Origin of the sequence: Bradyrhizobium sp. 197 (assembly GCF_023073375.1) — a bacterium.
Classification (GTDB): domain Bacteria; phylum Pseudomonadota; class Alphaproteobacteria; order Rhizobiales; family Xanthobacteraceae; genus Bradyrhizobium.
The window spans coordinates 113,467-225,060 of the sequence record NZ_JADPJJ010000100.1 but is presented as its reverse complement, the minus strand read 5'-3'; the positions used below and the strand labels follow the sequence as shown (position 1 = coordinate 225,060).

Genomic DNA, 111,594 nt, shown 5'->3' with positions numbered 1-111,594 from the left:
TGACGACAAAGGCGGACATGGCATCGCCGCTCGCCGCGTCGAATGATCCGCCGCCATACGCTGACAAGCCCCACCGGCCTATTCCGGTCGGGACGAAGTTCGTCTTGGCTTTTGGAGCGACCGTCGTGCTCCAGTCGCCATCGCTCCGGGCCCGGATGGTCTGCAGGCTCAGCTCGATCGGCCTGAAGGGATCGACGACACAGGAGGGATTGGCGACCGCCGAAAAATCCGTGTTGGAAGCAGTCGACATCCAGCTTTCCACTTTGCAGGAGCCGACCTCGGAAATGTCGGCGGCATCGACTGCATAGGCGCCATTCGCGGCGCGCGCATCCTGCGCCGCGAATGCGCCAAAAGCCGCGATTGCGGCGGCTATTCCGGTTCTCACAGCCCAGCCCATGGTGCGATGTTAGCAGAGTCTTCGTCTCGACAACGCCCGGATTCTGGGACTATCTTTGCCCCATGAGCGAACATCATCATCACCACGATCACGACCATTCCGAGCTGTCGGAGACCGAGCTTCGCGTACGCGCGCTCGAAACCATCCTGACCGAAAAAGGCTATGTCGAGCCGGCAGCGCTCGACGCCATCATCCAGGCCTATGAGACCAGGATCGGCCCGCATAACGGCGCGCGCGTCGTCGCCAAGGCCTGGACTGATCCCGCGTTCAAGCAGGCGCTGCTGGAAGACGGCTCCAAGGCGATCGGCACGCTAGGCCATGTCAGCCGCGTCGGCGACCATCTCGTCGTGGTCGAGAACACGCCGCAGCGTCACAACATGGTCGTGTGCACGCTGTGCTCCTGCTACCCCTGGGAAATGCTGGGGCTGCCGCCGGTCTGGTACAAGGCCGCGCCCTACCGCTCTCGCGCAGTCAAGGACCCGCGCGGCGTGCTCGCCGATTTCGACGTCACGCTGCCGAAGGACATGGAAATTCGAGTTTGGGACTCCACCGCGGAGACACGCTTCCTGGTGCTGCCGATGCGCCCCGACGGCACGGACGGCTGGAGCGAGGAACAGCTCGCCGAACTCGTCACGCGTGATTCCATGATCGGCACCGGCTTTCCCAAAACGCCGGGAGCGCCGTCATGAACGGCGTGCACGACATGGGCGGCATGGACGGATTCGGCAAGGTCGAGCCGGAGCCGAACGAGCCGGTGTTCCATGCGGAATGGGAGTCGCGGGTGCTGGCGATGGTGCGCGCGATGGGCGCGGCCGGTGCCTTCAATATCGACACCTCGCGCTTCTATCGCGAGACGCTGCCGCCGCACGTGTACCTGTCGAGCTCCTATTACAAGAAATGGTTCCTCGGGCTCGAGGCGATGCTGATCGAGAAGGGCTACCTCACAAGGGAGGAGGTCGCCGCCGGCCATGCGATGCAACCCGCAAAGGCGCTCAAGCACGGCAGGCTGGAGCGCGACAATGTCGAGCGCACCATGGTGCGCGGCAAGTTCGCCCGCCCTGCTCCGGCGCCGGAGAAATTCAGGATCGGCGACCGCGTGCGCGCGAAAAACATTCATCCGGCCACGCACACGCGGCTGCCGCGCTATGTCCGCGGCCATGTCGGTGTCGTCGAGCTGAACCACGGCTGTCGGGTGTTTCCGGATTCGGCGGCGATGGAGCTCGGCGAAAATCCGCAATGGCTCTACACGGTGGTGTTCGAGGGCCGCGATCTCTGGGGCGCGGACGGTGATCCGGCCTTGAAGGTGTCGATCGACGCCTTCGAGCCCTATCTGGACCCGGCGTGATGAGCAGCACGGCCGCGGCCGCAGCAACTGCGGCCATACCGAGCATTCCCCGCGACGACAACGGCCCGGTGTTCCGCGCCCCCTGGGAGGCGCATGCCTTCGCGATGGCGTTGACGCTGCATGACCGCGGCGTGTTCACCTGGCCCGAATGGGCAGCAGCCCTGGCCTCCGAAATCAAGCGCGCCCAGGTCGCCGGCGATCCTGACACCGGCGAGACCTACTATCTGCACTGGCTCGCCACGCTGGAAGGCCTCGTCGCGCGCAAGGGCGTTGCGTCTGCGGAAACGCTGCACCGCTACCGCGACGCATGGGACTATGCGGCTGATCGCACGCCTCACGGCAAGCCGATCGAGCTAAAGCAGGAAGATTTTGGCTAGCTCGCGCCACGCCGTCATTGCGAGGACTTCGTGTCCCGGACAAGCTGCAACGCCTAAGCGTTGCGGCGCAGAGCCGGGACCCAGATGGCAACACGATAAGCTATGATGGATGGGCCCCGGCTCTGCAGCGCACCGCTGAAGGAGCGCTGCGCTGCGTCCGGGGCGCGAGAGAGGCGAGACGCGCTACCGTCCCGCCACATACTCCCGCCACCCCTTCGCCCGCAGGCTGCACGCCGGGCACTCGCCGCAGCCATAGCCCCAATCGTGCTGCGCGCCGCGTTCGCCGAGATAGCAGGTGTGCGACTGCTCGCGGATGAGGTCAACCAGCCCCTCGCCGCCGAGATCGTGCGCGAGCTGCCACGTCGCCGCCTTGTCGATCCACATCAGCGGCGTATGCAGCTCGAACTTGCGGGCCATGCCCAGCGACAACGCGGCCTGCATGGCGCGGATGGTGTCGTCGCGGCAATCGGGATAGCCGGAATAGTCGGTCTCGCACATGCCGCCGACGATGTGGGTGATGCCGCGCCTGTAGGCCAGCGCCGCGGCGAACGTCAGAAACACCAGATTGCGGCCGGGCACGAAGGTGTTGGGCAGGCCGTCGGCACCCATCGCGATCGCGACATCGCGCGTCAGTGCCGTCTCGGACACGTCCGCCAGCGTCGGGATCGACAGCGTGTGGCTCTCGCCGAGTTTTGCGGCCCAATCCGCGCGCAAGCCCCTGATGCCGTCGAACAGCTGGTCGCGGCAGGCCAGCTCGATGGCGTGGCGCTGGCGGTAATCGAACCCCAGCGTTTCCACGCGCGCAAAGCGGTTCAGCGCCCAGGCGAGGCAGGTGGTGGAATCCTGGCCGCCGGAAAACAGCACCAGCGCGGTTTCTGGTGAAAATGCGTCGCTCATGGTCCGCGCTTTAGCATTGCGCACCTCGGCCGCCAATCGGTGGAAATCGGCCTGTTCCGTCGCGCTACGCTGGGAACGGCGGCCCGCTTTTGGCATAAGGCTTGAGAGCCTGGAGACTGCCCCGCAATGACCCCCTCCCGCGACATTTCACGCCTGATCGAGATCATGGCGGCGCTGCGCACGCCGGTGACCGGCTGCCCCTGGGACCTCGAGCAGAATTTTGCGACCATCGCGCCCTACACGATCGAGGAAGCCTATGAGGTGGTCGAGGCCATCGGCCGCGGCGATCTCGACGATCTCTGCGAAGAGCTCGGCGACCTCCTGTTGCAGGTGGTGTTCCACGCCCGGATGGCCGAGGAGCAGAATGCGTTCGCTTTTGGAGATGTCGTCGAGGCCATCACCCGCAAGATGATCCGGCGCCATCCTCACGTTTTCGTAGACAAGGACGGTAACCTCGCCTCCTCCCACGTCAAGGAAGTCTGGGACCGCATCAAGGCCGAGGAGAAGGCCGAGCGCGCCGCACGCCGGCCACCGGAAGAGATTTCGCACAAATCGCTGATGTCAGGCGTGAAGGCCGGCCAACCGGCGCTGACGCGCGCCATGGAGCTTCAGCGCAAGGCCTCGACCGTCGGCTTCGACTGGAACGACCCGCGCGCGGTGCTGGCAAAAATCCGCGAGGAAGCCGACGAAATCGAGGCCGCCCTCGACCGCAACGACAAGCATGAGATCGCGGAGGAAACCGGCGACCTGATGTTTGCGCTGGTCAACCTCGCCCGCCATGTCGATGCCGACCCGGAGGCCGCGCTGCGCGCGACCAACGCGAAGTTCGAGCGGCGCTTTGCCTATATCGAACGGGCGCTGGAAGCGCAGGGGCGAGCGCTGGAGCAGGCGTCGCTGGAAGAGATGGACGCGCTGTGGAATGCGGCGAAGGCCGAGGAGACGCCGGCGTCAGAGGGACGCAAGGAAGCCAGCCGCTAAGTCCAATGTCGTGTTTGGGATCGCACCTGGTTCGAGATACGACGCGACTAATGCCGCGCACCAAATTGCTTCCTGTGGATAAGGGCCGCGGATCTGCGCGCGCTTGGGGCGCCCTTGTCCGGGACGACGTGGGAGAGATCACGCCACGCGCGGCACGGCGTCGAACCGGTTCACCACGATGTCCCGCTTGGTCTCGTCCACCCGCACCGTCATGTCGAAGCGGCCGTCGTGCAGTTCCTTCACCAACACCTCGGCATTGCGGTGCAGCCAGCTGATGCCGGCGCCATCGGCCGCGTCGATCGAAAGGTCGAGCGTGGTGCGTTTTGAGGCGAGCCGTTCCTCGATAGCGGCAAGAAGTGCGTCGACGCCCTCGCCTGACACCGCCGAGACCAGCATCGCCGGGTGGTCTTCCGGCCTGCGCGCAGCGATGTTCAAAAGCTCTTCGCGCTGCTCGGCGTCGTAACGGTCGATCTTGTTCCAGACTTCAATGATGCGGCCTGAGTCATCAGGATTGATGCCAAGCTGGCGCAGCACGGCGTCGACGTCGCTCTGCTGCGCCTCGGCGTCGTCGTGCGAGATGTCACGCACATGCAGGATGACGTCGGCCTCCAGCACCTCTTCCAGCGTGGCGCGGAAGGCGGCGACGAGTTGCGTCGGCAGGTTGGAGATGAAGCCGACGGTATCGGACAGCATCGCCTTGCCGCCGTGCGGCAGGGTGAGCGCGCGCAGGGTCGGGTCGAGCGTGGCGAACAGCATGTCGGCCGCCTGCACATCGGCGCGGGTCAGGCGGTTGAACAGCGTCGACTTGCCGGCATTGGTGTAGCCGACCAGCGCGACCACGCGATACGGCACACGCTGGCGTCCTGCACGATGCAGACGCCGCGTCGCCTGCACCTTCTTCAGTTCGCCCTCGAGCTTGGAAATGCGCTCCTGGATCAGGCGGCGGTCGGCTTCGATCTGCGTCTCGCCGGGACCGCCCATGAATCCAAAGCCGCCGCGCTGGCGCTCGAGATGGGTCCAGGAGCGGACGAGGCGCGAGCGCTGGTAGTTGAGATGCGCGAGCTCGACCTGGAGCGAACCTTCCTTGGTCTTGGCGCGGCGACCGAAGATCTCCAGAATGAGGCCCGTGCGGTCGAGCACCTTGGCCTGCAATTCCTTCTCGAGATTGCGCTGCTGGATCGGTGCCAGCGCGCAATCCATCACCACGAGCTCGACATCAAGGCTCTTGATCAGCCCGGCCATCTCCTCGACCTTGCCCTTGCCGATGTAAGTCGCGGGCCTGATCTGGTTGATCGGCGTGATGATGGCGTCGGCAACGACGAGATCGATCGCGCGCGCGAGGCCGGCGGCTTCATCGAGCCGGGCCTGGGCGTCACGCAGGATATGGCTTTCCGATTGCGCGTCGGCACCACCCGCGCGCACCCGCAAGTAGGGGCCGATGACAAGCACCCGCCCCGTTTGCTTGGCCCCTGCCGACCGCGGACGGTCGGCATCCCCGTCGAAATTCCGGGGTTCCAATCAGATCACTCTCAAGCCGGCTCCTCGCCGCCTTCGAACAACTGGATCGGAGCGCCCGGCATGATGGTCGAGATCGCGTGCTTGTAGACGAGCTGCGAGTGACCGTCGCGCCGAAGCAGCAAACAGAAATTGTCGAACCAGGTCACGATGCCCTGGAGCTTCACTCCGTTGACCAGAAAGATCGTCAGTGGCGTTTTAGTTTTGCGAACGTGATTAAGGAAGGTGTCCTGCAGGTTTTGTGCGCGGTCTGCCGCCATTGTTTTTTTCTCGCTTTGAGTTTCTTTTTATTGCGCCGGTTGCGGCCCTCTTTCTGAAATTCGGCGCCTCTCCCGGTTGCCGTCCCTCATGAGATCCCCCTCGGAAGGAACAGCGGTGCGATTAGAGGACAGGTGGGCTTATTAGGCAAGCCGCTTCACGCGCCAGCCCACGCCGTATGGCTCCGAAAAACTACGGAAATCGATGATTTTCCTCGCCTATCTCCGCCACGTCGCGGCGTCAGCCGACACCGAGCGCCTTCAATTTCCGGTGCAACGCCGAGCGTTCCATGCCAACAAACTCGGCCGTGCGAGAAATATTTCCTGAAAAACGGCTGATCTGTGCAATCAAATAGTCGCGCTCGAACACTTCGCGCGCTTCGCGCAGCGGCAGGCCCATGATGTGCTCGCCATTGTTGCTGGTCGGCATCGCCGGAACCATGGAGCCGACGTCCTGCGGCAGCATGTCGGCGGTGATGATGATCTCCGGGCCGCCCGCCGCCAGAATCATGACTCTCTCAACGTTGTTGCGGAGCTGACGCACATTGCCGGGCCAGACATGCGACTGCAGCACCGCCATCGCGTCTTGCCCGATCTGGCGCTTGGGGAGGCCGCTGCCCGCCGAAATCTGCTCCATGAAGTAATCGATCAATTCCGGAATGTCCTCACGACGCTCCGACAGCGCGGGCACGCGGATCGGCACCACCGAGAGCCGATGATAGAGGTCCTCGCGGAAATGGCCGCCCGCGATCTCCTCTTCCAGATTGCGCGCGGTGGAGGAGATGATGCGGACGTCGACCTGCACCTTGCCGTTGCCGCCGACGCGCTGAAACGACTGCTCGACCAGCACGCGCAAGATCTTGTTCTGGGTTTCTCGCGGCATGTCCGCGATCTCGTCGATAAACAGCGTGCCGCCATGGGCCTCTTCGAGCGCGCCGGACTTGCGCGCGTGCTCGCCGTTGGACTGCTCGATGCCGAACAGCTCGTGCTCCATCCGTTCGGGCGTGATCGCCGCGGCGTTGATGACGACGAAGGGGCCTTCGGCACGGCCCGAGGCCGTGTGCAGCGTGCGTGCGGTCAGCTCCTTGCCGGCACCGGCGGGGCCGACGATCAGGATGCGGCTGTTGGCCTTGGCCGCACGCTCGATAGTCTGGCGCAGCTGGTTCATGCTGGGCGAGCGGCCGACGAGCGAGCTTGCACTCGGCGCGAGCTGCTTCAGCTCCTTGACCTCGCGCTTGAGCCGCGAGTTCTCCAGCGCTCTGGTGGCGACCAGGATCAGCCGGTCGGTCTTGAACGGCTTCTCGATGAAATCGTAGGCGCCGCGCTTGATCGCGGCGACCGCGGTTTCGATGTTGCCGTGGCCGGAGATCATCACGACCGGCAGATCGGGGTTGTCCTTCTTGACCTGCTCCAGCAGCTGCAAGCCGTCGAGCTTGGAGCCCTGCAGCCAGATGTCGAGAAACACCAGATGCGGCCTGCGGTTGGCGATCTCGGCGAGCGCCGTATCGCTGTCGCGCGCGGTCCGGGTCACGAACCCCTCGTCTTCGAGGATGCCCGCAACGAGATCCCGAATATCGGCCTCATCATCGACAATCAGAATTTCACTTGCCATGGGTCGCGCCTGTTTTCTCAGCTGCCTGTTGAGGCTTCGGTTTTCGTTGAATCATTGGTCTTTTCAGCCGGCTCTTTGGTTTCAGTGGCCGGCTCTTTTGTTTCCATATCCTTGACGGATTCCGTGACCGTTTCCCTGATGTCCGGCTTGGTCGTTGCCGCGGTCACCGGTTCGGCCCCCTCGCTTTTCGCGGGAGTGCCGGAGACCGCAAAACGCATCCGCATCCAGGCGCCGCGCTGGCCCTCGCGGAAGTCGGAGGCGTCCTTCAGTTCGATGCGCCCGCCATGGTCTTCCAGCACGCGGCCGACGATCGCGAGCCCAAGGCCGGTGCCCTTGGCGCGTGTTGTCACATAGGGCTCGAGGAGGCGCGAGCGCGCCACCTTGGGCAGGCCGATGCCGTTGTCGACGACGTCGATCAGCACGTCCTCGCCCTCGCGCGACGCCACGACGTCGATCCGGCCTTTGCCGAGCTCCTCCAGGGGGACCTGCTCGATCGCCTCGGTGGCGTTCTTGACGATGTTGGTGACCGCCTGCGAGATCAGCCGCCGGTCGAACTGGGCGCGCAGCGGGTCTTCCTTGAACTCGGCCTCGATATCGATCTCCGGATGGGCGACCTTCATCAGGAACACCGCCTGCCGCACGGTGTCCACGACGTCCTCGCCCTCCATCACCGGCTTCGGCATCCGCGCAAAGCGCGAGAACTCGTCGACCATGCGGCGGATATCGTCGACCTGGCGCACGATGGTGTCGGTGCACTGTTCGAAGATCTGCTTGTCCTTGCCCTCGGTGATGTCCTTGCCGAATTTGCGGCGGATGCGCTCGGCGGAGAGCTGGATCGGCGTCAGCGGGTTCTTGATCTCGTGGGCGATGCGGCGCGCGACGTCGCCCCAGGCCGAGGTGCGCTGCGCCGAGACTAGATCGGTGATGTCGTCGAGCGTGATGATGTAGCTGTCGTGCGGCTGGCTGGTCTTCTCGGCGCTGACGCGGACCGACAGATTGCGTTCCTGCCCGTCACGCGTAATCGTGATCTGGCCCTGCACCAGGCGCTGGGTCCCTTCCCGCGCCGTCTTCATCATCTCTTCGAGCTCGGGCAGCACGTCGGAGAGCGGATGGCCGAGCGTCTCGGCTTCGGAGTGCCCGATCAGCTTTTCCGCGGACCGGTTGAGGATGCCAACGCTGCCTGAGGTATCGACGCCGATAATGCCGGCGCTTGCGGAGGACAGCACGGCTTCGATGAAGCGGCGGCGGCTGTCGATGAGGTCGCTGGCGTTGACGAGCTCGTCGCGCTGGCTGCGCAATTCCTGCGTCATCTTGTTGAAAGTCTCACCCAACTGGGCGAGATCGCCTTCCGATTGGTGCACCGGCACTTTCACATGGAGATCGCCGGTCGAGACCGTCTGGGCCGCGTTCATCAACCGCCGGATCGGCGAGACCAGCGAGTTGGCGAAGTTGAGGCCGATGATCACCGAGGCCATGAGGATTGTCAGCGCGATCACCGCGAACATCAGTGCGAAGGCGACCTGGATGCCGAGCCGGCGCGACTCGATCTGGGCGTATTCGGCGACGCTGAGCTCGGTCTGCTTGAGCTGGTTGACGACGTTCGGATCGAGCGGCCGCGCGACATAGAGGAAGGTGTCGCTGAAGGCACGCAAGCGAACCACCGCGGCGACGAAGCTCGCATCGGGCAGCACCGCGATCTCGGGCTCGGATTCGTTGACGTTGCTGAGGAAGTCCGGCGCCGGCGGCGAATAGGCCAGCCGCATGCCGGTGTCGGCGGATTCGAGAATGTTGGTGTTCTTGTCGATGATCATCGCGCCCGGCAGGTTGCGCGAGGCGGCGCTGGACGTCAGCAGCTCGCGAAACGAGCGGCGATCCTGATCGTAGAGCGGCCGGGCGTGGGCGATGTCGTTGGCCATGCCGAGGATGTCGCCGCGGATCAGCTGCGCATGGTCCTGCATGTAGGCCCGCGCGATCGTCAGCGAGTTCTGGATCACCTCCTTGGTCGGTCCGGAGAACAGGCGGTCGAGGCCGCGCTCGATGGTGACGTTGGCGACGACGGCGACCAGCACCGCCGGCAGCACCGCCACGATCGAGAACAGGCTGACGATCTGGACATGGAGTCGCGCCGCCGCCCTGCCCCGCCGCCGCGCCAGGATCAGCTGCCAGAGCTCGCGGATGATGATGCCGACCAGCAGCAGGATCGTGCCCGCATTGATCAGATAGAACGAGCGGACAACCGCCGGCGTTGGCTCGATTGAAGTGAGGCCGGTCAGGACCATGAAGGTCAGGAACGCCGACAGCAGCGCCAGCGCCACGGCGAACGGCGCCAGCCAGCGTCGCGCCGACCAACGCCGGGGCTCTTCCGCTGGGGCCGTGTCAAAGGATGCGGCCGAGGTCTCTGCGCTGGTCATTCCGGCAATGGGTGCTGAAAACGGGATCCGCGGCGGGCGGATACTGATGTATTCGTACCACATTGTTGCCGAATTGCGACAATTCCGCGGCGTCCAGGCAGCGACCGACCGGCGCATCCACAGGCCGCTGTCGCAAGACCTCGCTTGCGGGAACGGTTTTCCGGCCCAGCGGCTTAACCGGGCATGGACAAGTTCTATCTCGCAATGATGGTGTCGGCCGTGCTGCTGCTGATTGTGGCCGCTGACCTCCTGGTCAACGGCCCCGGCTTGCAGGTGCCGCCGGCGAATGTCGCCAGCATGATGCCGATGACAGGCCGGCTTGTCAGATAGTGTGTGAGGCCGCATCCCGCGGCTGAATGACCATTTTCAATGTTCCAGCGGAACATTTCGGTCCAATCAGGACTTCTGCCCACCGCGTCAGCCATAACGGCCAGCGCGATCCGGACAGGCTCAGCTCTCTTTGGTAGGGGGAGCTGAGCCACCGTCCGTTCCGGGAAAGCTAGCCCCCGCTTCGATAAACCTGGATATCGAGATCCCGGATCTTCTTCCGCAGCGTGTTGCGGTTGAGGCCGAGCAGATCGGCGGCGCGTATCTGGTTGCCGCGGGTGGCGGCGAGCGCGGCCGTGAGCAGCGGCACCTCGATCTCCTTGAGGATGCGGTGATAGAGGCCCGGCGGCGGCACGCCGTTCGGGAAGCCCTGGAAGTGCGAGGAGAGATACGCCTCCACCGCGCCGCCGAGATTGTCGACGCCATGCTGGACTGCGGCACCCGGGCTGACCGTGGGTGGCGCCAACTCGCCGTCGATGACGGAGCCGGTGATCACGTCCTGCGGATAGAGCGCCGCGAGGCGCCGCGCCAGGTTTTCGAGCTCGCGCACGTTGCCCGGCCAGCGGTGCTGCTTCATCCGCTCCAGCGCCAGCGTGTCGAGCTTTTTCGGCGGCAGGCCGTCCTTCTCGGCGAGCGCGAAGAAATGGCGGATGAGATCCGGCAGGTCCTCGATGCGCTCGCGCAAGGGCGGCAGCCGCAGCGGCACGACGTTGAGGCGGAAGAACAGATCTTCGCGGAACAGGCCCTGCTGGATCAGGACGCGCAAATCCTTGTTGGAGGCAGCGACAATGCGCACGTCGGTCTTGATCGGGGTGCGGCCGCCGACGGTGGTGTATTCGCCCTGCTGGAGCACGCGCAGCAGGCGGGTCTGCGCCTCCATCGGCATGTCGCCGATCTCGTCGAGGAACAGCGTGCCGCCTTCGGCCTGCTCGAACCGGCCGGAGGCGCGGGTGTTGGCGCCGGTGAAGGCGCCGCGCTCATGGCCGAACAGTTCGGACTCGATGAGGTCGCGCGGGATCGCCGCCATGTTGACCGCGACGAACGGGCCGTTGCGGCGCTTGCCGTAATCATGCAGCGCGCGCGCCACCAGCTCCTTGCCGGTGCCGGACTCGCCCGTGATCATCACGGTGAGGTCGGTCTGCATCAGGCGCGCCAGCACGCGATAGATTTCCTGCATCGCCGGCGAGCGGCCGACCAGCGGGATCGCCTCCATCTCGGCGTCCTCGTTCGGCGTCGAGACCCGTTCCTTCGGCTCGGCCAACGCACGGCCGACGATGGCGATCAGCTCCTTCAGGTCGAAGGGCTTTGGCAGATATTCATAGGCGCCGCGCTCGGAGGCGCGGATCGCCGTCATGAAGGTGTTCTGTGCGCTCATGACGATAACAGGCAAATTCGGCCGCATCTTCTTGATCCGCGGCAACAGGTCGAATGCGTTCTCGTCGGGCATCACTACGTCGGTGATGACGAGATCACCCTCTCCCTGGCTGACCCAGCGCCACAGCGTCGCGGCATTGCCGGTGAGCCTGACTTCGTATCCGGCCCGCGACAGGGCCTGATTAAGAACCGTGCGGATGGCGGTGTCGTCATCAGCTACGAGAATGCTACCTGCGGGCATCGTTGATCCTCATTTTGCCCCCTGAGATGCAGACGACGACTTCCCGGCAGAGCCGTCGCGACTGCTGTGATCGGCATGTTTCACCGATGTGGAATATATCGGCATCAGCACGCGGAACGTGGTCTTGCGCGGCTGAGATTCGCATTCGATGATGCCCCCGTGATCGCCGATGATCTTTGCGACCAGCGCGAGGCCGAGGCCCGAGCCGGTCTGCTTGGTGGTCACGAAGGGATCGAACAGGTTGGTCAGGAGATCGTCCGGCACGCCTGGCCCGTTGTCCTTCACGCAAAATTCCAGCGGCAGGGATACACGGGATTTTTGACCGGGGACTGACAGGCGCACGCCGGGGCGGAACGCGGTGGTGAGCTGGATCTCGCCGTCGGGAACGTCGATCAGCGCTTCGGCGGCGTTCTTGACGAGGTTGAGGAACACCTGGATGAGCTGGTCCTGGTTCGCCAGCACCGGCGGCAGCGACGGATCGTAATCCTCGACGAAGCGGATGTTGCGGGCAAAGCCGGATTGCGCCAGCCGTTTGACGTGATCGAGCACCGAATGGATGTTGACGGGACCGCGCACCACGGGACGTTCATCGCCGAACACCTCCATGCGATCGACCAGCGTCACGATGCGGTCGGCCTCGTCGCAGATCAGCCGCGTCAGCATGCGGTCTTCGGAAGAGGCCTGCTGCTCAAGAAGCTGCGCGGCGCCGCGGATGCCCGAGAGCGGGTTCTTGATCTCGTGCGCCAGCATCGCGGCGAGCGCGATCACCGAGCGCGCGGCGCTGCGATGGGTGAGCTGGCGGTCCATCTTGTCGGCGATGGAGCGCTCTTGCAGCATCACCACGATATGGCCGGGCCGTTCCGTGAGCGGAGCAACGTGCAGATCGACCTGGCGGTCTCCGCCCATGCGCGGCGTGCCCAGATCGACCTTGTATTCGTTGACCGCCGCGTTCGACGAGCGCACCTGATCGATCAGCGCCAGCAAGGGACTGCCAAACGGCACCAGCTCTTTCAGCGACTGCCGCTTCAGAAACTGCGTCGAGATATCGAAGAAGGCTTCCGTTGCGATGTTGGCGGCAACGATCTTGCCGTCCGGCCCGATCATGAGCACGGGATTGGGCAAGGCATCCAAAATCGCGTCGTTGTCGGACGGAACAGGCCGACGATGTTCAGCAGCTGAGCTCATGCAGCAGCGCTCCATGCGAAGTCGTCGAAGGCATCTTGCAGTGACTGATGGACGAGCCGGGGATCCTCCGAGGTGAGGATCTTCTGGCGCCAGGATTTCAGCTTCTCGGCCGGCGCACGGCTCACATCGGCCGCGACGTCGAGCGCCCAGCCGAGATGTTTTCGCGCGTGCCGCAGACCAACGCGCAGCCCATAGAGCGCGCAGACGCCTTCATAGAGCGTGCGGACATAATGCAGCTGCGTCTCGAGCGACGGCGTGGCTTCCGCCGCCCCGCCTTTCAGGCGTCGGCCGATCTCACCGGGCAGCCAGGGCTGGCCCTGCGCGCCGCGGCCGATCATCACGGCGTCGGCGCCGGAGGCTTCGAGCGCCGCGAGCGCCTTCTCGAAAGTGGTGATGTCGCCATTGACGACGAGCGGAATGGAGATGGCATCGCGCACGGCGCGGATCGCGTCCCAATCGGCCTCGCCCTTGTAGAACTGGCAGCGGGTGCGGCCGTGCACGGTGACCAGCTTGATGCCTGATGCCTGCGCCCGCCGCGCCAGTTCCGGCGCGTTGCGGGTGCGGTCGTCCCAGCCGAGCCGCATCTTCAGCGTCACCGGCACCTTCACCGCCGCGATCGTCGCCTCGATCAGGCTGACGGCATGGTCGAGGTCGCGCATCAGGGCCGAGCCGGACTGGCCGCCGGTGACGTGGCGGGCCGGACAGCCCATGTTGATGTCGATGATGTCGGCGCCTTCGGCTTCGGCAATCCGGGCGCCCTCCGCCATCCAATGCGTCTCGCAACCGGCGAGCTGGACCACGTGCGGACCGATCCCGGTGGCTTCGCAGCGCAACCGGGACATCCGATGGCCGTTGGCGAGCTCATCGCTGGCGGTCATTTCGGACACGACCAAACCGGCTCCCAGCTCGGCGGCGAGCCGGCGGACGGGCGAGTCAGTCACCCCCGACATCGGTGCCAGGAAGACCGGGGTGGCGACTTCAATATCGCCTATTTTCAACAGCTTAGAGTCTGATACTGCTGAGCCGGTCACAGGAGTTCCGTTCCGTTGGCAGGGGCCTCATCGCGCCTGCCATGACCCATCTTGCGCACAATTCTTGTGCAGTCAAGCGTCATGCCTACAGTTTAGACAGTTCTGCAGAACTTTCAAGTGCAGTGCAGCAAAATGCTGAATCCCACAATCCGGGGAAACCCCTTTTTTTGCGGGCCTGCCGTGCTAGAGGCATGCGGCATCTCCCCTCTCCCCGACTCTCGTGATCACCAACTGAGTATTTGAGTCCTATGGCGAAATCACAGCGCACCGCAGTCGTTCTCGTCGCGGCCGGACGCGGCCTGCGCGCGGGCGCCGGTGGTCCCAAGCAATATCGCGAGATCGGCGGTGTGCCCGTGATCTATCGCGCCATGGAAGCCTTCAGCCGCCACGCGGACGTGTTTGCGGTGCAGCCGGTGGTGAACCTCGACGACAGCGCCATCTTCATCGCGGCGGTCGCAGGGTTAAAGCACGAGGCGCCGACGAATGGCGGGGCCACGCGGCAGGCCTCGGTGCTCGCCGGTCTCGAAGCGCTCGCCAAGCACAAGCCGGACATCGTCCTGATCCACGACGCCGCGCGGCCCTTCGTCTCGGAAGGCGTGATCTCGCGCGCGATCGATGCGGCCAGCCGCACTGGCGCTGCGATCCCCGTTGTTCCCGTCACGGATACCATCAAGGTCACCGGCGAGAACGGCAATGTCGAGGACACGCCGGACCGCGCGCGGTTGCGAATTGCGCAGACGCCGCAGTCCTTTCGTTTTGACGGCATCCTCGAGGCGCATCGTCGCGCGGCCAAGGACGGGCGCAGCGATTTCACCGACGATGCCGCGATTGCCGAATGGGCGGGATTGACGGTCGCAACCTTTGAAGGCGATGTTGCCAATATGAAGCTCACTACCCCCGAGGATTTCGTGCGCGAGGAAGCGCGGCTGGCCAGCCTGCTCGGCGACATCAGGACCGGCACGGGCTACGACGTGCACGCTTTCGGTGACGGCGACCATCTCATGATTTGCGGCGTGCGCGTGCCGCACACCAGAGGCTTCCTCGCCCATTCCGACGGTGATGTCGGCCTGCATGCGCTGGTCGACGCCATCCTCGGCGCGCTCGCCGACGGCGACATCGGCTCGCACTTTCCGCCCAGCGACGCAAAGTGGAAGGGCGCCTCCTCCGACCAGTTTCTGAAATACGCTATCGAGCGCCTTACCCAGCGCGGCGGCCGCATCGCCAATCTCGAGGTCACGATGATCTGCGAGCGGCCGAAGATCGGCCCGTTGCGCGACACCATGCGCGCGCGTATCTCCGAAATTTCCGGCGTCGACATCTCGCGCGTCGCGGTGAAGGCGACCACCAGCGAGCGGCTCGGCTTTACCGGCCGCGAAGAAGGCATCGCGGCCACCGCGAGCGCCACCATCCGCCTGCCCTGGAGCGTGTAAGGTCATGGGCAGCAGCGACGCACGCGCCCTCTCCCGCTCGCTGCTCGATCTATGCCGGATGCGCAAGCTGACGATCGCGACGGCCGAGTCCTGCACCGGCGGCTTGGTCGCCGGCGCACTGACCGATATCCCCGGCTCGTCCGACGTCATCGATCGCGGCTTCGTCACCTATTCCAACGACGCCAAGCGCGCGATGCTGGGGGTCGAGGCGAGTACGCTCACCAATTTCGGCGCCGTCAGCAAGGAGACCGCGACCGCAATGGCAGTCGGTGCGCTGGAACGCGCCGACGTCGATCTCGCGGTGGCCATCACCGGCATTGCCGGCCCCGGCGGCGCCACGCCCGGCAAGCCGGTCGGCCTCGTCCATTTCGCCGTCGCCGCGCGCGACGGCCGTATTGTCCACCGCGAGCATCGCTTCGGTGCGATAGGCCGCACCGCAGTGCGCCAGCGCTCGGTGGTCGAGGCGCTGCGCATGCTGATGGACCTCGCCCGCGGCCCAGTTCAAGCCAAGCCGCGCCGCGAAGCCGCGGTAACCCGCCTGCGACCCCGCGTGACACGCTCGCCGCGCCGGCACGCCGCGAAGCGCAGGACTCCGCGGTCGCCGCGGGGGTGAGACCCCTCACGCAGCCGCGAGCAGCGCACTCGCATGGTCGAGCACGCACTGCTTGACCGCATCGGCCTCGGACGGCTTCGCTCTTGCGCTGACCGTCAATTCCAGGATCGGCGCTGCCGGATTGGCGACGTCGACGACCTTGGAGACGCGGACGGCAGGCTCTGCCTGATCGTCGATGCGGGAGTCGTTGCGCAACTCCTTCAGGATCCGGTCCGCTAGCGCATTGGCGGCGCCTGCCGGGACCGGAAACGCCACCTTGACCTCGCCGGTGCCGGGATAGGCGCTGTGGTTGACGATGGCTGCGCCCCACACCTGCCCGTTCGGCAACAGGATCTGCGTGTTGTCAGGCGCAACCAGTTCCGTCATGAACAGCGACAGCGACTTCACCTTTCCAGCCTTGCCGGCGACCTCGACGTCATCACCGATGTGGAAGGGCCGGAACAACAGCAGCATCACGCCGGCGGCGAGATTGGAGAGCGTGCCCTGTAACGCGAGACCAATGGCGAGTGATGTCGCGCCCAATACGGCAACGAGGCTCGCGGTCTGGATGCCGAACAGCTGAAGCACGGCGATGCCGACCACAGCCAGCACGCCGTAGCGCGTGACGCTCGAGACGAACAAGGTCACGAGCGGATCGACCCGATGCGCAACGTTGAGGGCGCGCGTGACGAAGCGCTGCATCGCGCCGGACAGATACCAGCCCACAGCGAGCAGCAGGATCGCGTAGATCGCATTCAGCCCGTACAGAACCAGCGATGCTTTCAGCGTGTCGAAATTGATGGTCATGAGCTCTCACCCGGGGCAATCCGAAGAGAACTCGTGGCGGCGCGAAATGATCCCCTTGCCGCAGAGGGAACACAAATCCCTTAGCGCGGACGGAGCGAAGCGCAATCCCCGGGCCACGATCCCGTTGTGTTGCCCGACGGGCAAAACACACAAACAGCGGGTCAATCGGCTCACCTCAAAATATTCGTCTTTACAGAAATTCTGATTTGTCGCATCGTCCCGCCACCTCATCCCTGTCAGAGGGGCGTATCGCGATCGTCACGAACGCGGGATGAGTTGTGGTGGACGCAGGCAGCATCGGCGCGTAGGGCCTCCTGGGCGGGAAACCGTGAGCGAGGGCGTCGCGCACACGACCGGTGCGGTCTGCGTACGGCAAAACCGTGTCGTCCTGACGCCCGGGGTCTGCGCGTCAAGTCTTGTGGTGATGTGGGTTGCCCGACCGGGCACGCGCATCAGCCATCCGCAAGGCGACGGGGGCAATAGTGCATCGCTCCCCGGGGAGAGCTCGGCATAAGCCGTAAAACCACTGCGCAGGGAAGGCCGGTTGTTTGGCTTCACCTGTATGCCGCTGTGCAGATTCGTGTAGCCACGTTCGCACAGTGGACCGTGGGTGCCAGCCGGCACCCGGTCTTCCCTGTGCCCTCCGATACCTGAGGGCCACGGCAAAAAGCAAACCTCGGGCGAGAAACGTCGCGAGACTGCAAACCTGTGTTTGCTTGTCAAAATGCACGCAGATTTTGTCGAAACCGATCGGGATCGCAAATCTGCATCCGCCACCAAACGTCATCGCTCCCTGCCATCTTGGCGGCGGAGCTACGACGATGCCAGCTTCCGCCGTCCGTAGATCGCGTCCGCACGCTTCTCGAACGCGAGGGAGAACCGCGCGAACGCGGCGTCGAACATCGAGCCCATCAGCAGCGCCAGCATGCGGCTCCTGAATTCGTAGGCGAGGAAGAAACCGACATCGCAGACGCCCTCACCTTTGGGCTCGAACGTCCAGCGGTTTTCCAGATTGCTGAAAGGACCTTGCAGATATTCGACCAGGATCTTCAAATTGGCGCGGTCGAGCGTCACGCGGCTGGTGAAGGTCTCCTTGACCAGCTTGAACGACACCGTCATGTCGGCGACCAGCACCTCGGTGCCGTCGGGTTTCGCCATGCGCTGACGGACCTTCAGCGCGCTGCACAGCGGCACGAATTCCGGGTAGCGCTCGACGTCGGCGACCAGATCAAACATCTCGGACGCGCTGTGATCGACACGGCGCTTGCTCGAAAATTTGGGCATGGCGGTTCAGCGGGCGCTTGCTGCCCGCGCGGCCTTCAGTTTTGTAAAATCCTCGCCGGCATGATGCGACGAACGGGTGAGCGGGCTCGCCGAAACCATCAGGAAGCCCTTGGTGTAGGCGACCTTCTCGTAGGACGAAAACTCGTCCGGCGGCACGTAGCGCATCACGGCGTGATGCTTGCGGGTCGGCTGGAGATATTGCCCGATGGTCAGGAAATCGACGTCGGCGGAACGCAGATCGTCCATCACCTGCTGCACCTCGTGGCGCTCTTCCCCGAGGCCGACCATGATGCCGGACTTGGTGAAGATGGTGGGATCGAGCTCCTTGACCCGCTGCAGCAGCCGGATCGAATGGAAATAGCGCGCGCCGGGCCGTACCGTGAGATAGCACGACGGCACGGTCTCGAGATTGTGGTTGAACACATCGGGCTTCGCCGCGACGACGACCTCCAGCGCCCCCTCCTTGCGCAGGAAATCGGGCGTCAGGATCTCGATCGTGGTCGAGGGGCACGCGGCGCGGATCGCGCGGATGGTCTGGGCAAAATGCTCGGCGCCGCCATCAGTGAGATCGTCGCGGTCGACGGAGGTGATGACGACATGGGCAAGGCCGAGCTTGGCCACGGCCTCGCCGACGTTCTGCGGCTCGGTCGCGTCGAGCGCGTTCGGCATGCCGGTCTTGACGTTGCAGAAGGCGCACGCGCGGGTGCAGGTGTCACCCATGATCATGAAGGTCGCGTGCTTCTTGTCCCAGCACTCGCCGATATTCGGGCAGCCCGCTTCCTCGCACACCGTATGCAGGCCGTTGGCGCGTACGATGTTGCGGGTGTCGGCATAGCCACGGGTATTGGGCGCGCGCACGCGGATCCAGTCCGGCTTCGGCGGCGAAGCGGAATCGGGCCGGTTCACCTTTTCGGGGTGACGCGGGCGCAGCGGGTTCGAGATGGTATCGACAATAACGACCATGGGGTGTCCGGTCTGTTCAGGTCCTACCTAGTCGGTCTCGCCGGGCATCGCAACCCGGCTCGCCCTGCTTCAGGGAACATGGCAGATATGGGCATTATCCTGCTCTGTTCTCAGGCGATTCTCACCTCGAATGGCTCCAACCTCAAAAGCCTCTACACCTCGGCTCGGCAAGCCGCTGAAGCGCGCCTTCTTCGGCCGCAACGTCCGCGAGGTCGCGCACGACCTGATCGGTGCGACCATGCTGGTCGACGGCGTCGGCGGGATCATCATCGAGGTCGAGGCCTATCATCATACCGAGCCGGCGGCGCATTCCTACAGCGGACCGACGCCGCGGAACCAGGTGATGTTCGGCCCGCCCGGTTTTGCCTATGTCTACCGCTCCTACGGCATCCATTGGTGCGTGAACTTCGTCTGCGAGGACGAAGGCTCGGCCGCTGCCGTGCTGATCCGCGCGCTGGAGCCCACGCACGGCTTGGCGACGATGCGCCGCCGCCGCCATGCGGTCGATGTGCACGCGCTGTGCTCGGGCCCGGGCAAGCTGACCGAAGCGCTCGGCATCACCATCGCGCACAACGCCCTGCCGCTGGACCGTCCCCCGATCGCGTTGCATGCGCGGACGGAGGATTTGGAGGTGGTGGCCGGAATCCGGATCGGCATCACCAAGGCCGTCGAGCTGCCCTGGCGCTATGGCGTCAGGGGATCGAAGTTTCTGAGCAAGCCGTTCCCGAAATAGGGCTACGAGGCCAGCTTCAGCCGCTCCAGCGCCTCCAGCAGCTTGGCCCTGCGAGCGAGCGCGGCCTCACGCTTCTCGCGCTCTTCCTCGACGACTTCCTCGGCCGCGTTGGCGACGAACTTCTCGTTGGCCAGCTTGGACTCGGCGCGCTTGATGTCGGCGTCGGCTTTCGCGATCTCCTTGTCGAGGCGCGTACGCTCGGCGGCGACGTCGATCACGCCCTTGAGCGGCAGCGCGGCCACCTCGCCGCGCACCAGCAGCTGAACCGCGCCGTCGGGCGCGTGGTCGGCGAAGGAGATGTCGGACAGCCGCGCCATGCGCTTGATGACGTCGCTCCAGCGAGGCGCGCGATCCTTCGTCTCGGTCGAGGCGCCTGCGAGCACCAGTGCCGTCAGAGTCGCCGGCGCGATGTTCATCTCGGCGCGCACCGAACGGATCTGGGTGACGAGGTCGATCACCCAGCCGATCTCGGCCTCGGCCGCGGGATCGGTGAAGTCGGCATGGTCGAAGATCGGCAGCACCCAGGCCGGAGAGACGAGCGCATCGGTCGGCCCCGTCGTTGCCGCAAGCATCGCAAGCTGCTCCGGCGTCGGCGCGGACGGCTTCAGCGGCCATGGTGCCAGCGCGAGCAGACCGTCGCGCTTGGCCGTCACCTCCCACAACTCCTCGGTGATGAAGGGCATGAAGGGGTGCAGCAGTTTCAGGATCTCGTCGCGCGCCCATGCCACCATGGCGCGGGTCTCGGCCTTGGCAGGGCTGTCGGGACCGAGCAGCACGGGTTTTGCGAGCTCGACATACCAGTCGCAATAGACGTTCCAGACGAAGCGGTAGATGCTGCCTGCGGCATCGTTGAAGCGATAGGCCTCGATCGCCTCGGTCACCTCGCGCGTGGTGTGCGCGCTCTCATGCGCGATCCAGCGGTTCAGCGTCTCCTTGACCTTCGCCGGTTCGAAACCCTCGGGCACGGCGCAGTGGTTCATCTCCGCGAAGCGGGACGCATTCCAGAGCTTTGTCGCGAAATTGCGGTAGCCCTCGACACGGCTGGTGGCGAGCTTGATGTCGCGTCCCTGCGCGGCCATCGCGGCCAGCGTGAAGCGAAGCGCGTCCGCGCCATATTCGTCGATCAAATTGAGCGGATCGATGACGTTGCCCTTCGACTTCGACATCTTGGCGCCCTTCTCATCGCGGACGAGGGCGTGGATGTAGATCGTCGAGAACGGCACCTCCTTCATGAAGTGCAGGCCCATCATCATCATGCGGGCGACCCAGAAGAAGATGATGTCGAAGCCGGTCACCAGCACGTTGGTGGGATAGTAGCGCTGTACTTCCGGCGCGTCTTCGGGCCAGCCGAGCGTCGAGAACGGCCACAGCGCCGAGGAGAACCAGGTGTCGAGCACGTCCTCGTCGCGCGTGATGAAGCCGTCCCGCTTGTTGCGGTCGAGCGCCATCTCGCGGCCCTGCTCGACCGTGATGACTTCCTGCTCGACGTAATAGCCCAGCGCGTGGCTGACGGCCTCTTCCTCGGTCTCGGCGACAAACACCTTGCCGTCAGGGCCGTACCAGGCCGGGATCTGATGGCCCCACCACAACTGGCGCGAGATGCACCAGGGCTGGATGTTCTCCATCCATTCGAAATAGGTCTTTTCCCAGTTCTTCGGCACGAAGGTGGTTTCGCCCGAACGCACCGCCGCCATCGCGGGTTTTGCGAGTGTCTTGGCGTCGACGTACCATTGGTCGGTCAAGTACGGCTCGATCACGGTGCCGGAGCGATCGCCATGCGGCACCATGTTGGTGTGCGGCTCGATCCGCTCGACGAAGCCGAACGAGTCCAGCCGCTCGACGATGCGCTTGCGCGCAGCGAAGCGATCGACCTTGTGAAACTCTTCGGCGAAATGCGCGGCGCCTTCCGGCAGGTCGCGCAGATAATCCTCGTTGTCGAGGAGATCGAGGCAGCCTTCCTTGTCGAGCACGCTGATGCGGCGCAGACCGTGTCGATTGCCGACTTCAAAATCGTTGAAGTCATGCGCCGGCGTCACCTTGACCGCGCCCGAGCCCTTCTCCGGATCGGAATAGTCATCGGCTACAATCTGCACCTTGCGGCCGACCAGCGGCAGGACGATGTGCTTGCCGACGAGCTTCTGATAGCGCTCGTCGTCGGGATGCACGGCCACGCCGGTGTCGCCCAGCATGGTCTCCGGGCGCGTGGTGGCAACGACGATGAAGCTCGAGGGATCTTCGGGGCTGAAAATCTTGCCCTCGATCGGATAGCGCAGGTACCAGAGGCTGCCCTTGACCTCGGTCTGCTGCACTTCGAGATCGGAGATCGCGGTGAGCAGCTTGGTGTCCCAGTTCACCAGCCGCTTGTCCTTGTAGATCAGGCCATCGCGGTGCAGCTCGACGAACACCTTGACCACGGCCTTGGACAGGCCCTCGTCCATGGTGAAGCGTTCGCGCGACCAGTCGCAGGAGGCGCCGAGCCGCTTGAGCTGGTTGATGATGGTGTCGCCGCTCTCGGCCTTCCACTGCCAGACCCGCTCCAGAAACTTCTCGCGGCCGATCTCGCGGCGGCTGGGCTGCTGGCGCTCTATCAGCTGCCGTTCGACCACCATCTGGGTGGCGATGCCGGCATGATCGGTGCCGGGCTGCCACAGCACGTCACGGCCGCGCATGCGCTCGAAGCGGCACAGGATGTCCTGGAGCGTGTTGTTGAGGGCGTGGCCCATGTGCAGCGAGCCCGTCACGTTCGGCGGCGGGATCACGATGGTAAAGGGCACGGCGTCGCGGCGGTCGGGGCGGCCGGCCTTGAAGGCAAGGCTGTCCTCCCACACGACGGACATGCGGGCTTCGATATCGGCGGGTTGGTAATTTTTTTCGATCATGGGGCTGCTAGAAAGCCGCGCGCGGGGTCCAAGTCAACGGAAAGCTCAAAGGAAAGCCAGGCGGCAACAGGGCTTTCCGGTGCGGTCGGGAGACCGAATATGACGCACAAGCAGGGCTTTACGAGGGTCCTGCGGCCCGATCTACCTGCCGCCGCGCGATACCCGCTCGATTTCGGCCTTCACGATGCGTTCTACGAGACCGGGCAAATTGTCGTCGAGCCAGGACTTCAGCATCGGACGCAGCATCTCCTTGACCAGGTCCTCCAGCGTTCGCGCATTGCTGCTGAGCACTGTGTGGGCCAGGGAATTGAAGGCGGACTCGACTGCCGAGACCGTCGATTGGGCCAGGATCGGCTGTTGGGGCGGCACTGGCGGCGCATCGTAGTCCACGGGCGCATAGGAGGCCGGCGTTGGACGCGGCGGCGGCGATTCGGCGAATTCGAGGTCGTCGCGCGGCTCGACCTTGCGGAAGCTCGGCGGCGGCGGAGGCGGCGTCGGCTCCATCGCCATCGCCATCGCCATATCGTCGGTCAATTCCAGCACGTCGGGCTCAGGTTCGGGCTCCGGCTCGGGAGCGCGGATTTCTGGCGCAGCCGTGGCCGTGTCGAGGCCCGCCAGCAGCGCGTCGATATCGTCCTGATTGTTGGATGCATCCGCCGCGGCGGCGGCGGGGGGGGGGGCCGGTGCCGGCTTTGCGGCCGGAGGCGGTACGGGCTTCTCGGCCGCCGGTTTGGCCGGCGCGACCTTGGACGGCGGAATGTCGCTGATCGCCTGCGGCTTCGGCGGCGCGGCGGGGGCGGCAGCTTTCTCGGGCTTGGCGGCGTCAGCCGGCGGCGGCTTGGCCTCATCGTCGGCAATGATGCGCCGGATCGAGGCCAGAATCTCCTCCATCGAGGGTTCTGTGACCTTTGCAGGCTGCGTCATCTCCGACTCCACATCATCAACGCCCTCGCATGCGTTGTTTTACACCAAGCACGACAGGATTGGCCGGTTCCGGATGGGTGACCCGCCGTTTTCGACGCGGCAGCCCGACTTGTCCCCAGTTCACGGCTCAACGTGCAGCGGTGCGCCCCTGCCCTTGGCACTCAAGCTTTACGCACGCGACATCAGGTGCGGAGCGAATCGACCCGCATCGTCTTGGCAAGGCTATGTCAGGGGTTTTGATGATTGCAAGCAAAGCACCGGTCGGCCTCGACTGTTTGCGAGGCCGACCGGATGACTACGGGACTTTAGCGTCCGTCAGGCGTACGCACGCCGGCCCAGCTATCGCGAACCTGCTGGTAGTGCACGCTGGGATCGTAGACCGTGGTCGCAAGGCCAAGCACCTGAGGCGCGAGACGACCGACCGCGTTGAGCACCGAATAGGACGCCACCACGCGGTCATGCTGGGCAGTGACGAGCGCAACGCGCGCGTTCACAAGCGCCTGCTGTGCGTTGAGCACGTCGAGCGTGGTGCGCTGGCCGGCCTTGGCTTCCTCGCGCACACCGTTCAGCGCGATCTCGGAGGCCGTGACCTGCGCCTGCGCGGATTGCACCTGCGCCTTGCCCGCTTCCAACTGACCCCAGGCCTGCACAACGTTGGCGCGGGTTTGATCGCGGGTGGTTTCGAGATTCAGGCGCTGCTGCGCCAGGTTCTCTTTCGATTGTCGGATCAGCGAATATTCCGCGCCGCCCTGATAGATCGGGATGGAAGCGGTCGCAATGGCGGACGCGGTATTCGTTCGAAAAACCGACAGTGTCTGCTGGTACGCCGTACTGACACCAGCCTGGACCGTGACCGTCGGCAGCAGCGCACCCTCGTTGATCTTGACCTGGAGATAGTTGACGTCGATGCCGTACATCGCAGCCGTGACGCTGGGGTTCTCCACCAGGCTGAGATTGACCGCGGAGGCGATGCTCGCGGGCAGGAAGCGATCGACCGGCGAGCCCGGGGCAAGGTTCGTCGGATCGTTTCCGATGATCCGGCGGAAATTCGCGCGCGTCGTCGTGAGATTCGATTCGGCAGTCAGGGCTTGGGTCCTGCCGGCGGCCAGCTGCGCTTCGGATTGCGCCACGTCGGTGCGCGTCACCTCGCCGACATTGAAGCGATCGCGCGTCTGCTTGAGCGTCTGTTCGAGCACGCGAACGTTGCTGCGCTGAACCTCGAGAGTTGCCGAGTCACGCAGGAAGTCCATGTAGCTCGTGGCGGCCTGCAGCAGGACCGTCTGCTCGAGCACACGCAACGCCTCGCGGGACCCCGAGACCTGGCTCTCCGCCGCGCGCGTCCTGTTGGCAGTCTGATTGCCGTTGTAGAGCGTCTGGTTGACGGTCAGGCTGGCGCTGTTGGGCTGAAGGACGCCATTGATCGGCGGCACCCTCTGCAACTGTTGGATTTCCTGATATTGATATCCGGTGCCGAGGGTCACATTGACCTTGGGACGGTAACCTGACAGCGCCTGCGGCACGTTCTCGTCGGTCGAGCGCGCCTGGGCGCGCTGTGCGTTCAGCTGCGGATTGTTCTGATAGGCGCGCACCAGCGCAGCCTCGATCGTATCCGCCAAGGCGGGCGCCGGCCCGGCAAGCGCGAGCAACAGGACCGAAATCGCAGCTCCGGTGAAGAGCTTCACCCCATGCATCCAAAAATTCCGTTCATTCTAACGCCAAGCTCGTGCCCGCGAGCGTGGTTACCGTCTACGAGTGGAGTCGTTGCCCCGTCGCAACATAGGACGCGGTCAAGCGCGACGGAACTACCTGAGGGTGGTTCCCGGTGGAAACTCTTCACGTGCAGCATCCCGGCCACACTTCTGATTCAGAACGGGATTTTAACAGGCCAAAGCCTCCAAACGGCCGTCAGAAGACGAAGGCGGCGGCCCGTTCCAGCCCCGGAAGGACCGGGGCAGCGGCATCGAACAGCGCCCGATGGCCAAATTCCCCGTGGGTATGGGTCACGATCATGGCGCGCGGCGGCCTGGATTCGGCAGAGACCCCCAGCAGTCGCCCCCCCTCCTTGAGCTGCCCGAGCAGCCCTGCCGGCGCCACCTCGGTGGCGCCGTTGAGGACGATAACATCATAGGGAGCAGCAGCGGCATCGCCCTCGCTGCAGGCCGCAGCCTTGCAGGCGACGTTGGTAAGCCCGAGGGCGGCGAATGTGTCCTTGGCTTTCGCGGCCAAGGCCGAATCGCATTCCGTCGCGGTGACCTGGCGGGCGAGCTTGGCGGCCAGCGCGGCGAGGTAGCCCGTGGCGCAACCGACGACCAGAACGTTGTCACCCTCGCCGATCTCGGCGGCCTGGAGCAGCTTGCCGGTTAGCTGCGGCTTGATCAGGAAGCGCTTGGCGCCGCCCTCGCTGACGTCGAGATCGAGGTCGAGATAGGACAATGCCTGCCGGGCCACCGGCACGAAGGCCTCGCGCGGAATCATGAGCATGGCGTCGAGAACACGACGGTCGGTGACATCACTGGTGCGCACCTGGCCATCGACCATTTTTAGGCGCGCGGTGGAGAAACCGGACATTTGCGGACCCTGCAAGGCGGACGATGCCGCGGACGAAAGTTGCGGCATCTTTGGAACATGCCCGGCAAAAACGCAACATGGCCGTTGGCCCCGCAGACCGGGGCCTTCCGCAACTCGCAACGTCGAACGCGAGGCTTATTCGATCGTGACCGCGAGCCGGCCGATCAATGCGGCGACTTCGTCCAGCCGCGCCGAATCGTGTGTCTCGACCGCACGCGCCAGGCAGGCGAGGCATTCATCGTCGCTGAGTTCAGGGATGTCCGCCGGCAGAATCGAGGGAGCCATTTGGTAACGGTCGACCTGGATGTCTGGCATGGGAATCAGCTCCGTAAAAATCCGGCACTGGCGAAGCTCGGTTCCAATTGAGTCGATTTGGCGCCGCCCTGATGGCGCGTCCGTGCCATTGCACACATCTGATTGAACGTGATTCCGCGCGGAGATCGAGGAAATGGTGTTCAGAGATCGTCGCAACGCGATCACGAATCGCGCGAAGGCGCGGACATAACCCACTGAATTTGCGATGGAATGGCTCCCCGGGCAGGATTCGAACCTGCGACCATCCGATTAACAGTCGGATGCTCTACCGCTGAGCTACCGAGGAAAAGGGCGAACTCGTCGTTCGCGCGCGGCTGCGTATAACAAAGCCGCTTGCGCTTGCAAAGGACGAATTCGCTATCTTGCGCATTGCGGCGAGGAAGGGCACGCGGCCCCTCCTCGGGCCATGTCAGGTCAAGTTACTCGGCAACGAACGAGGTGGTCTTGGTGCCGGAATCGTAGCGCAGCCGAAGCGCGGTGAACTTGCAGAGGTTGACGTTCTTCCAGAGCACGGTCTCGTCATAGTTCTGCCAGTCGACGCGGACGTTCCAGACACAACCATCGTCGTCATCGTCGAACTCGACGTAGGTGCTCGCCTGGTTCTGCAAAACCTTGTCGAGCTCGTTGTCCCATTCGTCCATGCCATCGTCCGGGGCGTTGAAGCCCAGGAATTTAATGGCATAGCCGGTCTCGTTGACGACGGTGACGTTACGGGCGTCAGCCGCGAATGACGGCGCGGCGGCAATCGATAGACCGATCGCGATCAGTGCAGACAGAAAATACTTCATATAAAATTCCCCCGATCGAAACAGGGCTCCGGCGCCTGACGTCGATCGGCGCAGGCGCCGCGGCAACCAATGGCGTTGCCTTGAGGGATTGGTCCGAGGCGCAATCGAAAGGTTCAGACGCGATCTATCGATCCGCGCTCCGGCTCGTTACGCGACGCGAGACACGCAACGAGCCAGTTCTTATCGATTCGAATTCTCCGCAGCAATGAACCGGCATTCATAGATCGGCGGAGTTTGTTTTCTCCGGCGTGGGCGCCGGCACTGCGGCGCCGTTGCTCGTGACGATCGCGATATGCCCCTCTGGGCTACGCATCCCGCACGGGATGGCGAGACATGCAATTCCGAATTCGGGAGAACCAAATAATCTTGACGGCGGCAGCGATCTGCACGATCGGCGAATTATCCGGTGAGATCGTTTGACAAAGATATGACGAGCTGCAGACGCATCTACGCGCGGCATCTGCGGCACGCCGTTGCTCCACAGCCTATCCGCAGCATATCCACAGGCCGACTATGCTGGATTCGTGAGCGCGCGCGAGCCACTTGCTGCGCACAAACCCACAGGCCGCTCAGCCGCCGGCCTGGCCGAACACGGTGCGGCATGCTTCGCTCAGGCTGGCGCGGTTGCGGCGCAGGCAGGCTGTGATGGCGCGGACGTTGGGGATCTCGCCGGCGCAGAGCCGGTAGACGTCGGGCGTGCAGGCCCCGCCGTTGCTCCTGTGTTCCCTGGGCGTGCGCCGCAGAGGCAAACAGAGTCAGGAACAGGCCGAGCGTCGAGGCGCGATGCGCTCGGCTTTTCACGCCCGCAAACCGCAAGAACCTCGCCTTCATGACCAATCTCCCGTTCTGCCCTGCCCGCCCCGGCCTGAATTGGCCGGTTGCGCAGGGGTAGGAGAATTAAACCGCCGCGGATGTGATCTCCTTCACACTGACGGCGCTCGGCAGGAACCTAAGGTTCGCGCGGGGATTTTCATGAATCGCTAACCAATCGGGACCTGATCGCCGGATCGTTAAAATGCGAACGATCGGCTCAATCGGGAAACAAACCGTCTTTGCGACAGTGCGCCATCCGCGGTCCGGAGGGTGTGATGAGCGAAGCCGAATTCAACTTGCTGCTGGATTCCGTCCAGGACGCCATGGTCCATGAAGATCCGGCGTTCGCGTCGGAGGAGAATTTCGTGCCCCGCTCGTGGACATACGCCGCAACGCCCAAGGCCGCCAACGATAACGAGGGCGCCTGGCCTCTCCTGCCCTTTCCCGAGGGCTGGTACGCGGCCTGCTGAGGCCATCTTCACCGTGAACGGATGCGCCCGCGCTTAGCGGGCGTTTTGCTATGGTCCCTACGCCGACAACCCGGTGCGGCCGCGATTAGGTCTTGACGTGGTCCCCGTTGTCCTGCGGCGTCCGGTCGGCTGCGGCCGACGGAAAGATGCTGTCGTAGATCGCGCGGGCCTCGCGAATGAGGCGAGCCCGGGAAATGCATCACCTCGCTGATGCGAAGACTATGCCAGCGGGGCTGAATGGCGGATTTCCGCCAGGCCCCGGGCAAACCCGGTGTCCGCGGCCAGCGGCAGCGCCTGCGCGCGACCAATGGCGCCCGCGACGCAATCGAATATTTGCTGAAATATCAAGAGGTTGTGATGGAGGCCACGTCGGGACTCGAACCCGAGTAAACGGTTTTGCAGACCGGCGCGTAACCACTCCGCCACGTGGCCCCAACGAGGGCGGATCGTTACCTGAGATCAACGGGTTAGGCAACTGCCGTCGGGCCGCCTTGGAGCACAGTTCTGAAATGCCAATTCCGCAGCAGTTCTGAAATGCATGTGCGCGCTTCGTTCTTGCGCAGCCTGCGGCGGCGTGATTTGGCAGGGCGATGACCGACGATCTCTCCATGCGCCGGAACGTCATTGGCGGCGAAACCGCACCGGACGACTACGACGTAATCTGGGACGAGCTCACGATCGGCCGCATCTTCAAGCAGATCGGTGCCGGCACCGCCTTGATCAGACGGCCCGACGCCACGAAAATGTTTGAGCCTTCCTGAAGCGTCGTCGCAATCAGGGTCCAGACGATCAGGCCGACGGCGAAGGGCGGCAGAAAGCTCGTGACGTCCTGCTTGAACAGTGCCGCATAGACCGTACCGACGCTGGCAATGGTCGCCGCGAGCGTCAGCGTGATCCAGAGCGGGCCGATCACGGTGCGTCGATAGCGCAGCGAAATGTCCATCAGGGCGAGCGTGCCCCAACGATCGAACCGCGCCGCGTGGCCAAGAATCTCCTTCGCTGCAAGCTGAATTCGACGGCCCCTTCCGCTTCCGGCGTTCCGATGGTGCGACAGGATAGCAGGTCTCCTGCTGGCCGATCGTCTCTATCCGTCCGTCCCTCGCGGGGCAATCGACCGTACGAATGATCCAGGCCGAAGTCAGGCTCGCTTGCCTCGCCGGACACCGCGCCGCCGGTCCTTGGCCACCGGCTTTGGCGCCAATTCGGGCATCTCGGTCTGGACCTCGCGGTAGCGTGTTAACATCCGTTCAAAACTGGCATTGAGCGTCTCGGCGATGTCGGGGCGCTTCTCCAGACCGGAGAAGATCGTCGCGGCGGCCTCGATGGTCGACAGTCCGTCCTTCCGCGGCTCCTTGCGCAGGCGCCCGTAGCGCGAGGGGGCGGCCGGATTAAGGATGACACGCTGGCATTTCAGCATCCAGGGGTTGCGCCACCACAGTGCCTTGGCTTGGCTCCAGGTGCCGTCCAGCAGCACCACGCCTTCGAGCTTGCCGAGGAGCGCTCGCTGGTTGTCCGCGACCTCGCCCTTGCGGTTGAGCGCCAGGATTTCGCCCTCGGCCCCGAGATCGGCGGCGTGCGCCGACCCGAGATAGAGCACGGCCCAGTGCGAGGCGTTCTCGATCGGTTGCCCCAGCGCCTTGGACAGGCTCGGCCAGGACAGGCCGACGCGCAAGGTGGCATCGGCGAAATGCTTCGCAAGCAGCCGGGCGGTTCCGAGTGCCCTGTCCTGCTCCTGCGGATGCTGCAGGATCAGGAGCCCAAGGCGGTTCTTAAGCGGCGTGACGCTGTCGCAGATGCACAGCGGCATCGGCTTCTGGCAGTGCGGGCATTCAGGGATCGGATCGGCCGGCGTGGCGGCGGTGAGGTTCGACATGGCCGCCGCTATACGCTTTGCACGGCGGTTCAACAACCTGCCTATTCAGCCGGCGCGGCCAGCGGGCGCGGCTCGGAGCGCCGGCGCAGGCGGTCGATCAGCAGGTAGATCACGGGCGTGGTGTAGAGTGTCAGGATTTGGGAGACGAACAGCCCGCCGATGATGGTGATGCCAAGCGGACGGCGCAGCTCCGTGCCGGGGCCGGTCGCGACCACCAGCGGAATGCCGGCAAACAATGCCGCCATGGTCGTCATCAGGATCGGGCGGAAGCGCGCCTGGCAGGCCTCGAAGATCGCCTCCGCCGAGGACAGGCCGCGCTGGCGCTCGGCGTCGAGCGCGAAATCCACCATCATGATGCCGTTCTTCTTGACGATGCCGATCAACAGGATGATGCCGACGAAAGCGATCACCGTCAGCGGCGTATTCGTGATCTGAAGTGCAAGAAGAGCGCCGAGGCCCGCCGAGGGCAGCGTCGAGATGATCGTGAGCGGATGGGCGAGGCTCTCGTAGAGCACGCCGAGCACGATATACATCGCCACCAGCGCGCCGAGGATCAGGAGCGGCTGGCGGCCGCTGGTCTTGGCGAAATCGCCGGCATTGCCGTCAAAACTGCCGCGGATGCCCTCCGGCATGTGCAATTCCTCGACCGCGCGCTGGATGTTTTGCGTTGCGGCCTGGATCTGCACGTCCGGCAGCAGGTTGAACGACACCGTGGTCGATGGGAACGACTGCGAATGATAGACCGCGAGCGCGGCGAGCCCGCGCGTCGCATGCACCACGGCCGACAGCGGCACCTGCGCATCGCCCGCGCCGGCGACATAGATGCGTTCGAGGTTGGACGGGTCGACCTGGAATTTCGGATCGATCTCCAGCACGGTCATGTACTGGTTGCGCTGGGTGTAGATAATCCCGATCTGCCGCTGCGAGAAGGCGTTGTTGAGCGCGTTGTCGATGTCCTGGACACGGACGCCGAGCGCCGAGGCCTTCTGGCGGTCGATGGACAGGGTCAGTTGAAGTCCACCGGGATCGCGGTCGCTGGAGATATCGGTGATGCCCTCCACGCTCTCCATGCGCTTGGCCACAATGGGAGCCCACTTCTGCAACAGGCCGAGATCGGTGCTGGTCAGCGTGTACTGATAGTCGGAATCGCTCTGTCGGCCGCCGGCGCGCACGTCCTGGGCGGCGAACATGAAGAGGCGGATGCCGGGCACCGGGTACAGGGCGCGTCTGAGACGGTCGATCACCACCTGGGTCGAGACGTGGTCGCGCTCCTCCGGCGGCTTCAGGCTGATGTACATGATGCCGCGATTGGACGTCGCGCCGCCCGGCCCGCCGCCGCTGCCGACGGTCGAGCCGATGCCGGCCACGGCCGGGTCCTGCATCACGATGTCGGCGAGCCGCTGCTGCAGGCTCAGCATCGACTGGAACGAGATGTCTGCCGAGGCGCGCGTCGCGCCGATGACGAAGCCGGAATCATCGGTCGGGAAATAGCCCTTGGGGATCTTGATGTAGAGCGTGATTGTGAGGCCGATGGTGGCGAAGAACACCAGCAGCGTCAGCAGCGGATATTCGAGAACAGTGCGCAGGGTGCGGGTATAGAACGCGACGATGCGCGACAGCGAACCTTCGATGATGCGGTCGAACAGGGTCGCCGTCCCGGACATGGCCTCTCGAATGTAATGCGCGCAGATCATCGGCGTCACCGTGAGCGACACCAGGGTCGAGACCAGGATCGCGAAGGTCAGCGTCAGCGAGAACTCGCGCAGCAGCCGGCCCACGATGCCGTCCATGAAGATCAGCGGCGTGAAGGCTGCGATCAGCGACAGGCTGATCGACACAACGGTGAAGCCGATCTGCCGGGCCCCGTCCAATGCCGCCTGGAGCGGCCGCATGCCGTGCTCGAGATTGCGGTACATGTTCTCGATCATGACGATTGCGTCATCGACCACGAAGCCGACGGAGATCGCCAGCGCCATCAGCGACAGATTGTCGATCGAGAAGCCCGCGACCCACATGCCGGCGCAGGTCCCGGCCAGCGCCAGCGGCACGGAGATTCCAGCCGCGATCGTCGGCGTCAGCCGCCGCAGGAACACGAACACGACGACCATCACCAGGATGGCGGTCGCGAGCAAGGTCCACTGCATGTCGAGCACGCTGGCGCGGATCGTGCTGGTGCGATCGACCAAAGTGGAAATATCGACGCCGGCCGGGATCCATTGCTTCAATTCGGGGATCAGCGCCTTCACCCGGTCGACGGTGTCGATGACGTTGGCATCGCCCTGCTTGGTGATCTGGATCAGCACCGCCGGCTGCTTGTTGAACCAGGCGATCGAGCGGGCGTTGCGGACGCCGTCCTCGATGTCGGCGACGTCGGCCAGCCGGACGAAATTGCCGTTCGAGCTCTTGATGACGATGTCGCGGAACTCTTTCGCCGTCCGCATCTGCTTGTTGAGCGACAGCGTTTCGCTCTGGCGCTCGCCGTTGAAGATGCCGACGGGACCGAGCGGGTTGGCATTGATGATCGCGGTCCGCACGTCGTCGGTGGCGATGCCGGCGTTGGACAGCGCGACGGGGTTGAGCTGCACCCGCACTGCCGGCTGATCGGCGCCGGAAACCGTGACGTCGCCGACGCCCGGCACCTGCGAGATGCGCTGCGCCAGCACCGTATCGGCGACGTCGTAGATCGCGCTCGCCGACAGCGTCTTCGAGGTCAGCGCCAGCACGAACACGGGGGCGCCGGCGGTGTTGGCCTTGCGGAAGCGCGGCAACGTCGGCAAATCGCTCGGCAGATCGACCAGCGATGCGTTGATCGCCGCCTGCACGTCGCGCGCGGCCTTGTCGATGTTGCGGCCGATATCGAACTGGAGCTGGATGTTGGTGGTGCCGAGCGACGACGTCGAAGTGATCTGGTTGATGCCCGCGATCTCGCCTAGCCGGCGCTCAAGCGGCGACGCAACTGTCGCGGCCATCACGGAGGGGTCGGCGCCCGGACGGCTGGCCGAGACGAAGACGGCGGGGAAATCGACATTCGGGACCGAGGCGACGGGAAGGAACTCGTAGGCGACCCCACCCAGCAGGAACAACCCAATCGATAGCAGCGTGGTCGCGACCGGGCGGCGGATGAAGGGCTCCGAGATCGATGCCATCACTGCATCCCCTCGGTCGCGCCCGCGACGGGCGGGCCGCCGGATTCCGCCGGCGGCAGCGCCTGCTCGAGGCGGCGGTTGATGCGGTCGAGCGCGAGGTAGATCACCGGCGTGGTGTAGAGCGTGAGCAACTGGCTCAGCAGCAAACCGCCGATGATGGAGATACCGAGCGGAAAGCGCAGCTCGGCGCCGGTGCCGCTCTCGATCGCCAGCGGCAGCGCGCCGAACAGCGCGGCCAGCGTCGTCATCATGATCGGGCGGAAGCGCAGCAAGCAAGCCTGCACGATCGCCTCATGCGGCGGCATGCCTTGGTTGCGCTCCGCTTCCAGAGCGAAGTCGATCATCATGATCGCGTTCTTCTTGACGATGCCCATCAACAGGATGATGCCGATCAGGCCTATCACCGAGAGGTCCTGCCCGCACAGCATCAGCGCCAGGATCGCGCCGACGCCGGCTGACGGCAGCGTGGACAGGATCGTGATCGGGTGGATGTAGCTCTCATAGAGCACGCCGAGCACGATGTAGATCGTGATCACCGCGGCGAGCAGCAGCCAGGGCTGGCCGGCAAGCGCCTTGGAGAATTCCGCGGCGTCGCCGGCATAGACGCCGACGATGCTGTTGGGCATCTCGATCCGGGTCTCGATGGTCTTCACGGCCTCGACGGCATCGCCGAGCGCCGCGCCCGGCGCGAGGTTGAAGCTGAGCGAGATCGACGGGAATTGCGCCTGGTGCGAGATCGCCAGCGGTGCGGTGGTCCGGGTCAGCGTCGCGACGGCGGACAGCGGCACCTGCGCGTTGGGCGCGCCGGCGGTCGCGCTCGCCCCGCCCGGCAGATAAAGCTTCGATAGGATCGAGGGATCGCGCTGATACATCGGCAGCGCTTCCAATACCACGCGGTACTGGTTGGCCTGGCCGTAGATGGTCGAGATCTGGCGCTGCGCGAAGGCGTCGTTGAGCGTGTCGGTGATGCCCTGCAGGCTGACGCCAAGCTGGCCGGCCCGGGTGCGGTCGACAGTGAGCTGCGCCCGCAATCCGCCTTCCTGCGCCTCCGAGGAGACGTCGCGGAACAGCGGATCGCGCCGCATCTCGGCGACCAGCTTGCGCGCCCATTCCGACACCAGCGCCGCGTCGGTGCCGGTCAGCGTGTACTGGTATTGCGAGCGGCTCGACTGGGTCGAGATCTGCACGTCCTGCACCGGCTGGAAATAGACGGTCATGCCGGGGATGCCTGATACCGTCTCCTTCAGCCGGGCGATAACCGCGCTGACATCGTCGCGCCGCTCGCCACGAGGTTTCAGCGTCATGACAAGTCGCCCGACATTGGTGGTCGGGTTGACCGAGCCGGCGCCAATGACCGAGACCACGCCGGTCACATCAGGGTCGGCCTTGATGGCGTCGGCGGCCTCGCCCTGCCGCTTCTGCATCTCCGCGAACGACACGTCGGCACCGGCTTCCGTCACCGCCGTGATCGAGGCGGTGTCCTGCAGCGGCAAAAAGCCCTTCGGCGCGACGACGTAGAGAACCAGGGTTGCCACCAGCGTAGCAAAAGTCACGACCAGCGTAGCGCGCTGACGTTCCAGCACCCACAGCAGCGTCCGGTGATAACCCTCGACGGCCCGGTCGATGAAGCGGCTGATCGCAGCCAGTCCCGGTACCGCCAGTTCCTCATGAGCGTGCTTGAGCAGCCGCGAGCACATCATCGGCGTCAGCGTCAGCGAGACCACGGCCGAGGTCACGACCGCGATCGTCAGCGTCAGCGCGAATTCGCGGAACATGCGACCCACAAGGCCTGACATGAACAACAGCGGGATGAACACCGCGATCAACGACACCGTCAGCGAGATCACGGTGAAGCCGATTTCGCTGGCGCCCTTGAGCGAAGCCTCCATCGCGCCGTCGCCGTTCTCCATGTGACGGACGATGTTCTCGATCATCACGATGGCATCGTCGACGACGAAGCCGGTGCCGATCGTGAGCGCCATCAGCGACAGATTGTCGAGGCTGAAGCCGGCGAAATACATGATGCCGAAGCTGGTGATCAGCGACAGCGGCAGCGCTACGCCGGCGATCAGCGTGGCGCGTAGCGAGCGCAGGAACAGCAGCACCACCAGCGTCACCAGCACGACGCTCAGGATCAACGTGAACTGCACGTCGCGGACCGAGGCACGGATGGTGACGGTGCGGTCGGAGACGATGGTGAGGTTCACCCCGGCCGGAATAGCGCGCTGGACCTTTGGGATTTCCGCGCGGATCTGGCTGACGACGTCGATCACATTGGCGCCGGGCTGACGCTGGATGTCGATGATGACGGCAGGCGAACCCTGGTACCAGCCGCCGGTGCGGTCGTTTTCCAGCCCGTCGACGATCTGCGCGACGTCGGCGATGGTGACAGGCGAGCCGTTGCGGTACGCGATGATCACAGGCTTGTAGGCGTCGGCGGCGGCGATCTGGTCGTTGGCGGCGATGATGTAGGATTGCTGTGCGCCGTCGAGCGAGCCTTTCGGCCCCGAGACGTTGGCATTGGCGATCGCGGTGCGCAGATCCTCCATGGCGATGCCATAGGCAGCCAACCGCGCCAGATCCGCCTGGATGCGAACCGCCGGCTTCAGCCCGCCGAGCACCGAGACCCGTCCGACGCCGGAGATCTGGCTCAAACGTTGCGCCAAAAGCGTGTCGGCGATGTCGCTCATCGCCCGCATCGAGATCGTGTCGGAGCGAAGCGCCAAAGTCATCACCGGCGCATCGGCCGGATTCACCTTGGCGTAGGTCGGCGGATAAGGCAGCGTTTTTGGCAAGACGCCGGCCGCGGCATTGATCGCGGCCTGGACATCCTGGGTCGCGCCGTCGATGTCGCGGTTGAGATCGAACTGGAGCGATATCTGGCTGACGCCGAACGAACTCGTCGAGTTCATCGCCGACAGCGACGGGATCTGGCCGAGCTGCCGCTCCAGCGGCGCGGTGATCAGCGAGGCAATCACGTCGGGGCTCGCGCCGGGCAATTGCGTCGTCACCTGCACGGTTGGGAAATCGACCTGCGGCAACGCAGAGACCGGCAGCGCGAAATAGCCCAGCAGCCCGCCGATCAGAAGCGCGATGCCGAGCAGCGAGGTCGCGATCGGCCGTCGGATGAAGGGTTCGGAGACGCCCATGGGATACGCCTACCGCTCAGGCGGCTGTTGTCGGGATCATGGCTGCTTGGCTCCACTTCCCGATGCTCCCGGCCCTGGTGCCGGTCCGGTCTGGCCCTTCTGGTCGCCTTCGCTGCTCTTCCGCTTGGCGCGAAACTCGCCGTCCTTGCCTTGTCCGTCCTTCTGGCCGTCTTTTGCACCATCCTTCTTCTGACCATCCGGCCCGCGCGAGCGCTTGCGCGGTGCGAGATCGGCCGACGGGGTCTGGTCGTCGCGGCCGATGACCACCTTGGAGCCGTCGGACAGATTGGCAAAGCCTGTGGTGACGACCTTGTCGGTCGCCGACAGGCCGCTCGCAATGACGGCGTCATGTTCGTTCTGCTGTGTCACCGTCACGGGCTTGGCCGAGACGACATTGTCCTCGCTGATGACATAGCTGAAGGTGCCGATCGGTCCGCGCTGCACGGCCGAGGTCGGCACCACCAGCGCCTGCATCAAGGTCTCGACCTTGAGGCGGACATTGACGAACTGGCCCGGCCAGACCTGGTAATTGGCGTTGGGGAATTCGGCCTTGAGCTTGAGCGTGCCGGTGGTCTGATCGACCTGGTTGTCGATGCCTGTGAGCTTGCCGCTGTCGATTACGGTGATGCCGTCATTGCCGAATACGTCGACCGCAAGCGTGCCCATCGACGCGGCCGCGTTGACCCGCATGATCTGCTGTTGCGGCAGGCTGAACCACACCGCGATCGGCTGCAATTGCGTGATGACGACGAGGCCCGTGATGTCGGAGGCGTGGATGATGTTGCCCTGGTCGACCTGGCGCAGGCCGGCTCGACCCGAGAGCGGCGCCACGATCTTGGTGTAGCTCAGCGTCGCCGCTGCGTTGTCGATCGCGGCCTGGTCGGCCTTCACCAGCGCCTCGGTCTGTGCGACCAGTGCGCGCTGGGTGTCGGCTTGCTGCTTGGAGCCGGCGTTGGACGCAGCCAACTGCTCGTAGCGTGTGAGGTCGATACGCTGGTTGGCGAGCTGGGCCTGGTCCTGCGCCTTCTTGGCAACGACCTGGTCATACGTCGCCTGATAGAGCGCCGGGTCGATCTCGCCAAGCACGTCGCCCTTCTTGACCTCCTGGCCTTCCGTGAAGTTGACCGCGATCAGCTTGCCGTCGACCTGCGAGCGCACGGTCACGGTGTTGAGTGCGCGGATCGCGCCGACGCCGTCGAGATAGACAGGAACGTCCTGGACCCGCGGGCTCGCCGCCAGCACCGGCACCGGCAGATCGGGCCGCTGGTTGCGGTTGTTCGCCTGCGGCTGCTGATGCGTAGCGGTCCAGCCGAGATAGCCAAGCCCGCCGAGGATCGCGAGCGTGATCAGGGTCATGACGAAGCCGCGGCCGCGCGACCTTTTCGCCGTCCCTTCTTTCGCGCCTTGCTTCGTGTCCGGCTTAAAGAGCATTGACCGGTTTCTCCATCCTCGGCTCCCAGCCGCCGCCGAGCGCCTGATACAGGCTGACGATAGCAAGAAGCCGGGCAAGTTGCGCCTGCGACAGCGCGTCTTCCGCCTGAAACAGGGTCAGTTGGGTATTGAGCACGGTCACGATGTCGGCAGTGCCGGCGCGCAATTGCTGCTCGGAGAGATCGAACGCGCGGCGTGAGGCGGTCAGGACATCACGCTGCAATTGCAGCTTGATCGTAGTCTGCTTGATCGAGAACAGCGCATTGTCGACATCGGCAAACGACTGGATGATGGTCTTGCGGTAGGTCTGGAGCAATTCATCCTGCCGCGCCTTGGCAAATTCGAAATTGCCGAGGATCTTGCCGCCGTCGAAGATCGGCTGCGCCGCGCTGCCGACGAGCTGGAAGAACGCTGCATGCGGCTGGAACAGCGACACCAGCGCTGAACTCTGATAGCCGCCATTGCCGGTGAGCTGGATGGTCGGAAAGAACTGCGCACGGGCATTGCCGATGTTCGCGGTGGCCGAGGCAAGCTGCGCCTCCTGACGTCGAATATCCGGCCGCTGCGTCAGCAGCTCCGACGGCAGGCCGGGCGTGACGCGCGGGATCGCGATGTCGTTCAGGGAGCCGCCGAGCACACGCACGCTCTCCGGCGGCCGCGACACCAGCACCGCGAGCGCGTTGACGTTCTGGTCCAGCGTCTGCCGCAGCGGCGGCACCAGCGCCTTCTGGTTGGCGAGCACGCTCTCCTGCTGTGCGACGTCGAGATCGGTGCCGGTGCCGGCCTTGCGGCGCTCACGGATGGCATCGAGGATGCGCTGGGCGCTCGCAATGTTGCGCTGGGCGGTGCGAAGGCGGTCCTGCGAGGCCAGCACCTGGAAATAGGCATTGGCGACACCTGCCAGCGTCGTCAGCGCGACGACGTCGCGGTCGAAGCGGTTGGCGTTGGCGGTCTCTTCGGCCGTTTGCAGCGCATCGCGGTTCTGGCCCCAGAAGTCGAGCTGGTAGCTCGCGCTGAGCGAGGCCGAGTAGTTGACGACCTCGCGGCCGCCATTGGTGAGACCGGAGGACGACGAGCCCGAGGTGCGCGAATAGGTCTCCGACCCGCTCCCTGACAGGCTCGGCAGCAGTGCAGCGCCCGCCTGCCGCGCCTGGGCGTCGGCCTGGACGATGCGCGCGACGGCGGCGGCGATGTCGAGGTTGACGGTGTGCGCCTCCTCCATCAGTTGCGTCAGCTCCGCCGAGCGGAAGCCGCGCCACCAATCCAGCGTGGGCGGCGCATCGGCCTTGCCGGCGTATTTGTACTGCGTGGGAACGTCGAGCGCCGGATCCGGTAGATCCTGCGTCAGCACGCAAGCGCCCGAACCGGCGGCGAGGCAAAGCACTGCAAGCCAGCGCGTCGCGCGCCGCGTCCGGGACGCGGAACCTGGAGACCGCCACACGGCGGTCGCAGGAACATCCTGTGTCACATCCACCCCCCGCCGGGCAGATCGAGCCGCCGCCGCGACGGATTAGCCGATTCGCGGCGGGACAGTCGGGGGTCTCTGGATAACTCGTTCACAGCGGTGATGCTTTCTGCGGAACCGGACACCCATCCTAGCCGGGCGCGGAACAGCGGGACAGTCCCGCAGTTGCGAGATGGCCGCCAAAATGCGACGATTCCAAAACTATGAAAATATAAAAGCCACTGTCCTGCAGGTATTTCTTGAATTCCAAAGCCATTCCGGAGCGCGTTCAAGCTTACCAAGATTTCATGTGATATTGCCGCCACACCGATGCCAATCCCCTCAATCCGCCCGCACCGCTCGCGATGCGGCTTCAGCGCAGTCCAGAAGCCAGGCCGGACCAGTCGACGAAGTCGATTGTCGAAAACGAATAGGCATCCGTCGCGCAGATATGTCTGCCGCCTTCCGCACGTTATCCACGCTCGCAGACATCGGCGCGTCCTGGCCAAAGGCGAGGATGGGTCGTGAGAGTGCTGACGACGACCGTTATTTTCCATGTCCAGGCAGAGACCGGCCATATCCTCCTACCGAAGCCCGCCACGTAGCCCAGCATTCATCCTCGGCGATTGCTTTACGGAAAAATGTTACTGCTTCGGCGGGCACTTCCGCTTGTTTCGCCGCAGCGCAAAAGCCTTCCCCTTTTGCCTCCCAAGCACTAGGTTCTGGCCAACCTGATCAACCCCTTTGCCAGTGATTTCCCCTGACATGACCATCAAAAACGACGTTGTCGAAGCCATCGGCAACACCCCGCTGATCAAGCTCAAGCGTGCTTCCGAACTGACCGGATGCACCATCCTGGGCAAGGCCGAGTTCATGAATCCCGGCCAGTCGGTCAAGGACCGCGCCGGCAAATGGATGATCCTGGAGGCGGAGAAACGCGGCGAGCTCAAGCCGGGCGGCCTCGTGGTGGAAGCGACGGCCGGCAACACGGGCATCGGGCTCGCGGTCGTCGCGAGCGCCCGCGGCTACCGTACGCTGATCGTGATCCCGGAGACGCAGAGCCAGGAGAAGAAGGACTTTTTGAAGCTGTGCGGCGCCGAGCTCCTGGAATCGCCGGCCCTGCCCTATTCCAATCCGAACAACTACCAGCACGTCGGCCGCCGTCTCGCCGACGAACTGCGAAAGACCGAGCCTAATGGCGTGCTGTTCGCCGACCAATGGAACAACCTCGACAATGCGAAGGCGCATTACGAGTCCACCGGCCCCGAGATCTGGGACCAGACCGGCGGCAAGGTCGACGGTTTCGTCTGCTCGGTCGGCAGCGGCGGCACGCTGGCCGGCATCAGCCGCTATCTGAAAGAGAAGAGCAAGGACGTCAGGATCGCCTGCGCTGATCCGCATGGCGCCGGCATGTATGAATATTTCAGAACGGGCGATGCCAAGGCGACGCCGGGCGGCTCGATCACCGAAGGCATCGGCCTCAACCGGGCGACCGCAATCGTCGAAAGCGCGAAGGTCGATGACGCCTATCTCATTCCCGATGCCGAAGCGGTGACGGTGATCTACGAACTACTCCAGCACGAAGGCCTGTGTCTCGGCGGCTCCACCGGCATCAATATTGCCGGCGCGATGCGTCTTGCAAAGCAGCTCGGACCGGGCAAGACGATCGTCACCGTGCTCTGCGATTCCGGCAGCCGTTACCAGTCGAAGCTGTTCAACGCGGACTTCATGCGCGCCAAGAACCTTCCGGTGCCGGAATGGCTGGAGAAGCGCAGCAACATCAAGCTACCTTTCGTCTAGCCCCAGGTCGACCGCGACGATCCCTGCGACACCCGCGCGAGACGCTCGTTCGATAGCGAGGGCCTGACCTCGCGCGTGCGCGGCGGGAGGGGAGCGCCGTAGGAGCCCTCGCTGTCGCCGGTCGGCCAGAACATGAGCGCGAGCATCAGTACGAGGTTGACGAGCGCGCCGACCGCCGTTGCCTGGTGCTCCCGCCCGATCGCCCAGGCCGGAAACCGGCCCGCGACGACATGATCGACGATCATGAGCGCGAACCAGGCCGGCACCACGCAGACCGGATCCCAGCCGATGTCGCGGATGCGCATCGATTGCAGCGTGAAGGTCGCCACTCCGAAGAAGACGATCGCAGCGATGATCGCCCAGCTCCTGGTGAGGTCTTCCGGCCGGATCGCACTGGGCGAGGTGCTGCGCAGCACGGCCATTGCGATCGCAAAACAGATCGCCGTCATCACGATCGCAAGCGCGACCGAGGCGAGGAAGAAATGCAGCCGCCCGAGCCGGGCGTTCAAGCCGAAGACGAAACCGAGCATTGGCGCACCTTTTTGGCGCCATAGGCACAGAAACAGCTTTCGGAGCCATGAACCGGCGCGCCCGTACCCCAGCTCATGGTTTCCGGACGACTAAGCTGGCCTGCGCAATTTAATGCTTCGCCGCGGACGGCAGGGTCAGGCGCCCTCGCCGGCCTTCGAGGCCGAGGCACAATAGTCGTGCCAGAACTTGCGATAACCCGCCTCGACCCTTTGCGTGTAGATTTCGACATTGCCGGCGGGCGAACTCGCGATCCGAGCCGGCAACTCCGCGCGCAACTTCGCCAGATGCGCCGGCTGTGTCGCATATCGGCAGGCGATTGCGGCATAGCCGTCGTCGTCCTCTGCGACCCAGTCGTCGAGACCGACGGCAGCCACGATCGAGCCGCCGGCGCGCGACGAGGCGCCGTTGCCGAGCTTGGCCACGACCGGCACGCCCGCGTAGAGCGACTCCCAGGTGCTGACGCCACCGTTTTGCGGGAACGTGTCGAGCGATATGTCGACATTCGCAAACGCCAGCAGATGCTCATGACGCGGGGTCGAGCCCAGGCAGATGACATTTTCTTCGGCAATGCCCCGTGCCACGAACCGCGCGACCAGGCTGTCGCGCAGCAAGGGATCGTCGAGCAGAGTATGCTTGATGATGATCCTCGATCCGGTCACCGCTCGCATCACTTTCGACCACACGCGGATGGCCTCGTCCGAGATCTTGTAGATGCGGTTGAACACGCCGAAAGTCACATAGCCGTTGCGGAGCATGGGAAGCTCCGAAGGCGGCACGTCCAGGATCGGATCGGTCGTGATCAGACACGGCAGATCATGAACCTTTTCGGCCAGCAGATGGCGCGCCGACGGCGGAATGAAAATCGGATCCGCAAGCAAATAGTCCATGGTCTGAAGCCCGGTCCCGGTCGCATGTCCGAAACCGGTGACCTGGACGGGAGCCGGCTTCCGCGCGAAAACAGGGAGCCTGTTCCCGGTCGAATGCCCCGAGACATCGATCAGGATATCGACCTTGTCGGCTTGAATGCGATCGGCCAGCTCGTCGTCCGAAAGCTGCCAGGCGTCGACCCAGACGTCCGCCGTCGACTTGAATTGGGCGGTCATCTCGTCTCGTAACGGCGAGCACGAGTAGCAGACGATCTCGAACCTGGCGTGATCATGATGGCGCAGCACCGGCAGCAGGCCGAACGCCGCCGAGTGGTACCAGAACTCGGCAGCGACATATCCGATTACGATCCTTCTGTCCGGATCGAGGTGCCGGGGTGAGAGCTTCCTTTGCGGCAATCTGGCGCCGATCGCGTCCCACCAATGTTTTCGCGCGGCCTGCTGGACCGCGAAATCGGCATCGGAGAGAAAGTCCAGAAAGTAGATCTTCCGCGCGATCAGGTCCGCATGATCAGGCGCCATTGCCAGCGCGGCGTCGAGATGTTCGATCGCGGATGCGATCTCACCCTGTTGTGCAAAACAGGCGCTCAGCAGCGTCATTGCGATCGCGGAGCGCGGATTTTCCTCGAGCAAGGTCGTGCAGGCCAGGATCGCCTGCGCCGTATTCCCTGCGTTGAGCGAGACTTTCGCCTTCCCTTCCAAGGCCACCTCGAGCTTGGGCGAAAGCGCAAGTGCTGCATCAAAATCCGTGGCCGCCCGTTCCGACCGCGACAGCTCGAGATTGAGCCGTCCGCGGTGTGCCAGGGCCTTGGCCGAATTGGGCCTGATCGTGAGCGCCGCTGCGAGCGCGGCTTCCGCCTCATCGTAGTGCTTGAGGTCAATGCTGACCGTGCCTTTGCCGACGAGCGCTTCCGCGTGACGGGGCTGAAACAACAAGGCGCGATCGAAACTTTGCTTGGCGCGGTCGAACCGGTGCAGCGCCAGCTCGGCAATGCCACGGTTGCAAAGCGCGTCGGCAAAGTCCGGCTTCAGCGCAATGGCGCGATCGTACAGTTCGATGGCCTGTTCGGGCAGGCTCAAGTGGAGCAAGGTATTGCCAAGGCTGGTGAGGGCCAGCACGAAATTCGGCTTCAGCGCGATCGCCTTCTCCTGACATGCGCGGGCTGCATCAAATTGCCTGAGGTCCAGGTGCACGGTCGCGAGATTGTTATAGGCCTCGTGCGAACGCGGATCGATCGCGATCGCACGCTCGAGCAGCTGTCGCGCCTCCTCGATGCGCCCGCCATGACGCACGCACAGGCCGAGCAGGTGAGTGGCGTCGAAATGATCGGGCATAGCTTGCAGGATCTGACGGCAGAGCGCGTCCGTCTCCGCATATCGGCCCTGGCCATAGGCGTTCGCCGCACCGGCGATGATGGTGTCCGCCTGCTTCTTCAATTTCTTCTGCAATCGCGCGTTCTGGAATGCGCGCGCGCCGGCGCCGCTGCTCTGCAAGGTATCTCTCCGGAGGATGGCCCGGGAAGAGTCTAGCTGATTCGCAAGCGTCACCGGCCGGTCAGCCGGCCCGGCAACATCCGGGATTTCCGGCTATCACGCAGGAACTGGCTCAGGAACAGCTTCGTGCGGGCTGCCTACGCAACGTCGCCGCCTTCGGGAGCGGCGGCACAATAGTCGCGCCAGAACTGGCGATAGCCCGCTTCGACCTCCCGCGTGTAGATTTCGACATTGCCGGCGGGCGAAGCTGCGATCTGGGCCGGCAACTCGGCACGCAGCTTCGCCAGATGAGAGGGCTGCGCCGCGTATCTGCAGGCGATCTCGGCGTAGCCCTCGTCATCCTCGGCGACCCAGTCCCCGAGACCGACGGCAGCCACGATGGAGGCGCCGGCGCGCGAGGAGGCCCCGTTGCCGAGCTTGGCTACGACTGGAACGCCCTTGTAGAGCGATTCCCAGGTGCTGATGCCGCCATTCTGCGGGAACGTATCGAGGGAAATATCGACCTTGGCAAAGGCCAGCAGATGGTCGTTGCGCGAGGTCGAGCCCATGCAGGTAATATTCTCGTCGGCAATGCCCAGCGCCACGAAACGCGCGATCAGGCTATCGCGCAGCAAGGGATCGTCGAGCAGACCGTGCTTGAGGATGATCTTGGATCCCGGCACCTCTCGCACCACGCGCGACCAGACACGGATCGCAGCATCCGATATCTTGTAGATGCGGTTAAACACACCGAAGGTAACGTAGCCGTTGCGAAGCATCGGAAGCTCGGAGGGCTGCAGATCCGAGACCGGCTCCATCGTGATCAGGCACGGCAGATCGTGGATTTTCTCGGCAAACAAATGCCGAACCGAGGGCGGAATGAAAATGGGATCCGCGAGCACATAATCCATGGTCTGAAGGCCCGTGCCTGTCGCGTGTCCGAAGCCCGTGACCTGGATGGGGGCAGGCTTCCGCGCGAAAACAGGGAGCCTGTTACCGGTCGTGTGCCCCGAAACGTCGATCAGGATATCGACATTGTCCGCCTGAATACGATCGGCCAGTTCGTCGTCCGACAGCTGCCAGGCGTTGACCCAGACGTCCGCCAGTGACTTGAACTTGGCGGTGTACTCATCCTGTGTCGGCCAGCAGTAATAGCAGATGATTTCAAATCGGGCGTGATCATGATGATTCAACACCGGCAGCAAGGTGAGCGCCGCCGAGTGTTGCTGGAATTCAGAGGCAACATAGCCGACCACAATCCGCTTTTCGGGATCGAGCGGCCGCTTCGGCAGTTCCCGTCGCGGCAGCTTGGCGCCGATCAAGTCCCACCAATCTCTTCGCACCGCCTGCTGGACCACGAAATCGGCCTCTGCGCGGTAGTCCTGCAAGAAGATCTTGCCCCTGATCGCTTCCGAATAGTCCGGTCTGATCGCCAGCGCAGCATCGAGATATTCGATCGCGGTGTCGATCTCGCCCTGGTGTGAATAAGCGAATCCCATCAGGGCCACTCCGATCTCGGAGCGCGGATTTTGCTCGATCAAGCTCGTGGCGGCCGCAATGGCCTGCGCGGTCTTTCCCTGCAGGAGGCAGGTCTGTGCCTTGCCCCGGAGGGCCAGTTCGAGCTTGGGCGAAATCGCAAGCGCCGCATCGAAATCCGCGAGCGCCTGGTCCAGGCGCGACAGTTCGAAATGGAGCCGCCCGCGCTGGGCCAGGATTCTCGGCGAACCGGGCTTGATCGCGAGCGCCAGGGCAAACTTGGCCGCCGCCTCGTCGTGGTGCCGAAGCTCCATGCTGACCATGCCCTTGCCGACGATTGCCTCCGCGTGATGCGGCTGAAACAGCAGGGCGCGATCGAAACTGTCCTTGGCGCGCGCGAACTGTCCAATCATCATCTCGACCATGCCGCGATTGCAGAACGCGTCGGCACAGTCCGGCTTGGCTTTGATTGCGCGCTCGTGCAGATCGATCGCTTGTCCGAACAGCCCCAAATGCATCAGCGTGTTGCCGAGATTGGTCAGCGCGACCGCGAAATTCGGTTTCAGCGCGATGGCCCTCTCCTGGCACCGCCGCGCCTCTTCGTAGTTGCCGAGGTCGAAATGCACGGTCGCGAGGTTATTATGGGCATCGTGCAAACGGGGATCGATGGCAATCACGCGCTCAAGCAGCTCTTGCGACTCCTCCAGGCGCCGGCCGTCATGCGCGCACATGCCGAGCAGGTGCGTAGCATCGACATGATCCGGAAGCGCTTTGAGGATCTCACTGCAGAGCGTCTCGGTCTCGGCATATCGGCCCTGGCCATAGGCGGCCGCAGCGGCGGAGAGGACGGCGTCCGCCTGCTTCATCAATTTCTTCTGCAATCGCGCGTTCTGGAATGCGCGCGCGCCGCCGCCGCTGCTCTGCAAGGTGTCTCTCCGGAGGATGGCCCGGGAAGAGTCTAACTGATTCGCAAGCCCGGCCGGCCGGTCGGCTGGCGCGGTGATACCCCCGGGATTTCCCCGGGGGCTCAGCGCAGTATCTGGTTCAGGAACTACAATAGTCGCGCCAGAACTGGCGGTAAGCCGCTTCGACCTCGCGCGTGTAGAGTTCGACATTGCCGGCGGGCGAAGCCGCGATCAGAGCCGGCAACTCGGCGCGCAACTTCGTCAGATGAGCGGGCTGCGCCGCATATTTGCATGCGATCGCCGCATAGCCGTCGTCGTCCTCGGCGACCCAGCCGTCGAGACCGACGGCAGCCACGATCGACCCGCTGGCACGCGACGAGGCCCCGTTGCCGAGCTTGGCGACGACCGGAACGCCCCCATAGAGCGATTCCCAGGTGCTGACGCCGCCGTTTTGCGGGAACGTGTCGAGCGAAATGTCGACCTTCGCATAGGCCAGCAGATGCTCATGGCGCGAGGTCGAGCCCAGGCAGACGATGTTCTCCACGGCAACGCCCCGCGCCACGAAACGCGCGACCAGTCTGCCGCGCAGCAAGGGATCGTCAAGCAGGGTATGCTTGATGATGATCTTCGAACCCGTCACCTCGCCCATCACTGTCGACCACACGCTGATGGCCTCGTCCGAGATCTTGTAGATGCGGTTGAACACGCCGAAGGTTACATAGCCGTTGCGGAGCATCGGAGGCTCCGAAGGCGGCACATCCAGGATGGGATCGATCGTGATCAGGCACGGCAGATCATGAACTTTTTCGGCCAGCAGATGACGCGCCGATTGCGGAATGAAGATGGGATCCGCGAACACATGGTCCATGGTCTGAAGGCCGGTACCGGTGGCGTGTCCGAATCCCGTGACCTGGATGGGGGCCGGCTTGCGGGCGAAGACATGGAGCCTGTTGCCGGTCGAATGCCCGGACACGTCGATCAGAATGTCGATCCCGTCGGCCTGGATGCGATCGGCCAGCTCGTCGTCCGAAAGCTGCCAGGCGTCGACCCATACGTCCGCCATCGATCTGAATTTGTCGGTCATCTCGTCTCGTAACGGCGAGCACGAATAGCAGACGATCTCGAACCTGGCGTGATCATGATGGCGCAGCACCGGTAACAGAGCGAACGCTGCCGAGTGGTTCCTGAATTCGGACGCGACATATCCGATCGAGATCCGCTTGTCCGGATCGAGCTTACGAGGCGACAACGCCCGCTGCGGCAGTTTGGCGCCGATCACGTCCCACCAATGTTTTCGCGCGGCCTGCTGGACCGCAAAATCGGCGTCTGGGAGATAGTCCAGAAGGAAGATCTTGCGCCCGATCAAGTCCGCATAGTCCGGCGCGATTGCCAGCCCAGCGTCGAGATGCTCGAGCGCCGTCGCGATCTCTCCTTGACTCGCATAGCAGGAAGCCAGAAGCGCAATTCCGATGTCGGACCGCGGATTTCCCTCGAGCAATGTCTGGACGGCCGCCATCGCCTCCGCCGTGTTGCCCTTGAGAATGTTGACTTGCGCCTTTCCCTGCAAGGCCACTTCGAGCCTTGGCGAAAGCGCCAGCGCCGCGTCGAAGTCAGCGAGCGCCTGCTCCAGCCGCGACAGATCGAGATTGAGCCGACCGCGCTGCGCGAGAATCTTCGGTGAATCCGGCTTGATCGCGAGCCCTGCTGCGATTGCGGCGGCCGCCTCTTCGTAGTGCCGGAGCTCGATGCACACCATGCCCTTGCCCGCGATCGCCTCCGCATGACGCGGCTGAAACACCAGAGCGCGATCGAAACTCTCCTTGGCGCGCTCGAACTGGCCCTTGATCAGCTCCGCCATGCCGCGATTGCAGAATGCATCGGCATAGTCCGGCTTCAGCCTGATAGCGCGTTCGTGCAGTTCGATCGCCTGCTCGCCGAGGCCGATGTGCAGCAGCGTATTGCCGAGATTGGTCAGAGCGATCGGAGAATTCGGCTTCAGCGCAATGGCCTTCTCCTGGCATGCGCGGGCGTCCTGAAATTTTTGGAGATTGAAATACACGGCCCCGAGATTGCCATGGGCATCGGGCGAACGCGGATCGAGCGCAATCGCGCGCTCGAGCAGCTGTTGCGCCTCGTCGAGCCGCCCGCCATCATACGCGCGCAGGCCGAGCAGGTGTGCGGCGTCGAAATGATCCGGAACCTCCGTCAGAATCTGACGGCAGAGCGTCTCAACCTCCGCATATCTGCCCTGTCCGAGCGCCTGAACCGCGACGGACATGACCGCGTCCGCCTGCTTCTTCAACTTCTTCTGCAATCGCGCGTTCTGGAATGCGCGCGCGCCGGCGCTGCTCTGCAAAGTCTCTCTCCGGAGGATGGCCCGAAAAGAGGCTAGCCGATTCGCATGGTGCCAGGCTGGCGGGGCAGTTAGACCGGCGAGGCCACCGGATCGCAGGTGCTCAGCGCAGGATCTGGCTCAGGAACAGTTTTGTGCGGGCGTGCTGCGGGGCCGCGAAGAACTCGTTGGGCGTGTTGGCTTCGATGATCTGGCCGGCGTCCATGAACACCACGCGGTTGGCGACTTCGCGGGCAAAGCCCATCTCGTGCGTGACGACCAGCATGGTCATGCCCTCCTCGGCGAGGTCGACCATGGTATCGAGCACCTCCTTGACCATTTCGGGGTCCAGCGCCGAGGTCGGCTCGTCGAACAGCATCACCTTTGGGTTCATCGTCAGCGCGCGGGCGATCGCGACGCGTTGCTGCTGACCGCCGGACATCTGCCCCGGAAACTTGTTGGCCTGGTGCGGGATCTTGACCCGCTCCAGAAACTTCATCGCCGCCTCCTCGGCGTCCTTCTTGGGGATGTTGCGCACCCAGATCGGCGCCAGCGTGCAATTGTCCAGCACGGTCAGGTGCGGGAACAGGTTGAAGCTTTGGAACACCATGCCGACTTCGCGCCGCACGGCGTCGACGTGCTTGAGGTTCGGCCCGAGCTCGATACCGTCAACGACGATCTCGCCCTCCTGGAATTCCTCCAGCGCGTTGATACAGCGGATCAGCGTCGACTTACCCGAGCCTGACGGGCCGCAGATCACGATGCGCTCGCCCTTGCGGACCTCGAGGTCGATGTCGCGCAGCACGTGAAACTCGCCGTACCATTTGTTCAGGCCGGAAATCTTGACGATGGAGTCGGACATGGTGAGCTCGATCAGTTGCGGCGGTGAGCGTTGAGGCGGTGTTCGACGAAGAGCGAGTAGCGCGACATTCCGAAGCAGAAGATGAAGTAGATGATCCCGGCGAAGGCAAAGCCGGTGAACGCGGTCGACGGCGACGACCATTTCGGGTCCGAGAACGACGCCCGCAGCGAGCCCAGGAGATCGAACAGCGCCACGATCGAGACCAGCGAAGTGTCCTTGAACAGCGAAATGAAGCTGTTGACGAGGTTCGGAATGACGTGGCGCAGCGCCTGCGGCAGCACGATCAGCGAGCTCGTCTTCCACCAGGACAGCCCCAGCGCCGCAGCCGCCTCGCCCTGCCCGCGCGGGATCGCGGCCAGCCCGCCGCGGACGTTCTCGGCCTGATAGGCGCCTGTGAACAGCGCGATGCCGATCAGCGCGCGGACGAGACCGTCGACCGTGAAATTACCGGGCAGGAACAGCGGCAGCATGTAGGTGGCGAAGAACAGCACGGTGATCAGCGGCACGCCGCGCCAGAACTCGATGAAGGCGATCGAGAATATCCGGATCAGCGGAATGGTCGAGCGTCGCCCAAGCGCCAGCGCAATGCCGATCGGCAGCGAGGTGACGATGCCGGTGACGGAGACCACCAGCGTCACCAGAAGCCCGCCCCACAAATTCGTCGTGACGATCGGCAGTCCGCCGTGATCGAGCCCCATCAGCTCGATGACGATCGCGATGGCGACGAAGATCGCGATGCTGGATGTCAGGGCCCGCACGCCGGTGCGAACGCCGCCGCCGAGAACGAAGGCGATCAGCGAGACGATCGCGGCCGTGATGGCGAAATCGACCCAGACCGACTGGCCTGTCCCCTGGAGCTGGTCGCGCAGCCAGGTCAGCGGAAAGATCAGCCAGTAGATCGCAGTACCAACAAGCACGATGAAATTGCCGACGACCCACAACAGCGGCGCGGCAGCGGATGTCTTGCCGAGACCGAGCAGAGCCTGCCCGGCGCCGATGATGCTGTCGTCGAACAATTGCAGCAGGTCGGCTGTCGAACTCAGGCCAAATCCCTTGATGCCGCCGCCGTGCAGCAGAAAGAATGCAACCACTGGAAACGCGAAGAAGAACAGGCCGGCGTTCAGGCCTTTCGACGGCAGCCGCGGAATGAGCAACGGCAACAACAGGACCACCGCCAGGACGAGCGTGAGGTTGACCCGCCAGCGTTCGGCCTCGGGGTAGAAGCCGTAGATCAGTTGCGGCAGCTTGGCCTGGATATAGGGCCAGCAGGCGCCGACCGCAAAGCCGGCGTTCTCTGCGAGGCAGGCCGTGCGATCCTTGCCGGTCCAGACTGCATCGACCACCAGGAACCTGACGGAAGGAATGATGGTGAACCAGAGCAGCAAGGCGCCGACGATCGTAAGCAGGACGTTGGTCGGCGAGTTGAACAGGCGCGTCCGCACGAGGCCGATGAAGCCCGTGGTCTTCACCGGCGCGGGGCGCTCATCGAGAAGGTCCTGGCGGACGAAGCTGGGCGAGGCGATATCGCTCATGCGCCGAGACTCCGGCTGACGCGCCAACCGTAGACGCTCATGATGGCGCTGGTGATCAGCGAGATCAGGAGATAGACGCCCATCGTCATGGCGATGATCTCGATGGCCTGCCCGGTCTGGCTCAGCGACGTGCCGGCGAACACGGAGACGAGGTCAGGATAGCCGATCGCGACGGCCAGCGACGAATTCTTGGTGAGATTGAGGTACTGGTTGGTCAGCGGCGGAACGATGACGCGCATCGCCTGCGGCACGACGACCAGGCGAAGCGTGGTGCCGCGGCTCAGGCCCAGCGACGATCCCGCTTCCATCTGTCCGCTGTGGACGGAGAGGATGCCCGCGCGCACGATCTCGGCGATGAAGGCGGCGGTATAGGTCGACAAGGCCAATGTCAGCGCCACGAACTCGGGGATGATCCGCGAGCCGCCCGCGAAATTGAAGCCCTTGAGCTGCGGCAACTCGAAGGTGAAGGGCAGACCTGATATCAGCATGGTGACGAGCGGCAGCCCGAACAGCAGGCCCAGCACATAAGGCCAGATCCGGATCATCTGTCCCCGCTGAAACAGCGCCCGGCGCGCATAGACGCGCAACGCCAGCGAAGCCACGATGCCGAATACCAGCACCGCCAGGAACGCCTCGAAGCCGCTCTCGCCGATCGGGCGGGGAATGACGAGGCCGCGATTGCTGACGAAGGCGATGCCGAACAGCGAAATGCTCTGCCGCGGATTGGGCAAGGCCGCGAGCACCGCCAGGTACCAGAACAGGATCTGGAATAGCAGCGGCAGGTTGCGGATCACCTCGACATAGAGCTCGCCGACGCGCGCCACGAGCCAGTTGGGCGACAGCCGGCACAGCGCGACGATGAAGCCGATCAGGGTAGCAAAGACGATGCCCACCACCGAGACCACGAGCGTGTTGAGAAGCCCGACCACGAACACGCGCAGGAACGTGTCCGAGCCGGTATACGAGATCAGTGTCTGATTGACATCGAAACCGGCATTGTTCCCGAGGAAGCCGAAGCCAGCGGCAATGTGCTGGTTCTCGAGGTTGGCGCGGGCGTTGGAGACGATTTCATAGGCAATCCAGCCCAGGACCGCGGCGAAGGCAAACTGGACGGCGATGCCGTTCCAGCCTGTCTTGCCGCCCAGCACGCGCCTGATCTTCAGCGCGATCTGGGGCGGCGGTTTGCGAGCCTCGGTGCTCATCGCCGCTGCCAGTGGGTCAAGCGGGATCAGCGGATCGGCGGCGCGTACTGGAGACCGCCCTTGTTCCAGAGATTGTTGAGACCCCGATTGATGGCGAGCGGCGAGCCCGCGCCGACGTTGCGGTCGAACACTTCGCCGTAATTGCCGACGGCTTTCACGATGCGCACCACCCAGTCCTTGGTCAGGCCGAGCTGCTCACCGAAATTGCCGTCGGTGCCGAGGACGCGCTTCATCTCCGGATTTTCCAGCTTCGCCTTCTCGTCGACGTTCTTCGCGGTCACGCCGAGCTCTTCGGCGGTGATCATGGCAAACAGCGTCCATTTCACGATGTCGAACCATTGGTCGTCGCCGTGGCGCACCATCGGTCCGAGCGGCTCCTTCGAGATGATTTCCGGAAGCACCATGTGATCGCCGGGATTGGCAAGCTTCAGGCGGTTGGCGTACAGGCCCGACTGGTCGGTGGTGAAGACGTCGCAGCGTCCGGCCTCATAGGCCTTGACCGTTTCGTCGTTGGTGCCGAATGCGATCACCTCGTACTTCATGTTGTTGGCCTTGAAGTAGTCGGCGAGATTCTGCTCGGTGGTGGTGCCGGTCTGGACGCAGACCGAGGCGCTGTTGAGCTCGAGCGCAGAATTCACCTTGAGCGACTTCTTCACCATGAAGCCCTGCCCGTCATAATAGGTCACGCCGGTGAAGTTGGCGCCGAGCGAGGTGTCGCGCGAGATGGTCCAGGTGGTGTTGCGCGACAGCACGTCGACTTCGCCGGATTGCAGCGCCGTGAAGCGGTCCTTGGCGGAGAGCGGCACGTACTTGACCTTGGTCGGATCGTTGAAGATCGCCCCGGCGATCGCGCGGCAGACGTCGACGTCAAGCCCGGTCCAGTTGCCCTTGTCGTCGGGCGAGGAGAAGCCGGGCAGACCCTGGCTGACGCCGCAGGACAGCATGCCCCGGTCCTTGATGGTCTTGAGCGTTTGCGCATCGGCGGCTTGGGCAGTCAGGCCGGCGGCGAGAGCAAGAGTGAGAGCCAAGGTTACGCGTTTCATGGGCTTTAGGCCTTTCAAAGTCGTCTCAAGGTCTGGAACGTTGTCTTTGGGATCGTCTCTGCCAGGGCTAGCCGTATCAAGACCAGCCTTGCAAGAGTCATGCTGGAAAACCAAGAATCATGCTGGAAAACCTTGCCGATCACTCGCCGATCCCGGGAGGCCCATACCTTAATCCCCGCCGAAAGGCGCCCGCCGTTATGGCTGTGGCGCAAGGCCCGGTCAGGCGATGGATCGAAGCTCGCGGCAGGCCCCTCAACATGCAGCGACTGAATAGCACGTACGCATCTCAGAACGACTGGCGAGCCGGGTCAAGGGGTTGACGGGACTCTTCTGTGTTCTGTTATTAACGAGGGCGGCCCCCGGCCGTCCCGTCAGGCGCCGAGCGCCGAGCGGAAACGCGGTTTTGAAAGCAGACGCATGGATTCCTCGCACCCCTCCGAACAACACGCCGAGACCCGGCTGGTCACCTCCGGCCGCGACACCAAGGCGCAGAAGGGGTTCGTCAACCCGCCGGTCTTCCACGGCTCGACCGTGCTCTATCCGACCGCCGAGGACCTGCATGCTCATCGCGGCGAGTTCCAGTACGGCCGGCACGGCACGCCGACCACCCGAGCGTTCCAGGAGACCCTGATGGCGCTGGAGGGGCCGCAATGCGCCGGGGTCGGCATCGTGCCGTCCGGGCTGTCGGCGATCTCCACCACCCTGCTCTCGGTGCTGAAGGCCGGCGACCACATTCTGGTCTGCGACAACGTCTATCGGCCCTCGCGCAATTTCTGCAACGGCATGCTCACCCGCTTCGGCATCGAGACCACCTACTTCGATCCGATGATCGGCGCCGGCATCGACAAGCTGTTCAAGCCCAACACAAGCGCGGTGCTGGTCGAGGCGCCCGGCTCGCAATCGTTCGAGATGCCGGACATCCGTGCCATCGCAGAGGTCGCACATGCCCGCGGCGCGCTCGTCATCGACGATAACACCTGGGCGACGCCGCTCTATCACCGCTCGCTCGAGCAGGGCGTCGACATCAGCATGCAGGCCGCCACCAAATATATCGGCGGCCATTCCGACATCATGTTCGGCACCATCTCGGCCAATGCCAAGGCCTGGCCGCAGATCGCCGAAGGCATCCGCCTGCTCGGCGTCTGCGCCGGTCCCGATGACGTCTTCCTGGCGCTGCGCGGCCTGCGCACGCTGTCGGTGCGCCTGGCGCAGCATCATCGCTCCGGGCTCGACATGGCGCGCTGGCTTGCGAGCCGTCCCGAGGTCGCCCGCGTGCTGCATCCGGCGTTAGAGACCGATCCTGGCCATGCGATCTGGAAGCGCGATTTCACCGGCGCGTCTGGCCTGTTCAGCATCGTCTTGAAGCCGGCGCCGCAGAAGGCGGTCGACACCTTGCTCGACACGCTCAAGCTCTTCGGCATGGGCTTCTCCTGGGGCGGCTTCGAGAGCCTGGTGATTCCCTTCGATTGCGACACCTATCGCACTGCCACGAAATGGTCGCCGGGCGGCCCGACGCTGCGTCTGCACATCGGGCTCGAAAGCGTCGACGACCTCAAGGCCGATCTCGATCGCGGCTTCGCTGCCCTCAAGGCAGCAATGTGAGCCTGCTCACAAGGCATCGCGCCTCGGGACGCGGCAATCGCGCGCCGGCGGACGCGTCAACCCGCGCCGGGGGAACGTGCAACCGACGCAAACGTTAACGCTGATGCGCCAACAAGGGGTTTGATCCGCTGGCGTTTGGCGTTAGCCTCACCGATCGACTCTAATCCGGACTCGGAGCATGGGAACGTTGGTTCTGCTCGATCTGATGGGCGGCGTTGCGCTGCTGCTGTGGGGCCTCCACATGGTCCACAGCGGGATTTTGCGCGCCTTCGGCCCCGACCTGCGGCGACTGCTGGGCAAGGCGCTCAGCAACCGCTTCAGCGCGTTTGCCGCCGGTCTCGGCCTCACCGCCCTGCTCCAGAGCAGTACGGCAACCGCGCTGATCACCAGCTCGTTTGCGGCCGAAGGCCTCGTCAGCGTCGCCGCCGCGCTCGCCATCATGTTGGGGGCCAATGTCGGCACGACGCTGATCGTGCAGGTGCTGTCGTTCAATATCGCGGCCGTCGCACCCGTCCTGTTCGTGTTCGGGCTCGTCGCCTTCCGCGCCGGCCCGCGGTCGCGGATCAAGGATATCGGCCGTGTCCTCATCGGCCTCGGACTGATGCTGCTGTCGCTGCACATCCTGCTCGACACGCTGGCGCCCGCGGAGAACGCGCCGGGTGTTCGTGCCATGATGTCGGCGATCACGGGCGATCCCGTGCTTTGCATCGTCATCGCCGCGCTCGTGACCTGGGCGGTACATTCGAGCGTCGCCAGCGTGCTGCTGATCATGTCGCTGGCGTATTCGCAGTTCATCACGCCCTATGCTGCGCTGGCCCTGGTGTTAGGGGCCAATCTTGGCAGCGCCATCAACCCCGTGTTCGAAGGCGCCAGGCGCGACGATGCCGCGAGCTACCGCCTGCCGGTCGGCAATCTCGTCAACCGCGTGATCGGGATTGCACTGGTACTGCCGTTCCTCGGCACGATCGCCGAGCACATGCATGCCTGGCAGCCGGATCTCGCCAAGATGACGGCGGCCTTCCACATCGCCTTCAACGTCGGCACAGCCGTCATCTTCATCGGCCTGCTCGACACCATGTCGCGTCTCCTGACCCGGCTGCTGCCCGATCGCGTCAAGGAAGACGATCCGGCCCGGCCGCGCTATCTCGACGAATCGGCACTGGAGACGCCGTCACTGGCGCTCGCCGACGCGGCGCGTGAGGCCTTGCGCATGGGCGATTTCGTCGAGGTGATGCTGCGCAAGGTGATGGCGGCGATGATGACCGGCGACCGCGCGCTGGTCGACCAGGTCTCTAAGTCGGACAATGTCGTCGACGGCCTCGACGAAGCCATCAAGCTCTACGTGACGAAATTGATGCGGGGCAGCCTCGACGAGAGCGAGGGCCGGCGGGCGATGGAGATCATCTCCTTCGCCATCAATCTGGAACATATCGGCGACATCATCGACAAGAGTCTGAGCGAACTCGCCACCAAGAAGATCAAGCGCCGCTTTCAGTTCTCGCCCGAGGGTGCCGAGGAGCTCGCCGCCTTCCACAAGCGCACGATGGACTCGCTGCGCATCGCCTTCGGCATCTTCATGTCGGGCGACGCCAACGAGGCGCGCAAGCTGCTGGTCGAGAAGACGGCGCTGCGCAACACCGAGCTTGCCGCAGTCGAGCGCCACCTCGACCGCCTGCGCGAGGGCCGCCCCGAGACCCTCGAGACCACGTCGCTGCATCTCGACGTGCTGCGCGATTTGCGCCGCATCCATTCGCACATCTGCTCGGTCGCCTATCCCGTGCTCGACGCGGCGGGCGAGCCTTATCGCAGGCACGAGGCAGATACCGCCGCCCTGCCCGCGTCGGGCGCGGCGTCGGCGTCGGCGTTGCCGCGCTAGCTAATGTTATGTAGCCGCTCGCTATGCCGGGGGCGCGATCACAGACCCGAGGTCAGCTACGCGGAAGAACTCGCGCTAGTAAAATTGTTTATCCGACCTAACTCGTACTCTCGATCCCGAAGTCGTTTCAATGCGACTCCAGCCCGCACTCCGATGAAGTCGCAGCGAGTCCGGATGCGGGTGCTTGTATGTGTTTCCACGCCCGACCGATACAACGCATGTAGAATCGGCTGTTGCAGGGCGAGGTACAGTGTTCAGCGCTCCGGCAAATCTTGCGCCATGATGGGTAACCACTAGACCATCGAACTGTCCGGAAAATGCATTCGGCAAGAATTGATAGTCGGCATCTCCGACCAGCAAGATACAGGCCTTCGATGAGAGCTGGATTTTTAGCGCCAGACCTGAATTGTTCGCGTCGTTCGGCGCAGCTGAACAGTATCCAATCTGTCCACCGCTAAACGAGACGTTAGCGCCCACCCAAGAATGCAACCGCTTCTTAGCGTGCAGCATATGTGCAATGCGTGCCGCCCCAGGGCCCAATTTCTGTACCGGTGCGATCCAATCGCAATCCAAGAGGTGCCTTCCAGCTTTCTTCAAACCAAAACACAGATGATCCCAGTCCCAGTGAGAAATCACGACAGGTGCTCGTCCTAGATCAGGGAAAAATTGCTTTGGCTCTGTTCTGCGATTGAATGGAAGAGGCCACCCCACGTCATAGTAAAGGGCAACGGTCCCTCCCGCAGAACGCAAGCAGGAGTGACTCGCCTGACCAACATCTCGAATACTAACCCGACGGAATTCTAGCGTTGTGGAGAGGATATTCGTGATTGCAGAGCGGCTCTTTATAGCTGACGCGGGGAAAAGCGAGGCAGCCTTTATCCCGTGCGCCCAATTCAGGTTCGATGGTGTAGCGGCGCCAAGTGGCCGAGGTGGCCTATGAGACCCGCGATCATCCGAGAACTTTTCTCCCTGCACTATCCAGATTCGCGCAAGATTGACGAAACCATCTTCTCCGAGCGGAGTCCGCCAGACCGGCAAGCCTTGTTTCGGCTTCTTGTTTACAAACGAAAAGGTAAACCAGTCTCCGACTTCGGGCTCAGTCCCGCATACTGATGCAAATCTGCTGGGTGTCGTTAGTACTCGAAGAGCTTCGATGCCAAGGCCTAGCTTCCCGGAATCAAGATATCGAGCATGATCTCTTATGGAGATATGGCTCCCTAACGCGTCAAATTCGTAAGACGTTCGAGAACGCCCCTCGCCCGAGCCGTCGATTCGACCGAGCCGAGCTACGACCATCTCTGGCAGGCCCAAATCAAGGCCATATGGAATTCGCGCCATTAAAATCTGTCCAAGCGTTGCTAGGGCGCTTATAATCTGCCAGTAATCTTCATTTCAACCTGAAATAGATCAACGCCGCCAACGCTCTCGGGCTCTCCTCAACGCAATCGCCTGTCCGCGGTTGCAACAAACAGCTACCGCTCCAGCGTCCTCGAGCCGCGGCTGCGGTTCTTCACGATCAGCATGATGTTGCGGATATAGATGATGGTCGCGAGCGCCTGGCCGAGGATGATGACCGGCTCGCGCTTGACGACGCCATAAACCAGCGTCATCAGCCCGCCGCCCATCGAGCAGAACCAGAACGCCATCGGCACCACGCTGTTGCCGGCGCGCTCGCTCGCGATCCACTGCACCAGGAAGCGCGCGGTGAAGAACAGCTGCGCGACGAGGCCGAACGCCAGCCAGAAATCGAACTTGGCGACGAAGACGTCGTAGAGATAATTGTTCAACGCCTGACCGTACTGGATGATCATGCTTGCACCTCAGACACATCTGGCGTCGGCTTCTTGCGGCGGATCAGCCACCACACGCCCACGAGATCCATGATGCCGATCCACAGCCGGTCGAAGAAACCGTAATTGGACACGCCGGAATGGCGCGGCCGGTCGATCACGTCGACATAGGCGATCTCAAAACCCTCGCGGCGCACCAGCGCCGGCAGGAAGCGATGCAGCCCGTCGAAATAGGGCATCATCAGGAACACCTCGCGCCGGAACGCCTTCAATCCGCAGCCGGTGTCGCGCGTACCGTCCTTCAGGATCGCGTTGCGAACGCCGTTGGCGACGCGCGACTGGAATTTCTTGAAGCCGGTATCCTTGCGGCCGACGCGTTGTCCCGCGGCCAGTCCGACCTTGCTACCCTTCTCGACCGCCGCGATCAGGTCGGGCAGGAAAGCCGGATTGTTCTGGCCGTCGCCGTCGAGCGTCGCCACGATGGCACCGCGCGCGGCGCGCACGCCGCTGCGCACTGCCGCCGATTGACCGCCCGATTTGGCATGACGAAGCTGCCGCAGATTGTCCCGCCGCTGCATGATGGCAGCGAGCCGGTCGCCGGTCGCATCCGTCGATCCGTCGTTGACGTAGATGATCTCATAGGCCCAGCGGCTATCGAGCGCCGTGCCGATCTCCGCGATCAGCGGTGCGATATTGTCGGCTTCGTTGCGCACGGGGACGACGATGGAAACCGAAGGCTGGAACGACAAATCGAAGCTCGTGGTTGGAATGGGCTTGGCTCGGGAACCGGCGGTCCCGGCAGGCAGCCGCTTTTATGGGGCGGATGCCCTGTGAGCAACCCTTTTGAGGTGGCCCGAGACCGCCCCTGCAAGAGACACAATGGTGCCGTCAGAACGAATGGCAAAGCCGAGCCTGCGGGCCGCGAACCAGTAGCGCACCGCCATGGCGCCGACCATGCCGACCAGGGCGCCGGCCACCACGTCACTCGGGTGATGCGCGAGCAGCACCAGCCGCGTCAGCAGGATCACGATTGCGTAAGTGAACATGAACACGCGCAGGCGCGGCCACAGCGCCGAGACCGCAAACGCCAGCGCGAACGCCGTCACCGCATGACCCGACGGCAGGCTGGCATAGGCCCCCGTCCCCTCGAACGGGATGAAGTTGAACGGATTGGCCTTGCCGCCGACGAACGGACGTCCGCGACCGATGAGATATTTCAGGATCTCGGCGACGAATACGGACAGGGCAACAGAGAGAAACATGAACTGCAGCCGCGTGCCGAGGCCGAGCAGTAACGTGCGGCGGGTCCCGTGCCATCCCGCTGCAACCAGCGCCAGGACCAACAGCGCACCCCCGAGCACCGAGAGCACATACTCGTCCTTGCCGAAATCGGTGAGGATGCGGATCGGCCACAGGCCGGGCGCGCCACGCGCCGGCATCAGCTGGATCTCGGTCTGATCGAACGCGAGCATCAGCACGATGACCAGGGCTGCGCCGGCCGCGCTGAGCCATAGCGAATGCCGCGCCAGCTTTCGTGCGGCCTCGGCGCGGCGCGAATGCGAGGGCGTACGCACGAGTTGCGCCAGGGCGCGCCCCGACACCGCGAGCAATTGCGCGGAATAGGTCGGGCGCGGCGCGATGTCGGTTGGCGCCGGCATCCTACTCGGTGCCTTCCGAGCGGAAGATCGAGATCGAGATCGCGCGCCCTTGCGAGAAATTATAGCCGTCGATGCGCGTGCCAACCTTGTAGCGCAGCCCGATCGCCTCGGCGCGCTGCACGAAGCCGCGCTCAGAACGCTGCTCGACCAGCGCGAAACGGCAGCTCCCCTGCCGCAGGAAATCCGCCGCGCCCGATCCGTCGGTGAGCAGCGTCTGCGTGCCGGTCAGGAAGACGAGGCTCGGCTCGTGATAGCCGGCCGCGGCCGCCTTCGGCCCGACGCAGGTGACGTTGCGAAGTGCGCGTGCGACCTCGATGCTCGGAAACACCGGCGTCAGCGACGGCAGCACGATGCCGTAGACCACGACCGCCAGCATCAGGGCTGCGACCAGCGCGTTGAGCAGTGAGCGTTCGGCGTGGTTGTTGTCGTGAAGCCACCAGGCGAACAGGCCGAAGATCAGCGAGGCCGCGATGAACGGCCAGGCCACGAAAGCAGGCTGCCGCGTCAGCATCACCGCGCCGACGACTGCGATGATCGAGCCGCCAACGGGGATCGCGAACCACCAGGCCGAGCCGCGCATCAACCAGGACCAAGACAGCACACGCCGCTCCAACGCGCCGGCGGTGAGGATCGCGATCGCAGGGTACAGCGGCAGCACGTAATGCGGCAGCTTGGTCAGCACCGCCTCGAACACGATCCAGGACGGGACCAGCCAGGCCAGCAGGAATTGCGCGCCGGGCTCGCGCCGCGCGCGCCAGACTGCGGGCGCCGCCATCGCCGCCAGCGGCGCTCCGGGCCAGAACGTGATCCAGAACAGCACCAGGTACAGTCCAGGCGGCGCGCCGTGGGATTCCTGGGCGCCTAACTTGCTCAGCATGTCGCCACCGACGGAATCGGCGAAGAAGGCATCGCCCGCGCGCCAGAAGATCGCGACGAACCAGGGCAGCACCAGCACCAGCATCCACATCAGGCCCCAGAGCGGACGCAGCTTCCATAGCCAGGAGGCATCGCGGTCCTGGATCGCGAGCGCGACGATGGTCAGGCCTGCGAACATCAGGATCAACGGGCCCTTGATCAGGATGCCGACGGCGAGCGCGGTCCAGAAGATCGCGGGCCAGCTCCAGGGCGGATGCGTCTCGTCCTCGGCGCGCTGCCACGACAGATAGGCCCGTGCCATCGCGCCCATGGCGGCGACCACGCAGAACAGCAGCATCGCGTCGGTTTTCGCGAGCCGTGCCTCGACGCCGAGCAGCACGGAGGCGCTCATCAGGAGCGCGGCAAGCACCGCAGCGCGCCGCGTGACGAAGCCGAGCGCCGTCCAGTAGGTCATGAGCACGGCGCCGATCGCGCCGATCAGCGAGGGGAGCCGATAGACCCAGATGCGCAATTCGGCCCGCGGCAGGCCGAGCGCCGATGCCGTCTCGACCGCGGCCGATTGCAGCCAGTAGATGCCGACCGGCTTCTTGTAGCGGACGTCTTCCTGGAAGCGGATGTCGACATAATCGCCGCTCTCGACCATCTGCTTGGTCGCTTGCGCAAAGCGCGCCTCGTCGCGATCAACCGGTGGAATCGTGAAGAAGCCCGGCAGGAACAGCAGCAACGCGCAAACCAAAAGGAAGCCGACCGCACGCGCATGGCTGGCCGTGGCGATGTCGAACATGGACACGAGCCGGCTACCCGGATTCACCGGGGATTTCGGCTCGCGGGGAGCTCCAAAACGGGGTGTGGGGTAGGTCTCGGCCATTGGTTCCGCTTACGCTGAAACCGTTATTGCCACAACCGCTTGAGGCAGGGTCATTGAATTCGAATGACGACTGTGTCCGCGGCGCCCGTGGCGTCGATGACGGTCAGCCGCGCAAAGCCCGGACCGGGCGGATCGATCAGCCGCTGGCGCCGTCCGTCGATCTCGCCCAGCGCCGTTCCGTTAACCATGACGGTCATGGGCAGGACGCCGCCCGCGACCTTGACCGGCATGGCCGCACCGCCCTCGCCACCCGAGCGATCGACATCGATCCGCGAGCCGTTCAGCGGGAACTGGATGTGCAGAGCCTGTTCGCCCCCAGCCCGTACCAGATCACCGACCGGGCGGAACCGCCGCAACGGCAACGGCAGCTTCGCGTTGCTGGCGACCAGGGTTCCCTTCGGTGGTTTCGGCAACGGGACCAGCGTCTTGCCGGTCCGGGCGAAGGCGTCGAACAGGATCGGCGCGGCGGCAACCCGGCCGATCAGGCCCGGCACCGGCGCGCCGTCGGGCCGGCCCACCCAGACGCCGATGGTCATGCGGCCGTCGAAGCCCATCGACCAGGCGTCGCGGTAGCCGTAGGAGGTGCCGGTCTTGAAGGCGATGCGGTTGTGGGCCGCGTTCTCCGGTGGCGGGGTGCCCAGCAGCACATTGCCCACCTGCCAGGCCGCGACCTGATCGAGCAGCCGCAGCGGCTCCCGGTCGTCCCTGTCAGTCGTGACCTCGCGCAGCGGCTTGGTGGTGCCGAGCCGGGCGAACCCCGCATAAAGCTGGGCGAGGTCCTGCAGCGTCACGCCGACACCGCCAAGGCCCATGGCAAGTCCCGGCGCCTCGTCCTTGGGCAGCACCAGATTGCCGCCGGCCTGGCGCAGCCGCGATGCCAGCCGGCTCGCGCCGACGCGGTCGAGCAGGACGATCGCGGGCACGTTCAGCGACATCTGCAGCGCCTTCTTCACCGGCACTGTGCCCTGGAACGTCATGTCGAAATTTTCCGGCGCGTAGGAGCCGAAGCGCACGGGCCGATCGTCGATCAGACTGTCGGGATGAACAAAACCGTCCTCGAAGGCGAGCCCATAGATGAACGGTTTCAGCGTCGAGCCCGGCGAGCGGATGGCACGGGTCATGTCGACCTGCCCTGCCCGGCGCTCGTCGAAATAGTCCGCCGAGCCGACGCGGGCGAGCACGTCACCGCTCTCGTTATCGACCACGATAATGCCGACCGAGATGTTCGGCCCCAGCGCAATGGCGCGGTCGCGCGCCAGCAACTCCAGCACCTTTTGGAGGTTGGCATCGAGCGTCAGCTTGATGACGGGCGCGTCCTTGACCGTCGCCAGCGCCGCATCGGAGGCATGCGGCGCCAGGATCGGCATCGGCTTGCGTAGCTTGGGCACCGGCACGGCCTTGGCCTGCGTCGCGTCGTCGAGGCTGATCTGATGCTCCTCGACCATACGGTCGAGCACGCGGTCACGCGCTTTGCGCGCCGCATCCGGATAGCGATCGAGCCTGCGGGTCTCCGGCGATTGCGGCAGCGCGACCAGCAGCGCGGCCTCAGCCAGCGACAGCCGCTTCGGCTCCTTGCCGAGATAGGCGATCGAGGCGGCGCGAATGCCTTCGAGGTTGCCGCCATAAGGCGCGAGCGCGAGATAGAGATCGAGGATCTGCTCCTTGCCCAAGCTCCGCTCGATCTCGATCGCACGAACCATCTGCCGCAGCTTTGCGTAGAGCGAGCGCTGCCGCCGCGGCTCCATCAGCCGTGCGAGCTGCATCGAGATGGTCGATCCACCCGAGACGATGCGGCCGCGCGTGGCGAGTTGTAATGCGGCCCGCCCGAGCGCCAGCGGGTCGATGCCGTCATGGGCGTAAAAACGCTGGTCCTCATAGGCAAGCAGCAGCTTTAGATAAGTCGGATCGACGTTCGCCTTCGTCTCGACCGGCAGCCGCCAGCGCCCGTCCGCCATCGCATAGGCTCGCAGCAGCTTGCCGTTGCGGTCGACGATGGTGGTGGAGACCTGGCGGGCTTCGTCGAAGGGCAGCGGGCCGAGGGAGTAGACCCAGGCGACGAAGCCGACGACGGCGAGGATGAGCGTGAGCGCGAGGCCGGAGAGGAGGCGATGGCCCCTGCCCCTTGCTCCGTCATGGCCGGGCTTATCCCGGCCATCCAAATGGTCTCTCACCACATCGCTCATCTCGCCATCACTCACTTCGCCGCCCGCACCTCGACGGTGCCCGTCCCGGTGCGACCGTAGCGCGAGGGATTGTACATGTCCTCGACATAGGCCTGCGGCAGCACGTATTTGCCGGGCGAGACCACACGCACGACATAAGCCACCGTGAAGACCGCCTTGGAATCCGAGGCCCGATCGACGGCCGCCGTGAAGCGGTCGTCGCGGAACTCGGTATCCTCGGGCTCCTGGCCGTCCTCGATCCAGCCCAGCGTGCCGCTGTCGCCCGACGACACCAGTTTTGGATTGTCGATCTCGAGACCGGCCGGCAGATAGTCGGACACCATGATGTGGCCGTACTCGGGCTTCGCCTCGGTGATCTTCAGCACAACAGCGAAGCGGTCGTTCTGCTTGACCTTGCTGATATCGGCCGGCTTGCCGTCGAGCGTGAAGAAGTTGCGCTCGATCTTGAAGCCGTTCGATGCCGCAGGCTCGGGCGTCACCGGCGAGCCCGACACCGAGATCACGGCCTGCACCGGCGCGTCACCGGTGTTGGTAATCTTCAACGGCTTGCCTTCCAGTGTCGTGGCCTTGTAGCTGCGATAGAGCGCGGTCTTGACCGGCTGGCCATCGACCTCCATCGACAGGTTCTCCTTGGCGAGCGCGCGCGCCGCCAGCACCAGCCACGCATTCTCCTGCGTGGAGGTGTAGGGCGTCAGCCCGCGCGCGGTCTCAACCCGCGTCACCGCCTGCGTCAGCGTCGCCTTCGGCGCGTTGCCTTCGCTGGCAAGCGACACCAGCGCTGCTGCATCGCGGAGCTGCGAGCCGTAATCGGTGCGGCCGAATTCCAGCACGGGCTTGGGCGCAAGGCTGTCGAGGGCTGCGCCATAGACCCGTTCTGCGCGGTTGCGGTCGCCGACCAGCGCGAGCGCGGCCGCGAGCTGCGACTTCGCGATTGGCGTCGCGAGGTTAGAGAGCTTGGTGTCGGCGAGATAGCGGAGATCGCCGATCGGCGCAGCACCGTTGCGCGCGAGCACGTAGAGACCGTAAGCGAGGTCGCGGCCGCCATCCTTCTCCGGCTCGTTGCCGTTGACGACCGAATTGCGAATGCGGTCGAGTGCGGTCTTGAACAGGACATCCGGCACCACAAAGCCCTTTTCGCGGGCCCGGGTCAGGAAGTCCGTCACGTAGGCATCGAGCCAGGCGTCGTCGCCGCCGGCGGACCACAGGCCGAACGAACCGTTCGAGCCCTGGCGCGCGAGCAGCCGTTCGATGGCGTCGCGGATGCGCTGGTCGACCTCGGTATCCATGGCCAGATGCGCGCCCGTAGCGAGCTCGTTGACATAGAGCAGCGGCATGGCGCGGCTGGTGATCTGCTCCGAGCAGCCATAGGGATAGCGGTCGAGCGCTTTGAGGATCGTCGCCGCATCGAGCGCGGTCGACAGGCTCGCCGAGACCGAGACGCTGCCGGTGCCCGGCACGAGATCGGCGAACATGTCCGAGGTCAGCGTCAGGCTCTCGCCCTTCGCCAGCGTCCGGATCGAGCGCCGCGCCAGCACCTGGGTTGCCGCCTTGACGTCGAGCGCATAGTGGCGCGCCAGCGCCAGGCCATTCGGTCCCTTGATGTCGACGTCGAGCGTCGCCTGCCCCGCCGCGGTCGCGTCGACGGCGAGCGTGAACGAATTGCGCTGCTTGGCGGCGAGCTTCACCGTGGTTGCGGGATTGCCGGTCATCTTCACCGGGCCACCCGTCTTCACGTTGATGACGTAATCGCCGGCCTGCCCCTCGACATTGTCGATCTCGAGATTGACCGTGCCGTGGTCGCCGTTGAGCAGGAAGCGCGGCAGGGTCGTGGTCAACACCACGGGATCGCGGATCACCACATCGGTGTTGGCGCGGCCGAGCTTTGTCGCGGTCCACGCCACGGCCATCACGCGCGCGGTGCCGGCGAACTCCGGAATGTCGAAGCTCACTTCTGCCGTGCCGTCGGCGGCAACGGTGACGATGCCCGAATAGAGCGCGAGCGGCTTCTGCGCGGGCGGCGAGCCCTGGAGCTCGGCGGCACCGGCGTCGCCGCCGGACTTGATCTGCCCGCGCGTGCCCGACATGCCGTCGATGAGTTGCCCATAGAGATCGCGGATCTCCGCGCTCAGGCGGCGCTGGCCGAGATAATAGTCATCAGGCGCCGGCGGCTTGTAATTGGTGAGATTGAGGATGCCGACATCGACCGCGGCGATGACGATCTTGGCGTCCTCACCCGGATTGAGCCCGTCGAGCTTGACCGGGATCTTCAGCATCGCATTCGGCCGGATCAGCGCCGGCGGCGTCAGCTTCACCTGGAGCGTGCGGGTCTGCTTGTCGATGCCGAACCATTTCAGGCCGATCGCGCGGCCCGGCATGCGTTGCGCGGCCGCATCGAGCGGACGGCGCAGCGTCGCCACCACATAGGCGCCGGTGCCCCAGTCCTTGCCGACCGGGAGCTTCACCTGCGCGGTGCCCTCCTTGACGTCGATGGTCTGCGTCGTCAGCAGGCGATCGCCGAGCACGTTGACGGTCAGCTTGCCGGCGCTGCGGACGTTGACCGACACGGTCATGGAGTCGCCCGAAGCGTATTGCGGCTTGTCGATCGAGGTCTCCAGCAGGTCCGGCGTGTCGGCGCTGCCGTCGGAATACCAGCCGACGTCGAACTGCACCGAGGTCACCGGGCCGTCGGCGTCGTTCGACTTCACATCCAACCGGTAGCGGCCTGGCTGCGGCGTCAGCGAAATCCGCGACGGCTTGTCGGCGGCAACGGTGACGTCACCGTCAGCGACGCGCGACGTCGACTTGACCGGCTCGTATTCCCAATAATTGCTCTGGCGATACCATTGGTAGCGCGACTCCATCTTCAGGAGCTCGTAGCGCAGGCCGTCGCGGCGAAGCCTCTCGCCCGCGGGCGAGACGAACACGACTTCGAACTCGGCCTTGTCGCCCTCCGCGACGTTCTTGTCGCCAAACAGCGGCTTGATGCCGATCATGGCGGCCACGGGTGCGACCGGCAGCACGATCTTACGCTCGACGGCGCGGCCGCCGGTCTCGACCATGCGGACGAAGATCTGCGCTTCCTGGGGACGCGTCGAGGCCGGCTGCTTGTCGAGCGTGACCGGGAAGGTTGCAACGCCGTTGGCGTCGGCCTCGGGCAGGTTCTCCAGCGGCGTGCGCTCGTTCGAGGTGGTCTCTTCGTCGGCGACGCCGAACTGGTAGCCGGCAAAGCCCGGACGTTCCGATGCGGGCGCGACCAGCATGTCGCCTTCGAGCGCCAGACTCGAGGCCGGCGCGCCATAGAGGAAATGACCGTCCGCCTTAAGCTCCACTGGAGCGTTAGCTTTGATCAGCTTGTCCTTGGCAGACAAGTCGAATTCGATCCTGTCGGGAACGTAGTCCTCGACCATGAAGGTGGTCTCGCCGATCGAGGAGCCCTTCGGGTCGGTGAAGGCGCGCACCCGCCAGGTCCCGGTCGGCACGGCCGAGTTGAGCGGCACGGCCAGCGTGCGGCCGCCGGCGCCCTGGTCGGACACCACAGCGCGGCGGAATTCGACGCCATCAGGGCGCTCGATCACCAGGGTCATCGGCCCGCCGGTGACCGCATTGCCCTGCCCGTCGCGGAGCAGAGCGGTGAGATAGACGGTCTCGCTGGAGCGGTAGACGCCGCGCTCTGCATAGACGAAGGCGTCGGCGCCCGCAGGCACCGCGCGGCCCGAAACGCCGCGGTCGGACAGGTCGAAGGCGGAGGTCTTCAGGCTGAGAAAGGCATAGTCGGCCTTCTCGCCCGTGACCGTCAGCATCGCCGGCGACAGGCCGCCCTCGCCGCGCGCAAGCCCGGCCTCGAACAGCACATGGCCGCTGTCGTCGGTCTTGCGCGTCGCCAAAATCTCGTTGTTGCGCGCGACCAACCGCACCTCGGCTTTGCCGACCGGGTCGGTGGACGCCAGCGAATTCACGAACACGTGGATGCCGTCATTGCCGGAATAGGCTGCGACGCCGAGGTCGGAAACGATGAACCATTGGGTGGCGAGCTGGTAGTCGTCGTCCGAGCCCGGTCCCTTGGCCGCGGCCGTCATCACGTAGACGCCGGGCTGGAGTTCGCCGAGCGCCTGATCGACCGGGAACGCCGTGGTGACGTCCTGGTTCAGCATCATCGCGGTCGCGAGCTCGCCGGTCCAGACTTTGACGCCGCGCTCACCACCGAGGTCGCTGAGCTGATACTTGGACAGCGTCTTCTGGAAGTCGCTGTCCACCACCGTGTTGATCAGATTGCGGTCGCCGATCCGGAACACGTTGATATTGACCGCGGGCGTGTTGACGCTGACCACGGGAATGCCGCGCTGGCCGGTCCTCGGCAGCACATAGGCGCGGCTGTTGAAGCGCACGAACGGTTTGCGGTCGCGCACATAGACGTTGAACTCGGCCGATTTCGGCAGGCCCTCCTTCACGGTGGACGGCAGGCCGGCGCGCAGATTGATGTTGTAGCGTTCGCCGTGCTTCAGCCCGTCGACGCAGAGCTGCTTGCCCTCGGCCGACAGTGCCGGCTTGTCCTGGCCCGCCAGCGCGAGGTACGGCGCAAAATCGGTTCGCTTCGCCAGTTCCTCCGAGAATTGGAAGCAGGCGCGCGGGCTCGCCGAGTCCGAGTCCACGGTGTAGTCGAGCAGCCGAAAACCGTGCTCGTCGCGCATCTTCTCATACTGGCCGCGGACGTCGGCGACCTCGCGCATGTCGAGCGAAAGCCGCAGCGCATCCAGCGACGGCCGCCATAGTTTTCGTTCGGACAGCGACTTGCCGAGCACGGCGAGCGCGTCGGCCTCCTCGCCCGGATTACCGGTGCGCTGATAGGCGATGTAGGCGGCGGTCGAGGCGCGCTCCAGCAGGAAGGTCTGCTCGCTCGAGCTCTTCGGCGTGATCTGGAAGATGACTTTTGCCAGGCGCAGCCAGTTGCCGGCATCCTCCGGCGCGGTCGCCGCGATCTGGCCGAGCACCAACAGGCCGGTGCGATAGTCGTTGCGCCGGAAGGCAGCATCGGCGTCGGTGCGCAAGCTCGCGCCGGTCTTGGCGACCGGCCCCGCCTCGCCCTTGATCTGCGCCTCCAGCTTGATCGCGGAATCGGCGAGATCGTCGCGCTTGAAGGCCTTGTCGGCGGCCTGCGCTACGCTAAGGCCGAACGCCAGCGTGGCGCAGAGTGTGACGGCGCGAACAAGACCGATCATGGATGGACTCCCGGAAATCGCGGACGAACGCCGCTTGTCGCATGAAATGCGCGGAAAGGTGACGGACTCAAGGCGATGGAACCAAAGGTGCAAATCGTCGTATTCGCCATGACTAGGCAAGCCCAGAGGAGACTGATCGAGATACCGCCGCGCACGCCGTCCTGATGGCGCAGCAATACCGGACCAGTCGACCGGCGGCCGTGTCCCGGAAGCTAGTCAGCGTTCCCGGCGATGTGATCCATCGTCCAGTCCGCTGCCGCTCAACCCGGCACCCTGACACCCCACCGTTCCGCTTTGTCGCGGCTTCGAGGAAAACGGTTCGGTTCAGGCTTGGCTAAAGACGATATTTTTCATAATGGCATGGTAGATGAACAGCTGGCCCCAAACCAGGGCGGCTCAAACGGTCCCGTAGCTCAACTGGATAGAGCATCAGATTTCTACTCTGAGGGTTGCAGGTTCGATTCCTGCCGGGATCGCCAGTCTCCAAGACCCGGGACATCGGCGACAGCGCCCGCCAAGCAGCGCAAGGCGGCGCAGCTGCCGATCCATCGTCCTTCACGAATGCGTGGGAATCGTCGCCCCGAACTTTCAACCGGCCAGATCAGCCTTATCTACGCGCCGGGCGAATTGAGCTCGATAAGGACTCCGATGCCGCTATCCGAGTGGACGAGAATGGCGATCGCATCTGCGGTGGCTGTAATCGCAATGTCGTATTTGGCAATCGACGCAGGCGTCGTGAGCTCCAGCGGTATCACAAAACGAATCGAGACGGCGCGGGCTTCCATCGCGGGCACGGCGGTGAGTCAGTATCAGCTCGCCTTCGCCGTCCAGGCATGGGCGGGTCGCGGCCACCAGAAGCCGGCCTTGGAAGCATGCTTGGCGACCGATTGATTCAGGCGCGGCAATAAATCGGCCGACCGGTCGGTCATTGGTCCAGAGTAACGAACTCAGCCGTACCTGACACCCTTCTTTCACTCATCTTCAAGCCGTCATTGACTCGACGCCCACCACGCGGCGATGGCCGCGCCAAGCTCATCCCACAGCTCCGTCGGCAAATCGGGCACCGCCACCCGCACGCTGTACTCACCCGTGGTCGCGTTGTGAAACCACTCCGTCGCGGCGAAATCAAAACCGAAGCTGCCGGCGTGGCGGATCGGAAATCCCTTCCCGCTCAGGTCCCGGCTCATGTCTTCGGCGGCTTGCTGCGCGCTGGCCTGGTCGAGCGGACGCTGGCCGCGCAGCGTGACATAGAGGCCGTGGGTAAAGTGGAGCTCCGCTGAAAGCTGCGCCAATTCGGAGGCAAAGTATCGGCGCATGCGTCGGCCGTTGCGCAGCATCGCGGCGATGCGTTGTCTTGTCAGCCTCCAATAAGCGGCGGTGCCCACATAGGGCGGAAAGTGCGCCGGGAGCGCCGCGCCGCCGAGCAGGCGCACGGCCTCGCTCGTTTCCCGCGCCAGGCGCGCGCAGAACGACGCGTTCGCGCCCTCGCCCGGTCTGACGAAAGCCGCAGAACCGAGCCGGCCATATTCCGCCCCGAGCGAATCCAGCTTGGTATGGCTTCGCACCATCACGACGGGGATTCCGTATCGCCGGGCCCAACCGAGCACGCGCCGGATGCGGCCCGATCCGCCGGCAAAACATGTCGTATCGAAAACCAGCAGATCGAGCGCGGATGGATCAACGCGAAGCGCCGCTTCGAACGCGCCGGCCGGGACGCATGAATCCAGCAGCAGAATCCGCTGCGAGCCCGCCCGCGCCAACGCATCGCCGAGCGGCAGCTTCAAGGTGACAAGCCGCAAATGCGGAACGAGGCGTTCGATCAACTCGATCGTCTCGCCGTAGCAGCCCGGCATCACCAGAATATCGGCCTTGCCAATGACCCGCGTCGAGGCCAGCAGCAGAGCCGAGATCGCGGCCATGCCCGAGGCAGTGTAGATCGCCTGTTCGGTGCGGCCGCATTGATAAAATGACGGACCGCGTACCTTAAGGTCGGCGCGCTGGTAGTCGTAGCTGAACGTGAATGGGCCGCTGGTGGGAGGCGCCGCGTGCGACCAGGCCGTCTCCGTGGCCTTCCACTGATGCAACTCGTGCTCTGCCCGCAGCGCCGCCGTGACCCGGAATTTGGACTTGATGACGTCGTCGACAGATCGCGGACATGCGAGATGCACCGGATGACTCAGGCAATCGTTCAACAGCCTGATCTCCCTGTGCTTCCGTTCCAGATAGGCCTCAATGCTCTCCATGCGGACCCGAAAAGTGCAACTGCCGTTCAACGTTTCGGAGGCGCGCTGGGTCCTACCACGACTGCCGCTTTGCAACGAAGACCGGTCCTCGCTGTTAATGCTGCATAAGGAGAACAACATGAGCGAAATCAGAGAGCGTATGAAAATCATCGGCAAGGACGGCGCCCATGTCGGCACCGTCGATCGCGTCGAGGGCAACCGCATCAAGCTGACGCGGAAGGACAGCCCGGAGGGTCACAAGGACCATCATCATTACATCGACACGAAATATGTCGGTGCCGTTGAAGGCGATGTCGTCAAGCTTTCGGTGAATGCCGACGCGGTGCCGAAGTCGGAAGCCGCCTGAAACAGTGAGCCCCTTCGGGGGCTTTTTGTTTGTTCACGGTCTCGCTCTGCTTCGTTCTCTGAAAAGAATCGCGATCAGGAAATCGCCTTCGGAACGAGTCTTAACGCCACGTTTCGTCGGCTCGCCTCAGGCGTCGAACGTCACGAGCACGGGCCGCAACCGGTAGGCATCGATCGCGGCGTTTGACAGTAGCAATCTTCGCCGTTCTCCGCGGAGCATCATGCGGTCGATCCTGTTCAGGATGAACTGGGCCGCCTCCCTGTGCTCACCGGTGAGCAGGCCGGAGTGGTCGAGATATTTCCAGGCAATCTCGAAGGACTGTGCGCGTAATTCGGGGTCGGTCATGGCCGCTCAACGCCGGCGGGGAACGGACGTTCCTACGGCGAACCACAACCGGCTCCTCCCGGCCGCCCTTGATGATCCCGAGAGGATGGAATTGAGGGACGCGGAACGAACCTGCGATCAGCGTGTTGAATAGCGTGTTGAATATTGAATGGTGCCGATCTGCCAGCCCCGATCGGCCCTGGAGAGCCCCGTGCTTGTCCCCCCGAGCGCGGGGTTTTTCGTATGCACACGGGCTTTTCTCGTGAGAGCGTCCGCTCAGGCCGCCCCATCCTCGCGCCGGTCGCGGGCGAGTTGATGCCAGGCCAGGGCCAGCTCGATGAGACGCTGCCGGTCGGGGCCGTCGGCTGCCACGGCGCGCTTCATCGCCGCCTCGGCTTCGTGCTGTGGATCGTACTTGGTACACATGGGGCCCAGACTAGCCGGACGATCTGGACAAGCGCATGGCAATTTCGTCCGGATGATTGCGGGGTTACCACCCACCCCAGGGATATGCCGCGCGAAGCCGAGAGGCCGCTCCACACAGACCGAACTGTGAAGTGCGTCACAGCCTGCGCCCGGCGTCTCCGCTAAACAGCCTTCATCGCTCCCAGGAGAGCGAGAAGGCATGGGAGGTGTTTCCCGTCATGACACAAGAAGCCGCAGCCGAAGTTGCCGCCCCGACGCAACGCGAAAGATCCGACCCGCTCGGCATCGCATATCTTGCGACCATCGGCATCGTGATGCTGGCCTGGATCGCAGGTCTGGTCTGGGCCGCGATCGCGTTCTTCAACTGGCTGGTATCCTGACCCGGGGGACGATCAGTCTCTCTCAATTCTCGGCCAGCGCCAAACCGAAAAAGAGGCGGGCTTTTTGCCCGCCTCTTCGTTTCAGATCTCGCTTGGGGTCTCAGTAACAGGCGCGGGGATCGGCCCGCACATACTGGCCGCTCGGATAGCGGTAATAGCAGTTGCCCTGGGCCAGATAGTAGCCGGGACGCGAGGCAGCCGTGGCGCCGGCGATCGCGCCGGTGGCGCCGCCAATCACGGCGCCTGCGGCCGCACCCGAGGCGTTGCCCGAGATCAGGCCGCCCAGCACGCCGCCGACGATGGCGCCGCCAAGCGCGCTTGCGCCGGGATCGGCCGGTGGCGGAGGTTCATAGGCGACGGGCGGCGGGGCATAGGCTACCGGCACGTCGTCGTAATAGTCCTCCGAAATGTAGCCCGGCGGGCCGGCCATCCGCTGCGGATAATAATACCAGACGCCGCCGACATCCCACCACCAGCCGGAACGGCCGTTATGGACTTCATGGCGCCAGCGTCCGCCATCCCAGGCGACATTGCCGCGATAGGCGTGTCCGCCCCAATCGCGCGCCGGTGCGGGACCCCTGGCGTAATTGCGTCCGGGCGGTGGACCGCCGGCATTGCGCGGGCCAGGACCTGGAAGGCCTGGACCTGCATGACCAGGACCAGGACCGCCGGCGTGAGGCTGGCCGCCGGGCTGTGGCCCGGGCCGTGCCGCCTGCTGCGGCGCCGGACCCTTACGCGAGTTCTGCGGCGGCGCACCGGCGCCCGGCCCGGCCGATGGCTGGGCGGAGTCTCTTGGCGGCCGGGCGTCTTGAGCCTGCGCCGAGACGGCGAGCAACGACATGGCCGAAACCAAGGGAATGATGATCTTCATGCGGCTGGACGCACTCATGCGTGCTTGACCCCCTACTCTCTCGATTGCCGTTAACGGCCGTGGCGCCTGGCGCGATAGACGATTCGCCTGGCGCTGAGCTGATGCCGGCTGACATAACTGACCTGCTTCGGTCGGCTAAGTCCCGTTACAAATGATTAAGATCACGGCATTTTTCGTTCGCGCGGGTCGCGCTGGAGTGCTTCTAACGCGCCGGCTCGATCACATTGCAGTTGCTTCGCCCGGACATCAGGCAATCCTGCATCTTGCTGGCGGAGGTGAGATCGCGGGCAAGCCACCAGCCGATTCCGAGGATCACAATCGCGATGATCAAGCCGGCGACGGCGCCGCGGCGGCTGTCACCGGATCGAGGCTTGGGCCGGGTTTTGGGCTTCCCACCCGGTTCGGGCTGGAGTTCAGGCTTAAGTTCGGGCTTGGGCTCGGGGCTGGACATGGCTACCTGGTCGCTCGGGCACGCGGGCTTTATCAGCTCTGCGACGTGGCGTCACATCCCGCGCGGGCTCCGGCTCGGCCTTCTCAGTTCAGCCTCGCCGGTTCAGCCTCGCCAGTTCAGCCCCGGGTCGGCCGGATCGCATACTTGCGCGAGGTTTCGACCGCCGGGATCGTGTGCTGGACCCGCGCGCAGCTCGTGAGCACAAACGCGGTCTGGGTGCATTCCCAATCCGCGCCCAGAACAGCACTTTCGATCGGCTGCGGACGGCCGAGGAGTAGCGTTGCACCGACCAGGGCTGCCACCGTCACGGCAATCGCGAGCGCCTTCAGGCTCAGTCGGAAGATCCTCATACCCGTGCTCCGTCGCGTATCGGGCGGACGCTAGGCGTCGCTCCGCGTGGCCCCCTATGAGGGACATCACAATTCGGCAGTTTTTCCGGGCTACGAGGCATCGTCGGGGGTGGCGATATTTCGTCTGCCTGATCGGCTGCAATTTATGGGTGGCGTCGCGACGCGCGGCGATGTAAAGGCTTCTGCGTCGCGTGGCGCCTGCTATGCCCAGCCGACGTACCAACCGAAGTGATGTAGGATCGGAAGCGAGGAAGACAAGGCTCGTCGATGAGTGGATTCAGGGAACCAGGCTTCTCCGACCGGCAAAAGGCCGCGCAGGAAGCACGCAAAAATCTTTTGAACAAATTCAAGTCGCAGCCCGGGATCGACGATCCCGCGGTCGCGGCGAAGCGTGCCGAGCGCGAGGCCCTCGCGGCCAAGCGGGCCGAGGCGAAGGCTGCGCGCGAGGCGGAGAAGGCCGAGCAGAAGCGTCACGAGGAAGAAGCCTCGGTGCTCGAAGCCGCGCGGATCGCCCGCGAAGCCGAAGAAGCCGTCGCGAAGGCGGCTGAAGCCGAGGCCGAGCAAAAGGCCAGGCGCGACGCTCGCTACGCCGCCCGCAAGGCCAAGCGCAAGTAACGTTCGCAGGCCACGTTTCGCAAAGTCACGTTCATTTGAATTTGAGCTGAAGTATAATCCGGGGCGGTCCACGTGACCACCCCGGAGTTTTTGGGCGCGCGTTTGCCTTTCCGCAAACGCCCGATGACGACTGAAGATCAGTTTTTCTTCATCCCGTCGTCTTTTTTCATCCCGTCCTTCGACATCGTGTCCTTCGACATCGTATCCTTCTTCATTCCGTCCTTGGACATGGTGTCCTTCTTCATGCCGTCCTTGGACATCGTGTCCTTCTTCATCATACCGTCATCCTTGCCCATCTTGTCTTGAGCAAAGGCGGCCGGCGACATCGCGAGGCCGAGCGAGAGAACGGCCGCCGAGACGCCGAGCGCGATGCGGGTACGAATGGTCATGACTGGTCTTCCCTTCGAGATGATGCTTGTCAGCGACGGACGCCGCTATCTGATCTCGACGGATTGCCACGGGGCGTTGTTACGCGGACGCTGATAAATTTCTGCGCGCCGTCGCCGCCCTTCGTTCGGCGTACACACGAGGATTGAAAGTGTGCAACGCAACATACCCGGCACTTGCCGCGGCATTGGGTCTCGAACTATCAGATGAGAGAACATTGCCTGAAAGACCGGCTAGGATGGGCCTCAGCGCAGTCTCAAAGACCAACTGAAAATCACAGCAAACAAGAACCATCCAAGAAACAGTTCAAGGGGATAACACCATGCTCACGCGCCGCCACCTGATCGCGACCGCCGTCGCCGCACCCGCCATTCTCCGTTTCAGCACCGGTACCGCGCATGCCGCGACTACGCTGAAGATCTCGCATCAATTCCCGGGCGGCACAGTCGACAAGGGCGATTTCCGCGACCGCCTCTGCCGCATGTTCGCCGCCGAAGTCGCCAAGCGCAGCAATGGCGACATCGCTGCTGAAATCTATCCGAACTCCTCGCTGATCAAGACCAACGCGCAGTTCTCCGCGATGCGCAAGGGCGCGCTCGACATCAGCCTCTATCCGATGCCCTACGCCGGCGGCGAATTGCCGGAGACCAATATCGGCCTGATGCCGGGCCTCGTCACCACCTACGACCAGGGCATGCGCTGGAAGAAGGAGCCGGTCGGCAAGGCGCTGACCGACTTCCTCGCCGACAAGGGCATCATCCTGCTCAGCTGGGTCTGGCAGGCCGGCGGCGTTGCCAGCCGCTCCAGGCCGATCGTGTCGCCTGAGGACGCCAAGGGCCTGAAGGTGCGCGGCGGCTCACGCGAGATGGACATGGTGCTGCAGACCGCCGGCGCCTCGGTGCTGTCGGTGCCTTCGAACGAAATTTACGCGGCGATGCAGACCGGCGCCTGCGATGCCGGCATCACCTCATCCACCAGCCTGATCTCGTTCCGCCTCGAAGAGGTCGCGAAGTCGCTGACCTCGGGCGCAGGCGCGTCCTACTGGTTCATGCTCGAGCCGCTGATGATGTCGAAGGCGATTTTCGACAAGCTGCCGAAGAACCAGCAGGACGTCCTGCTCGCGGTCGGCACCGAGCTCGAAGCCTTCGGCCGCAAGGGCGCGCAGGACGACGACGTCGAGGTCGCCAAGGTCTACGAGAAGGCCGGCGCCAAGGTCTCGGTGCTCGATGCCGCGACCGTCGGCAAGTGGCGCGACATCGCCCGCGATACCGCCTGGAAGGACTACGGCGCCAAGACCGCGACCGCTGCCAACCTGCTCAAGCTCGCTACCGACGTCGCTGCATGAGCCACGGTCCGCTTCCGGATCGTGACGACCAGGCAAACGCTGCCGCAAGGACCGGCCTTGCGGCGGCGATCGATCGCGGTCTCGCCGTCCTCAACAACATCATCGTCGTGTTCGCCGCGATCGCACTGATCGCGGCCTGCGCCATCCTGAGCTACAGCGTGCTCAGCCGCGCTCTGTTCAAGGCCGCCAATTACTGGCAGGACGAGGCCGCGGTGTTCCTGCTGGTCGGCGCCACCTTCATGACGGCCGCCTATGTGCAGCAGAACCGCGGTCACATAGGCATCGAGGCCTTCGTCGGCCTGCTCTCGCCGCTCGCGAACAGGATCAGGCTCTGGCTGGTCGATGCCGTGACGTTCCTGTTCTGCGCCTTCTTCGCCTGGAAATCCTGGACGCTGGCGCATGAAGCCTATGTCGACGGCCAGGTCTCGAACTCGATGTGGTCGCCGCCGCTGGCCATCCCCTATTCGCTGATGGCGTTCGGCATGAGTCTGCTCTGCGTCCAGATCATCGTGCAGCTTGCGCTGCCCTTCGCAGGAGCCAGGCGTCCATGAGCGTTTTCGGTATCGGCCTCGCCTACGGCATTGCGACGCTGGTCGTGATGTTCTCGGGCATGCCCATTGCGTTCGCGCTCGGCGCAGTCGCGGTCGTGTTCATGGGCATCTACATGCCGGCCGCCTCTCTCGATACGGTGACGCAGAACGTCTACGAGGAAATGGCCTCGATCACGCTGCTGTCGATCCCGCTCTTCATTCTGAAGGGCGCCGCGATCGGCAAGTCACGCGCGGGCCAGGATCTCTACTCGGCCCTGCACGCTTGGCTGCACCGCGTGCCCGGCGGCCTCGGCGTCGCCAACGTGTTCGCCTGCGCCCTGTTCGCGGCGATGGCGGGCTCCTCGCCCGCGACGTGCTCGGCGATCGGCTCGGCCGGCATCCCCGAGATGCGCAAGCGCGGCTATTCCGGCGGTTTTGCCGCGGGCATCATCGCCGCCGGCGGCACGCTAGGCATTCTGCTGCCGCCCTCGATTACCATGATCCTGTTTGCGGTCGCCGCCGAAAAGTCGCTGGGACGGCTGTTCCTCGCCGGTATCGGGCCCGGCCTGCTGCTGGTCTCGCTGTTCGGCACCTACGCCGTGATCCGCTTCCGCCAGGAATATGCCGCGGCCGAAGCGATCTACAAGAACGGCGGACCGGAGGCCGCGATCCTCGCCCGCGACGAGTACACGCTCGCCGAACGTTTCAGCGTGCTGCCGCGCGTGATTCCCTTCGTGCTGCTCCTCACCGGCGTCATGATCGCGCTCTATGGCGGCTATGCCACGCCGTCGGAGACCGCCGGCCTCGGCGGCCTCCTGGCGCTGGCGCTGATCGCGGCGATCTACAGTGTGTGGCGGCCGAGCGACCTTGCGCCCATCCTGAAGTCGACGATCCGGGAATCGACCATGCTGATGATGATCATCGGCATGTCGCTGCTTTATTCCTACGTGATGAGCTATCTGCACATCTCGCAATCGGCGGCCGAATCCGTCGTCGCGATGCACTTGCCGCGCTGGGGCCTCCTGTTCGCGATCCTCGTCATGGTCGTCGTGCTCGGCTTCTTCCTGCCGCCGGTCTCGATCATCCTGATGACCGCACCGATCATCCTGCCGCCGCTCCGCGCCGCCAATTTCGACATCATCTGGTTCGGCGTGGTCATGACCATCGTGATGGAGATGGGGCTGATCCATCCACCGGTCGGCCTCAACATCTTCGTCATCCGCAACGTCGCGCCCGACATCCCGCTCCGCGAGGTGATCTGGGGCACCCTGCCCTTCGTGCTGCTGATGATGCTTGCAGTGCTGCTGTTGTGCTTCGTGCCGGGGATCTCGACCGCACTGCCGGATCTGGTGATGGGGCCGGACGGGAGCAGGTGACGCTCTCTCCCCCCGTCATTGCGAGTGGAGCGAAGCAATCCAGAATCGCGCCGGGGAAAGACTCTGGATTGCTTCGCTCCGCTCGCAATGACGGAGAACTAGCAAGCGACGCGCCTCTTCTTCGCGTTCAGCGCGGACGCCACGCGGCTCACGGGCGGCTTGCCGAGCACGCCGCTCATCGCGTTCGTGGCCGCCAGCAGCTTGTCCATGTCCACGCCAGTCCTGATCCCCATGCCTTCGAGCATGTAGACGACATCCTCAGTCGCGACGTTACCGGTCGCGCCCGGCGCGTAGGGACAGCCGCCGAGGCCGCCGGCGGCGGCGTCGATGACGCGGACGCCCTGCTCCAGGCCGGCGTAGAGATTGGCGAGCGCCTGGCCGTAGGTGTCGTGGAAATGCATCGCCAGCTTGTCGGCAGGAATGTTGGCGCCGACCGCGCGTAACATCTCCTTGGCCTTATCAGGCGTGCCGACCCCGATGGTGTCGCCGAGCGAGATTTCGTAGCAACCGAGCGCCCACAGCGCGTTGGCGAGATCGGCGACTGCTTTCGGCTTGATCTCGCCGTCGAACGGACAGCCCAGCACGCAGGAAATATAGCCGCGCACCTTCACACCATCAGTCTTGGCGCGCGCCAGTACCGGCTTGAACCGCTCGATCGATTCCGCGACCGTGCAGTTGATGTTGGCCCGCGAAAATCCCTCGGAGGCCGCCGCGAACACCGAGATGACTTTCGCGCCGGCCGCGCGCGCGGCGTCATAGCCCTTCTCGTTCGGCACCAGCACGTGGAATTCGGCACCCAGCAAATGGCTCACGCCGCGCAGCACGGCATCCGAGCTTGCCATCTGCGGGATCGCCTTGGGCGAGACGAAGGCACCGATTTCGACCGTGGTCAGCCCGGCCGCGACCAACGCCTCGATGAAGGCGATGCGCGCCTCGACGCTGACCGCCGTCTTCTCGTTCTGGAGGCCGTCGCGCGGCCCCATTTCGATGATGCGGACCTGGTCGCTCATGTCACTCTTCCAAAGGCTCGACCACGGCCAGCTCGACGCCTTCCTGGACGATATCGCCGACCTTGCATTTGACGGACTTCAGCACGCCGGCATAGGGCGCCCGCAGCGTCTGCTCCATCTTCATCACTTCCAGCGTCAGGATCGGTGCGCCCTTCTCGAGCTTGGCACCCACCTCCGCCAGCACGGCGACGACCGTGCCCGGCAATGGCGCCGCGATCTTGTCCGCGCCGGTCTGCTCCTCGGTCTCGCCGCCGAACGGATCGACCAAATGCAGATCAAAGCGGCCGTTGCGCGTGCGCAAATACAGCTCGTGGCCGTCGATCACGGCCGCGACCGACGTTTTTACGCCGTCAAGCGTCAGGTCGAAGCCGCCGTCCCGGGGCGCGATCGCAAACGCCAGCTCGCGTCCGCCGATCACCAGCGTCGATGGTCCGCTGCCATAATTCAGCGTGACCTTCTGCTCGGGCCCATGACTGACACCATGACCGGCGCGAAACGCAAAGTTGCGCTGGCGGCGGCCGACCGGCATCCAGCCAAAGGTCTGCCACGGCGAATTTGCGTCGCCTTGCGCAGCCTGCCGCTCGTCGTTGATCACAGCGGCGACGGCGGCGCAGAGCTCGAGCTCTCCGGGTGCCGGCGAGGCTTGCGTCAGAACCGCCAGCTCGCGTTCGATGAAGCCGGTGTCGATCGCATTCGCCCGCACCTTCGGATGCGTTATCAGGGCCGAGAGGAACGGGATGTTGGTGACGATGCCGCGGACGTCGGACTCTTCCAGACCGCGGTTCAGCCGCTCGATCGCGACATCCCGCGTCGGCGCCCAGGCGATCATTTTTGCCAGCATGGCATCGTAATACGGCGACACCGTATCGCCCTCGCGATAGCCGGCGTCGATGCGCAAGCCGCCGGTCTCGGCGGGCATCCGCCATGTCGAGAGCTTTCCGACCGACGGCATGAAATTCTTGGTCGGGTTTTCCGCGTAGACGCGTGCCTCGACCGCATGGCCGTTGAAGCGGATCTCGTCCTGCTTCAAGGGGAGCGCCTCGCCGAAGGCGACCCGCAGCTGCCATTCGACCAGATCGATCCCGGTGATCAGCTCGGTCACGGGATGCTCGACCTGGAGACGGGTGTTCATCTCGATGAAGAACACGTCCTTGCCGTCGGAGACGAACTCGATGGTGCCGGCGCCGACATAGTTGACGGCCCCCGCCGCCTTTCGCGCCGCGGCGCACACCGCCTCGCGCTGCGCAGGATTGAGCGTCGGCGACGGCGCTTCCTCGATCACCTTCTGGTGCCGGCGCTGCAACGTGCATTCGCGCTCGAACAGCGACACCAGATTGCCGTGGCTGTCGCCGATCACCTGCACCTCGATGTGCCGCGGGTTATCGACATATTTCTCGATCAGCATGCGATCGTCGCCGAACGCGGCTTTTGCTTCCCGCTTGGCGCTGACGATCGCAGGCGCGAGCTCGTCCGCCGAGCGCACGATGCGCATGCCGCGGCCGCCGCCGCCGGCGGAGGCCTTCACCAGGATGGGAAAACCGACGTTGTCCGCGGCCTTCGCCAGCGTTGCATCGTCCTGGGCCTCGCCGTGATAGCCGGGCACCAGCGGCACGCCGGCCTTCTCCATCAGCGCCTTGGAGCCGGATTTCGAGCCCATCGCCGTCATCATCCCGGCGGTGGGGCCGACGAAGACGAGCCCTGCATCGAAGCACGCCTGCGCGAATTCGGCATTCTCCGACAGGAAGCCGTAGCCGGGATGTATCGCCTCCGCGCCGGTCTTGCGCGCGGCCTCGATCAGCCGCTCGACATTGAGATAGCTGTCGCGGGCGCGTGCGGGCCCGAGCAGCACGGCTTCGTCGGCGAGCGCGACATGCATCGCGTCCCGGTCGGCCTCGGAATAGACGGCGACCGTGCGCAGGCCCATAGCGCGCGCGGTGCGGATGACGCGGCAGGCGATCTCGCCGCGGTTGGCGATCAGGAGCGTGCGAAAACGGCGGTAGAGCTTTGAGCGGTCCATCGCATTACATCCTGAACAGGCCGAATTTCGTCGGTTCGATCGGCGCATTCGACGCCGCCGAGAGGCCAAGGCCGAGCACGAGGCGCGTGTCGGCCGGGTCAATCACGCCGTCGTCCCAGAGCCGCGCGGTCGCATAATATGGATGCCCCTGGCTCTCGTATTGCGCGCGGATCGGGTTGCGGAATGTCTCTTCGTCTTCTTTGGACCAACTATCGCCCTTGGCCTCGATATTGTCGCGGCGGACCTGGCTCAGCACCATCGAGGCCTGCTCGCCGCCCATTACCGAGATGCGCGCGTTCGGCCACATCCACAGGAAGCGCGGGCTATAGGCGCGGCCGCACATGCCGTAATTGCCGGCGCCGTAGGAGCCGCCGATCACCACGGTGAATTTCGGCACCGACGCGGTCGCGACCGCGGTCACGAGTTTCGCACCATCACGCGCGATGCCACCCGCTTCGTACTTTTTGCCGACCATGAAGCCGGTGATGTTCTGCAGGAACACCAGGGGAATGCCGCGCTGGCAGCACAGCTCGATGAAATGTGCGCCCTTCAGCGAACTTTCACTGAAGAGAATGCCGTTATTGGCGATGATGCCGACCGGAAAACCCCAGATGTGGGCGAAGCCGCACACCAGCGTCGTGCCATAGAGCTTCTTGAATTCGTCGAACTCGGAACCATCGACGACGCGCGCGATGATGTCGCGCACGTCAAAGGGCTTGCGTCCGTCGACGGGCACCACGCCGTAGATCTCTTCTGCCGCAAACAGCGGATCGCGCGACGGATGCATGTTAAGGTTCGGCCGCACGGATGGCTTGAACGTGCCGACGATGCGGCGGGCAATGCCGATCGCGTGCGCATCGTTCTGGGCGTAATGATCGGTCACCCCGGACTGGCGCGAATGCACGTCGGCGCCGCCGAGCTCCTCGGCGCTCACGACTTCGCCGGTCGCGGCCTTCACCAGCGGCGGCCCGCCTAGGAAGATGGTGCCTTGATTGCGCACGATGATGCTCTCGTCCGACATCGCCGGCACATAAGCGCCGCCTGCGGTGCAGGAGCCCATCACGATCGCGATCTGCGGGATGCCTTGCGAGGACATCTGCGCCTGGTTGTAGAAGATGCGGCCGAAATGCCGCTCGTCCGGAAAGATCTCGTCCTGCAGCGGCAGGAAGGCACCGCCGGAATCGACCATGTAGACGCAGGGAAGATTATTCTGCCGCGCCACGTCCTGCGCGCGCAGATGCTTCTTCACGGTCATGGGATAATAAGTGCCGCCCTTGATAGTTGCGTCGTTGGCGACGATCACGCATTCGCGGCCCGAGATGCGCCCCAACCCCGTCACGACGCTCGCCGAATGCACGTCGCCGCCATAGAGGCCATAGGCCGCAAGCGGCGACAGCTCCATGAACGCGGTGCCGGGATCGACCAAGAGGTCGACGCGCTCGCGCGCCAGCATCTTGCCGCGCGACGTGTGGCGGTTGCGCGAAACCTCGCCGCCGCCACCCGCGACCTGGCTCAGCTTTTCGCGCAAGTCGGCGACGAGGCTGCGCATGGCCTCGGAATTGCGCGCAAAGTCTGATGAAGACGTATCGATGCTGGAATGGAGCGGCATGTTGATTCCAATTTCGTGAAGGTTTTAAGCCGTCTCGGCCATCAGTTCTCGACCGATCAGCATGCGGCGCACTTCCGAGGTGCCCGCGCCGATCTCGTAGAGCTTGGCGTCGCGCCACAGACGGCCGACCGGAAATTCGCTGGTGTAGCCGACGCCGCCCAGCGCCTGGATCGCCTCGCCCGCCATCCACGTCGCCTTTTCGGCCGAATAGAGGATTGCGGCAGCGGAATCCTTGCGCAGGGTGCGCGCATGATCGGTGCGGTCGCAGGCGCGACCGACGGCGTAGACATAGGCGCGCGTGGCCTGCCAGGTCGAATACATGTCGGCGAGCTTGCCCTGCATCAGCTGGAAGTCGCCGATCGGCTGCCCGAACTGCTTGCGCTCATGCATGTAGGGCACCACTGCGTCCATGCAGGCTGCCATGATGCCGAGCGGGCCACCGGAGAGCACCGCGCGCTCGTAGTCGAGGCCGGACATCAGAACTTTGACACCTCCACCGACCTCACCCAGCACATTCTCTGCCGGCACCTCGCACTCGTCGAAGAACAGCGGATAGGTGTTGGAGCCGCGCATGCCCAGCTTGTCGAGATGCGGGCCGTGGGTGAAACCCTTGAAGCCCTTCTCGATGAGGAACGCGGTCATGCCGCGCGGGCCGGCCTCCGGATCGGTCTTGGCATAGACCACCAGCACGTCGGCATCGCCGCCATTGGTAATCCACATCTTTGAGCCGTTGAGCACATAGCGGTCGCCGCGCTTGTCGGCGCGCAGCTTCATCGAGACGACGTCGGAGCCGGCGCCCGGCTCGGACATCGCGAGCGCGCCGACGTACTCACCGGAGATCAGCTTCGGCAGGTAGCGCTGCCGCTGCGCGTCGGTGCCATTGCGGCGGATCTGGTTGACGCAAAGGTTGGAATGGGCGCCATAGGACAACCCCACGGCAGCCGAGCCGCGCGAAATCTCCTCCATGGCGACGATATGGGCGAGATAGCCCATGTTGGAGCCGCCATATTGCTCCGGCGCGGTCATGCCGAGCAGGCCGAGGTCCCCGAGGCGCTTCCAGAGGTCCGCCGGGAACAGATTGGCTTTCTCGATGTCGGCGGCGCGCGGGGCGATCTCCGCCTCCACGAAAGCGCGCAGCGTGTCGCGCAGCATGCCGATGTCTTCGCCCAGATCGAAATCGATGCTCGGGATGTTCAAGGCGATTCCTCCGTGTTTTGGGGACCGAACCTAGCGGCATCAGGGCCCTTCTGCGGTCGAAAAGGTTGCATTTTCCGCCAAACTTGGCGAGGATTTTCCCGAAGGATTTCCGATGCCCTTTCAAGTCGCAACCGCGATCCCGCGCCGCGCCGTGACCCCTGCCGCCTTCGTCCGCGGCGTCGTTGCCGCTTACGAACGCTACGGCCGTGATCCGACCGAGGCGCTGAGCCGGGGTCAGGTAGCGCCAGACCTGGTCAATTCTCCGGGTGGCCGGGTCACAGCCGGCCAATTCGAGGCCCTGGCGGGCCATGCGATGCGCGAGCTCGATGACGAGGCGCTCGGCTGGTTCTCGCGGCGCCTGCCCTTCGGCACCTATGGCATGCTCTGCCGCGCTTCGATCACGGCCCCGACGCTGGAGGTCGCGCTCAAGCGCTGGTGCCGGCATCATCGCCTCCTCACCGAGGACGTGCTGCTCGATCTCGCGGTCGGCGAGGAAACCGCGGTCGTCTCCATCCGCGAACTGCGCGACCTCGGACCGTTGCGCGAATTCTGCCTGGTCACCCTGCTCCGCTATGTCCTGGGTTTCTCCTGCTGGGCGATCGATTCCAGAATTGCGCTCCGCGCCGCGGAATTCCCTTACTCGGAGCCGGGCCATGTCTCGGTCTATCCGACCATCTTTTGCCGGACCATCCGCTTCGATGCGGACCACGCCTGCATCATCTTCGACAAGCATTATCTCTCGCTGCCGCTCACGCGCAGCGCCAGTGATCTCGACAACATGCTCAAGGGTGCGCTGCGGCTGACCGTGCTGCCCTATCGGCGCGACCGGCTGCTGGTCGAGCGCGTCCGCCGCGTGCTTCGCAATGCGCGCGGACGCAGTCTCGGCGCCGAGGATGTTGCGAGAGAACTCGCGCTCTCCACCCGCACCATGCATCGGCGCCTGCGCGAGGAGGCAACCTCGCTGCGCGATCTCAAGGAAGAGGCAAAGTTAGAGCTCGCCAAGCAAGAGCTGATGCGCGGGCGCACCCCGATCAAGCGGATCGCGGAGATCGCCGGCTTCCGCAACGAAAAGAGCTTTTCCCGCGCCTTCCGCACGTGGACCGGCGCGTCCCCACGCGAGTTTCGCGGCCGGTACCGGTGAGACGCGGGCGTTATGGTTCGAGACGCGCCGCGAGGCGGCGCTCCTCACCAGGTTCTGACATTTCGCCGCCAAACAAGGCCTCATCCCGAGGAGCCCGCGCAAAGCGGGCGTCTCGAAGGATGCGCCACGAGGTATTTATTCGCCACGCTTCAGTGCGCAGAACCGCGGACTGTCATGCTGCCTATCCCGCCGCCGCGATCCCCTGCAGCGGCAACGGCACGTCCTTCGCGACGCCCAGCACGGGGAAGCTGCGGACGTTCTTCACGTTGGGCATCGCGGCGAAATGCAGCAGCTGCTGGCGCATGCTCTCGACGCTCGGCGCCACGCATTTGAGAAGATAGTCGGTGTCGCCCGAAATCCGCCAGCACTGCTGGATGCGCGGGATCGCTGATATCGAGTTCTCGAACGCCGCCAGCACCGGCTGCGCCTGGCTGCCGAGCTGGATCGAGACGAACGACACCACCTCGTAGCCGAGCAGCCGCTCGTCGATGACGGCGCGCACCGCCCGGATCACGCCGCGGCTGAACAGCGATTTCAGCCGCCGCAGGCAATTCGGCGCGGACACGCCGACGCGCAGCGCCAGCTCGTTGTTGCGAACCCGCCCGTCCTGCTGCAACTCGGCTAGTATCTTCAAGTCGACGCCGTCGAGCTGATCACGCCCCGCCATACCCACCTCGCCACGAGCCCGTCATGCACGTCAGCGAAGCACGCGGCGAAATTGGTGCCAAGAGGCCGCACGGTGGAAGAATCCGCGTCGTGGCCGGGCACAGCTGTCCGAAGGACGCCGTCGCTTCCGCTCGCCTATGCCCCGGGCATCCAAGCTTTTGCGCGGGTGCTAAAACGTGGATGCCCGGGACAAGCCCGGGCACGACGAGAGTCTTGGGCGCGTCGACCGCCCCTCAATGCGTCCAGGGCTCGCCGCGGCGGAACGAGAAATTGTCGGAATAAGCAACCGGCCGGCGCACCGACTCCTTGGGCTCGATCACCTGGTAGGCGATGCCCTTGCGCTCACAATAGGCGACGGCCTCTTCCTTGCTGTGGAAGTGCAGCGTGATCTGCTGCTTCATGTCGCCGGACGAGGTCCAGCCCATCAGCGGCTCGACCGCGCGCGGCTGCTCGGGCTCGTAGTCGAGCTGCCATTCCTTGGTCTTCGACCGGCCGGATTGCATCGCGTTCTTGGCGGGCTTGAAAATGCGTGCGGTCATGGATGGTCCGGGCCTCTTGTTCGTCTTTTCGTTCGATTTCGATGCGTCACGGTAGCAGTTGGTGGAAACCGCGGGCATAGTATAGAGACGCCTTTTGGGAACTGAATCGGTGATTCCGGCCCCCGGGGTGGCTCGCCGACGGGTATAGTCATTATGCTGCACCGTGACAATTGCGTACCCGCGTTCCGCGCCGGGATCCCGCCCGGCGCTACTGCCTCGCTGACATCAGCCTGTCTGTCCCCTCCGAAAGCTCCCGTCGCATGGCCTTCCTGAACATCAACGCCACGCTCCCCGAGAAGGGCCGTGACCTCAGGCTCGACCTGTTTCGCGGCATCGCGAACTGGGCGATCTTCCTCGACCATATCCCCGACAACGTGGTGAACTGGATCACGACCCGCAACTACGGCTTTTCCGACGCCGCCGACCTGTTCGTCTTCATCTCCGGCTACACCGCCTCCTTCGTCTATGCCCGGATGATGCTCGAGCGTGGCTTCCTCGTCGGCGCCACGAGGCTGACCAAGCGGGTCTGGCAGCTCTACGTCGCCCACATCATCCTGTTCGTGATCTACATCGCCTCGATCAGCTATCTGGCGCTGCGCTTCGGCGATTCCGAGATGATCAACGAGTTCAACGTCGCCGGTCTCGTCGACAACGCCACCGAGACGCTGCGCCAGGGCCTGTTCCTGCGCTTCAAGCCGCTCAATCTCGACGTGCTGCCACTCTACATCGTGTTGATGGGGCTGTTTCCGCCGGTGCTCTGGTTCATGCTGCGCAAGCCTGACCTGACGATGGTCCTGTCCATCGCGCTGTGGCTGACCGCGCGCCATTTCGGCTTGAACTTGAACGCCTATCCGGCCGGCCAGTGGTACTTCAACCCCTATTGCTGGCAGGTGCTGTTCGTGTTCGGCGCCTGGTGCGCCATGGGCGGCGCGCGGCGCTCGATGACGCTGATCAACGCGCCGATCACGTTGTGGCTGTGTCTTGGTTACATGCTGTTCGCGCTGGTCATGACCATGGCCGGCCGCTTCCCGACCCTCGCCGGCATGTTCCCGGAATGGCTGTTCTCGGCGTTCAACCCGAACGACAAGACCAACCTCGCGCCCTACCGCTTCATCCACTTCGTCGTGATCGTGATCCTGGTGATCCGCTTCGTGCCGAAGGACTGGCCGGGCCTGGAATGGAAAGGGTTCGATCCGATCATCGTCTGCGGCCAGCAATCGCTCGCCGTGTTCTGCGTCGGCGTGTTCCTGTCCTTCGTCGGCCATTTCGAGTTGTCGATGAGCTCGGGCTCGCTGTTCGCGCAGATCTTCGTCAGCGTCGCCGGCATCGCGATCATGACGACGGTGGCCTATTACATCTCGTGGTCGAAGAAGCAGGACAAGCCGCTGAAGCCGCCGCCGCCCAAGCCGGCAGCCGCAACGGCAAAGGCTACCTGAAGGGGCGGCAGCGATACCGCGCCGGTCAGCAGCAATGCCGTTCAGGCCGCCGCTTCGCTGTCGAACTCGGTGAATCTCTTGTAGATCCAGTCGCGGCCGTCATGGCGGCGCCAGACCCTGCCGTAAACGAGCTGCCCGTTGATCGACCGGCGCGGCACAAGCACGGTCCAGAGGTGCCAGATCTCCGTCCAGCTCGCCTGCGGACCGACGGTTCGGAGGTTGCGATCGAAAGACATGATGCAGAACTCACAGGATACGAGCGCCGCGACGAACTGTGATCTCGTGTGAACACGAATTTCGGGCAGTCCGTCGCGCGCCGGTACCGATCTGATAACGATCGCCAAGCCTGCTGCAACAATCGCTCGTCCTTAACCTAACCGATCAACCTTACTTCTCGGGACGGAGCAGCAAGACAGGTTGAAAGCCGGCGCCAATTTTTCTAGAATGAACAAACGATTTGAGAATGAGCGCGCCGTTTTGAGAGCGCGCAGTGATTTTAAGCCGACATAAATTTTGAGAAACATAGATGGGCTGGGGCGACCACGATGAATTTGCAATGTGCATGCCTGCGCCTGGCGCTGCAATCGACGCCGCTTCCGCTGTTCGCGAAGACGCCGGAGCAAGAGCCGCGGAAGGCCGCCAACGACAATCAATTGGTCTGGCCGTTCCTGCCGTTTCCGCTCGGCTGGTACGCCACGAACTGAACCTTCGAAAAGCGCAACGCCGCGCAAGCGGAATATCATCGCTTGGCGGCGTCCGTTAGGCATTGGGCGCTGAAATCCCCCAACACTCGTATGTCTATCGCGACGCTCAAAGGTTCGACGAAATCTTGCGAATTTCTGCGCGGCCACTTCGCCCCAATGCCTTGAAAAATCGCGCAGAAGTCGCGTTGCGCAGAGAATGAGCGCCAAGGGTTTGGAGGGAGCTCAAAAGCCTCCGCAAGCGCAGGACGTCAGCGCCCGCCGCATTGGCCTATTTTGCTTTGTCCCCGTTGCCGAGCTTGTCCAGGGCATCGACCATCCGTCCAGATTTTCGGAGCGCCCGTTCGCTGTCCGCTTAGTCCGGTAACTGTGTTCCATCGCTTCGAGGTCGTAGCGCGTGAAGATGTCCGTGGCCGTTTCCAGCGCCACCCGATATCGCTCCGCCAGTTCGAGATATTGCCCTCTCGGTGACATGGTCATTCATGACCAGCTCCCGCTTCTCACCGTTTGACGATCACAGGTGCCTGATTTGCGGGAACCGGAACCATCATTGTACGTTGGGCGCGAGTTCATTGGCTGGAGTATGACCATGGCGCCACGACGCAGGATCATCCAATCCTCCCCACTCGAAGTACGGCTTACCGAGGAAGCGAAGCGACTTCGCGAGAAAGCCAACACACTTCCACCGGGCGCTGCCCGCGAGGCACTGATCCGCAAGGCCCGACAAGCTGAAACCGGCTCGCACATGAGCGAGTGGCTGGCGTCTCCCGGCCTGCAGGCGCCTGAATAGGACCTCCGCCGCGCTCGTGATACGTTAGCTGCCATCAGCGACCACGGTATCGGGCGCCGCTGACCGAGAGACGCCATAGCGCTCCCCCGCCTGCTAGCAGGGAGTGCTTGTGTGACAGAGCAATTCAGTCCCAAGACCCAGGAATTGTTGGACCGCGCTCAACGCGCGATAGACAAGGCCATTGCACTTCGCAAATTGAGCCGCAGGCAGCGATCAGATGCCGAGCGAAAAACGTTCGAGCTTGAAATGACGATGTATCGTGAGCGGGCGCAACAGCTGCAAAATAAGAACTAGGGCTGCGGGGCTTGACGGCGGTTGCGGTGCCGGAGGTCTGATCGGCCGCGTGGCAACATCAGCACGACATCGACGAGCCCGCGCGCATGGAGCGCATCTGCCTGGATCTGGCGGAGGAGAGCACTCTGTCCCTTGAGCGCGTCGCCCTGATCGAGATGCCGGCCGGTACGGTGCCGCGGCAGCCGAGCCCGCAAGCCCGCTAAGCGTTCAGACTTTCCATGGTCTTCCCAATCCAAATTACTGGGAAGATCGGGCTTTGCATTTCTGCCGTAAGTACTTGAAATCGCTGGTCGGGGCAGCTGGATTCGAACCAACGACCTGCAGTACCCAAAACTGCCGCGCTACCAGGCTGCGCTATACCCCGAATGTCCGGCGAGCCCCGTCGATACACGCTTCCCAAAGCGCCAGCAAGCTTTCCAAGGCGCCCCCGCAAGCTTCCTAAAAAGACCGCCAGGGACGGGGGCAATAACCCCTTCCCACCTACTTGCTACCGAACAGCGGGTGGCCGACGCGATCGCCGGCGCGGATGCCGTATTTTTGCGCCGTCCCCGCCACCACCTCCAGAACGGCGCGCGCGGGCCCCCTGGATGAGATGATCCTGGTCGACATCGGCTCGGTATTTTCGGCGATGCGCAGGATGCGGCCGTCGGCGCGAATGAAGATCATGTCGAGCGAGACATAGGTGTTCTTCATCCACATCGAGACTTCCTGCTCGGGATTGAAGTCGAACAGCATGCCTTTGCCGTCGGCCAGTTCCTTGCGGTACATCAGGCCAGTCTGCTTCTCCTCCTCCGTCGTCGCGATTTCGACCGAGAACACCTGCACACCGTTTTTGGTGACGATCTCGAGCGGCTGGAAGCTGGCGGCGCGGACGGGTGCGCTCGCGACGGCACAGCCGGCGACGACGAGGATGGCGGCAAGCCAGCCCTTCGCAACGGCGAAGACGGCCTTTCGATCGAAATTCATGGACGGCACTCGAGGCGTGGGACTGGGCCAGTCCTTACGCGGCGGTCGCCGGAAAAGCCAGAGGCGCGCCGGTCGGCCAGCGCGCCTCTGCTCACGATCGCGGGAATTGGAATTAGTGGGACGAGACCGGCGACCCCGTCTCGGGATGGATCTCGGCCGCCATCATGCCCTTGGAGCCGGGCCCGAAGCGGACCAGGACATACTGGCCGGGCCGCAGTTCGGTCATGCCGAAGCGGCGCAGTGTCTCCATGTGCACGAAGATGTCGGGCGTGCCCTCGCCGCAGGTCAGGAAGCCGAAACCGCGCAGCCGGTTGAACCATTTGACCTGGGCCCGCTCCAGCCCGCTGGTCGCGGTGACCGAGACATGGGTGCGCGGCGGCAGCATCTGCGCCGGATGGATCGCGGTCGATTCGTCCATCGAAACCACGCGGAAGGCCTGGTAGCCCTTGGCGCGCTGGATGCACTCGACGACGATGCGGGCGCCCTCGTAAGCGGTCTGGAAGCCGTCACGCCTAAGCACAGTAACGTGCAGGAGCACGTCGGGCCAGCCATTGTCGGGAACGATGAAGCCGTAGCCCTTTGAGGCGTCGAACCATTTGATAACGCCGTGAACCGCGACGAGGTTGGCGCTGCCCTCACCAAGTTCGGTGAAGGGACTGAGCGCGCTGTCGCGACCGCCACCGCCGTGTTCGCCCACGGAGGGAACTCCGACCTTCTTGGACTCAAATCCGTCCGACGACCCCATAACCCCGGACCCCACACATGCCATGCGACCACCTCAATGGCGGCGCCGAATCACGCGTCTTTAGAGAATCTTCCCAACAGAGAATCTTCTCAACTCGACGCGACGCGAATCTTTCGACTCAAAAGATAACACTCCCGGTTGCGACGCATAGACAAAAAAGAGATTCGCCGGAACCTATGAACAGCTTGCACGGCCGCGAATCAAACTACCGCCTCAATTAGCGACAAAGGGCCCGAGCGTTTCGCCGATGTCGTGGCGGATCACGAGGTCGGCGATATCGTCCTGCTCGGTCGGCTCCCGGTTGATGATCACCAGACGTGCACCTGATCTCTTCGCCATCATCGGAAAGCCCGCGGCCGGCCATACCACCAGCGAGGAACCGGTCGCGATGAAGAGGTCGCAGGCTTGCGACAAAGCGGTTGCACGCTGCATTTCGTCCTCGGGCATCATCTGGCCGAAGGAGATCGTGGCAGTCTTCACCGGCTCGTCGCACGCGGTGCAGTTGGGCGCGGCGCCCGCCTCGTCGAAGCGGAGCTTCACCCAGTCGAGCGGATAGGCCTGCCCGCACCCGATGCAGCGCGCATACGTGGTGTTGCCGTGAAGTTCGATCACGTGCTCTGCGGCGAAGCCCGAGGCCTGGTGCAGATTGTCGATATTCTGGGTGATGATCGCGGGAACCTTGCCGGCGCGGTAGAGCGAGGCGAGCGCGCGATGGCCGCGGCCAGGCTTGGCGGCCGCGAAGACCTCCTCCATCGCAAAGCGCCGGCGCCAGGATTCGTCACGCGCCTCCGGGCTGGCGACGAACTCATCGAACGGGATCGGACGGTTGCGCGTCCAAATTCCGCCCGGCGAGCGGAAGTCGGGGATGCCGCATTCGGTCGAGATGCCGGCGCCGGTGAACGGCACGATCCGTTCGGCCTCGGCGATCATGTCGCCGAGACGTTCGACGCCGCTGCGAATATCCGATGCAATCAACGCCGCCTCCCGTTTGTTTTGCCTTTTTGTTTTGCCGGTTTGTTTTACTGATTAATTTTGCTGATTTGTTTTTGCGCTAGCTGCAATGTGCGCAAGCGACAAGACTGTTGACGCTCTTATCCACTGCCCCGCAAGCGTGGCCGGCAAATTCTTTCCGCCCTTCGCATATCACAATCCTGCAATGCCTCCTCCCCATTGACGCCCCAATCAGAAGCGCCAATGCATATGTTGACGCGACTCAACGCGATTGCGGCGGCAGTGCTTGAGTTCAGGAGTGTACACATACTCCACGTGTAGAGGGGATTTGACATGACCGAGGACGAACAACGCAAAATCCGCGAACGCGAAGAGATCGCCGCCCGTGTCGCCGCCTTCCGTGCCACGCAGGAAAAATTCAAGCGCGAGCGTGAAGAGTATTTCGTGTCGACGCTCGACAATGCCCGCAAGGTGGAGCGGCCCTCGCTCTGGCCGTAAGACACCAGATCACCATCCATGAAAAAAGCCCGGAGCATTGCCCCGGGCTTTTTATTTGGTCCAGCCGTTACCAGTGACGGTAATAATGGTGGCGGCGATAGTACGGTCCACCGCCATAATAGGCGTACGGGCCAGGGCCGTAACCATAGGCCGGGCGACCATAGTAGCCATACCCCGGGCCGTAGCCGTAGCCGTAAGGACGGGACGCTGCGACAGCGCCCGCGGTGATAGCGCCGGCAGCCAAGCCAAACGCGAGGCCCGGGCCGATGCCGCGACCACGCGCCTCGGCGGGCGCAGGCGCAGCAATCGCGGTCACGCCGACGGCCGCAACGGTAGCCAAAATTGCCAATGTCTTCTTCATGATCTCCTCCGTGATATTCGCCGAGGCAACGCCGCCGCCGCGCGATGGTTGCGCGCAGGCTGCGGAACTCAGCGCCGTCAAAAAGTTACGAAACGAGGGGAACGAAATCGATCGGGCGCGATTGCACCTGCAAGTGCGGAAGCCTCCGCTATCCGGTTGAGGCAACAGCACGAAGACCCCCGTCAGTATCTTCGCGATGCTGGCGGGGTTTTCAGTTTCACGGGAGGCAAATGGCAGCGGACGATCATTGCTGCCAAGGGGCGGATGATCGAGGAGGAAAAAATGCCAATATCCGCGCTGCTGGCCCGAATTCGCAGGCTCCTTCCCGGATCCGGCAACGAGCATTACGACGAGATCGTCCGCAATTTCGGTGTCGGCACGCTGCGTCCGCCGCCGACGCCAATGAGCGACGGCGAGCTGGCGCGGGCCATTGCCGAGTTTCTGAAAGAGACACCGTCGAGCTCATCCGTGGCGACCCTAGGCCGGCGGATCGACCCCTCCTCGCCGCTCTGACGCCACTCTCGAACGGGAACTCTCGCAGGCCCGGAACGGGGGGCGCATACGCACGTTGAGCTTGCCTTCACGACAGGAGACACGACATGCCCGTTTGGCTTGAAGTTCTAGTCAACCTGTCCGGCTATGCCGGCTTCGTGGCGCTCGCAAACCGCGGTGTCGCGTATCCGGATAGTTCCGTCGACGAGCGCTAGTTGGCGTGCGGCGCCTGGCCTGCCGTGCGCATCAGCCTGTCAGCCTTGACCGCAACGCGCGTGTCTTCGAGCTGCGGGCGCAGCGAGAAGCTGATCACCACGAAAGCGAGACAGAACAGCGTGCCGACCATGGCGACGCGCCGGTAGGTGTGGCGGTCGCCTTGATAAAAGGACGGTTCTGAAAATGGTGTCATGAATTCGTTCTTGGCAAAATTGGTTCTTGGCAAAGTCGTTGCCTGTCTTCGCCGGACAGACCTATCCCAAGTAGAGGCAAGCGCAACGCGATTGGGTTTTTAACCTAACCGAATAGGGTTATCGGCTTTCCGGCAAGCTTCCGTTAGGAGTTTGCGAAGCGTCTTTAGAACTCGCCGAGCCGCTTCAAGCTGGCGCGAAACCCGAGGCTGCGATGGCCTGCGACCAGCACGGTGCCGAACACCTCGGCCGCGTCGTCGCTGAACGTCCCGGAGAAGCCGCTCGTCGCCTCCTCGCCGCCGAACAGCGGCCGGGTGAGGCCATCGGCGAACGGCGTATGCTGGTTGGTGGCAAGCTCGCCCTTCCAAGTGCCGTCCTTCGAAGGGCCGTTTTTCGACGTGCCGCGGCCGATCGTGTAGGAGCCACGCGACCAGAAGTAAGGGCCGCCACCGAGCAGCACGCCGTCCCGCAAGATCAGCACGCCGCTGTCGCCGCCCTTCACGCCGTCGAGCATGTGGATGTGGATGGAATAAAGCCCGTTCTTCATGTTGCGTCCGCCGCGGGAGCAACGATAGCGCCGGACAGGGAGAGCGTCGAGACGATGATGAGAGGATTCGCGCGTTTGCCGACCGGCTTTGTTCCAGCTTCGCCCGCCTTTCGTTCTCAAAGAACGAATCGGAATAGACGAAACCACACGGGGCAAGCCCTTAACAATTCGTTTGCACGCAAATGAGCGCACCATCGCAAACGAGCGCTCGATCTGATTTCGATCGCGGCGACACCTGCGGCACCGACGACCTGCGTTTGCGCAAGCGCGGATGCCGGTCGTGCGAAAACCCTTTTGCGATCTCGGCGAACATCTCGAGAAACCAGCACGCATCCATGTCGCGTCTCCCTCGCCTTATCTTTGTAACGAGGACGCAAGGACCGGACTGTGCGAAGAATCACGCTGGCTTGGCTTGGAGACGCGTGTCCCGCATCGATACAGAACCATGGCTTGTTCTGCATCCGACTCCATTTCGTTCGCAAAGAACGAATCGGAGTCGAGAAAATCAGCGCAAAACAATTCCTAACGATCAGTGAAGTCGGGCGCAGTTGCCCGTGATCAGCGAAATAGCGCGACGTTCGTCACGCCGCTCGCTTCGCTGAATCCTTCTCCGAAAACTCCTTCTCCGAAAAGCAGTCGAGGATCTGGATGCGGAGCTCTTCCGCGGCCGGGCCCTCGAGCTTCCTGAGTTGATTCCAGAGCCTGATCACTTCGCGTTGTTTCTCGACGGTCATGGGCACACCTCCAAAAGAGATGAGTCACTAGAACAAAATAAGAACAACAAGTCCAGTCCCCTCCCCGCGAAATTCGCCGGGCACATTGCCTTGAACCATCCATCGCGCTGGCGCGGTTGCTTTTTGGAGTTTCAACCTTAGGTTCGAGAGACGGCTGGCGGCCAGGCGCTGAAATCCCAACGCCGTCAGCCACGAGAGCCCCGTGCGCGAGCGCGGGGTTTTTCTTGCGGGAACGCAGTTCGGCCCTCCCCGTTGCCCTCTCCGGAGCGAGGGACCGTGATCAGAAAATACTACGCCGTCGAGGTGGTGCGTCAGATCGAGGAAACCGTGGAGATCATGGTCGAGGCGCCGGACGAGACCAGTGCACACCATGCAGCGCTTGCGCACCTGAAGGCGCGCGGCTCCGAATATCAGTGGCTCAATCCCAAATGCGATTTCGTCGTCTGGCGCGAGCGCCAGGTCGATACGCCGGCGATCATCGACGTGTCGACAAAGCCGGAGTAGCGGCCGGAACGTTTGTCCCGCTTCACGTTGTCCTGGCGAATTCAGTGGTGCTGGCGGCGTGTCGCGACGCGGCCGTCCAGCTCGAAGAGCCCCGGTCCGAAGGTCCGGGGTTTTTTCTTTGACGGCTCCGTCAGACCGGCAAATTGTCGGTCATCCCCGGCGGCACTTCGCCTTGCTCGCGCCGCTCGGCGAGCAGCTCCTTCTCGGCCTCGTACCAGAAGGTGTCCATCGTCCCCGCAGGCTCGCCGGCCTCTTTCCAGAGGTGATAGGCGCGGTTTCGAATCTCTTCCTCGCTTAAGCTGGCCATAGGGTTTCCTCCCTGTCGGAAGCAAAGCCTGACACAGCCCGAGAGTTCCTTCCAGCCCGCGCCATCATACGGCGCTCGTTGCGGCGCCTCGCGAAGCAAGCCGCCGCAACGAAAATGCCAGCGCCTTGGACGGCGCTCCTTTTAGACGGAGTGCTTTTGGGACGGAGTGCTCTTTAAACGGAGTCCTTGGCCACCTTCAGCGGCGAGGCCTTCACCGACTTGCTCGCCGGCTTCGCCGCGAACTGCATCGGCTCCTTGGTGAAGGGATTGACGCCCATGCGGGCTTCGGTCGCAGGCTTGTTCACCACCGACATCTTCGCGAAGCCGGGAATGACGAACTCGCCGGATTCGTTGAGCTCTTTATAGCCAACCGTCGCCATGTACTCGATGACCGACTTCACGTCGTTCTTCGACAGCTGCGTGCCCTCGGCAATTGCATCAATCAATTGGGTCTTCGTCATCTTCGCCATGTCTGAATTTCCTTCTGTGCGCGCGAGCAGGCTTTGCTCAGGAGGCGGTCCGACCGCGCAACGCGCTTCTGATTCATGCCAACTTTCATGAAGTGACGGGGCTTAGAACCCATCGAGGCCTAAAACGCAAGCAGGGGTTCTGCGGGGGGCCCGGACGCCCCCGAAAAGATGCCGCAGCTAGCGCCGCTACTGGATTGAACCATTCGCCGGCTGAGGCGTCTAACTCTTTGAAGTCCCCAAGCTTCACCCCATCAGAGAGCCCCGCTTTCCCCCAGGCGGGGCTTTCGCCTTTTCCGGGACCGGCGGCGTCATGCCGATCAGGCCGGACCCGAGCTCTGCGCCCGAGCCACGCGGACGACCATCACAAGGCAGGTTCTCTTTTCAGGCCATCTCCTGCATAATGGGGCATGGCAAAAACAAAAGTGACCTTCAAAACCGTCCGCATTGCAGACAACGACTGGAAAATCCTGGCGGATTACCCGGGCAGCGAACAGCGCGAAATCAAGGGCTTCACCAGCAAGGCAGATGCCGACGACTGGATCAACGGAGATCGCAAGATCGCGTGGCTCCGCTCCCAAGGGTACGCCAAGTGAACTGCGCATCAAGTGACCTGCGCATCAGGTGACCTGCCTCGCGGAGTCATCTCGTCGTGAAACCTGTGTCTGGGCATGCCCCGTTGAGACTTCAGTAACCTAACCCCGCCAAGCTCCTCGCAGTATCGTTGCGTTGGAGTACCCCACAGTGCTGGATTTTAACGAGCTGCGTGAACTCGCGGCTGACGTTCGCGTGTTTGTCGACATTGCCGAAGACAAGGCCGAAGCGCTTCGCGCCGTCATCGCGGCCTATGACGTGGTGCTGGCGATCTTCCCGTCCGAACAGGGCATGGGCCTCCACGTCATCAAGGGCGGCGAGATCCTGGACCAGATTGCAAAATCACGAACCCATGTGATGTACAGCCACACGGCCATCGCGGTTCCCGACCTGGAGCACGCAGAGGTGCTCAAGCAACTGACGTCTCCCGTCACGCAACGGATCGCAGCCTAGCTGCAGACGAGAATTTCTTTGGTCCGGAACGCCCGGTTTAGGAACCGGGCTTCTGCGCTCCCGTTGGCGCACACAACCAACCAGGAGTTTGAGATGAAGAAGCTTATCATTGCGACCGCCGCCCTCGGCCTCATGTGCGGCTCCGCCTTTGCCCAGACCCAGACCGGCCCCGCTGCGCAGACCGACAACATGCAGAAGCCCGGCATGTCCAACTCGAACAAGGGCACGATGACCAGAGGCACGACCGGCATGACCCATGACCGTATGAACAAGGGCGGAATGGTGAGGCCCGACGCCTCCGGCCAGGGTGGCTCCGGCCCCGGCAGCGACCAGGGCGGCACCAAGACCCGCAGCAACATGAAGTAAGCCAGGCTCCTGCACGGCTTGCCTTTCGGCCGCGTCGCTTTCCAGAAGGCGGCGCGGCCGTTTCATGACGAGAGTCTGATCATAACGAGGATCTGATGTCTCGCCGCAAAACCGACCTCATCCTGAGGGCCCGCCGCAGGCGGGCGTCTCGAAGGATGGGCCCACGAGCGGGCTATCCACAGTCTTTCTTCAGACCCGATAGCTCACGTTCGAAGCTTGCGAAACCTGTCGAGCGAAGCCGCGTTGTCCAACGCACTGCCGGGTGACAACCGGACGCAATGGCTGCTAGAGCGCTCCGCTTGTTGTATGGTCGGATGTTTCTCGTGAGGGGCTGATGAAAATTGCCATTGTTATCGCCGGCTTGATCGTTGTTGTTGCTGCCGCCCTCGTGGCGATCCAGCCGAGCTTCTGGAAGCCTGCGTCGCTGGCACTCGTGAAGAAGTCCGACATCCTCGGCTTTTCACCCGGATGACAGTCGACGAAGCGAACAAGCTCATCACTCAACGCCGCTACCGCTGCCGCCAGCTTCGCGATTCCTACGTCCTCGAATGCGCAGTCGATGGCGCCAAGGTCACGATCAACAGCGACGAAATAGACGCCCAGCATCCCATCTGGCGCGTCAATGCGGAGTTGAACAATCCTGGCCCCCAGGGCGCTGCCGTCAAATCGATATCCGACCAATTCAACGCCCACCCAACCAAGGACGCCCGCGAGGAATGGATATGGACCGTCGGCCGTGGGCTGAAGCTGACCTACGACGGCAGCGCCTTGAAGCTCGTGGACGAGGCTGAGGATATCAGGCGTGGCAAGGAGGAAGCAAAGCGCGGGAGCGCGACGCCCGGATGCTCTTCAGTCACGGAACCGGTTGACGGCCCATATCGGCATCCACGATCCCAACACCATCACGATCGCAATGGCTATCACCAGGGCATATTTCAGTGGGTGTTGCGACGACGCGAGCGAACCTTCGAGGTGAAGGTACGGCAGCATTGCCTCCATGGCCATTCCGATCAGGGCAACCAGCTCGGGTGAAAACTTGTTCGTCGTCTTGCTCGTCATGGCTCCATCCTCTCAGGAGTTGAAGCCTCCGGCAAACCCGGGGCGGTTTATAACTCTTGAGAATTGTGTAAACGTCGGGCCGGGGTGAGCCTTGTGGGCCTAACTGCATACCCTCCTAGACCATCCTATCGCCGTTTGTGCGCAGGCTCGCAGGGAGTGCCCTCATCAGGCCATCATGCGTTACGTTGTGTGGAGACTTTGCATCCATGCACCTTCTTTCTGTTGTTGGCCTATGCACCGAAGAAACAGGCCGGGCGATAAGGGTGCATGATCACCGCCCACCGTGAAGCTTGCGGGCAGAAGTCGTATACAGCAAGCAAGAAAATGCAGGTCAGTCCTTCGGCTCGTATCGAAGTGCACCGAGAAACACCACGGCGAGAAACACACCTATGAAATAGGCATTGGCTTCACGCGGCAGCCCGGTTTTTTGCGAAACCTGCCAAACACTAAGCGCAGTGCTTCCGCTAAGAATGGCGGCCAGTGTGCAAACAGCCTTTATGCCTAGGCTCGGGGCGCGGCGGATGAACTCAGCGATCAGCCAGCCGATTGTCAGACCCAAGCATCCGGTTCCGAGAAATGTCCAACCATCGAGGGCGATCCACCAATCCCAATTCCAAAACTTCCACCAATTCCATTCCCAGAATTTCAACAACTCGCTCATCGCTATCCTCAATCTCAAAAGAGCCAGTGAAGTATACGATTTTATAGCGCAGGATTCTCTCCTACCAAAATCTCAAACCGTTTTTTAATGGAGCAATCATGCGACCGTGCCCTTGCGGCTCAGGTCTCTCATCTCATTGGGAGAACGATGCCTGCGGTATTCCCCTCACCCGCCTGTGCGAGAAATGCCGAGACGAGAAGCTTTCCCACTACCGACCGGAGGTTCTAACGAACCCCAACTAGCCAGCCGATGAGGACATCGAGTCCGATTAGGCCAACTCAGTCTCAGTGCGAATCTTCCCAGAGCAGCGACGAGCGGTACCGGCGTGTGAGGGACTTTGAAAACACGACGTAGTCTGATGACTTGCAATGTGCTGACGACTTCCCCCTCTCATCGGGGGGCTTTTATTTCTCTACGTGGTAGCCCCATGCATGGTTGGTGTGGATGAACTCGTTGCCACCCTCCCTGTCAGAGAGCTTCCCGGCAACGCGAAACCGCGTCGGCACCTTGTGAGCTTGGCGAACCGCTCGTGGAAAGCGCACTCTCAGATGCGTGGGAAACGGCTGCCCCTCGATGCACCGGACATGAATATCGCCGTGCAACCCGGAGCCGCTTTCATAATACGTCTCCACAATGATCTCCTGATAAAGCTCTTCCGGCTTGGCCATGATCGTCTCCAGCAAGGAATGCGCCTCCATACCATGCACCGCCCCGCAACATAAGGTGCGGTATACAACTTCCTGAATCATGCTGTGTCTCCACTCACCGCGAGACATCAACATGCTTGAGCGAATTTCATTCGCCCTCGTCAACAATCGTGGGCTGAGCTGCTGCCGGTTTGATGGACACCGAGATTGGGTGTTTTATCGAGCCGGAGGTAGGTCATGCAGAGACGGAAGTTCAGTCGAGAGTTCAAGATCGAAGCGGTCAGGCTTGTCGGTGAGCGAGGGGTGTCGAGCGGCGCAAGCAGGCCGCGACCTGGGCGTTCATGAGAACGTGCTGCGCAAGGTGAAGGAGTTCGGCTCCGACCCTGTGCAGGCCTTCCCCGGCCACGGGCAAATAAAGCCTGAACAATTGGCGATCGACCGGCTGCGGCGCGGGTCACCAAGCTGAAGGCGGAGCGGGATATCCTAAAAAAGGCCGCTGCCTACTCGCGAAGGAAGCGACATGAAGTTCGTCTTCATCGCGAAGCACCGGACCATCTGGCCGGTGGCATGGCCCATGGCTATGCGAAGCAATGGGCGTATCCCGGTCGGGCTTCCATGCCTGGCTGAATCGGTCCCCCACCGCCAGATCCCGGAGCGACGACGCCGTCGGCCAGCAGGTGAAGGCAAGCTTTGTTGCCAGTGACCGAACCTACGGCGCACGGCGTGTCTGGCGTGACCCGCTGGCCGACGGCGTCGAATGCGGTCTGCACCGGATCGAGCGGCTGATGCGCCTGCAAGCTTTGCGTGCGCGGCCACGGCGCCGGCGCCTGCCCAAGGACGAAGGCGATCGCCAGGTTGCAAACGTGCCGGCGAACCGTGGGATTAGCTTAACCAGCCGTCCATCGAACCGGCAGCAGCTCACCTTCCCCTCCCTGACGAAAGCGAGGGGCAGTGAGCAATAGAAAAGCCACGAACGGTTTTGCCTACGTTGGCCGCCTTCACGGAAAGAGAAAGGCGAAGAAGTCAAAGAAGAGAGCCAAGACCATACCGCCAACACACACCCTGCCCGCCATGCCGTCACTTGTGCAGGATGCCGAGGATGGTCACTCCGGTCTGAAGGAAAAACTTCCAATTGCGGGACAAGAAACGGCGGACGTGCAGTAATCGCGTACTCATAGGCATGCCTCATCGTGGCGCAAAACGGCATCGCGCAAGGTGATTGACAGGTTGCCTGAGGAGAGCGAGAACTTCCGTTGTTCGGGCGGAGACCTTCGGGATCTCCTCCAGGCGTCAGGTGGTGTTCTCGACAAACACCATCTGGCACCGAACATGGCGCAAGGCGTGACTCCGGCGCAAGAGTCCGCGGCCGTTTCCCCCAACCTGTGAACAGCTTCCACTTTCGCGCCGATTGCTTAGCAAACGCATTGACTTGCTTTGTGGATAAGGTCTTTTCGTACGGTTCGGCTTATGTGGATAACCCGATAAACCGGGGGATACCGTGCGGCCAGGGCTTATCGAAGCCCGTCCGCCTCCGGCGAACCTTACCCCTGCGCTCCGCCCAAGGGGCTTCCGGAGCGCTCTCGGCAAGACACGGGGCATCATCGAACACCGGGCCAGATTCGCCCATCAGAACAAATTAAGATTCACCCGCACGTAACCCGCACGTATGGCAGTGCCCTCCACTGCATTTTCCTGCTATTTAACGCCTTCTAGTGCCATGCCCGCACGTAAGAACAACAAACGTTCTCAAGGAGTTCTGCAAAATGCGATACCTCCACACCATGCTGCGCGTGCGCAATCTCGATGTCGCGCTGAAGTTTTACCAGGATGCGCTGGGACTGAAGGAGGTGCGGCGGATCGAGAACGACAAGGGGCGCTTCACGCTGGTGTTCTTGTGCTCGTCGGACGATCTCGAGGCGCTGAAGAAGCAGCCGCAATCGCGCGGCGCGCCGCTGGTCGAGCTCACCTGGAATTGGGACGAGGAGAAATATGGCGAGGACCGCTTCTTCGGCCACCTCGCCTATGAGGTCGACGACATCTACGCCACCTGCGAGAAGCTGCAAAAGGCCGGCGTCACCATCAACCGTCCCCCGCGCGACGGCAACATGGCCTTCGTCCGCTCGCCGGATTTGCACTCGATCGAGATCTTGCAGAAGGGCGAGCCGAAGGCGCCGCAGGAGCCGTGGTCCTCGATGCCCAACACCGGCCACTGGTAAGCCTGCCTCTTTGGAACCAGCACCCGCCCCCTGCGTTCTCTCTTCGACAATGCAATTGGAGGAGGACGCAATGGGACGAGGATTATTGCTTTGGATGGTTGGCGTGCCGATCCCGGTGATCATTCTGCTGTGGCTGTTCTTCGGCCACTGACGTAGGGCTCACTTGCGACAGGCTTGCTTGCAATGAAAGCTCCGCCTTGCGCGGAGCTTTTTGCATGAGGACCTTTTGCACGAGGACCTTTTGCACGAGGACCTTTTGCATAAGGGGCTCGGCGCAATCGCGCATCGCTCGCCGCGCCAAATTCCGCTATCACCCGCGCCGAAACAAACGCTGCGGGAGGATGATGTGCCGGACCAAAAACTGACGATCTGGGGCCGCGCCAATTCAGTCAACGTGCAGAAGGTGCTGTGGTGCCTCACCGAGCTCAGCCTGCCCTATGAGCGCATCGACGCCGGCATGGCTTTTGGCAAGACCCGCGAGGCCGACTATCTCGCGATGAACCCCAACGCGCGGATCCCGACTCTGGTCGAGGATGACTTCGCGCTGTGGGAGTCCAATTCGATCATGCGCTATCTCTGCCTCGCGCACGGGCGCGGCACGCCGATCTATCCCGAGGCGCCCAAGCTGCGCGCCAGCGTCGACCGCTGGCTCGACTGGACGCTGTCGATGGTGCAGCCGGTCGACCGTCCGGTGTTCTGGGGCATCGTGCGCACGCCGCCCGCCGAGCGCGATATGATCAGGGTGCAGCAGGATGCCGATGCCGCCGCCGAGGTCTGGGCCATCGCCGACCGCCTGCTCTCATCGCGCCCGTTCATGGACGGCGATGCGTTCACGCTCGCCGATATCGCGATCGGCGCCTATGCGCGGCGCTGGCTCGGCGTTGAGGGCATCACCCGGCCCGCGCAGCCGCATCTGACGCGCTGGCTCGCCGAACTCGGCAAGCGGCCCGGTTTTGCGCAATATGTGGCCCCGCCGATGTCGTGAGCGGTGACGCAGCTTAAGGTCCGTTGAGAGCACGATGAATCGCCATTTTGCCGCGCGCCGCCGGGACTTGACGGCTACTGTGCATGGGGTTGTTTTCGCGTTTTTTGTTTTGGGGGCCCTAGCGCCAGCCGCGCTCGACCAGCAGCACGCCGACGATCACCACGAGCGACACGACCGCGGTGGCGAGCTTTGCCGTCCAGCTCAGGCCGCGGCCGACCCACCACAGCAGCGCGCAATACATCACGAACGGGACGATGATCTCGGGCCGCATGATATCCGGCGGCATATGGTTCAGCGCCTGACCGTGGTCTCGACGCTGATCGAGCCGCCGATCTTGACGCAGGTCCCGGTGCTCTCGACCATATAGAAGCCACGGCCATAGGAGGCGCAGGAGCCCGCCTTCGCCGTCCCGCCCGCGCCTTTCAGCGGCAAGGCCTTGCCGGCCTGTGGGCGCTCCGCGGGCGGAAGACGCAAGGCCTCTGCCGCGGACGCGGATGCACCTAGCAACGAGACGAGGATGAGGAGCAGCGCACGCATGCGGGCCGTTCTAGCCCGGACCGGCGCCACGCGCCATCGGGTCGCTTCGCCCGCGGTCAGATGAACTTGATGCCGGCCGATTTGCCGCGGCGCCAGACCACCTGGCAGCTCCGCCCGGTCCGCGCATCGCGTGCGAAGGCCATCCGGATCGTGCCCGGGAGCTGGCTCGCATCCTCGTCCATCGTGATCTTCGCGCCGGTATCGGAGATATCCTGGACCAGGCATTGCCGTGCCGCGAACCCGCCGTCGAGCGTGATCCAGGCGTGCTGCGACAGCGACTTGCGGGCCGCGCGCTTCTTGGGCTGTGGCATAGGCTCAAATTCTCCCCTTCCAGCGCTAGCCCAGGGAACCTAAGAAACCGTTGAATTCGCCCCCCGAATGATCCCGGGGGCGGCTGTCCACCGGCCCAAAAGAGCGTTCCCGAACGGCTTGCCCAGGGCGCCAAAGGCCATTATAGGTTCGCCCGCTGCAGCCGCCGGGCACGACTCGGGCGGTCAGTGGCCGTGCCGCGAAAAGCGACGGGGCCCTGGGTTTGCTCCCTTCGTCTATCGGTTAGGACGCCACCCTTTCACGGTGGAGAGAGCGGTTCGATTCCGCTAGGGAGCGCCAACAATTTCAATGGCTTACCTCCCTCGCCCGCCAATATGTCCAACGTTTGGCCAATAAACTTATGCGCACAGCTACTGAGCTGGAGGCCATCTGTCGTGAGTTGGCAGACACCACAGCCGACCCAGCGTGGCGCCCTGTTGGAGATCGCGGACAATTTAGGACCACCTGAGGCGCGCGCCCCCTAAACAAGCACTGCCTAAAAACTAGCTGTATAACATATACCGACATCTAGATGCTGAAGAGGCTCAAATCAGCCGGCCAACCACCCCCGCAAATTTCCCAATGTGCAAAGGCCAACCCGCGTGAACCCGAACTTCGCGGTGCGTTGCTAATTGGGTGCAAGTTCGCCCTGATCTCCCACGGCCATTCCGGCCGCCGGAGAGCAAAAGATGACGCACGAAATCACCTGCAAAGAGTGCTGCGGAACAGGCCAGGAAATTCAAATGCGGGCCGTCCGCGTTGGTTCGAAGCTAACCAATCCTGAGCCGTGTCCGCACTGCAAAGATACCGGCAAGCAACCCTCCTAAGGTCACTCTAGAGAGGCCCGCCAGCGTGAACCGGCGGGCCTCCGTGATCAATTCGCGCGAGCGCCGGGTGCGATCTCCATTCGCGCAAGCTTACTGTCCTCGCAGTCTTGCCGAGCGTGGCCTAGGATCAGCGCACCGAGCGTCACCATGTAATCAGCCGGCACGATGAGCTTGATCTGCACGGTGCTGTAGCGGTCGCCGTCGATCGTCGGGAGGCTGAAGATCAGGCGCTGGTTCGCGCCGAGGCTATCGATGCGGGCGAGCTCGCCGACGAACATATCGGGCGCTTGGTCGATAAGGCGGTGGGTCATGGGGTATCTCTTTAGCTTGGCTTGTCACAGCCGTTGCCCGAAGGCGGCCCGGGCAGCCGGGGGGTGACAACGTGCTAAAGAGACACGTCGGCGCGCTTTTAAGCCTCTCGGCTCTGGACATGACGCACCGCCCCCGGCATAAAGGCCAGCTTGAGGTGCGCCCGCCAAGGCGCTCCTAGGCGACGTAGGAAACCCGCCAAGGTCTCCACCGAGCGCTATAGGCCGCAAACCCCGCCAAGGGTCGCAGGCCGCATCTTTAGTCCGGGTTGTCACACCCGCGGACACTGCACCACTGATTTGGTTAAAAAAATCCACCCCTTTCGGGGCGCTTCGGCGCGCTTCTTGCCATAGAGACCTCCCAAGCATGGAGGCGTGCACCGATGGCACAACGAGCTCGTATTCTCAGACGCCCAAGGCCCAGTTTGAAGCATATCGCGCGCGAGCTGGTCAGATTGCTGGACGCGATCGACGAGCTTGAAGACCTGAAACAAAGGGTCCAGATCGCCGAGGCCGCGCGGGTCCTGCATTAGGGCGCCGGAAAGTCCGTTGTCGCGTTAAGACAGTCTCCCGCGCGGTTGCTGGCCGCATTAGTCCCAAAGGCCCCGGGTGACAATGTCGCCTCGTGTCCCGCTTCCGTTGTCGAACAGGGATTCATCCAAAGACACCAGCGGGCTATCGCCGAACTTGGCGTACTTGGTCGGGAACATCTTGTTGTGCGAGGCCACGTAGGATTTGACGCGGGCTCTAACGTCTTCACGCCTCAAAGCTCCGGTCAGCAGATCCTCGAAGATCGCGCTGACAACATCGTCCTTATCGGGGAAGGTCGCTGGCGGCATGGCGCGGATAGAATAGTAGTCGTTCTTTTGCTCACCCTTATTCTCATTGTGGACGCGGAGCCAACGGGTACGAAGTGCGCGCGATCGTGAACCTTCAAATGACCTTGGCTGCGAGCATGTTTAGTTCAGGATCTTCGCGCCTGGCCCGCGTGAGAGCGTGATGGGCCAGTAGCCGAGTTGGTCTTCCGGCTGACGTCAGAGAACTGATCGTAGCTCCTCGTTCGAGAGCAGCTTTCACCTTTACCAGCACCTGCGGTTTGACAAGGCCGCCAGTCTTGTACCGAAGGAAGTGACACATATTGCATTTCCGGATCACGCTGCCTTTGTCAAAGTTCAGCCGCTGGTGGTCCGCAAAGGGATGCCCAAATTTGCAGTGCGTTTTGATTCGGTTGTGCGCCCCCCTGCGCTGGCGAGCAATTTCCGCATTCGCAGCGCGGAGCGACCGAGCTTCCTGAACAAATGCGGGATGGGTCTGCAAATAAAGATCGAGGCTGGCGGCCCTCACTCCGATTTCCCGAGGCGTTTTTCCCGCCCGAAGCTCGGCCATCACTCGTGCTGCCGTCCTGTCTCTGATGCTGTACAGCGTCGCTCCCATGCTCGCCTCCACAAAGCGCAGAATTGCACTGCGGAAGGACGCGCCTGAGTCGAGGCGTCGCAAGGGCGGCGGAGGGTCAATCCACCGGGAATGCAGCTTACTCTCGCCCTCCGGTTGCGGTCACTTGTAGCTCGCCGGCTTCGACCGGCCGTGCGACACGTCGATGACTTTCCCGCCGATATCGGTCGGCGTCATGCCGAACCTGAACGTGACCTTCGGATCTGCAACGCCATAAAGGTGGTACATGTTGGCGCTGTCCACCTTGCGCGACTCCGCGGGGTATAGCTCAAGGGCCTCGCACTCAGAGCCCAGAAGCTGGTTCTTGATGCTCTGAAAGAGCCGCCATTCCCTGATGATCGGCTCGCCGTCATGTCTCTCGATGCGCAGCTTAAACCAACCGCTCCCAAGGTGGTACTTCAGGACCAGGAAGAGCGAATTTTGCCAGTGCTCGGCCACGTTCTCCACGGCGAGCAACTTGACCGCGTCCTCGCGGGCGCAACTGTGCTCCTTCATCAAAAGCGCGATGTCATCCTCGGAAAGGGTCTTGGGCTTGATACGCTCAAGCGGCTCCCAGGTTGTCGGCCTTGCGCACCACGGCCAAGCGCCGCAGCACGTCGCCTGTATCCTCGATGCGGTAGCCGTCCGCCTCGAAGTCCTTGCGCTCGGCAGCCTCCAGCTCGGTCTCGATCAAAGTCCGCAACTCGATATGCGCGGCGATATGATCAGAGGCGACCACCATCAGAAGAGACCAGAACGTGAGATCGGCCGAACGAACCTCGACCAGATCACCCATCGTGAACTTGGCTGCGATCTGCTTAAAGAAGCCATCGCTCTTCACGTCCGCGATCGTCTCCTCGGGACGCATCGTATAGCTCCATTCGCAGCGTGCGAACGAGGCACCGACGAAGCGCTTGAGATCGGCCAGGGCCTTCTTCACAGCCGGCTTGTCATCAGACTTCAGGGCGGCCATATCGGCGTGGAGGCGGTTCTTGGCCGCGGCGTTCTGCTCTGCCCGAAAGCTGGTTTCTGCTGCCGTCCTGTCACTTCCCTCGCACGAGTGCTTCAAGGCGCCACTTCAGCGAGATGATAGCCCGCAAAGCCGAATCGACCCGCTCATGGCCGTCCGCCGGCAGGTTGGCGTTGCCGTAGAAGGCCTTGGGGCTTTCCTTGACCTCTTCCTCAAGCCGGTGACGTATTCGGTTGCAGTGTCGAAAGCAGTCGTCATTTTCATTTCTCCTGTTGGTCATCGGAAACCGCCGACGCGGTAAATCAGGCGGTCGCCTGACCGTATCGTTTCCATGTTCCTGGTGAGCCCGCCGACACGCACAGGGTGCCGCGATAGTCTCCGGCTTGTGGATCGCCATATTCAATATCGTCGCCGACCAGCCACGAGCCGCCGGTTGGCGTAGTCGATGCACTCAACGAAACCCGCTGCGCCCTGAACTTCCGCATGGCGACGCCGTTCGTGCCGAGATCGAGACGAACCGGCAGAATGTTGAGGCCGCTGTAGGCTGTCGGAACGTATGTCGCGTTGGTCGTGTTGCCCTCAAACAGCCGGACGCAGCCATAGGCAGTTGATGAGCCCATGAAATAGCCAATGCTGATGACGCCGGCCACGTGATTGCGCGAGACCTCTACATCACCGCAAGCGGCATTGACATGAACGCCGTAGGATTGGAAGCTGTCGCCAGAGGTTCCAAGCCGGTTGTGTCTGATGTTGTGGCGCAGGCCCGCCTGAGCATATATGCCGGCAGCGGTCGGGCCCGCGCCATTTGACCAGCACCAGTTATATTCGCACGTGATTTCCTCCGGGACAGTCGTTGCCCCGATGAAGATACCATCCAGGTAATTGCCCGGAACTTCGTTCTTGGTCACTAAGACGCTGGTCGCTTGCTCAGCAAGAGTGATGCCGTGCAGATGACCGAGGATGTAGCAGTTGCGGACGGTCCCCCCAATCATCCGACGCAGAAGGATGCCGTCAGCAGCGCTGGCAATTGAGTTGCCAAGCGTGCGGATGTTCTCGATTACAACATCTGTGGTGTTAAGTGGACTGGTATAGGGCGAATAGCTAAGGCGAAGTGTGTTCCGCCTCCACTTCCACCCGTCATCTCGAAGCAAACAAGAACAAACCTCAGACATAGACGATCTCGCAAGGATCGCGTGACGCCGTGCCCCCCTTGCGGGGGTGCGGCGTCACACGCCCTCTGTTACGAGCAAAAGAAAGACGTAACGGCCGAACGTAACGGCTTGGCGCATTACTCGGCCTCACACCAGGGTTAGTCCGAGTCTGCGCCCGCTTCGAGGGGGACTTCGTTAAAGCCGAAGCCTTGCGATCTGATGGTGTGGATGTAGGTTGGCGAGATGATGTTCGATGCGATCAACGGCATGCTGCTCGACATGCTGGCCGCAATCGGAAGAAAAGATTTTGAAGATCGCCGCCGCCGACAGGCGCAGGGCATCAGCAAGGCGATGGCCGAAGGCAAGTTCAAAGGCCGCCCCGAGAACACCGAGCGCAACAGCGACATCGCCAACATGCTCGCCGAGGGCAAGTCGTGGAACACCATACAGCGCGTCACCAACTGTTCCCGCGCTACCATCGCGAAGGTCGCCGCCAAGCGGTCGTCGGCTGAGAGAGCGCTGGCGTGAGGCTGATCTATCGGGAAGGCCGCATCGAAATCTGGTCGGTTGGCGGCGAGTTCTGGGTCTATGGCTGCACCCGCAGCGGCGACCCCATCGTGTGCGCGAGCTTGGGCATGGCGCAACGAGATCGCGGCGCGCTAGACAGCGCCGCGAGGCCTTCCGACGGCGGCGAGATCATTGCTCGAAACGCCAAGGGGAGCCGTATTCCCCCCGGCCAACCGTCTATTGGATCGAGCGTGAGGAAATAGAGTTCCTGCCCTCGGCTCAGAACGTCCGCTCTCTCGGCAATTTCCGTTTTGCTCTTTTTATGTTTGTTATGTTTGGGAATTTTGCCGCGCATCCCGCTCGTCGTTCGGATGCCGCGCCAGATCATCAGCGCGCCTCGCCTGCGCGTTCGCTTGCTCGGCGCCTGACAACGTGCACTTGAACCGACGACGCATGGACGGGCTTCGTTGAGCGGTCCGCCAAGGCCCGCAACCTGGCAGCTTCTGCCGCGTTTGTGCGGAGATGCTTGCGCCTGAATCGCGACAAGGTAGCCGTAGAGGCTCAGCCACCTACCGTGCTAGCGACATCACAGCCTGCCGACAGATGTTGAAGGCGACACGTCCATAAGAAAAGCTGCTCCCCGGCTCTGACGCAGCCAAGCGATACGAATTGCCGAGAGCTCGGACAATCTCGATCATTCCCATGAGGTCATAGTGCGTCAGCATCAAATGAGTACTCGCGAGCGACAGCAGAATGGCTTGAATGCCAATGTTGTTCATGACGGGCCTACTCCCGGGCGCGGCAGCGGCATGAATTGCGCGAGATAAGCGCTCCGCCATTGATACGGCGTATCGCCGACAAAGCGCTTGAACACCGTGGTGAAGT

Annotated in this window: 113 protein-coding genes, 5 tRNA genes and 1 pseudogene (2 of these 119 cut by a window edge); 37 read left to right on the top strand and 82 right to left on the bottom strand. The window is 63.6% G+C overall.

The features are described 5' to 3' along the window. Positions 1-397, bottom strand: the 5' portion of a protein-coding gene (locus IVB27_RS24295; protein WP_249811695.1) for a PA4824 family protein. The gene continues 362 nt to the left of window position 1, outside the view; 397 of the gene's 759 nt are visible here — the first part of the coding sequence; its start codon is at positions 395-397; its stop codon lies off the left edge, out of view. 62 nt (positions 398-459) lie between these two features. Between IVB27_RS24295 and nthA the strand changes: the two genes are divergently transcribed. The 3 genes from nthA to IVB27_RS24280 are packed head-to-tail and all read left to right on the top strand — an operon-like array spanning position 460 to position 2,119. Next, complete coding sequence (gene nthA, locus IVB27_RS24290; protein WP_247445699.1) at positions 460-1,086, top strand: nitrile hydratase subunit alpha; 627 nt, start codon at positions 460-462, stop codon at positions 1,084-1,086. Beyond that, complete coding sequence (gene nthB, locus IVB27_RS24285) at positions 1,083-1,742, top strand: nitrile hydratase subunit beta (protein WP_247445698.1); 660 nt, start codon at positions 1,083-1,085, stop codon at positions 1,740-1,742. The genes nthA and nthB overlap by 4 nt, the downstream gene beginning before the upstream one ends. Continuing rightward, the gene (locus IVB27_RS24280; protein WP_247445697.1) at positions 1,742-2,119 is read left to right on the top strand and encodes a nitrile hydratase accessory protein; all 378 of its coding nucleotides are present in this window, start codon (positions 1,742-1,744) and stop codon (positions 2,117-2,119) included. The genes nthB and IVB27_RS24280 overlap by 1 nt, the downstream gene beginning before the upstream one ends. 183 nt (positions 2,120-2,302) lie before the next feature. Here the strand turns inward: IVB27_RS24280 and queC are convergent, their stop codons facing one another. Further along, positions 2,303-3,016, bottom strand: coding sequence for a 7-cyano-7-deazaguanine synthase QueC (gene queC, locus IVB27_RS24275; protein ID WP_247445696.1), 714 nt, complete (start codon positions 3,014-3,016; stop codon positions 2,303-2,305). A gap of 126 nt (positions 3,017-3,142) precedes the next feature. Between queC and mazG the strand changes: the two genes are divergently transcribed. Then, on the top strand, positions 3,143-3,994 hold the full coding sequence (mazG, locus tag IVB27_RS24270; protein ID WP_247445695.1) for a nucleoside triphosphate pyrophosphohydrolase: 852 nt from the start codon (positions 3,143-3,145) through the stop codon (positions 3,992-3,994). Between the two features lie 138 nt (positions 3,995-4,132). Here the strand turns inward: mazG and hflX are convergent, their stop codons facing one another. The 4 genes from hflX to IVB27_RS24250 all read right to left on the bottom strand — a co-directional run bounded on the left by hflX (position 4,133) and on the right by IVB27_RS24250 (position 9,789). Then, entirely contained in the window at positions 4,133-5,512 is a 1,380-nt protein-coding gene (gene hflX / locus IVB27_RS24265; RefSeq protein ID WP_247445694.1) for a GTPase HflX, read from the bottom strand. A gap of 11 nt (positions 5,513-5,523) precedes the next feature. Next, positions 5,524-5,769: an RNA chaperone Hfq gene (gene hfq / locus IVB27_RS24260; protein ID WP_247353387.1), complete on the bottom strand. Its 246-nt coding sequence runs from the start codon at positions 5,767-5,769 to the stop codon at positions 5,524-5,526. A gap of 238 nt (positions 5,770-6,007) precedes the next feature. After that, positions 6,008-7,378 (bottom strand): nitrogen assimilation response regulator NtrX, encoded by a 1,371-nt coding sequence (gene ntrX, locus IVB27_RS24255; RefSeq protein ID WP_247445693.1) that lies wholly within the window; start codon positions 7,376-7,378, stop codon positions 6,008-6,010. Between the two features lie 17 nt (positions 7,379-7,395). Further along, positions 7,396-9,789, bottom strand: coding sequence for a sensor histidine kinase (locus IVB27_RS24250; protein ID WP_247445692.1), 2,394 nt, complete (start codon positions 9,787-9,789; stop codon positions 7,396-7,398). A 183-nt stretch (positions 9,790-9,972) separates the two neighbouring features. Here IVB27_RS24250 and IVB27_RS24245 point away from each other — a divergent pair, with 183 nt between their 5' ends. After that, positions 9,973-10,119, top strand: coding sequence for a hypothetical protein (locus IVB27_RS24245; RefSeq protein WP_247353393.1), 147 nt, complete (start codon positions 9,973-9,975; stop codon positions 10,117-10,119). Positions 10,120-10,288: 169 nt separating this feature from the next. Here IVB27_RS24245 and ntrC read toward each other — a convergent pair whose 3' ends face one another. Genes ntrC through dusB form a run of 3 tightly spaced genes read right to left on the bottom strand, consistent with a single transcriptional unit; the run spans position 10,289 to position 13,914 of the window. Further along, complete coding sequence (gene ntrC, locus IVB27_RS24240; RefSeq protein WP_007610301.1) at positions 10,289-11,731, bottom strand: nitrogen regulation protein NR(I); 1,443 nt, start codon at positions 11,729-11,731, stop codon at positions 10,289-10,291. A 9-nt stretch (positions 11,732-11,740) separates the two neighbouring features. Continuing rightward, positions 11,741-12,916 (bottom strand): two-component system sensor histidine kinase NtrB, encoded by a 1,176-nt coding sequence (locus IVB27_RS24235; protein ID WP_247445691.1) that lies wholly within the window; start codon positions 12,914-12,916, stop codon positions 11,741-11,743. Continuing rightward, the gene (gene dusB, locus IVB27_RS24230; protein ID WP_247445690.1) at positions 12,913-13,914 is read right to left on the bottom strand and encodes a tRNA dihydrouridine synthase DusB; all 1,002 of its coding nucleotides are present in this window, start codon (positions 13,912-13,914) and stop codon (positions 12,913-12,915) included. The genes IVB27_RS24235 and dusB overlap by 4 nt, the downstream gene beginning before the upstream one ends. A 281-nt stretch (positions 13,915-14,195) precedes the next feature. On the opposite strand from dusB, the gene IVB27_RS24225 reads away from it, so the two are divergent. Both IVB27_RS24225 and IVB27_RS24220 read left to right on the top strand, forming a co-directional pair. Beyond that, positions 14,196-15,377 (top strand): bifunctional 2-C-methyl-D-erythritol 4-phosphate cytidylyltransferase/2-C-methyl-D-erythritol 2,4-cyclodiphosphate synthase, encoded by a 1,182-nt coding sequence (locus IVB27_RS24225; RefSeq protein ID WP_247445689.1) that lies wholly within the window; start codon positions 14,196-14,198, stop codon positions 15,375-15,377. Positions 15,378-15,381: 4 nt separating this feature from the next. Further along, positions 15,382-15,990: a CinA family protein gene (locus tag IVB27_RS24220; RefSeq protein ID WP_247353402.1), complete on the top strand. Its 609-nt coding sequence runs from the start codon at positions 15,382-15,384 to the stop codon at positions 15,988-15,990. A gap of 6 nt (positions 15,991-15,996) precedes the next feature. Here IVB27_RS24220 and IVB27_RS24215 read toward each other — a convergent pair whose 3' ends face one another. From IVB27_RS24215 to lipA, 3 genes are all read right to left on the bottom strand, one after another. Further along, positions 15,997-16,776, bottom strand: coding sequence for a mechanosensitive ion channel family protein (locus IVB27_RS24215; protein ID WP_247445688.1), 780 nt, complete (start codon positions 16,774-16,776; stop codon positions 15,997-15,999). A gap of 813 nt (positions 16,777-17,589) precedes the next feature. Further along, positions 17,590-18,060, bottom strand: a complete 471-nt coding sequence (locus IVB27_RS24210) for a type II toxin-antitoxin system RatA family toxin (protein ID WP_247353406.1) — start codon at positions 18,058-18,060, stop codon at positions 17,590-17,592. A gap of 6 nt (positions 18,061-18,066) precedes the next feature. Beyond that, positions 18,067-19,023, bottom strand: a complete 957-nt coding sequence (gene lipA / locus IVB27_RS24205) for a lipoyl synthase (RefSeq protein ID WP_247353408.1) — start codon at positions 19,021-19,023, stop codon at positions 18,067-18,069. Positions 19,024-19,153: 130 nt separating this feature from the next. On the opposite strand from lipA, the gene IVB27_RS24200 reads away from it, so the two are divergent. Further along, entirely contained in the window at positions 19,154-19,756 is a 603-nt protein-coding gene (locus IVB27_RS24200) for a DNA-3-methyladenine glycosylase (RefSeq protein ID WP_247353410.1), read from the top strand. Between the two features lie 2 nt (positions 19,757-19,758). On the opposite strand, the gene IVB27_RS24195 is transcribed toward IVB27_RS24200, so the two are convergent. The 8 genes from IVB27_RS24195 to IVB27_RS24160 form a co-directional block, all read right to left on the bottom strand. Beyond that, a complete protein-coding gene (locus IVB27_RS24195; protein ID WP_247445687.1) occupies positions 19,759-22,635 on the bottom strand; it encodes a valine--tRNA ligase in 2,877 nt (958 codons plus the stop codon). Between the two features lie 141 nt (positions 22,636-22,776). Next, positions 22,777-23,559, bottom strand: a complete 783-nt coding sequence (locus tag IVB27_RS24190; RefSeq protein ID WP_247445686.1) for a PopZ family protein — start codon at positions 23,557-23,559, stop codon at positions 22,777-22,779. A 305-nt stretch (positions 23,560-23,864) separates the two neighbouring features. Continuing rightward, a complete protein-coding gene (locus tag IVB27_RS24185; protein ID WP_247353416.1) occupies positions 23,865-25,250 on the bottom strand; it encodes a TolC family outer membrane protein in 1,386 nt (461 codons plus the stop codon). 214 nt (positions 25,251-25,464) lie between these two features. Continuing rightward, entirely contained in the window at positions 25,465-26,127 is a 663-nt protein-coding gene (locus tag IVB27_RS24180) for a protein-L-isoaspartate O-methyltransferase family protein (protein WP_247445685.1), read from the bottom strand. 135 nt (positions 26,128-26,262) lie between these two features. Beyond that, positions 26,263-26,442, bottom strand: coding sequence for a hypothetical protein (locus IVB27_RS24175; protein ID WP_247353419.1), 180 nt, complete (start codon positions 26,440-26,442; stop codon positions 26,263-26,265). A 211-nt stretch (positions 26,443-26,653) separates the two neighbouring features. Continuing rightward, positions 26,654-26,728, bottom strand: a tRNA-Asn gene (locus IVB27_RS24170). Between the two features lie 133 nt (positions 26,729-26,861). After that, positions 26,862-27,230 (bottom strand): hypothetical protein, encoded by a 369-nt coding sequence (locus IVB27_RS24165; RefSeq protein ID WP_247445684.1) that lies wholly within the window; start codon positions 27,228-27,230, stop codon positions 26,862-26,864. 569 nt (positions 27,231-27,799) lie between these two features. After that, complete coding sequence (locus IVB27_RS24160) at positions 27,800-27,979, bottom strand: hypothetical protein (protein ID WP_247445683.1); 180 nt, start codon at positions 27,977-27,979, stop codon at positions 27,800-27,802. 339 nt (positions 27,980-28,318) lie between these two features. Here IVB27_RS24160 and IVB27_RS24155 point away from each other — a divergent pair, with 339 nt between their 5' ends. Continuing rightward, positions 28,319-28,513 (top strand): hypothetical protein, encoded by a 195-nt coding sequence (locus IVB27_RS24155; RefSeq protein ID WP_247445682.1) that lies wholly within the window; start codon positions 28,319-28,321, stop codon positions 28,511-28,513. 237 nt (positions 28,514-28,750) lie between these two features. After that, positions 28,751-28,903, top strand: coding sequence for a hypothetical protein (locus IVB27_RS24150; RefSeq protein ID WP_247445681.1), 153 nt, complete (start codon positions 28,751-28,753; stop codon positions 28,901-28,903). On the opposite strand, the gene IVB27_RS24145 is transcribed toward IVB27_RS24150, so the two are convergent. The 7 genes from IVB27_RS24145 to IVB27_RS24115 form a co-directional block, all read right to left on the bottom strand. Next, positions 28,872-28,945 (bottom strand) — tRNA-Cys (locus IVB27_RS24145). The genes IVB27_RS24150 and IVB27_RS24145 overlap by 32 nt on opposite strands. A gap of 217 nt (positions 28,946-29,162) precedes the next feature. Continuing rightward, a complete protein-coding gene (locus IVB27_RS24140; RefSeq protein WP_247445680.1) occupies positions 29,163-29,456 on the bottom strand; it encodes a hypothetical protein in 294 nt (97 codons plus the stop codon). A 195-nt stretch (positions 29,457-29,651) separates the two neighbouring features. Further along, complete coding sequence (locus tag IVB27_RS24135) at positions 29,652-30,386, bottom strand: tRNA-uridine aminocarboxypropyltransferase (RefSeq protein ID WP_247445679.1); 735 nt, start codon at positions 30,384-30,386, stop codon at positions 29,652-29,654. 41 nt (positions 30,387-30,427) lie between these two features. Beyond that, positions 30,428-33,532: an efflux RND transporter permease subunit gene (locus tag IVB27_RS24130; protein ID WP_247445678.1), complete on the bottom strand. Its 3,105-nt coding sequence runs from the start codon at positions 33,530-33,532 to the stop codon at positions 30,428-30,430. Continuing rightward, the gene (locus tag IVB27_RS24125; protein WP_247445677.1) at positions 33,532-36,681 is read right to left on the bottom strand and encodes an efflux RND transporter permease subunit; all 3,150 of its coding nucleotides are present in this window, start codon (positions 36,679-36,681) and stop codon (positions 33,532-33,534) included. Before IVB27_RS24125 ends, IVB27_RS24130 begins: the two co-directional genes overlap by 1 nt. A gap of 36 nt (positions 36,682-36,717) precedes the next feature. Further along, positions 36,718-38,112, bottom strand: a complete 1,395-nt coding sequence (locus tag IVB27_RS24120) for an efflux RND transporter periplasmic adaptor subunit (RefSeq protein ID WP_247445676.1) — start codon at positions 38,110-38,112, stop codon at positions 36,718-36,720. After that, positions 38,102-39,586, bottom strand: coding sequence for an efflux transporter outer membrane subunit (locus IVB27_RS24115; RefSeq protein ID WP_247445675.1), 1,485 nt, complete (start codon positions 39,584-39,586; stop codon positions 38,102-38,104). Before IVB27_RS24115 ends, IVB27_RS24120 begins: the two co-directional genes overlap by 11 nt. A 735-nt stretch (positions 39,587-40,321) precedes the next feature. On the opposite strand from IVB27_RS24115, the gene IVB27_RS24110 reads away from it, so the two are divergent. Continuing rightward, positions 40,322-41,356: a cysteine synthase A gene (locus IVB27_RS24110; RefSeq protein WP_247353443.1), complete on the top strand. Its 1,035-nt coding sequence runs from the start codon at positions 40,322-40,324 to the stop codon at positions 41,354-41,356. On the opposite strand, the gene IVB27_RS24105 is transcribed toward IVB27_RS24110, so the two are convergent. The 8 genes from IVB27_RS24105 to IVB27_RS24070 form a co-directional block, all read right to left on the bottom strand. Continuing rightward, on the bottom strand, positions 41,353-41,886 hold the full coding sequence (locus IVB27_RS24105; protein ID WP_247445674.1) for a DUF805 domain-containing protein: 534 nt from the start codon (positions 41,884-41,886) through the stop codon (positions 41,353-41,355). The genes IVB27_RS24110 and IVB27_RS24105 overlap by 4 nt on opposite strands. A gap of 135 nt (positions 41,887-42,021) precedes the next feature. Continuing rightward, positions 42,022-44,265, bottom strand: a complete 2,244-nt coding sequence (locus IVB27_RS24100) for an O-linked N-acetylglucosamine transferase, SPINDLY family protein (RefSeq protein WP_247445673.1) — start codon at positions 44,263-44,265, stop codon at positions 42,022-42,024. Positions 44,266-44,402: 137 nt separating this feature from the next. Beyond that, positions 44,403-46,646, bottom strand: a complete 2,244-nt coding sequence (locus IVB27_RS24095; protein ID WP_247445672.1) for an O-linked N-acetylglucosamine transferase, SPINDLY family protein — start codon at positions 46,644-46,646, stop codon at positions 44,403-44,405. Positions 46,647-46,764: 118 nt separating this feature from the next. Further along, the gene (locus IVB27_RS24090; protein WP_247445671.1) at positions 46,765-48,981 is read right to left on the bottom strand and encodes a tetratricopeptide repeat protein; all 2,217 of its coding nucleotides are present in this window, start codon (positions 48,979-48,981) and stop codon (positions 46,765-46,767) included. A gap of 100 nt (positions 48,982-49,081) precedes the next feature. Then, entirely contained in the window at positions 49,082-49,819 is a 738-nt protein-coding gene (locus IVB27_RS24085) for an amino acid ABC transporter ATP-binding protein (protein ID WP_249811694.1), read from the bottom strand. A gap of 11 nt (positions 49,820-49,830) precedes the next feature. Beyond that, a complete protein-coding gene (locus IVB27_RS24080; RefSeq protein WP_247445670.1) occupies positions 49,831-51,351 on the bottom strand; it encodes an amino acid ABC transporter permease in 1,521 nt (506 codons plus the stop codon). Continuing rightward, positions 51,348-52,553 carry an amino acid ABC transporter permease gene (locus tag IVB27_RS24075; protein WP_247445669.1) on the bottom strand — a complete coding sequence of 402 codons (1,206 nt, stop codon included), beginning with the start codon at positions 52,551-52,553 and terminating at the stop codon, positions 51,348-51,350. The genes IVB27_RS24080 and IVB27_RS24075 overlap by 4 nt, the downstream gene beginning before the upstream one ends. 26 nt (positions 52,554-52,579) lie before the next feature. Continuing rightward, positions 52,580-53,596: an amino acid ABC transporter substrate-binding protein gene (locus IVB27_RS24070; protein WP_247353457.1), complete on the bottom strand. Its 1,017-nt coding sequence runs from the start codon at positions 53,594-53,596 to the stop codon at positions 52,580-52,582. 417 nt (positions 53,597-54,013) lie between these two features. Between IVB27_RS24070 and metC the strand changes: the two genes are divergently transcribed. Continuing rightward, positions 54,014-55,198, top strand: a complete 1,185-nt coding sequence (gene metC, locus IVB27_RS24065; protein ID WP_247353459.1) for a cystathionine beta-lyase — start codon at positions 54,014-54,016, stop codon at positions 55,196-55,198. A 178-nt stretch (positions 55,199-55,376) separates the two neighbouring features. Beyond that, complete coding sequence (locus tag IVB27_RS24060; protein WP_247445668.1) at positions 55,377-57,074, top strand: Na/Pi cotransporter family protein; 1,698 nt, start codon at positions 55,377-55,379, stop codon at positions 57,072-57,074. A 1,472-nt stretch (positions 57,075-58,546) separates the two neighbouring features. Here IVB27_RS24060 and IVB27_RS24055 read toward each other — a convergent pair. From IVB27_RS24055 to IVB27_RS24030, 6 genes are all read right to left on the bottom strand, one after another. After that, on the bottom strand, positions 58,547-58,885 hold the full coding sequence (locus tag IVB27_RS24055; protein ID WP_247445667.1) for a lipid-A-disaccharide synthase N-terminal domain-containing protein: 339 nt from the start codon (positions 58,883-58,885) through the stop codon (positions 58,547-58,549). Then, entirely contained in the window at positions 58,882-59,613 is a 732-nt protein-coding gene (locus IVB27_RS24050) for a glycosyltransferase family 2 protein (protein WP_247445666.1), read from the bottom strand. The genes IVB27_RS24055 and IVB27_RS24050 overlap by 4 nt, the downstream gene beginning before the upstream one ends. Before the next feature lie 63 nt (positions 59,614-59,676). Then, positions 59,677-60,522, bottom strand: a complete 846-nt coding sequence (locus tag IVB27_RS24045; RefSeq protein ID WP_247445665.1) for a phosphatase PAP2 family protein — start codon at positions 60,520-60,522, stop codon at positions 59,677-59,679. Position 60,523: 1 nt separating this feature from the next. Next, complete coding sequence (locus IVB27_RS24040) at positions 60,524-62,266, bottom strand: ArnT family glycosyltransferase (protein ID WP_247445664.1); 1,743 nt, start codon at positions 62,264-62,266, stop codon at positions 60,524-60,526. A gap of 50 nt (positions 62,267-62,316) precedes the next feature. After that, positions 62,317-64,425, bottom strand: coding sequence for a penicillin-binding protein 1C (pbpC, locus tag IVB27_RS24035; RefSeq protein ID WP_524536500.1), 2,109 nt, complete (start codon positions 64,423-64,425; stop codon positions 62,317-62,319). A 35-nt stretch (positions 64,426-64,460) separates the two neighbouring features. Continuing rightward, positions 64,461-69,665: an alpha-2-macroglobulin family protein gene (locus IVB27_RS24030; protein ID WP_247445662.1), complete on the bottom strand. Its 5,205-nt coding sequence runs from the start codon at positions 69,663-69,665 to the stop codon at positions 64,461-64,463. Between the two features lie 402 nt (positions 69,666-70,067). Between IVB27_RS24030 and IVB27_RS24025 the strand changes: the two genes are divergently transcribed. After that, a tRNA-Arg gene (locus IVB27_RS24025) sits at positions 70,068-70,144 on the top strand. A gap of 132 nt (positions 70,145-70,276) precedes the next feature. On the opposite strand, the gene IVB27_RS24020 is transcribed toward IVB27_RS24025, so the two are convergent. Together IVB27_RS24020 and IVB27_RS24015 are read right to left on the bottom strand one after the other, a co-directional pair. Beyond that, positions 70,277-70,450 (bottom strand): hypothetical protein, encoded by a 174-nt coding sequence (locus IVB27_RS24020; RefSeq protein ID WP_247445661.1) that lies wholly within the window; start codon positions 70,448-70,450, stop codon positions 70,277-70,279. 204 nt (positions 70,451-70,654) lie between these two features. After that, entirely contained in the window at positions 70,655-71,908 is a 1,254-nt protein-coding gene (locus IVB27_RS24015) for a hypothetical protein (RefSeq protein WP_247445734.1), read from the bottom strand. A 118-nt stretch (positions 71,909-72,026) separates the two neighbouring features. On the opposite strand from IVB27_RS24015, the gene IVB27_RS24010 reads away from it, so the two are divergent. After that, entirely contained in the window at positions 72,027-72,254 is a 228-nt protein-coding gene (locus IVB27_RS24010) for a DUF2171 domain-containing protein (protein ID WP_247445660.1), read from the top strand. A 126-nt stretch (positions 72,255-72,380) separates the two neighbouring features. Here IVB27_RS24010 and IVB27_RS24005 read toward each other — a convergent pair whose 3' ends face one another. After that, positions 72,381-72,599: a hypothetical protein gene (locus tag IVB27_RS24005; RefSeq protein WP_247349068.1), complete on the bottom strand. Its 219-nt coding sequence runs from the start codon at positions 72,597-72,599 to the stop codon at positions 72,381-72,383. 255 nt (positions 72,600-72,854) lie between these two features. Further along, positions 72,855-73,004 (bottom strand): hypothetical protein, encoded by a 150-nt coding sequence (locus tag IVB27_RS24000; RefSeq protein WP_247349070.1) that lies wholly within the window; start codon positions 73,002-73,004, stop codon positions 72,855-72,857. A gap of 218 nt (positions 73,005-73,222) precedes the next feature. Here IVB27_RS24000 and IVB27_RS23995 point away from each other — a divergent pair, with 218 nt between their 5' ends. Further along, positions 73,223-73,384, top strand: coding sequence for a hypothetical protein (locus IVB27_RS23995; protein ID WP_247349072.1), 162 nt, complete (start codon positions 73,223-73,225; stop codon positions 73,382-73,384). Between the two features lie 100 nt (positions 73,385-73,484). On the opposite strand, the gene IVB27_RS23990 is transcribed toward IVB27_RS23995, so the two are convergent. The 3 genes from IVB27_RS23990 to IVB27_RS23980 all read right to left on the bottom strand — a co-directional run bounded on the left by IVB27_RS23990 (position 73,485) and on the right by IVB27_RS23980 (position 75,056). Continuing rightward, entirely contained in the window at positions 73,485-74,273 is a 789-nt protein-coding gene (locus tag IVB27_RS23990) for a hypothetical protein (RefSeq protein WP_247349073.1), read from the bottom strand. A gap of 184 nt (positions 74,274-74,457) precedes the next feature. Then, positions 74,458-74,706 carry a hypothetical protein gene (locus IVB27_RS23985; protein ID WP_247349075.1) on the bottom strand — a complete coding sequence of 83 codons (249 nt, stop codon included), beginning with the start codon at positions 74,704-74,706 and terminating at the stop codon, positions 74,458-74,460. Between the two features lie 116 nt (positions 74,707-74,822). Beyond that, positions 74,823-75,056 carry a DUF687 domain-containing protein gene (locus IVB27_RS23980; RefSeq protein WP_247349076.1) on the bottom strand — a complete coding sequence of 78 codons (234 nt, stop codon included), beginning with the start codon at positions 75,054-75,056 and terminating at the stop codon, positions 74,823-74,825. A 267-nt stretch (positions 75,057-75,323) separates the two neighbouring features. On the opposite strand from IVB27_RS23980, the gene IVB27_RS23975 reads away from it, so the two are divergent. After that, complete coding sequence (locus IVB27_RS23975; protein ID WP_247349077.1) at positions 75,324-75,671, top strand: DUF6481 family protein; 348 nt, start codon at positions 75,324-75,326, stop codon at positions 75,669-75,671. Positions 75,672-75,808: 137 nt separating this feature from the next. Here IVB27_RS23975 and IVB27_RS23970 read toward each other — a convergent pair whose 3' ends face one another. Further along, positions 75,809-76,060 carry a pentapeptide MXKDX repeat protein gene (locus tag IVB27_RS23970; RefSeq protein WP_247445659.1) on the bottom strand — a complete coding sequence of 84 codons (252 nt, stop codon included), beginning with the start codon at positions 76,058-76,060 and terminating at the stop codon, positions 75,809-75,811. A 320-nt stretch (positions 76,061-76,380) separates the two neighbouring features. Between IVB27_RS23970 and IVB27_RS23965 the strand changes: the two genes are divergently transcribed. The 3 genes from IVB27_RS23965 to IVB27_RS23955 are packed head-to-tail and all read left to right on the top strand — an operon-like array spanning position 76,381 to position 79,309. Further along, entirely contained in the window at positions 76,381-77,403 is a 1,023-nt protein-coding gene (locus IVB27_RS23965) for a TRAP transporter substrate-binding protein (protein ID WP_247445658.1), read from the top strand. After that, complete coding sequence (locus tag IVB27_RS23960; RefSeq protein WP_247445657.1) at positions 77,400-77,954, top strand: TRAP transporter small permease; 555 nt, start codon at positions 77,400-77,402, stop codon at positions 77,952-77,954. Before IVB27_RS23965 ends, IVB27_RS23960 begins: the two co-directional genes overlap by 4 nt. Beyond that, complete coding sequence (locus IVB27_RS23955) at positions 77,951-79,309, top strand: TRAP transporter large permease (RefSeq protein ID WP_247349081.1); 1,359 nt, start codon at positions 77,951-77,953, stop codon at positions 79,307-79,309. Before IVB27_RS23960 ends, IVB27_RS23955 begins: the two co-directional genes overlap by 4 nt. A gap of 98 nt (positions 79,310-79,407) precedes the next feature. Here IVB27_RS23955 and IVB27_RS23950 read toward each other — a convergent pair whose 3' ends face one another. From IVB27_RS23950 to IVB27_RS23935, 4 genes are read right to left on the bottom strand one after another with little or no spacing between them, the layout of a single operon-like run. Continuing rightward, positions 79,408-80,319, bottom strand: coding sequence for a hydroxymethylglutaryl-CoA lyase (locus IVB27_RS23950; protein WP_247445656.1), 912 nt, complete (start codon positions 80,317-80,319; stop codon positions 79,408-79,410). 1 nt (position 80,320) lies between these two features. Continuing rightward, positions 80,321-82,336 (bottom strand): acetyl/propionyl/methylcrotonyl-CoA carboxylase subunit alpha, encoded by a 2,016-nt coding sequence (locus IVB27_RS23945; protein ID WP_247445655.1) that lies wholly within the window; start codon positions 82,334-82,336, stop codon positions 80,321-80,323. Positions 82,337-82,340: 4 nt separating this feature from the next. Next, positions 82,341-83,945, bottom strand: a complete 1,605-nt coding sequence (locus IVB27_RS23940) for a carboxyl transferase domain-containing protein (protein WP_247445654.1) — start codon at positions 83,943-83,945, stop codon at positions 82,341-82,343. 24 nt (positions 83,946-83,969) lie between these two features. Next, entirely contained in the window at positions 83,970-85,097 is a 1,128-nt protein-coding gene (locus IVB27_RS23935; protein ID WP_276001465.1) for an isovaleryl-CoA dehydrogenase, read from the bottom strand. A 157-nt stretch (positions 85,098-85,254) separates the two neighbouring features. On the opposite strand from IVB27_RS23935, the gene IVB27_RS23930 reads away from it, so the two are divergent. Further along, positions 85,255-86,283 (top strand): AraC family transcriptional regulator, encoded by a 1,029-nt coding sequence (locus IVB27_RS23930; protein WP_247445652.1) that lies wholly within the window; start codon positions 85,255-85,257, stop codon positions 86,281-86,283. A gap of 181 nt (positions 86,284-86,464) precedes the next feature. On the opposite strand, the gene IVB27_RS23925 is transcribed toward IVB27_RS23930, so the two are convergent. Next, positions 86,465-86,950 (bottom strand): Lrp/AsnC family transcriptional regulator, encoded by a 486-nt coding sequence (locus IVB27_RS23925; RefSeq protein WP_247445650.1) that lies wholly within the window; start codon positions 86,948-86,950, stop codon positions 86,465-86,467. Between the two features lie 232 nt (positions 86,951-87,182). Further along, positions 87,183-87,488: an ETC complex I subunit gene (locus tag IVB27_RS23920; RefSeq protein ID WP_247445649.1), complete on the bottom strand. Its 306-nt coding sequence runs from the start codon at positions 87,486-87,488 to the stop codon at positions 87,183-87,185. Positions 87,489-87,748: 260 nt separating this feature from the next. Between IVB27_RS23920 and IVB27_RS23915 the strand changes: the two genes are divergently transcribed. Then, positions 87,749-88,924 carry an OpgC domain-containing protein gene (locus tag IVB27_RS23915; protein ID WP_247349093.1) on the top strand — a complete coding sequence of 392 codons (1,176 nt, stop codon included), beginning with the start codon at positions 87,749-87,751 and terminating at the stop codon, positions 88,922-88,924. A gap of 41 nt (positions 88,925-88,965) precedes the next feature. Here the strand turns inward: IVB27_RS23915 and IVB27_RS23910 are convergent, their stop codons facing one another. Continuing rightward, positions 88,966-89,160 carry a hypothetical protein gene (locus IVB27_RS23910; RefSeq protein WP_247349094.1) on the bottom strand — a complete coding sequence of 65 codons (195 nt, stop codon included), beginning with the start codon at positions 89,158-89,160 and terminating at the stop codon, positions 88,966-88,968. Between the two features lie 309 nt (positions 89,161-89,469). On the opposite strand from IVB27_RS23910, the gene IVB27_RS23905 reads away from it, so the two are divergent. Then, the gene (locus tag IVB27_RS23905; protein ID WP_247349095.1) at positions 89,470-89,628 is read left to right on the top strand and encodes a hypothetical protein; all 159 of its coding nucleotides are present in this window, start codon (positions 89,470-89,472) and stop codon (positions 89,626-89,628) included. Positions 89,629-90,526: 898 nt separating this feature from the next. Beyond that, entirely contained in the window at positions 90,527-90,709 is a 183-nt protein-coding gene (locus IVB27_RS23895; RefSeq protein WP_247349098.1) for a hypothetical protein, read from the top strand. 287 nt (positions 90,710-90,996) lie between these two features. Here IVB27_RS23895 and IVB27_RS23890 read toward each other — a convergent pair. The 4 genes from IVB27_RS23890 to IVB27_RS23875 all read right to left on the bottom strand — a co-directional run bounded on the left by IVB27_RS23890 (position 90,997) and on the right by IVB27_RS23875 (position 93,395). Beyond that, a tRNA-Pro gene (locus IVB27_RS23890) sits at positions 90,997-91,073 on the bottom strand. Positions 91,074-91,189: 116 nt separating this feature from the next. Further along, on the bottom strand, positions 91,190-91,675 hold the full coding sequence (locus IVB27_RS23885; protein ID WP_247349099.1) for a DUF192 domain-containing protein: 486 nt from the start codon (positions 91,673-91,675) through the stop codon (positions 91,190-91,192). Positions 91,676-91,787: 112 nt separating this feature from the next. Continuing rightward, complete coding sequence (locus IVB27_RS23880; protein ID WP_247349100.1) at positions 91,788-92,420, bottom strand: cold-shock protein; 633 nt, start codon at positions 92,418-92,420, stop codon at positions 91,788-91,790. Positions 92,421-92,633: 213 nt separating this feature from the next. Continuing rightward, positions 92,634-93,395 carry an SIR2 family NAD-dependent protein deacylase gene (locus tag IVB27_RS23875; RefSeq protein WP_247349101.1) on the bottom strand — a complete coding sequence of 254 codons (762 nt, stop codon included), beginning with the start codon at positions 93,393-93,395 and terminating at the stop codon, positions 92,634-92,636. Positions 93,396-93,704: 309 nt separating this feature from the next. On the opposite strand from IVB27_RS23875, the gene IVB27_RS23870 reads away from it, so the two are divergent. Continuing rightward, positions 93,705-93,869, top strand: a complete 165-nt coding sequence (locus IVB27_RS23870) for a hypothetical protein (RefSeq protein WP_015686271.1) — start codon at positions 93,705-93,707, stop codon at positions 93,867-93,869. Positions 93,870-93,936: 67 nt separating this feature from the next. Here the strand turns inward: IVB27_RS23870 and IVB27_RS23865 are convergent, their stop codons facing one another. Beyond that, complete coding sequence (locus tag IVB27_RS23865) at positions 93,937-94,230, bottom strand: hypothetical protein (RefSeq protein ID WP_247445647.1); 294 nt, start codon at positions 94,228-94,230, stop codon at positions 93,937-93,939. 282 nt (positions 94,231-94,512) lie between these two features. Between IVB27_RS23865 and IVB27_RS23860 the strand changes: the two genes are divergently transcribed. After that, positions 94,513-94,743, top strand: a complete 231-nt coding sequence (locus tag IVB27_RS23860) for a hypothetical protein (protein ID WP_247349114.1) — start codon at positions 94,513-94,515, stop codon at positions 94,741-94,743. Between the two features lie 190 nt (positions 94,744-94,933). On the opposite strand, the gene IVB27_RS23855 is transcribed toward IVB27_RS23860, so the two are convergent. The 3 genes from IVB27_RS23855 to IVB27_RS23845 all read right to left on the bottom strand — a co-directional run bounded on the left by IVB27_RS23855 (position 94,934) and on the right by IVB27_RS23845 (position 96,410). After that, positions 94,934-95,131 (bottom strand): hypothetical protein, encoded by a 198-nt coding sequence (locus tag IVB27_RS23855; RefSeq protein WP_247445646.1) that lies wholly within the window; start codon positions 95,129-95,131, stop codon positions 94,934-94,936. A gap of 164 nt (positions 95,132-95,295) precedes the next feature. Beyond that, positions 95,296-95,676 carry a hypothetical protein gene (locus tag IVB27_RS23850; protein ID WP_247445645.1) on the bottom strand — a complete coding sequence of 127 codons (381 nt, stop codon included), beginning with the start codon at positions 95,674-95,676 and terminating at the stop codon, positions 95,296-95,298. 581 nt (positions 95,677-96,257) lie between these two features. Then, entirely contained in the window at positions 96,258-96,410 is a 153-nt protein-coding gene (locus IVB27_RS23845) for a hypothetical protein (RefSeq protein ID WP_247349106.1), read from the bottom strand. Positions 96,411-96,686: 276 nt separating this feature from the next. Here IVB27_RS23845 and IVB27_RS23840 point away from each other — a divergent pair, with 276 nt between their 5' ends. After that, positions 96,687-96,914: a hypothetical protein gene (locus tag IVB27_RS23840; RefSeq protein WP_247349107.1), complete on the top strand. Its 228-nt coding sequence runs from the start codon at positions 96,687-96,689 to the stop codon at positions 96,912-96,914. A 130-nt stretch (positions 96,915-97,044) separates the two neighbouring features. Here the strand turns inward: IVB27_RS23840 and IVB27_RS23835 are convergent, their stop codons facing one another. Then, entirely contained in the window at positions 97,045-97,221 is a 177-nt protein-coding gene (locus IVB27_RS23835) for a DUF2934 domain-containing protein (protein ID WP_247445644.1), read from the bottom strand. Between the two features lie 173 nt (positions 97,222-97,394). Next, the gene (locus tag IVB27_RS23830) at positions 97,395-97,691 is read right to left on the bottom strand and encodes an HU family DNA-binding protein (protein WP_071914190.1); all 297 of its coding nucleotides are present in this window, start codon (positions 97,689-97,691) and stop codon (positions 97,395-97,397) included. A 407-nt stretch (positions 97,692-98,098) separates the two neighbouring features. Here IVB27_RS23830 and IVB27_RS23825 point away from each other — a divergent pair, with 407 nt between their 5' ends. The 3 genes from IVB27_RS23825 to IVB27_RS23815 all read left to right on the top strand — a co-directional run bounded on the left by IVB27_RS23825 (position 98,099) and on the right by IVB27_RS23815 (position 99,101). Continuing rightward, entirely contained in the window at positions 98,099-98,284 is a 186-nt protein-coding gene (locus IVB27_RS23825; RefSeq protein WP_247349109.1) for a hypothetical protein, read from the top strand. A gap of 148 nt (positions 98,285-98,432) precedes the next feature. Next, a complete protein-coding gene (locus IVB27_RS23820; RefSeq protein ID WP_247445643.1) occupies positions 98,433-98,735 on the top strand; it encodes a hypothetical protein in 303 nt (100 codons plus the stop codon). Positions 98,736-98,828: 93 nt separating this feature from the next. Next, entirely contained in the window at positions 98,829-99,101 is a 273-nt protein-coding gene (locus tag IVB27_RS23815; protein ID WP_247445642.1) for a hypothetical protein, read from the top strand. Positions 99,102-99,386: 285 nt separating this feature from the next. Here IVB27_RS23815 and IVB27_RS43330 read toward each other — a convergent pair whose 3' ends face one another. The 4 genes from IVB27_RS43330 to IVB27_RS23795 form a co-directional block, all read right to left on the bottom strand. Continuing rightward, a complete protein-coding gene (locus IVB27_RS43330; RefSeq protein ID WP_345946912.1) occupies positions 99,387-99,707 on the bottom strand; it encodes a hypothetical protein in 321 nt (106 codons plus the stop codon). A 243-nt stretch (positions 99,708-99,950) separates the two neighbouring features. Next, positions 99,951-100,160 (bottom strand): hypothetical protein, encoded by a 210-nt coding sequence (locus IVB27_RS23805; RefSeq protein ID WP_247445738.1) that lies wholly within the window; start codon positions 100,158-100,160, stop codon positions 99,951-99,953. Between the two features lie 331 nt (positions 100,161-100,491). Then, a complete protein-coding gene (locus tag IVB27_RS23800; RefSeq protein ID WP_247445641.1) occupies positions 100,492-100,821 on the bottom strand; it encodes a hypothetical protein in 330 nt (109 codons plus the stop codon). Positions 100,822-101,225: 404 nt separating this feature from the next. Next, positions 101,226-101,570, bottom strand: coding sequence for a hypothetical protein (locus IVB27_RS23795; protein ID WP_247445640.1), 345 nt, complete (start codon positions 101,568-101,570; stop codon positions 101,226-101,228). Positions 101,571-101,705: 135 nt separating this feature from the next. On the opposite strand from IVB27_RS23795, the pseudogene IVB27_RS23790 reads away from it, so the two are divergent. From IVB27_RS23790 to IVB27_RS23775, 4 genes and pseudogenes are all read left to right on the top strand, one after another. Then, a pseudogene (locus IVB27_RS23790) lies at positions 101,706-102,331 on the top strand (IS3 family transposase); the annotation flags it as partial. An 88-nt stretch (positions 102,332-102,419) separates the two neighbouring features. Then, on the top strand, positions 102,420-102,632 hold the full coding sequence (locus tag IVB27_RS23785; protein ID WP_247445639.1) for a hypothetical protein: 213 nt from the start codon (positions 102,420-102,422) through the stop codon (positions 102,630-102,632). 599 nt (positions 102,633-103,231) lie between these two features. Further along, on the top strand, positions 103,232-103,684 hold the full coding sequence (locus IVB27_RS23780) for a VOC family protein (protein ID WP_247445638.1): 453 nt from the start codon (positions 103,232-103,234) through the stop codon (positions 103,682-103,684). Between the two features lie 346 nt (positions 103,685-104,030). Beyond that, positions 104,031-104,669 carry a glutathione S-transferase family protein gene (locus IVB27_RS23775; protein ID WP_247445637.1) on the top strand — a complete coding sequence of 213 codons (639 nt, stop codon included), beginning with the start codon at positions 104,031-104,033 and terminating at the stop codon, positions 104,667-104,669. Between the two features lie 118 nt (positions 104,670-104,787). Here the strand turns inward: IVB27_RS23775 and IVB27_RS23770 are convergent, their stop codons facing one another. From IVB27_RS23770 to IVB27_RS23760, 3 genes are read right to left on the bottom strand one after another with little or no spacing between them, the layout of a single operon-like run. Beyond that, entirely contained in the window at positions 104,788-104,955 is a 168-nt protein-coding gene (locus tag IVB27_RS23770; protein WP_247445636.1) for a hypothetical protein, read from the bottom strand. 5 nt (positions 104,956-104,960) lie between these two features. Then, positions 104,961-105,206, bottom strand: coding sequence for a hypothetical protein (locus IVB27_RS23765; protein ID WP_247445635.1), 246 nt, complete (start codon positions 105,204-105,206; stop codon positions 104,961-104,963). 56 nt (positions 105,207-105,262) lie between these two features. Further along, positions 105,263-105,517, bottom strand: coding sequence for a PilZ domain-containing protein (locus IVB27_RS23760; protein WP_247445634.1), 255 nt, complete (start codon positions 105,515-105,517; stop codon positions 105,263-105,265). A 223-nt stretch (positions 105,518-105,740) separates the two neighbouring features. Between IVB27_RS23760 and IVB27_RS23755 the strand changes: the two genes are divergently transcribed. Beyond that, positions 105,741-105,815 (top strand) — tRNA-Glu (locus IVB27_RS23755). A gap of 574 nt (positions 105,816-106,389) precedes the next feature. Here the strand turns inward: IVB27_RS23755 and IVB27_RS23750 are convergent. The 7 genes from IVB27_RS23750 to IVB27_RS23720 form a co-directional block, all read right to left on the bottom strand. Next, positions 106,390-106,653 carry a hypothetical protein gene (locus IVB27_RS23750; protein WP_247445633.1) on the bottom strand — a complete coding sequence of 88 codons (264 nt, stop codon included), beginning with the start codon at positions 106,651-106,653 and terminating at the stop codon, positions 106,390-106,392. A 587-nt stretch (positions 106,654-107,240) separates the two neighbouring features. Continuing rightward, positions 107,241-107,489, bottom strand: coding sequence for a hypothetical protein (locus IVB27_RS23745; RefSeq protein WP_247445632.1), 249 nt, complete (start codon positions 107,487-107,489; stop codon positions 107,241-107,243). Between the two features lie 94 nt (positions 107,490-107,583). Next, positions 107,584-108,084, bottom strand: coding sequence for a hypothetical protein (locus IVB27_RS23740; protein WP_247445631.1), 501 nt, complete (start codon positions 108,082-108,084; stop codon positions 107,584-107,586). Positions 108,085-108,204: 120 nt separating this feature from the next. After that, the gene (locus tag IVB27_RS23735; protein WP_354103428.1) at positions 108,205-108,597 is read right to left on the bottom strand and encodes a DUF7694 domain-containing protein; all 393 of its coding nucleotides are present in this window, start codon (positions 108,595-108,597) and stop codon (positions 108,205-108,207) included. A 46-nt stretch (positions 108,598-108,643) separates the two neighbouring features. Further along, the gene (locus tag IVB27_RS23730; RefSeq protein WP_247445629.1) at positions 108,644-109,021 is read right to left on the bottom strand and encodes a hypothetical protein; all 378 of its coding nucleotides are present in this window, start codon (positions 109,019-109,021) and stop codon (positions 108,644-108,646) included. Positions 109,022-109,124: 103 nt separating this feature from the next. Then, positions 109,125-109,331 carry a hypothetical protein gene (locus IVB27_RS23725; RefSeq protein WP_247445628.1) on the bottom strand — a complete coding sequence of 69 codons (207 nt, stop codon included), beginning with the start codon at positions 109,329-109,331 and terminating at the stop codon, positions 109,125-109,127. 22 nt (positions 109,332-109,353) lie between these two features. Further along, positions 109,354-110,223 carry a right-handed parallel beta-helix repeat-containing protein gene (locus IVB27_RS23720; RefSeq protein ID WP_247445627.1) on the bottom strand — a complete coding sequence of 290 codons (870 nt, stop codon included), beginning with the start codon at positions 110,221-110,223 and terminating at the stop codon, positions 109,354-109,356. A 225-nt stretch (positions 110,224-110,448) separates the two neighbouring features. Between IVB27_RS23720 and IVB27_RS23715 the strand changes: the two genes are divergently transcribed. Together IVB27_RS23715 and IVB27_RS23710 are read left to right on the top strand one after the other, a co-directional pair. Continuing rightward, a complete protein-coding gene (locus IVB27_RS23715; protein WP_247445626.1) occupies positions 110,449-110,730 on the top strand; it encodes a resolvase in 282 nt (93 codons plus the stop codon). Beyond that, positions 110,727-110,972, top strand: a complete 246-nt coding sequence (locus tag IVB27_RS23710; protein ID WP_247445625.1) for a hypothetical protein — start codon at positions 110,727-110,729, stop codon at positions 110,970-110,972. Before IVB27_RS23715 ends, IVB27_RS23710 begins: the two co-directional genes overlap by 4 nt. A gap of 306 nt (positions 110,973-111,278) precedes the next feature. Here IVB27_RS23710 and IVB27_RS23705 read toward each other — a convergent pair whose 3' ends face one another. Continuing rightward, positions 111,279-111,488 carry a hypothetical protein gene (locus tag IVB27_RS23705; RefSeq protein ID WP_247445624.1) on the bottom strand — a complete coding sequence of 70 codons (210 nt, stop codon included), beginning with the start codon at positions 111,486-111,488 and terminating at the stop codon, positions 111,279-111,281. Continuing rightward, a protein-coding gene (locus tag IVB27_RS23700) for an AraC family transcriptional regulator (protein ID WP_247445623.1) crosses the window boundary here: on the bottom strand, positions 111,485-111,594 show its 3' portion. It continues 742 nt past the right edge of the window; 110 of the gene's 852 nt are visible here — the last part of the coding sequence; its start codon lies off the right edge, out of view — the gene reads right to left on this strand; its stop codon occupies positions 111,485-111,487. Before IVB27_RS23700 ends, IVB27_RS23705 begins: the two co-directional genes overlap by 4 nt.

Coding starts and splice junctions, on each gene's coding strand:
- IVB27_RS23795 (WP_247445640.1), bottom strand. CDS start 101,570: ATGATTCAGGAAGTTGTATACCGCACCTTATGTTGCGGGGCGGTGCAT.
- IVB27_RS23800 (WP_247445641.1), bottom strand. CDS start 100,821: ATGAGCGAGTTGTTGAAATTCTGGGAATGGAATTGGTGGAAGTTTTGG.
- IVB27_RS23955 (WP_247349081.1), top strand. CDS start 77,951: ATGAGCGTTTTCGGTATCGGCCTCGCCTACGGCATTGCGACGCTGGTC.
- IVB27_RS24080 (WP_247445670.1), bottom strand. CDS start 51,351: ATGAGCGATATCGCCTCGCCCAGCTTCGTCCGCCAGGACCTTCTCGAT.
- IVB27_RS23815 (WP_247445642.1), top strand. CDS start 98,829: ATGAAGAAGCTTATCATTGCGACCGCCGCCCTCGGCCTCATGTGCGGC.
- IVB27_RS23780 (WP_247445638.1), top strand. CDS start 103,232: ATGCGATACCTCCACACCATGCTGCGCGTGCGCAATCTCGATGTCGCG.
- IVB27_RS23705 (WP_247445624.1), bottom strand. CDS start 111,488: ATGAACAACATTGGCATTCAAGCCATTCTGCTGTCGCTCGCGAGTACT.
- IVB27_RS24195 (WP_247445687.1), bottom strand. CDS start 22,635: ATGATCGAAAAAAATTACCAACCCGCCGATATCGAAGCCCGCATGTCC.
- IVB27_RS24235 (WP_247445691.1), bottom strand. CDS start 12,916: ATGAGCTCAGCTGCTGAACATCGTCGGCCTGTTCCGTCCGACAACGAC.
- IVB27_RS23745 (WP_247445632.1), bottom strand. CDS start 107,489: ATGCCGCCAGCGACCTTCCCCGATAAGGACGATGTTGTCAGCGCGATC.
- IVB27_RS24040 (WP_247445664.1), bottom strand. CDS start 62,266: ATGGCCGAGACCTACCCCACACCCCGTTTTGGAGCTCCCCGCGAGCCG.
- IVB27_RS24010 (WP_247445660.1), top strand. CDS start 72,027: ATGAGCGAAATCAGAGAGCGTATGAAAATCATCGGCAAGGACGGCGCC.
- hfq (WP_247353387.1), bottom strand. CDS start 5,769: ATGGCGGCAGACCGCGCACAAAACCTGCAGGACACCTTCCTTAATCAC.
- IVB27_RS24030 (WP_247445662.1), bottom strand. CDS start 69,665: ATGATCGGTCTTGTTCGCGCCGTCACACTCTGCGCCACGCTGGCGTTC.
- IVB27_RS23835 (WP_247445644.1), bottom strand. CDS start 97,221: ATGGCCAGCTTAAGCGAGGAAGAGATTCGAAACCGCGCCTATCACCTC.
- IVB27_RS24120 (WP_247445676.1), bottom strand. CDS start 38,112: ATGCTCTTTAAGCCGGACACGAAGCAAGGCGCGAAAGAAGGGACGGCG.
- IVB27_RS23965 (WP_247445658.1), top strand. CDS start 76,381: ATGCTCACGCGCCGCCACCTGATCGCGACCGCCGTCGCCGCACCCGCC.
- IVB27_RS23905 (WP_247349095.1), top strand. CDS start 89,470: ATGAATTTGCAATGTGCATGCCTGCGCCTGGCGCTGCAATCGACGCCG.
- IVB27_RS24045 (WP_247445665.1), bottom strand. CDS start 60,522: ATGCCGGCGCCAACCGACATCGCGCCGCGCCCGACCTATTCCGCGCAA.
- IVB27_RS23715 (WP_247445626.1), top strand. CDS start 110,449: ATGTTCGATGCGATCAACGGCATGCTGCTCGACATGCTGGCCGCAATC.
- mazG (WP_247445695.1), top strand. CDS start 3,143: ATGACCCCCTCCCGCGACATTTCACGCCTGATCGAGATCATGGCGGCG.
- IVB27_RS23805 (WP_247445738.1), bottom strand. CDS start 100,160: ATGACGAGCAAGACGACGAACAAGTTTTCACCCGAGCTGGTTGCCCTG.
- IVB27_RS23770 (WP_247445636.1), bottom strand. CDS start 104,955: ATGCCGCCGGATATCATGCGGCCCGAGATCATCGTCCCGTTCGTGATG.
- IVB27_RS24280 (WP_247445697.1), top strand. CDS start 1,742: ATGAGCAGCACGGCCGCGGCCGCAGCAACTGCGGCCATACCGAGCATT.
- IVB27_RS24055 (WP_247445667.1), bottom strand. CDS start 58,885: ATGATCATCCAGTACGGTCAGGCGTTGAACAATTATCTCTACGACGTC.
- IVB27_RS24155 (WP_247445682.1), top strand. CDS start 28,319: ATGAGCGAAGCCGAATTCAACTTGCTGCTGGATTCCGTCCAGGACGCC.
- IVB27_RS23720 (WP_247445627.1), bottom strand. CDS start 110,223: ATGTCTGAGGTTTGTTCTTGTTTGCTTCGAGATGACGGGTGGAAGTGG.
- IVB27_RS23830 (WP_071914190.1), bottom strand. CDS start 97,691: ATGGCGAAGATGACGAAGACCCAATTGATTGATGCAATTGCCGAGGGC.
- IVB27_RS23920 (WP_247445649.1), bottom strand. CDS start 87,488: ATGACCGCACGCATTTTCAAGCCCGCCAAGAACGCGATGCAATCCGGC.
- IVB27_RS24165 (WP_247445684.1), bottom strand. CDS start 27,230: ATGAAGTATTTTCTGTCTGCACTGATCGCGATCGGTCTATCGATTGCC.
- IVB27_RS24215 (WP_247445688.1), bottom strand. CDS start 16,776: ATGACCATCAATTTCGACACGCTGAAAGCATCGCTGGTTCTGTACGGG.
- IVB27_RS23845 (WP_247349106.1), bottom strand. CDS start 96,410: ATGACCGTCGAGAAACAACGCGAAGTGATCAGGCTCTGGAATCAACTC.
- IVB27_RS24140 (WP_247445680.1), bottom strand. CDS start 29,456: ATGGACATTTCGCTGCGCTATCGACGCACCGTGATCGGCCCGCTCTGG.
- metC (WP_247353459.1), top strand. CDS start 54,014: ATGGATTCCTCGCACCCCTCCGAACAACACGCCGAGACCCGGCTGGTC.
- IVB27_RS24070 (WP_247353457.1), bottom strand. CDS start 53,596: ATGAAACGCGTAACCTTGGCTCTCACTCTTGCTCTCGCCGCCGGCCTG.
- IVB27_RS24190 (WP_247445686.1), bottom strand. CDS start 23,559: ATGACGCAGCCTGCAAAGGTCACAGAACCCTCGATGGAGGAGATTCTG.
- IVB27_RS24180 (WP_247445685.1), bottom strand. CDS start 26,127: ATGTCCGGTTTCTCCACCGCGCGCCTAAAAATGGTCGATGGCCAGGTG.
- IVB27_RS23935 (WP_276001465.1), bottom strand. CDS start 85,097: ATGCTGCGCGACACGCTGCGCGCTTTCGTGGAGGCGGAGATCGCCCCG.
- IVB27_RS23960 (WP_247445657.1), top strand. CDS start 77,400: ATGAGCCACGGTCCGCTTCCGGATCGTGACGACCAGGCAAACGCTGCC.
- IVB27_RS23990 (WP_247349073.1), bottom strand. CDS start 74,273: ATGAGTGCGTCCAGCCGCATGAAGATCATCATTCCCTTGGTTTCGGCC.
- IVB27_RS23860 (WP_247349114.1), top strand. CDS start 94,513: ATGCCAATATCCGCGCTGCTGGCCCGAATTCGCAGGCTCCTTCCCGGA.
- IVB27_RS23980 (WP_247349076.1), bottom strand. CDS start 75,056: ATGAGGATCTTCCGACTGAGCCTGAAGGCGCTCGCGATTGCCGTGACG.
- IVB27_RS24085 (WP_249811694.1), bottom strand. CDS start 49,819: ATGTCCGACTCCATCGTCAAGATTTCCGGCCTGAACAAATGGTACGGC.
- IVB27_RS23865 (WP_247445647.1), bottom strand. CDS start 94,230: ATGAAGAAGACATTGGCAATTTTGGCTACCGTTGCGGCCGTCGGCGTG.
- ntrC (WP_007610301.1), bottom strand. CDS start 11,731: ATGCCCGCAGGTAGCATTCTCGTAGCTGATGACGACACCGCCATCCGC.
- IVB27_RS23995 (WP_247349072.1), top strand. CDS start 73,223: ATGACACAAGAAGCCGCAGCCGAAGTTGCCGCCCCGACGCAACGCGAA.
- IVB27_RS23735 (WP_354103428.1), bottom strand. CDS start 108,597: ATGAAGGAGCACAGTTGCGCCCGCGAGGACGCGGTCAAGTTGCTCGCC.
- IVB27_RS24060 (WP_247445668.1), top strand. CDS start 55,377: ATGGGAACGTTGGTTCTGCTCGATCTGATGGGCGGCGTTGCGCTGCTG.
- lipA (WP_247353408.1), bottom strand. CDS start 19,023: ATGGTCGTTATTGTCGATACCATCTCGAACCCGCTGCGCCCGCGTCAC.
- IVB27_RS24110 (WP_247353443.1), top strand. CDS start 40,322: ATGACCATCAAAAACGACGTTGTCGAAGCCATCGGCAACACCCCGCTG.
- IVB27_RS24210 (WP_247353406.1), bottom strand. CDS start 18,060: ATGCCCAAATTTTCGAGCAAGCGCCGTGTCGATCACAGCGCGTCCGAG.
- IVB27_RS24125 (WP_247445677.1), bottom strand. CDS start 36,681: ATGGGCGTCTCCGAACCCTTCATCCGACGGCCGATCGCGACCTCGCTG.
- IVB27_RS24020 (WP_247445661.1), bottom strand. CDS start 70,450: ATGGAAGCCCGCGCCGTCTCGATTCGTTTTGTGATACCGCTGGAGCTC.
- IVB27_RS24135 (WP_247445679.1), bottom strand. CDS start 30,386: ATGTCGAACCTCACCGCCGCCACGCCGGCCGATCCGATCCCTGAATGC.
- IVB27_RS24225 (WP_247445689.1), top strand. CDS start 14,196: ATGGCGAAATCACAGCGCACCGCAGTCGTTCTCGTCGCGGCCGGACGC.
- IVB27_RS24175 (WP_247353419.1), bottom strand. CDS start 26,442: ATGCCAGACATCCAGGTCGACCGTTACCAAATGGCTCCCTCGATTCTG.
- IVB27_RS24015 (WP_247445734.1), bottom strand. CDS start 71,908: ATGGAGAGCATTGAGGCCTATCTGGAACGGAAGCACAGGGAGATCAGG.
- IVB27_RS23850 (WP_247445645.1), bottom strand. CDS start 95,676: ATGAAGAACGGGCTTTATTCCATCCACATCCACATGCTCGACGGCGTG.
- ntrX (WP_247445693.1), bottom strand. CDS start 7,378: ATGGCAAGTGAAATTCTGATTGTCGATGATGAGGCCGATATTCGGGAT.
- IVB27_RS23885 (WP_247349099.1), bottom strand. CDS start 91,675: ATGAATTTCGATCGAAAGGCCGTCTTCGCCGTTGCGAAGGGCTGGCTT.
- IVB27_RS24005 (WP_247349068.1), bottom strand. CDS start 72,599: ATGACCGACCCCGAATTACGCGCACAGTCCTTCGAGATTGCCTGGAAA.
- IVB27_RS23945 (WP_247445655.1), bottom strand. CDS start 82,336: ATGGACCGCTCAAAGCTCTACCGCCGTTTTCGCACGCTCCTGATCGCC.
- IVB27_RS24130 (WP_247445678.1), bottom strand. CDS start 33,532: ATGGCATCGATCTCGGAGCCCTTCATCCGCCGCCCGGTCGCGACCACG.
- IVB27_RS23950 (WP_247445656.1), bottom strand. CDS start 80,319: ATGAGCGACCAGGTCCGCATCATCGAAATGGGGCCGCGCGACGGCCTC.
- IVB27_RS23880 (WP_247349100.1), bottom strand. CDS start 92,420: ATGGGGTCGTCGGACGGATTTGAGTCCAAGAAGGTCGGAGTTCCCTCC.
- IVB27_RS23765 (WP_247445635.1), bottom strand. CDS start 105,206: ATGCGTGCGCTGCTCCTCATCCTCGTCTCGTTGCTAGGTGCATCCGCG.
- IVB27_RS24105 (WP_247445674.1), bottom strand. CDS start 41,886: ATGCTCGGTTTCGTCTTCGGCTTGAACGCCCGGCTCGGGCGGCTGCAT.
- IVB27_RS23910 (WP_247349094.1), bottom strand. CDS start 89,160: ATGTCTTTCGATCGCAACCTCCGAACCGTCGGTCCGCAGGCGAGCTGG.
- IVB27_RS24220 (WP_247353402.1), top strand. CDS start 15,382: ATGGGCAGCAGCGACGCACGCGCCCTCTCCCGCTCGCTGCTCGATCTA.
- IVB27_RS23985 (WP_247349075.1), bottom strand. CDS start 74,706: ATGTCCAGCCCCGAGCCCAAGCCCGAACTTAAGCCTGAACTCCAGCCC.
- IVB27_RS23930 (WP_247445652.1), top strand. CDS start 85,255: ATGCCCTTTCAAGTCGCAACCGCGATCCCGCGCCGCGCCGTGACCCCT.
- IVB27_RS23725 (WP_247445628.1), bottom strand. CDS start 109,331: ATGACCAACAGGAGAAATGAAAATGACGACTGCTTTCGACACTGCAAC.
- IVB27_RS23975 (WP_247349077.1), top strand. CDS start 75,324: ATGAGTGGATTCAGGGAACCAGGCTTCTCCGACCGGCAAAAGGCCGCG.
- IVB27_RS23750 (WP_247445633.1), bottom strand. CDS start 106,653: ATGACCCACCGCCTTATCGACCAAGCGCCCGATATGTTCGTCGGCGAG.
- IVB27_RS24200 (WP_247353410.1), top strand. CDS start 19,154: ATGGCTCCAACCTCAAAAGCCTCTACACCTCGGCTCGGCAAGCCGCTG.
- IVB27_RS24000 (WP_247349070.1), bottom strand. CDS start 73,004: ATGTGTACCAAGTACGATCCACAGCACGAAGCCGAGGCGGCGATGAAG.
- IVB27_RS24250 (WP_247445692.1), bottom strand. CDS start 9,789: ATGACCAGCGCAGAGACCTCGGCCGCATCCTTTGACACGGCCCCAGCG.
- IVB27_RS24185 (WP_247353416.1), bottom strand. CDS start 25,250: ATGCATGGGGTGAAGCTCTTCACCGGAGCTGCGATTTCGGTCCTGTTG.
- IVB27_RS23915 (WP_247349093.1), top strand. CDS start 87,749: ATGGCCTTCCTGAACATCAACGCCACGCTCCCCGAGAAGGGCCGTGAC.
- IVB27_RS24245 (WP_247353393.1), top strand. CDS start 9,973: ATGGACAAGTTCTATCTCGCAATGATGGTGTCGGCCGTGCTGCTGCTG.
- IVB27_RS23855 (WP_247445646.1), bottom strand. CDS start 95,131: ATGACACCATTTTCAGAACCGTCCTTTTATCAAGGCGACCGCCACACC.
- IVB27_RS23740 (WP_247445631.1), bottom strand. CDS start 108,084: ATGGGAGCGACGCTGTACAGCATCAGAGACAGGACGGCAGCACGAGTG.
- IVB27_RS23940 (WP_247445654.1), bottom strand. CDS start 83,945: ATGCCGCTCCATTCCAGCATCGATACGTCTTCATCAGACTTTGCGCGC.
- IVB27_RS24150 (WP_247445681.1), top strand. CDS start 28,751: ATGGCGGATTTCCGCCAGGCCCCGGGCAAACCCGGTGTCCGCGGCCAG.
- IVB27_RS23825 (WP_247349109.1), top strand. CDS start 98,099: ATGGCAAAAACAAAAGTGACCTTCAAAACCGTCCGCATTGCAGACAAC.
- IVB27_RS23925 (WP_247445650.1), bottom strand. CDS start 86,950: ATGGCGGGGCGTGATCAGCTCGACGGCGTCGACTTGAAGATACTAGCC.
- nthA (WP_247445699.1), top strand. CDS start 460: ATGAGCGAACATCATCATCACCACGATCACGACCATTCCGAGCTGTCG.
- IVB27_RS23760 (WP_247445634.1), bottom strand. CDS start 105,517: ATGCCACAGCCCAAGAAGCGCGCGGCCCGCAAGTCGCTGTCGCAGCAC.
- nthB (WP_247445698.1), top strand. CDS start 1,083: ATGAACGGCGTGCACGACATGGGCGGCATGGACGGATTCGGCAAGGTC.
- queC (WP_247445696.1), bottom strand. CDS start 3,016: ATGAGCGACGCATTTTCACCAGAAACCGCGCTGGTGCTGTTTTCCGGC.
- IVB27_RS23970 (WP_247445659.1), bottom strand. CDS start 76,060: ATGACCATTCGTACCCGCATCGCGCTCGGCGTCTCGGCGGCCGTTCTC.
- IVB27_RS24075 (WP_247445669.1), bottom strand. CDS start 52,553: ATGAGCACCGAGGCTCGCAAACCGCCGCCCCAGATCGCGCTGAAGATC.
- IVB27_RS23870 (WP_015686271.1), top strand. CDS start 93,705: ATGACCGAGGACGAACAACGCAAAATCCGCGAACGCGAAGAGATCGCC.
- IVB27_RS43330 (WP_345946912.1), bottom strand. CDS start 99,707: ATGCTGGGCGTCTATTTCGTCGCTGTTGATCGTGACCTTGGCGCCATC.